At 58.1% G+C, this 109,968-nt stretch carries 122 protein-coding genes, 2 tRNA genes and 1 other RNA gene (1 of these 125 only partly in view); 64 read left to right on the top strand and 61 right to left on the bottom strand.

Annotation, left to right across the window (positions count from 1 at the left end; all coding sequences use genetic code 11):
- Positions 1-18: 18 nt before the first annotated feature.
- The 3 genes from E8M78_RS10305 to ffs all read right to left on the bottom strand — a co-directional run bounded on the left by E8M78_RS10305 (position 19) and on the right by ffs (position 2,463).
- A complete protein-coding gene (locus E8M78_RS10305; protein ID WP_137134975.1) occupies positions 19-342 on the bottom strand; it encodes a YbaB/EbfC family nucleoid-associated protein in 324 nt (107 codons plus the stop codon).
- A 24-nt stretch (positions 343-366) separates the two neighbouring features.
- Positions 367-2,241: a DNA polymerase III subunit gamma/tau gene (locus tag E8M78_RS10300; RefSeq protein WP_137134974.1), complete on the bottom strand. Its 1,875-nt coding sequence runs from the start codon at positions 2,239-2,241 to the stop codon at positions 367-369.
- Positions 2,242-2,366: 125 nt separating this feature from the next.
- Positions 2,367-2,463: signal recognition particle sRNA small type (gene ffs / locus E8M78_RS10295), an RNA gene on the bottom strand.
- A gap of 105 nt (positions 2,464-2,568) precedes the next feature.
- Here ffs and E8M78_RS10290 point away from each other — a divergent pair.
- Both E8M78_RS10290 and nudC read left to right on the top strand, forming a co-directional pair.
- Positions 2,569-2,979 carry an HIT family protein gene (locus tag E8M78_RS10290; protein ID WP_137134973.1) on the top strand — a complete coding sequence of 137 codons (411 nt, stop codon included), beginning with the start codon at positions 2,569-2,571 and terminating at the stop codon, positions 2,977-2,979.
- On the top strand, positions 2,976-3,938 hold the full coding sequence (gene nudC, locus E8M78_RS10285) for an NAD(+) diphosphatase (RefSeq protein ID WP_137134972.1): 963 nt from the start codon (positions 2,976-2,978) through the stop codon (positions 3,936-3,938). The genes E8M78_RS10290 and nudC overlap by 4 nt, the downstream gene beginning before the upstream one ends.
- 23 nt (positions 3,939-3,961) lie before the next feature.
- Here nudC and E8M78_RS10280 read toward each other — a convergent pair whose 3' ends face one another.
- From E8M78_RS10280 to E8M78_RS10270, 3 genes are read right to left on the bottom strand one after another with little or no spacing between them, the layout of a single operon-like run.
- Positions 3,962-4,903: a DMT family transporter gene (locus tag E8M78_RS10280; protein WP_137134971.1), complete on the bottom strand. Its 942-nt coding sequence runs from the start codon at positions 4,901-4,903 to the stop codon at positions 3,962-3,964.
- A 10-nt stretch (positions 4,904-4,913) separates the two neighbouring features.
- Complete coding sequence (locus tag E8M78_RS10275; protein WP_137134970.1) at positions 4,914-5,777, bottom strand: prephenate dehydratase; 864 nt, start codon at positions 5,775-5,777, stop codon at positions 4,914-4,916.
- Between the two features lie 15 nt (positions 5,778-5,792).
- Positions 5,793-6,545: a 3-deoxy-manno-octulosonate cytidylyltransferase gene (locus E8M78_RS10270; protein ID WP_137134969.1), complete on the bottom strand. Its 753-nt coding sequence runs from the start codon at positions 6,543-6,545 to the stop codon at positions 5,793-5,795.
- A 156-nt stretch (positions 6,546-6,701) separates the two neighbouring features.
- Here E8M78_RS10270 and E8M78_RS10265 point away from each other — a divergent pair, with 156 nt between their 5' ends.
- A complete protein-coding gene (locus E8M78_RS10265) occupies positions 6,702-7,250 on the top strand; it encodes a cytochrome c family protein (protein ID WP_137134968.1) in 549 nt (182 codons plus the stop codon).
- 78 nt (positions 7,251-7,328) lie between these two features.
- On the opposite strand, the gene E8M78_RS10260 is transcribed toward E8M78_RS10265, so the two are convergent.
- Complete coding sequence (locus E8M78_RS10260; RefSeq protein ID WP_137134967.1) at positions 7,329-8,276, bottom strand: AEC family transporter; 948 nt, start codon at positions 8,274-8,276, stop codon at positions 7,329-7,331.
- A 315-nt stretch (positions 8,277-8,591) separates the two neighbouring features.
- Here E8M78_RS10260 and E8M78_RS10255 point away from each other — a divergent pair, with 315 nt between their 5' ends.
- Positions 8,592-9,584, top strand: coding sequence for an adenosine kinase (locus E8M78_RS10255; protein WP_137134966.1), 993 nt, complete (start codon positions 8,592-8,594; stop codon positions 9,582-9,584).
- 9 nt (positions 9,585-9,593) lie between these two features.
- On the opposite strand, the gene E8M78_RS10250 is transcribed toward E8M78_RS10255, so the two are convergent.
- The gene (locus tag E8M78_RS10250; protein ID WP_170973387.1) at positions 9,594-10,148 is read right to left on the bottom strand and encodes an SH3 domain-containing protein; all 555 of its coding nucleotides are present in this window, start codon (positions 10,146-10,148) and stop codon (positions 9,594-9,596) included.
- 180 nt (positions 10,149-10,328) lie between these two features.
- On the opposite strand from E8M78_RS10250, the gene E8M78_RS10245 reads away from it, so the two are divergent.
- Both E8M78_RS10245 and E8M78_RS10240 read left to right on the top strand, forming a co-directional pair.
- Entirely contained in the window at positions 10,329-11,333 is a 1,005-nt protein-coding gene (locus tag E8M78_RS10245) for a D-glycerate dehydrogenase (protein WP_137134965.1), read from the top strand.
- A 128-nt stretch (positions 11,334-11,461) separates the two neighbouring features.
- Complete coding sequence (locus E8M78_RS10240; protein WP_137134964.1) at positions 11,462-11,962, top strand: DUF3833 family protein; 501 nt, start codon at positions 11,462-11,464, stop codon at positions 11,960-11,962.
- On the opposite strand, the gene E8M78_RS10235 is transcribed toward E8M78_RS10240, so the two are convergent.
- From E8M78_RS10235 to E8M78_RS10220, 4 genes are read right to left on the bottom strand one after another with little or no spacing between them, the layout of a single operon-like run.
- Positions 11,952-12,440 carry a GNAT family N-acetyltransferase gene (locus tag E8M78_RS10235; protein ID WP_137134963.1) on the bottom strand — a complete coding sequence of 163 codons (489 nt, stop codon included), beginning with the start codon at positions 12,438-12,440 and terminating at the stop codon, positions 11,952-11,954. The genes E8M78_RS10240 and E8M78_RS10235 overlap by 11 nt on opposite strands.
- Before the next feature lie 3 nt (positions 12,441-12,443).
- Positions 12,444-13,205: a molybdopterin-synthase adenylyltransferase MoeB gene (locus tag E8M78_RS10230; RefSeq protein ID WP_137135064.1), complete on the bottom strand. Its 762-nt coding sequence runs from the start codon at positions 13,203-13,205 to the stop codon at positions 12,444-12,446.
- 28 nt (positions 13,206-13,233) lie between these two features.
- Positions 13,234-14,355, bottom strand: a complete 1,122-nt coding sequence (gene recF, locus E8M78_RS10225; RefSeq protein WP_137134962.1) for a DNA replication/repair protein RecF — start codon at positions 14,353-14,355, stop codon at positions 13,234-13,236.
- 50 nt (positions 14,356-14,405) lie between these two features.
- A complete protein-coding gene (locus tag E8M78_RS10220) occupies positions 14,406-14,987 on the bottom strand; it encodes a threonine transporter RhtB (RefSeq protein WP_137134961.1) in 582 nt (193 codons plus the stop codon).
- Between the two features lie 162 nt (positions 14,988-15,149).
- Here E8M78_RS10220 and E8M78_RS10215 point away from each other — a divergent pair, with 162 nt between their 5' ends.
- From E8M78_RS10215 to E8M78_RS10205, 3 genes are read left to right on the top strand one after another with little or no spacing between them, the layout of a single operon-like run.
- Complete coding sequence (locus E8M78_RS10215) at positions 15,150-15,443, top strand: hypothetical protein (RefSeq protein ID WP_246658289.1); 294 nt, start codon at positions 15,150-15,152, stop codon at positions 15,441-15,443.
- 41 nt (positions 15,444-15,484) lie between these two features.
- Positions 15,485-15,694, top strand: a complete 210-nt coding sequence (locus tag E8M78_RS10210) for a SlyX family protein (RefSeq protein ID WP_170973392.1) — start codon at positions 15,485-15,487, stop codon at positions 15,692-15,694.
- A 9-nt stretch (positions 15,695-15,703) separates the two neighbouring features.
- Positions 15,704-16,246 carry a DUF924 family protein gene (locus tag E8M78_RS10205; RefSeq protein ID WP_137134958.1) on the top strand — a complete coding sequence of 181 codons (543 nt, stop codon included), beginning with the start codon at positions 15,704-15,706 and terminating at the stop codon, positions 16,244-16,246.
- 10 nt (positions 16,247-16,256) lie between these two features.
- Here the strand turns inward: E8M78_RS10205 and E8M78_RS10200 are convergent, their stop codons facing one another.
- The 7 genes from E8M78_RS10200 to E8M78_RS10170 all read right to left on the bottom strand — a co-directional run bounded on the left by E8M78_RS10200 (position 16,257) and on the right by E8M78_RS10170 (position 23,353).
- Entirely contained in the window at positions 16,257-16,553 is a 297-nt protein-coding gene (locus E8M78_RS10200; RefSeq protein WP_246658288.1) for a hypothetical protein, read from the bottom strand.
- A 96-nt stretch (positions 16,554-16,649) separates the two neighbouring features.
- Positions 16,650-18,278, bottom strand: a complete 1,629-nt coding sequence (locus E8M78_RS10195; RefSeq protein WP_137134957.1) for an ABC transporter ATP-binding protein — start codon at positions 18,276-18,278, stop codon at positions 16,650-16,652.
- Positions 18,275-18,772 carry a PIN domain-containing protein gene (locus E8M78_RS10190; RefSeq protein WP_137134956.1) on the bottom strand — a complete coding sequence of 166 codons (498 nt, stop codon included), beginning with the start codon at positions 18,770-18,772 and terminating at the stop codon, positions 18,275-18,277. Before E8M78_RS10190 ends, E8M78_RS10195 begins: the two co-directional genes overlap by 4 nt.
- Positions 18,769-19,059 (bottom strand): hypothetical protein, encoded by a 291-nt coding sequence (locus tag E8M78_RS10185; protein ID WP_137134955.1) that lies wholly within the window; start codon positions 19,057-19,059, stop codon positions 18,769-18,771. The genes E8M78_RS10190 and E8M78_RS10185 overlap by 4 nt, the downstream gene beginning before the upstream one ends.
- 73 nt (positions 19,060-19,132) lie before the next feature.
- Positions 19,133-20,275, bottom strand: coding sequence for an ABC transporter permease (locus E8M78_RS10180; protein ID WP_137134954.1), 1,143 nt, complete (start codon positions 20,273-20,275; stop codon positions 19,133-19,135).
- Between the two features lie 2 nt (positions 20,276-20,277).
- Positions 20,278-21,360 (bottom strand): microcin C ABC transporter permease YejB, encoded by a 1,083-nt coding sequence (locus E8M78_RS10175; RefSeq protein WP_137134953.1) that lies wholly within the window; start codon positions 21,358-21,360, stop codon positions 20,278-20,280.
- Positions 21,361-21,520: 160 nt separating this feature from the next.
- A complete protein-coding gene (locus E8M78_RS10170; protein ID WP_137134952.1) occupies positions 21,521-23,353 on the bottom strand; it encodes an extracellular solute-binding protein in 1,833 nt (610 codons plus the stop codon).
- A gap of 290 nt (positions 23,354-23,643) precedes the next feature.
- Here E8M78_RS10170 and mepA point away from each other — a divergent pair, with 290 nt between their 5' ends.
- From mepA to E8M78_RS10125, 9 genes are all read left to right on the top strand, one after another.
- The gene (mepA, locus tag E8M78_RS10165; RefSeq protein WP_246658295.1) at positions 23,644-24,585 is read left to right on the top strand and encodes a penicillin-insensitive murein endopeptidase; all 942 of its coding nucleotides are present in this window, start codon (positions 23,644-23,646) and stop codon (positions 24,583-24,585) included.
- 103 nt (positions 24,586-24,688) lie between these two features.
- Positions 24,689-25,069 (top strand): methylglyoxal synthase, encoded by a 381-nt coding sequence (locus tag E8M78_RS10160; protein ID WP_137134950.1) that lies wholly within the window; start codon positions 24,689-24,691, stop codon positions 25,067-25,069.
- Positions 25,070-25,082: 13 nt separating this feature from the next.
- Positions 25,083-26,105 carry a glucokinase gene (locus E8M78_RS10155; protein ID WP_137134949.1) on the top strand — a complete coding sequence of 341 codons (1,023 nt, stop codon included), beginning with the start codon at positions 25,083-25,085 and terminating at the stop codon, positions 26,103-26,105.
- A 223-nt stretch (positions 26,106-26,328) separates the two neighbouring features.
- Positions 26,329-28,050 (top strand): ABC transporter ATP-binding protein, encoded by a 1,722-nt coding sequence (locus E8M78_RS10150; RefSeq protein WP_137135062.1) that lies wholly within the window; start codon positions 26,329-26,331, stop codon positions 28,048-28,050.
- 30 nt (positions 28,051-28,080) lie between these two features.
- On the top strand, positions 28,081-28,902 hold the full coding sequence (gene dapB / locus E8M78_RS10145) for a 4-hydroxy-tetrahydrodipicolinate reductase (protein WP_137134948.1): 822 nt from the start codon (positions 28,081-28,083) through the stop codon (positions 28,900-28,902).
- 24 nt (positions 28,903-28,926) lie between these two features.
- A complete protein-coding gene (locus E8M78_RS10140; protein ID WP_137134947.1) occupies positions 28,927-29,562 on the top strand; it encodes a 2,3-bisphosphoglycerate-dependent phosphoglycerate mutase in 636 nt (211 codons plus the stop codon).
- A 393-nt stretch (positions 29,563-29,955) separates the two neighbouring features.
- Positions 29,956-30,654: a DUF1045 domain-containing protein gene (locus E8M78_RS10135; RefSeq protein ID WP_137134946.1), complete on the top strand. Its 699-nt coding sequence runs from the start codon at positions 29,956-29,958 to the stop codon at positions 30,652-30,654.
- Positions 30,651-31,790, top strand: a complete 1,140-nt coding sequence (locus E8M78_RS10130) for an alpha-D-ribose 1-methylphosphonate 5-triphosphate diphosphatase (RefSeq protein ID WP_137134945.1) — start codon at positions 30,651-30,653, stop codon at positions 31,788-31,790. The genes E8M78_RS10135 and E8M78_RS10130 overlap by 4 nt, the downstream gene beginning before the upstream one ends.
- Positions 31,791-31,903: 113 nt before the next feature.
- On the top strand, positions 31,904-32,206 hold the full coding sequence (locus tag E8M78_RS10125; RefSeq protein WP_137134944.1) for a hypothetical protein: 303 nt from the start codon (positions 31,904-31,906) through the stop codon (positions 32,204-32,206).
- Between the two features lie 10 nt (positions 32,207-32,216).
- Here the strand turns inward: E8M78_RS10125 and polA are convergent, their stop codons facing one another.
- Positions 32,217-35,204 (bottom strand): DNA polymerase I, encoded by a 2,988-nt coding sequence (polA, locus tag E8M78_RS10120; RefSeq protein ID WP_137134943.1) that lies wholly within the window; start codon positions 35,202-35,204, stop codon positions 32,217-32,219.
- A gap of 93 nt (positions 35,205-35,297) precedes the next feature.
- On the opposite strand from polA, the gene E8M78_RS10115 reads away from it, so the two are divergent.
- A complete protein-coding gene (locus tag E8M78_RS10115; RefSeq protein WP_137134942.1) occupies positions 35,298-35,750 on the top strand; it encodes a hypothetical protein in 453 nt (150 codons plus the stop codon).
- Positions 35,751-35,789: 39 nt separating this feature from the next.
- Here the strand turns inward: E8M78_RS10115 and E8M78_RS23275 are convergent, their stop codons facing one another.
- Positions 35,790-35,939: a hypothetical protein gene (locus E8M78_RS23275; protein WP_170973386.1), complete on the bottom strand. Its 150-nt coding sequence runs from the start codon at positions 35,937-35,939 to the stop codon at positions 35,790-35,792.
- Positions 35,940-36,083: 144 nt separating this feature from the next.
- Here E8M78_RS23275 and E8M78_RS10110 point away from each other — a divergent pair, with 144 nt between their 5' ends.
- Both E8M78_RS10110 and E8M78_RS10105 read left to right on the top strand, forming a co-directional pair.
- Positions 36,084-36,542, top strand: a complete 459-nt coding sequence (locus E8M78_RS10110; protein ID WP_137134941.1) for a MarR family transcriptional regulator — start codon at positions 36,084-36,086, stop codon at positions 36,540-36,542.
- 160 nt (positions 36,543-36,702) lie between these two features.
- Positions 36,703-38,082: a dipeptidase gene (locus tag E8M78_RS10105; RefSeq protein WP_137134940.1), complete on the top strand. Its 1,380-nt coding sequence runs from the start codon at positions 36,703-36,705 to the stop codon at positions 38,080-38,082.
- A gap of 372 nt (positions 38,083-38,454) precedes the next feature.
- Here the strand turns inward: E8M78_RS10105 and E8M78_RS10100 are convergent, their stop codons facing one another.
- Positions 38,455-38,664, bottom strand: coding sequence for a cold-shock protein (locus tag E8M78_RS10100; RefSeq protein WP_062555021.1), 210 nt, complete (start codon positions 38,662-38,664; stop codon positions 38,455-38,457).
- Between the two features lie 441 nt (positions 38,665-39,105).
- On the opposite strand from E8M78_RS10100, the gene E8M78_RS10095 reads away from it, so the two are divergent.
- Entirely contained in the window at positions 39,106-39,591 is a 486-nt protein-coding gene (locus tag E8M78_RS10095; RefSeq protein WP_137134939.1) for a YbaK/EbsC family protein, read from the top strand.
- On the opposite strand, the gene E8M78_RS10090 is transcribed toward E8M78_RS10095, so the two are convergent.
- Both E8M78_RS10090 and E8M78_RS10085 read right to left on the bottom strand, forming a co-directional pair.
- Complete coding sequence (locus E8M78_RS10090; protein WP_137134938.1) at positions 39,582-39,938, bottom strand: hypothetical protein; 357 nt, start codon at positions 39,936-39,938, stop codon at positions 39,582-39,584. The genes E8M78_RS10095 and E8M78_RS10090 overlap by 10 nt on opposite strands.
- A gap of 170 nt (positions 39,939-40,108) precedes the next feature.
- A complete protein-coding gene (locus E8M78_RS10085; protein WP_137134937.1) occupies positions 40,109-40,321 on the bottom strand; it encodes a hypothetical protein in 213 nt (70 codons plus the stop codon).
- 497 nt (positions 40,322-40,818) lie between these two features.
- On the opposite strand from E8M78_RS10085, the gene E8M78_RS10080 reads away from it, so the two are divergent.
- From E8M78_RS10080 to dnaJ, 3 genes are all read left to right on the top strand, one after another.
- Positions 40,819-43,422, top strand: coding sequence for a transglycosylase domain-containing protein (locus E8M78_RS10080; protein ID WP_137135061.1), 2,604 nt, complete (start codon positions 40,819-40,821; stop codon positions 43,420-43,422).
- A 255-nt stretch (positions 43,423-43,677) separates the two neighbouring features.
- Complete coding sequence (gene dnaK / locus E8M78_RS10075; RefSeq protein ID WP_137134936.1) at positions 43,678-45,576, top strand: molecular chaperone DnaK; 1,899 nt, start codon at positions 43,678-43,680, stop codon at positions 45,574-45,576.
- 86 nt (positions 45,577-45,662) lie between these two features.
- Complete coding sequence (dnaJ, locus tag E8M78_RS10070; protein ID WP_137134935.1) at positions 45,663-46,802, top strand: molecular chaperone DnaJ; 1,140 nt, start codon at positions 45,663-45,665, stop codon at positions 46,800-46,802.
- A 194-nt stretch (positions 46,803-46,996) separates the two neighbouring features.
- Here the strand turns inward: dnaJ and E8M78_RS10065 are convergent, their stop codons facing one another.
- The 3 genes from E8M78_RS10065 to E8M78_RS10055 form a co-directional block, all read right to left on the bottom strand.
- Positions 46,997-47,686, bottom strand: a complete 690-nt coding sequence (locus E8M78_RS10065; protein ID WP_137134934.1) for an amino acid ABC transporter permease — start codon at positions 47,684-47,686, stop codon at positions 46,997-46,999.
- Positions 47,683-48,456 carry an amino acid ABC transporter permease gene (locus tag E8M78_RS10060; RefSeq protein ID WP_137134933.1) on the bottom strand — a complete coding sequence of 258 codons (774 nt, stop codon included), beginning with the start codon at positions 48,454-48,456 and terminating at the stop codon, positions 47,683-47,685. Before E8M78_RS10060 ends, E8M78_RS10065 begins: the two co-directional genes overlap by 4 nt.
- 78 nt (positions 48,457-48,534) lie before the next feature.
- Complete coding sequence (locus E8M78_RS10055; protein WP_137134932.1) at positions 48,535-49,338, bottom strand: ABC transporter substrate-binding protein; 804 nt, start codon at positions 49,336-49,338, stop codon at positions 48,535-48,537.
- A gap of 354 nt (positions 49,339-49,692) precedes the next feature.
- Here E8M78_RS10055 and pncB point away from each other — a divergent pair, with 354 nt between their 5' ends.
- Positions 49,693-51,000 carry a nicotinate phosphoribosyltransferase gene (pncB, locus tag E8M78_RS10050; protein WP_137134931.1) on the top strand — a complete coding sequence of 436 codons (1,308 nt, stop codon included), beginning with the start codon at positions 49,693-49,695 and terminating at the stop codon, positions 50,998-51,000.
- Between the two features lie 37 nt (positions 51,001-51,037).
- Here pncB and E8M78_RS10045 read toward each other — a convergent pair whose 3' ends face one another.
- Entirely contained in the window at positions 51,038-51,433 is a 396-nt protein-coding gene (locus E8M78_RS10045) for a DUF1236 domain-containing protein (protein ID WP_137134930.1), read from the bottom strand.
- Positions 51,434-51,639: 206 nt separating this feature from the next.
- Here E8M78_RS10045 and E8M78_RS10040 point away from each other — a divergent pair, with 206 nt between their 5' ends.
- Positions 51,640-52,764 (top strand): carbohydrate kinase, encoded by a 1,125-nt coding sequence (locus E8M78_RS10040; protein WP_137134929.1) that lies wholly within the window; start codon positions 51,640-51,642, stop codon positions 52,762-52,764.
- Positions 52,765-52,767: 3 nt separating this feature from the next.
- Positions 52,768-53,691 (top strand): pseudouridine-5'-phosphate glycosidase, encoded by a 924-nt coding sequence (locus tag E8M78_RS10035; RefSeq protein ID WP_137134928.1) that lies wholly within the window; start codon positions 52,768-52,770, stop codon positions 53,689-53,691.
- Between the two features lie 46 nt (positions 53,692-53,737).
- Here E8M78_RS10035 and E8M78_RS10030 read toward each other — a convergent pair whose 3' ends face one another.
- Complete coding sequence (locus E8M78_RS10030) at positions 53,738-54,679, bottom strand: nucleoside hydrolase (RefSeq protein ID WP_137134927.1); 942 nt, start codon at positions 54,677-54,679, stop codon at positions 53,738-53,740.
- Positions 54,680-54,832: 153 nt separating this feature from the next.
- On the opposite strand from E8M78_RS10030, the gene E8M78_RS10025 reads away from it, so the two are divergent.
- Positions 54,833-55,615: an SDR family NAD(P)-dependent oxidoreductase gene (locus tag E8M78_RS10025; protein ID WP_137134926.1), complete on the top strand. Its 783-nt coding sequence runs from the start codon at positions 54,833-54,835 to the stop codon at positions 55,613-55,615.
- 39 nt (positions 55,616-55,654) lie between these two features.
- Here E8M78_RS10025 and E8M78_RS10020 read toward each other — a convergent pair whose 3' ends face one another.
- Genes E8M78_RS10020 through E8M78_RS10010 form a run of 3 tightly spaced genes read right to left on the bottom strand, consistent with a single transcriptional unit; the run spans position 55,655 to position 59,028 of the window.
- Positions 55,655-56,875, bottom strand: coding sequence for a cyclopropane-fatty-acyl-phospholipid synthase family protein (locus E8M78_RS10020; protein WP_137134925.1), 1,221 nt, complete (start codon positions 56,873-56,875; stop codon positions 55,655-55,657).
- 15 nt (positions 56,876-56,890) lie between these two features.
- Complete coding sequence (locus E8M78_RS10015) at positions 56,891-57,688, bottom strand: DUF1365 domain-containing protein (RefSeq protein WP_137134924.1); 798 nt, start codon at positions 57,686-57,688, stop codon at positions 56,891-56,893.
- Positions 57,685-59,028, bottom strand: coding sequence for an FAD-dependent oxidoreductase (locus E8M78_RS10010; protein ID WP_137134923.1), 1,344 nt, complete (start codon positions 59,026-59,028; stop codon positions 57,685-57,687). The genes E8M78_RS10015 and E8M78_RS10010 overlap by 4 nt, the downstream gene beginning before the upstream one ends.
- Before the next feature lie 212 nt (positions 59,029-59,240).
- Between E8M78_RS10010 and E8M78_RS10005 the strand changes: the two genes are divergently transcribed.
- From E8M78_RS10005 to E8M78_RS09965, 9 genes are all read left to right on the top strand, one after another.
- A complete protein-coding gene (locus tag E8M78_RS10005; RefSeq protein ID WP_246658287.1) occupies positions 59,241-59,822 on the top strand; it encodes a sigma-70 family RNA polymerase sigma factor in 582 nt (193 codons plus the stop codon).
- Positions 59,819-60,475, top strand: coding sequence for a ChrR family anti-sigma-E factor (locus E8M78_RS10000; RefSeq protein WP_137134922.1), 657 nt, complete (start codon positions 59,819-59,821; stop codon positions 60,473-60,475). The genes E8M78_RS10005 and E8M78_RS10000 overlap by 4 nt, the downstream gene beginning before the upstream one ends.
- 58 nt (positions 60,476-60,533) lie before the next feature.
- Entirely contained in the window at positions 60,534-60,938 is a 405-nt protein-coding gene (locus tag E8M78_RS09995; protein WP_137134921.1) for a DUF2177 family protein, read from the top strand.
- A 91-nt stretch (positions 60,939-61,029) separates the two neighbouring features.
- A complete protein-coding gene (locus tag E8M78_RS09990) occupies positions 61,030-61,692 on the top strand; it encodes a nutrient deprivation-induced protein (RefSeq protein ID WP_137134920.1) in 663 nt (220 codons plus the stop codon).
- A complete protein-coding gene (locus tag E8M78_RS09985) occupies positions 61,685-62,101 on the top strand; it encodes a phage holin family protein (protein ID WP_137134919.1) in 417 nt (138 codons plus the stop codon). Before E8M78_RS09990 ends, E8M78_RS09985 begins: the two co-directional genes overlap by 8 nt.
- Positions 62,101-63,102, top strand: coding sequence for a DUF3618 domain-containing protein (locus tag E8M78_RS09980; RefSeq protein ID WP_137134918.1), 1,002 nt, complete (start codon positions 62,101-62,103; stop codon positions 63,100-63,102). The genes E8M78_RS09985 and E8M78_RS09980 overlap by 1 nt, the downstream gene beginning before the upstream one ends.
- An 86-nt stretch (positions 63,103-63,188) precedes the next feature.
- Positions 63,189-64,004: a DUF1206 domain-containing protein gene (locus E8M78_RS09975; protein ID WP_137134917.1), complete on the top strand. Its 816-nt coding sequence runs from the start codon at positions 63,189-63,191 to the stop codon at positions 64,002-64,004.
- A 40-nt stretch (positions 64,005-64,044) separates the two neighbouring features.
- Positions 64,045-64,767, top strand: coding sequence for a phosphatase PAP2 family protein (locus E8M78_RS09970; RefSeq protein WP_246658286.1), 723 nt, complete (start codon positions 64,045-64,047; stop codon positions 64,765-64,767).
- Positions 64,768-64,810: 43 nt separating this feature from the next.
- Positions 64,811-65,575, top strand: coding sequence for a glycosyltransferase (locus E8M78_RS09965; RefSeq protein WP_170973384.1), 765 nt, complete (start codon positions 64,811-64,813; stop codon positions 65,573-65,575).
- Here E8M78_RS09965 and deoA read toward each other — a convergent pair whose 3' ends face one another.
- The 10 genes from deoA to E8M78_RS09915 form a co-directional block, all read right to left on the bottom strand.
- Positions 65,576-66,886, bottom strand: coding sequence for a thymidine phosphorylase (deoA, locus tag E8M78_RS09960; protein WP_137134915.1), 1,311 nt, complete (start codon positions 66,884-66,886; stop codon positions 65,576-65,578). It abuts the gene before it with no gap.
- 6 nt (positions 66,887-66,892) lie between these two features.
- Positions 66,893-67,663: a deoxyribose-phosphate aldolase gene (gene deoC, locus E8M78_RS09955; RefSeq protein WP_137134914.1), complete on the bottom strand. Its 771-nt coding sequence runs from the start codon at positions 67,661-67,663 to the stop codon at positions 66,893-66,895.
- 101 nt (positions 67,664-67,764) lie between these two features.
- A complete protein-coding gene (locus E8M78_RS09950) occupies positions 67,765-68,568 on the bottom strand; it encodes a purine-nucleoside phosphorylase (RefSeq protein ID WP_137134913.1) in 804 nt (267 codons plus the stop codon).
- Complete coding sequence (locus E8M78_RS09945) at positions 68,565-68,957, bottom strand: cytidine deaminase (RefSeq protein ID WP_137134912.1); 393 nt, start codon at positions 68,955-68,957, stop codon at positions 68,565-68,567. Before E8M78_RS09945 ends, E8M78_RS09950 begins: the two co-directional genes overlap by 4 nt.
- A gap of 5 nt (positions 68,958-68,962) precedes the next feature.
- Complete coding sequence (locus tag E8M78_RS09940) at positions 68,963-69,934, bottom strand: ABC transporter permease (RefSeq protein ID WP_137134911.1); 972 nt, start codon at positions 69,932-69,934, stop codon at positions 68,963-68,965.
- Positions 69,935-69,944: 10 nt separating this feature from the next.
- Positions 69,945-71,048, bottom strand: coding sequence for an ABC transporter permease (locus tag E8M78_RS09935; protein WP_137134910.1), 1,104 nt, complete (start codon positions 71,046-71,048; stop codon positions 69,945-69,947).
- Positions 71,049-71,151: 103 nt separating this feature from the next.
- On the bottom strand, positions 71,152-72,663 hold the full coding sequence (locus E8M78_RS09930) for an ABC transporter ATP-binding protein (protein WP_246658285.1): 1,512 nt from the start codon (positions 72,661-72,663) through the stop codon (positions 71,152-71,154).
- An 82-nt stretch (positions 72,664-72,745) separates the two neighbouring features.
- Complete coding sequence (locus E8M78_RS09925) at positions 72,746-73,738, bottom strand: BMP family ABC transporter substrate-binding protein (protein WP_137134908.1); 993 nt, start codon at positions 73,736-73,738, stop codon at positions 72,746-72,748.
- A 240-nt stretch (positions 73,739-73,978) separates the two neighbouring features.
- On the bottom strand, positions 73,979-74,632 hold the full coding sequence (msrA, locus tag E8M78_RS09920; protein ID WP_137134907.1) for a peptide-methionine (S)-S-oxide reductase MsrA: 654 nt from the start codon (positions 74,630-74,632) through the stop codon (positions 73,979-73,981).
- Positions 74,633-74,710: 78 nt separating this feature from the next.
- The gene (locus tag E8M78_RS09915; RefSeq protein WP_137134906.1) at positions 74,711-75,025 is read right to left on the bottom strand and encodes a hypothetical protein; all 315 of its coding nucleotides are present in this window, start codon (positions 75,023-75,025) and stop codon (positions 74,711-74,713) included.
- A 214-nt stretch (positions 75,026-75,239) separates the two neighbouring features.
- Here E8M78_RS09915 and E8M78_RS09910 point away from each other — a divergent pair.
- Positions 75,240-75,329, top strand: a tRNA-Ser gene (locus E8M78_RS09910).
- Between the two features lie 120 nt (positions 75,330-75,449).
- Entirely contained in the window at positions 75,450-75,953 is a 504-nt protein-coding gene (locus tag E8M78_RS09905) for a hypothetical protein (RefSeq protein ID WP_137134905.1), read from the top strand.
- Between the two features lie 16 nt (positions 75,954-75,969).
- On the opposite strand, the gene E8M78_RS09900 is transcribed toward E8M78_RS09905, so the two are convergent.
- From E8M78_RS09900 to E8M78_RS09870, 7 genes are all read right to left on the bottom strand, one after another.
- A complete protein-coding gene (locus E8M78_RS09900; protein WP_137134904.1) occupies positions 75,970-76,491 on the bottom strand; it encodes a TIGR02281 family clan AA aspartic protease in 522 nt (173 codons plus the stop codon).
- 109 nt (positions 76,492-76,600) lie between these two features.
- Entirely contained in the window at positions 76,601-77,230 is a 630-nt protein-coding gene (upp, locus tag E8M78_RS09895; RefSeq protein WP_137134903.1) for a uracil phosphoribosyltransferase, read from the bottom strand.
- Between the two features lie 73 nt (positions 77,231-77,303).
- Positions 77,304-78,320 (bottom strand): adenosine deaminase, encoded by a 1,017-nt coding sequence (locus E8M78_RS09890; RefSeq protein ID WP_137134902.1) that lies wholly within the window; start codon positions 78,318-78,320, stop codon positions 77,304-77,306.
- Positions 78,317-79,537 carry a phosphopentomutase gene (locus E8M78_RS09885; protein ID WP_137134901.1) on the bottom strand — a complete coding sequence of 407 codons (1,221 nt, stop codon included), beginning with the start codon at positions 79,535-79,537 and terminating at the stop codon, positions 78,317-78,319. The genes E8M78_RS09890 and E8M78_RS09885 overlap by 4 nt, the downstream gene beginning before the upstream one ends.
- 113 nt (positions 79,538-79,650) lie before the next feature.
- Positions 79,651-80,271 (bottom strand): TadE/TadG family type IV pilus assembly protein, encoded by a 621-nt coding sequence (locus E8M78_RS09880; RefSeq protein ID WP_137134900.1) that lies wholly within the window; start codon positions 80,269-80,271, stop codon positions 79,651-79,653.
- On the bottom strand, positions 80,268-80,900 hold the full coding sequence (locus E8M78_RS09875) for a TadE/TadG family type IV pilus assembly protein (RefSeq protein ID WP_137134899.1): 633 nt from the start codon (positions 80,898-80,900) through the stop codon (positions 80,268-80,270). Before E8M78_RS09875 ends, E8M78_RS09880 begins: the two co-directional genes overlap by 4 nt.
- A 93-nt stretch (positions 80,901-80,993) precedes the next feature.
- Positions 80,994-81,416, bottom strand: a complete 423-nt coding sequence (locus E8M78_RS09870) for a pilus assembly protein N-terminal domain-containing protein (protein ID WP_137134898.1) — start codon at positions 81,414-81,416, stop codon at positions 80,994-80,996.
- 400 nt (positions 81,417-81,816) lie between these two features.
- Here E8M78_RS09870 and E8M78_RS09865 point away from each other — a divergent pair, with 400 nt between their 5' ends.
- The 9 genes from E8M78_RS09865 to E8M78_RS09825 all read left to right on the top strand — a co-directional run bounded on the left by E8M78_RS09865 (position 81,817) and on the right by E8M78_RS09825 (position 90,614).
- Positions 81,817-81,996 carry a Flp family type IVb pilin gene (locus tag E8M78_RS09865; protein ID WP_137134897.1) on the top strand — a complete coding sequence of 60 codons (180 nt, stop codon included), beginning with the start codon at positions 81,817-81,819 and terminating at the stop codon, positions 81,994-81,996.
- A gap of 84 nt (positions 81,997-82,080) precedes the next feature.
- Positions 82,081-82,578: a prepilin peptidase gene (locus tag E8M78_RS09860; protein WP_246658284.1), complete on the top strand. Its 498-nt coding sequence runs from the start codon at positions 82,081-82,083 to the stop codon at positions 82,576-82,578.
- Positions 82,579-82,705: 127 nt separating this feature from the next.
- The gene (gene cpaB / locus E8M78_RS09855) at positions 82,706-83,515 is read left to right on the top strand and encodes a Flp pilus assembly protein CpaB (protein WP_137134895.1); all 810 of its coding nucleotides are present in this window, start codon (positions 82,706-82,708) and stop codon (positions 83,513-83,515) included.
- 20 nt (positions 83,516-83,535) lie between these two features.
- Positions 83,536-85,092, top strand: a complete 1,557-nt coding sequence (locus E8M78_RS09850; RefSeq protein ID WP_137134894.1) for a type II and III secretion system protein family protein — start codon at positions 83,536-83,538, stop codon at positions 85,090-85,092.
- A gap of 11 nt (positions 85,093-85,103) precedes the next feature.
- Positions 85,104-85,757: a CpaD family pilus assembly lipoprotein gene (locus E8M78_RS09845; protein WP_137134893.1), complete on the top strand. Its 654-nt coding sequence runs from the start codon at positions 85,104-85,106 to the stop codon at positions 85,755-85,757.
- Positions 85,758-85,771: 14 nt separating this feature from the next.
- Positions 85,772-87,061, top strand: a complete 1,290-nt coding sequence (locus E8M78_RS09840; RefSeq protein ID WP_137134892.1) for a CpaE family protein — start codon at positions 85,772-85,774, stop codon at positions 87,059-87,061.
- A gap of 33 nt (positions 87,062-87,094) precedes the next feature.
- On the top strand, positions 87,095-88,603 hold the full coding sequence (locus E8M78_RS09835; RefSeq protein WP_137134891.1) for a CpaF family protein: 1,509 nt from the start codon (positions 87,095-87,097) through the stop codon (positions 88,601-88,603).
- A 17-nt stretch (positions 88,604-88,620) separates the two neighbouring features.
- Positions 88,621-89,625: a type II secretion system F family protein gene (locus E8M78_RS09830; protein WP_137134890.1), complete on the top strand. Its 1,005-nt coding sequence runs from the start codon at positions 88,621-88,623 to the stop codon at positions 89,623-89,625.
- An 8-nt stretch (positions 89,626-89,633) separates the two neighbouring features.
- Entirely contained in the window at positions 89,634-90,614 is a 981-nt protein-coding gene (locus E8M78_RS09825) for a type II secretion system F family protein (protein ID WP_137134889.1), read from the top strand.
- Positions 90,615-90,703: 89 nt separating this feature from the next.
- Here the strand turns inward: E8M78_RS09825 and E8M78_RS09820 are convergent, their stop codons facing one another.
- Entirely contained in the window at positions 90,704-91,564 is an 861-nt protein-coding gene (locus tag E8M78_RS09820) for a tetratricopeptide repeat protein (protein ID WP_137134888.1), read from the bottom strand.
- Between the two features lie 127 nt (positions 91,565-91,691).
- On the opposite strand from E8M78_RS09820, the gene E8M78_RS09815 reads away from it, so the two are divergent.
- From E8M78_RS09815 to E8M78_RS09800, 4 genes are all read left to right on the top strand, one after another.
- Positions 91,692-93,080 (top strand): leucyl aminopeptidase family protein, encoded by a 1,389-nt coding sequence (locus tag E8M78_RS09815; RefSeq protein WP_137134887.1) that lies wholly within the window; start codon positions 91,692-91,694, stop codon positions 93,078-93,080.
- Positions 93,081-93,154: 74 nt separating this feature from the next.
- The gene (locus tag E8M78_RS09810; protein WP_137134886.1) at positions 93,155-93,505 is read left to right on the top strand and encodes a MarR family winged helix-turn-helix transcriptional regulator; all 351 of its coding nucleotides are present in this window, start codon (positions 93,155-93,157) and stop codon (positions 93,503-93,505) included.
- A gap of 8 nt (positions 93,506-93,513) precedes the next feature.
- On the top strand, positions 93,514-94,365 hold the full coding sequence (locus E8M78_RS09805) for an NlpC/P60 family protein (RefSeq protein ID WP_137134885.1): 852 nt from the start codon (positions 93,514-93,516) through the stop codon (positions 94,363-94,365).
- Between the two features lie 86 nt (positions 94,366-94,451).
- Positions 94,452-94,787: a hypothetical protein gene (locus tag E8M78_RS09800; RefSeq protein ID WP_137134884.1), complete on the top strand. Its 336-nt coding sequence runs from the start codon at positions 94,452-94,454 to the stop codon at positions 94,785-94,787.
- Between the two features lie 131 nt (positions 94,788-94,918).
- On the opposite strand, the gene E8M78_RS09795 is transcribed toward E8M78_RS09800, so the two are convergent.
- Together E8M78_RS09795 and E8M78_RS09790 are read right to left on the bottom strand one after the other, a co-directional pair.
- Positions 94,919-95,005 (bottom strand) — tRNA-Leu (locus E8M78_RS09795).
- Positions 95,006-95,123: 118 nt separating this feature from the next.
- Positions 95,124-95,441: a SelT/SelW/SelH family protein gene (locus E8M78_RS09790; RefSeq protein ID WP_137134883.1), complete on the bottom strand. Its 318-nt coding sequence runs from the start codon at positions 95,439-95,441 to the stop codon at positions 95,124-95,126.
- A 158-nt stretch (positions 95,442-95,599) separates the two neighbouring features.
- Between E8M78_RS09790 and E8M78_RS09785 the strand changes: the two genes are divergently transcribed.
- Positions 95,600-95,788: a DUF1508 domain-containing protein gene (locus E8M78_RS09785; RefSeq protein ID WP_062555080.1), complete on the top strand. Its 189-nt coding sequence runs from the start codon at positions 95,600-95,602 to the stop codon at positions 95,786-95,788.
- 109 nt (positions 95,789-95,897) lie between these two features.
- Positions 95,898-96,554 (top strand): PRC-barrel domain-containing protein, encoded by a 657-nt coding sequence (locus tag E8M78_RS09780; RefSeq protein ID WP_137134882.1) that lies wholly within the window; start codon positions 95,898-95,900, stop codon positions 96,552-96,554.
- Positions 96,555-96,614: 60 nt separating this feature from the next.
- Here the strand turns inward: E8M78_RS09780 and E8M78_RS09775 are convergent, their stop codons facing one another.
- From E8M78_RS09775 to E8M78_RS09755, 5 genes are all read right to left on the bottom strand, one after another.
- Positions 96,615-96,914, bottom strand: coding sequence for a CcdB family protein (locus E8M78_RS09775; RefSeq protein ID WP_137134881.1), 300 nt, complete (start codon positions 96,912-96,914; stop codon positions 96,615-96,617).
- Positions 96,914-97,144 carry a type II toxin-antitoxin system CcdA family antitoxin gene (locus E8M78_RS09770; RefSeq protein ID WP_137134880.1) on the bottom strand — a complete coding sequence of 77 codons (231 nt, stop codon included), beginning with the start codon at positions 97,142-97,144 and terminating at the stop codon, positions 96,914-96,916. The genes E8M78_RS09775 and E8M78_RS09770 overlap by 1 nt, the downstream gene beginning before the upstream one ends.
- 78 nt (positions 97,145-97,222) lie before the next feature.
- On the bottom strand, positions 97,223-99,043 hold the full coding sequence (gene lepA, locus E8M78_RS09765; RefSeq protein WP_137134879.1) for a translation elongation factor 4: 1,821 nt from the start codon (positions 99,041-99,043) through the stop codon (positions 97,223-97,225).
- A gap of 75 nt (positions 99,044-99,118) precedes the next feature.
- Complete coding sequence (locus E8M78_RS09760; RefSeq protein ID WP_137134878.1) at positions 99,119-99,988, bottom strand: carbon-nitrogen hydrolase family protein; 870 nt, start codon at positions 99,986-99,988, stop codon at positions 99,119-99,121.
- A complete protein-coding gene (locus E8M78_RS09755; protein WP_137134877.1) occupies positions 99,985-100,578 on the bottom strand; it encodes a GNAT family N-acetyltransferase in 594 nt (197 codons plus the stop codon). The genes E8M78_RS09760 and E8M78_RS09755 overlap by 4 nt, the downstream gene beginning before the upstream one ends.
- An 80-nt stretch (positions 100,579-100,658) precedes the next feature.
- Here E8M78_RS09755 and E8M78_RS09750 point away from each other — a divergent pair, with 80 nt between their 5' ends.
- The 3 genes from E8M78_RS09750 to E8M78_RS09740 are packed head-to-tail and all read left to right on the top strand — an operon-like array spanning position 100,659 to position 102,225.
- The gene (locus tag E8M78_RS09750; protein ID WP_137134876.1) at positions 100,659-101,060 is read left to right on the top strand and encodes a ketosteroid isomerase-related protein; all 402 of its coding nucleotides are present in this window, start codon (positions 100,659-100,661) and stop codon (positions 101,058-101,060) included.
- Between the two features lie 53 nt (positions 101,061-101,113).
- The gene (locus E8M78_RS09745) at positions 101,114-101,692 is read left to right on the top strand and encodes a helix-turn-helix transcriptional regulator (protein WP_137134875.1); all 579 of its coding nucleotides are present in this window, start codon (positions 101,114-101,116) and stop codon (positions 101,690-101,692) included.
- Positions 101,693-101,706: 14 nt separating this feature from the next.
- Positions 101,707-102,225 (top strand): GNAT family N-acetyltransferase, encoded by a 519-nt coding sequence (locus tag E8M78_RS09740; RefSeq protein ID WP_137134874.1) that lies wholly within the window; start codon positions 101,707-101,709, stop codon positions 102,223-102,225.
- Between the two features lie 2 nt (positions 102,226-102,227).
- On the opposite strand, the gene E8M78_RS09735 is transcribed toward E8M78_RS09740, so the two are convergent.
- Positions 102,228-103,289: an alpha/beta fold hydrolase gene (locus tag E8M78_RS09735; protein WP_137134873.1), complete on the bottom strand. Its 1,062-nt coding sequence runs from the start codon at positions 103,287-103,289 to the stop codon at positions 102,228-102,230.
- Positions 103,290-103,464: 175 nt separating this feature from the next.
- On the opposite strand from E8M78_RS09735, the gene E8M78_RS23270 reads away from it, so the two are divergent.
- Complete coding sequence (locus E8M78_RS23270) at positions 103,465-103,638, top strand: hypothetical protein (RefSeq protein ID WP_170973382.1); 174 nt, start codon at positions 103,465-103,467, stop codon at positions 103,636-103,638.
- A gap of 65 nt (positions 103,639-103,703) precedes the next feature.
- On the opposite strand, the gene E8M78_RS09730 is transcribed toward E8M78_RS23270, so the two are convergent.
- Positions 103,704-104,810, bottom strand: a complete 1,107-nt coding sequence (locus tag E8M78_RS09730; RefSeq protein ID WP_137134872.1) for a TRAP transporter substrate-binding protein — start codon at positions 104,808-104,810, stop codon at positions 103,704-103,706.
- 289 nt (positions 104,811-105,099) lie between these two features.
- On the opposite strand from E8M78_RS09730, the gene mbfA reads away from it, so the two are divergent.
- Positions 105,100-106,083 carry an iron exporter MbfA gene (gene mbfA / locus E8M78_RS09725; protein WP_137134871.1) on the top strand — a complete coding sequence of 328 codons (984 nt, stop codon included), beginning with the start codon at positions 105,100-105,102 and terminating at the stop codon, positions 106,081-106,083.
- Positions 106,084-106,154: 71 nt separating this feature from the next.
- Here the strand turns inward: mbfA and E8M78_RS09720 are convergent, their stop codons facing one another.
- Both E8M78_RS09720 and E8M78_RS09715 read right to left on the bottom strand, forming a co-directional pair.
- Positions 106,155-106,772: a transglutaminase-like cysteine peptidase gene (locus E8M78_RS09720; RefSeq protein WP_137134870.1), complete on the bottom strand. Its 618-nt coding sequence runs from the start codon at positions 106,770-106,772 to the stop codon at positions 106,155-106,157.
- Positions 106,773-106,914: 142 nt separating this feature from the next.
- Positions 106,915-107,706, bottom strand: a complete 792-nt coding sequence (locus E8M78_RS09715) for an alpha/beta hydrolase (RefSeq protein WP_137134869.1) — start codon at positions 107,704-107,706, stop codon at positions 106,915-106,917.
- A 183-nt stretch (positions 107,707-107,889) separates the two neighbouring features.
- On the opposite strand from E8M78_RS09715, the gene infC reads away from it, so the two are divergent.
- From infC to pheS, 4 genes are all read left to right on the top strand, one after another.
- A complete protein-coding gene (infC, locus tag E8M78_RS09710) occupies positions 107,890-108,426 on the top strand; it encodes a translation initiation factor IF-3 (protein WP_137134868.1) in 537 nt (178 codons plus the stop codon).
- A 193-nt stretch (positions 108,427-108,619) separates the two neighbouring features.
- Complete coding sequence (rpmI, locus tag E8M78_RS09705; RefSeq protein ID WP_062555095.1) at positions 108,620-108,823, top strand: 50S ribosomal protein L35; 204 nt, start codon at positions 108,620-108,622, stop codon at positions 108,821-108,823.
- Between the two features lie 37 nt (positions 108,824-108,860).
- Positions 108,861-109,265 carry a 50S ribosomal protein L20 gene (rplT, locus tag E8M78_RS09700; protein WP_137134867.1) on the top strand — a complete coding sequence of 135 codons (405 nt, stop codon included), beginning with the start codon at positions 108,861-108,863 and terminating at the stop codon, positions 109,263-109,265.
- Positions 109,266-109,417: 152 nt separating this feature from the next.
- On the top strand, positions 109,418-109,968 hold the 5' portion of the coding sequence (gene pheS, locus E8M78_RS09695) for a phenylalanine--tRNA ligase subunit alpha (RefSeq protein WP_137134866.1). It continues 535 nt past the right edge of the window; the window shows 551 of its 1,086 coding nt (coding positions 1-551); it begins with the start codon at positions 109,418-109,420; its stop codon lies beyond the right edge, outside the window.

Below are 109,968 nucleotides of genomic sequence, written 5' to 3'. Positions count from 1 at the left end.
GCGACCCTTCCACAAAGATCAGAAAGGCAGCTTCATGCCAGGAGGCAGCGGCAGGCCGGCAGTCACCGCAGCCATCTTCTCCTTGGCTTCGGCTTCGCTCTTGTCCTTGGCATCCTTGTGAGCGGCAACAATCAGGTCTTCCAGAATCTCGACGTCGTCTTCCTTGAAGAGAGAGGGGTCGATTTTCAGGCTCTTCAATTCACCTTTGCCATTCAGCACAACGCTCACAAGGCCGCCACCTGCCTTGCCTTCGACTTCGAGAGCGGCGATATCCGCCTGCGCCTTCTCCATCTTGGCCTGCATTTCCTTGACCTTGCCCATCATGCCCATGATGTCGCGCATCGTCGTGTCCTTCTGTTGTCGTTGTCAGATGTCGAGGTCGTCGCCCGGCAGGATGTCGCCTTCGTCGGTCTCGATAATGGCTGGCGGCTGAACGTCCTCCGCCTCGTCTTCCGCAGTCACCTTGATGCGAACGTCGATGATCCTTGCGCCCGGAAACTGCGCCAGAATGGCGGCCACATCCGTGTCGGTCTTCGCATCGGTCTTGTGCTGTTCCTTGATCTGCGCTTCCGCTTCGGCCAGCGTTGGCTCGCCGCGCTCATTGGAAAGCGTTACCCACCAGGTAATGCCGGTCCATTCCTTCAGCTTGGTGGATAGATCGCTGGCGATGGATTTCGGTGCATCGGGCTCCAGGCGAATTTCCAGCCGCCCCGGTTCCAGCTTCACCAGATGAACCGATTGCCGAATACGGGCGCGCAAAATCGGCTCGCGATTGGCCGTGCAAAGGTCGGATATATCGGCAAGCGAGCGGATGCTAATCTTAGGTGCTTGGCTCGGGTTTTCCTGTTGTTTGGTTTCAATGCGGCCAACAACTCCTGCTTCCGGCGTGGAGGAAGGAACCGCCTGAAGCCTCGCCACTGGCTGGCCTGCGCTTGCCTGCGGTGTCTCAATGGCGCGTGCAATCGGTGCCGTAGAAGGAGCTGCCGAACTGCCAAGGCTTGCCCGTGCGCCGCCCCCGGAACCATTTGGCAGAGACGGTGCGCCACCGTTCCCCGATGCCAGAAGTTCCGACACGCGTCTCGCAGCATCCTCGGGCGAAGGCAGGTTCGCCGCATGGGCAAGCCGGATCAGCACCATTTCGGCAGCGCCGGCGGGACGCGACGAGTTTTCCGTTTCCGGAATGCCCTTCAATAGCATCTGCCACATGCGCGAAAGTGTGGTCACGGCAACGGCGGTTGAGAATTCCGCACCGCGCACTCGCTCAACCTCGCTCAGCGATGCATCATCGGCTGCGGCAGGAATATATTTGATGCGAGTGACCAGATGGGTGAAATCCGCCAGGTCCGTGAGAACGACCACCGGGTTTGCACCCGCCTCATATTGGGCGGTAAATTCCTGCAAGGCAGCGGTCACATCACCGCGTACGATATGCTCGAAGAGATCGACAATGCGCGCCCGGTCGGCAAGACCCAGCATGCCGCGGACTGTTTCCACCTGAACAGAACCGCCACCATGGGCAATCGCCTGATCGAGCAGGGAAAGGCCATCGCGGGCAGAGCCTTCCGCAGCGCGGGCAATCATCGCCAGTGCCTCTGGTTCAAACTCAATCGCTTCCTTGGCGAGAATGGTCGAGAACAGGCCGACCAGATCGGCGGCACTAATGCGGCGCAGATCAAAGCGCTGGCAACGCGAAAGCACCGTGATCGGCACCTTGCGGATTTCCGTCGTCGCGAAGATGAACTTCACATGTTCCGGCGGCTCTTCCAGCGTCTTCAGCAAACCATTGAAGGCCTGCGTCGAGAGCATGTGCACTTCGTCGATGATATAGACCTTGTAGCGCGCCGAAACCGGACGGTAGCGGACCTGCTCAATGATCTCGCGAATATCGTCGATGCCGGTATGGGAGGCGGCATCCATTTCGATCACATCGACATGGCGGCCTTCCATGATCGCCTGACAGTGTTCGCCGGGAATGCGCAGATCAATCGTCGGCTTGTCGATCTCGGCGGTCTTGTAGTTCAGCGCACGCGCCAGAATGCGCGCGGTGGTCGTTTTGCCCACGCCGCGAACGCCGGTCAGCATATAGGCCTGGGCGATCCGTCCGGTCTCGAACGCATTGGTCAGCGTACGCACCATCGGCTCCTGGCCGACCATCAGGTCGGAGAAGTCCTTCGGGCGATATTTGCGCGCCAGAACGCGGTAACCGGTTTGGGATGGATTTGTCAGGCCCGCATCACTCATCAGGTGTCACTCATCCTGTGCCGCCAGTCTGATGGAAAGTCTGGTGGGGCCAATTCATCTCCGGTCAGATCATTCATCGGAAATCAGCCAGAGGCTGGCCGAATACTGACCGTGAGATAGATTAGGTGGGAGGCTGGCACGGCGACCCGTGCCGGGCTCGTTAGGGCTGCTTCCTTCCGGACCTGACCCGGTTGGCGAGTGGCTCGTCCACCACCAACCTCCCGAGGTCACATATCGTCGTTTCCCAAACCAATTGCAAGCCCTTAAACCAAATGCGAGCCAACCCCTGAAAAAACTGCTAGCAAGAATCCGATGCAGGAGACCAACGTGAATCGATTTGTGCTGGATGCCCGACTGGAAAAGGATTCCGAGCTGGTGACAGTGCTCGGCCTTTGCCAGTTGCGGCTGTTGAAAGACGGCCGATGGCCCTGGTTGATGCTGGTTCCACAGCGGGCGGACAAGACCGAAATCTTCGAACTGACGCCCCTCGACCAGACGATGTTGACCTTCGAGACCAATCTTGTTGCAGAAGCGTTGAAGACTGTGACGAAGGCACGCAAGATCAATGTGGGTGTTCTTGGAAACATCGTTTCGCAGCTTCACGTCCACATTGTTGCCAGACAGGAAGGCGACCCAAACTGGCCGGGTCCGATCTGGGGTTACGGCTCTGCCACGCCTTGGGCCGACGATTCCAAACAAAATTTTCTGACCAATCTGAATGAAGCCCTCGCATCATGACACTTTCCATTTTTGAAACCCGAGCGCCGCACGATGAGCCGAGCCAGTTGACCGCCTTTTCCGGCAATCGGCTCAACCGCGATGCGGAGCACCGCACTGATGACTGTCTGGAGCAGGCTCTCGCAGTGTCTGGCGAGACGCTTCTGGTGATTGCCAGCAACAAGGTCGTTCTGAAGCAGGAAGAGCCTGTTCCTCGCGCCCTTTTCTCGCAGGAAGAGCTGGGCGATCTGCAGCCGGATAAAGAAAATGCCGTCCTTCTCGGTTATACGATTGAAGGTGCCCCGCGCATTGCCGTGCCGGTTCTTGCTCCCGTGGAAGAGCTTGAAACCCGCTTTCGCCTGAGGGATGGACGCAGCGCCTTTCGCGACGGTCTGCTGGATGAGGAAACGCTTGGCATCATCGCTCAGGGCATCAGTCTGGTGCACTGGAACGGGGCCAACTTGTTCTGCGGCAAATGCGGAACGAAGACGGTCAGCCAGCAGGGCGGCTACAAGCGCAGCTGTCCGAACTGCGGACATATGATGTTTCCGCGCACCGATCCGGTTGTCATCATGCTGACGGTCGACATCGAGCGCGATCTGGTTCTGCTGGGGCGCGGCCATCATTTCACGCCGGGCATGTATTCGACGCTCGCGGGCTTTGTGGAGCCAGGTGAAACCATTGAGGATGCGGTTCGCCGCGAAACCTTCGAGGAAGCAGGTATTCGTACCGGGCGCGTTCGCTATCACGCCTCCCAGCCCTGGCCCATGCCTCACTCGCTGATGATCGGCTGCTACGCCGAGGCGCTCGACCGTGACATTCATCGCGATGAGCAGGAGCTGGCCGACTGCCGTTGGTTCACCCGGGACGAGACCGCCACCATGCTCGACGCCGATCCTTCTGGAGAAGGGCCGTTCAGCCCGCCTCGCGGTGCAATCGCACACCGGCTGATGCGCGATTGGGTGGAGTGGCAAAGATAAGGAAGACTGAGGTTGATAGACGGTCAGTGAACCGCCATTATCTCGTTCTTAACTGCTTCCGGCTTGCGCCGTGTGAACTGGTGCACCGCCAGCGAAACGCCGAGGATCTGTAGGATGGCACCTGAACTCTCGGTTAGCGTTGGCCATCGCCCATCCATCATCAGCCCGAAGATGAGGCCGAAAACGGTTTCGGCGATAATGAGTTGCGCAGTCAAAGCCAGCGGCAAGCGGCTGGAAGCAACGCTCCAGCACCATGTGGCAAGCCATGAAGCGGCAATGCCAAGCACGATGGCCCAGAGGAAAAATCGCGTTACCGCTTCGGCTGGCGCGGTCACATAAGCGTCGGAGGCGAGGGGAATCAGCATCCCTGCGCCAATCAAGCAGCCCAAACCGTGCAGTGTCGTCCAGTCGATGGCGCGCGGGGGATTTTCTGAGCGCATGACCTTTGCATTGAAAATGCCATAGACCACCCAGACCAGAAGTGCCGCGACGGCGCAGCCGATTCCAGCGGCCATCATCTGCCGCCCTTCGACGTCCAGACCTTGCAGATGCTCGGCGTTGACGATTAGGATCCCGCTGCCGATCATCAGGAGTGGCAGGCCGAGCCTGCGCCACGAAATCGATTTGTCGATGAGATTGGCCAGCACTGGCAGCATGATCGGGGTGATGCCGATGATCAGGGGAGGCACCACGGATCCGGCCCAGAGCACAGCCTGTGATGCAAGCGCAAAATAGGCGACATAGCCGATGAGGCCCAGCACCGAGCCGGCCAGAGCGTGCCGCCAACCGATGTTACGCGGTCGGAAATAGGGATGCGCCAGCGATATCAGACAGGTCAGCCCGAAGATCGCATAGCGGGCTATCGTGATATCCCATAGCGTGAAGGGGTGCACCAGCCGCGCGGCAACAAAGGTCAGGCCCCAGACGGCACAGGTAAACAGACCGGCGAGCAGACCAAGCAGCATGACGCGACCGTCACGCTGCGTTCAGGGTGCCGCGCATGGGATGCCCGCGATAGACGCCGAGAATGCGAACCTTCTCGGAAAAGAACCGGAGTTCCTCCAGCGCGCGGCGCACTGGTGCATCATCCGGATGCCCCTGGATATCCGCATAGAACTGGGTCGCGATGAACTTGCCGCCAATCTGGTAGCTTTCCAGCTTGGTCATGTTGATGCCGTTGGTGGCAAAGCCACCCAGCGCTTTATAGAGTGCGGCCGGAATATTGCGGACATTGAACACGAAGGTTGTGACAAGAACGTCTTTCTCGTCGCGGCGTGTCGTCCAGTTTTCGTCGCGGGACAGGACGACGAAACGCGTGACATTGTGCTCGGAATCCTCGACGTTCTCCTGAAGAATATCCAGTCCGTAGAGGCTTGCTGCAAGCCGTGGCGCAAGCGCCGCCATGCTCCGGTCCCCCCGTTCGGAAACCAGTTTGGCAGCACCCGCCGTGTCGCCTGCCACAACGGCCTTCCAGCCATTCGAGCGAATGATCTTGCGGCACTGACCGAGTGCGTGGATATGGCTGTGAACGGTGCGAATATCGTCATGCTTCACGCCGGGCAGAACCATCAGCTGGAAGCGGATCGGCATGAAGTATTCGCCGACGATATGCAGACGCGATTCCGGCAAAAGATGATGGATATCGGCAACGCGGCCTGCCAGTGTGTTCTCGATCGGGATCATGGCGAGATCCGCATCGCCGCTTTCCAGAGCCACGAAGGCATCTTCGAAGGTTGGGCACGGCAAGGGCTCCATGGTAGGAAACATGTCCCGGCAGGCCATGTCCGAGTTGGCGCCGAAATCGCCCTGGAAGGCGATGCGATTGGTGGTCTGAACCATCTGCTTTTCCGATTATTACTTGCGGCCAGCGAGGATTGCACGGGCCTTTTCGAGGTCGGCGGGAGTATCGACGCCGAGAGGAACCGAGTCAACGATCTCGACATCGATGCGCATGCCTGCCTCCAGTGCGCGCAATTGTTCGAGGCGCTCGCGAAGTTCCAGCGTCGAAGGGCGTAGCTTTACGAATCGTTCGAGAGCCGAGCGGCGATAGGTGTAGAGACCGATGTGGTGATAAAGCGGGCCAGGGCCAGTCGGTGCGGTTGCCCGCGTAAAATAAAGCGCCCGAAGGCGGTTGTCGGCAATTGGCGAACCGATGACCTTCACGATGTTCGGGTTGAGCTTGTCTTCTTCGTCGAGGATCTCGACCGTCAGCGTCGCAATGTCGACGCTGTTGTCTTCCATCGGACGAAGCGACGCATGGACCGCATCCGCCTCGATTGTCGGCAGATCGCCCTGCACATTGACGACGAACTCCACCTTGCCTTCGGGATCCGCCGCAAGAAGTGCCTCATAGATGCGATCGGAGCCGGATTGATGGTCGTCGCGTGTCATCACCACGTCGAACCCGGCGGCCCGAACAGCCTCGAAAACGCGCGTATCGTCCACGGCAACCATGACGCGACCCACATCGGCTTCGCGTGCCCGATGCGCCACCTGCACGATCATCGGTAGCCCGTTGATGTCCGCCAGCGGCTTGCCGGGAAGCCGCATCGACGCCATCCGTGCCGGAATGAGAACGAGTGTCTTGTCGAATCGCGGATTGCGCATGGTTTTCTCTTCGTATATGCCGCGCTGATGGAGGCAAAAGGTCTCAGGGGCGGGTTCGTGATTCAGGTTGCGCCAGTCCCGCAAAAGACATAGCTTTCGGTGGAATTCAAGGTGGGACGCCTGTGATTCCGACGGGTGGGAAGGAGCTTTTCGCGGATGAATGCCTATTCGAACATGGCTATGGGGGCCTTGCTCAGCACTGTATTTGTCTTGATGTCTGTGTCGATCGCCTCTGAAGGGCTTTTTCATTCGAAAGCGCCTGAAAAGCCTGGCTTTGCGATTGTAGCGGAAGAAGCGCCGAGCGCAGGTGGTGAAGCCGCCGCTCCGGCTGCTGTTCCGATCGCACAGCTTCTGGCCAAGGCCGATGCAACGGCGGGTGCCGCCGTCTTCAAGAAGTGTCAGGCCTGTCATAGCGGAGAGAAGGGCGGACCGAATAAGGTCGGCCCCGATCTCTGGGACATCGTCAATCGGCCGATTGCCGGACACGCAGGCTTCAGCTATTCGGCAGCTCTGAAGGACTTCTCCAAGGGCGGATCCGTGGTCTGGGACTTTGAGCACCTAAATCACTTCCTCGCTGCACCAAAAGCTTATGTCGCCGGAACGGCCATGGGCTTTGCCGGTGTGAAGAAGGATGATGAGCGCGCAAATCTGATCGCCTATCTCCGTTCGCTGGCAGATAGCCCGGCACCATTGCCGACGCCCTGATCACGCGTTGGTTCAGAAGATAAACGAAAAGGCTCGCCATGGCGGGCCTTTTTTGCGTTGTCGCCTGTCGAGAATGATTCAACTGAGAAGCCAGGCCCAGAAGCTGACGGACAGTACGCCGAAGAGTGTGGTGATGCTGATGACTGAAGCGGCCAATCCGCTGCCCGAGCGAAAGCGTGTCGCGATTATCCAGGCGTTGATGCCGGTGGGAACAGAGGCGGTCAAGACCATTGCAGCCGTCCAGGTCTTTGGCAGGTCGACAAGCAGGGCAACGGCATAGACTGCTGCCGGAAAGAGGATCAACTTCAGTACTGACATGACCGATGCAAGCCCAAGCTGCCCGCGTACCGGATATTTCGTTAGTGTCATGCCGAGCGAAATCAAGGCCGCACCCGCTGTAATGCTGGCAATCTGATCGACAACGCTTTTCAGGACGACAGGCAATGCGCCGAAGCCGGAAAGGTTGAACGCAAGCCCCAGTGTGAGTGCGATCACCAGCGGATTGCGGCTGAGATTGCTGCCGACCTGTTTCAGAACAGCGCCGATGCTGCGTCGTCCACCGCCATCCACCTTGGTGCTGGCATGCTCCATCAGAACCGTGCCGATGATCATCATCAGCGGCAAATGGATCGCCAAAAGGATCGAGATGGCAAGAATGCCGTCATTGCCGACCGACCGTCCGACAAGCGGCAAACCGATGAACACATTGTTGGCGAAGGCAGCCGACATACCGGCGATGACGGCCACTTTTTCATCCCGCTGGAAAAGATGCTTGGCGATCAGGTGGCCCGCGGTCCACGTCACCGCAACCCCGCCGAAATAGGCAATCCACAGTCGGAACGGCGAGGCGCCGCCGAAATGCGCTTCCGCCAACGTTCTGAAAATGAGCGTCGGCAAAGCGAACTTGAAGACGAATTCGGCGATTGCGTCGCCCGCTTCAGAGCGCATGAGACCGGTACGGGCGACAAGCCAGCCGATCAGGATCAGGATGAAGACGGGAGCGACATTGGTGAATACGGCAGACAAGGCGGGCACTTTCCGGATCAGGAAGTCCCGGTCTATCTCATTCGCATATAAGAGACAAATGAAGCTTGCGCCGCCACAGCAGAGGAAAGCGGAAACCGCGGCCTCATCGTACCCAGTTGCCCAAAGCGGGGTACCGGAACCGCCTCACACCAGTTCATCCGTGGACTGCGAGGCGATCCGATGCGCTAGTCACTAAACGATAAGAGTGACGGTGATATGACAGCGGGAACATCGCTCTGTGACGGGTTTTTGCTTTTCTTCGGACGCGAAATTCTTCATACAGAGCGCGAAAATTCTTCGGAGATGTATTCCTTCATGAGCAAGTTCGACGTTCTCACCATCGGCAATGCCATTGTCGACATCCTGTCCCGCTGCGAGGACGCGTTTCTGGACGAGAACGGCATCATCAAGGGTGCGATGAACCTGATCGACGCAGAGCGTGCCGAGCGGCTCTACAGCCTGATGGGGCCAGCCCACGAAGCGTCCGGCGGAAGCGCTGGCAACACGGCGGCGGGCGTTGCGAGCTTTGGTGGGCGGGCAGCCTATTTCGGCAAGGTGGCCGAAGATGAACTCGGCAAGATTTTCCAGCACGATATTCGGGCGCAGGGTGTTCACTTCGAAACGAAGCCGGAAGGCAAGTTTCCGCCAACCGCCCGCAGCATGATCTTCGTGACCCCTGATGGCGAGCGTTCGATGAACACCTATCTTGGCGCCTGCGTCGAGCTTGGCCCGGAGGATGTGGAGCCGAACGTGGTGGCCGAATCCAAGGTGACCTATTTTGAAGGCTATCTGTGGGACCCTCCGCGCGCCAAGGATGCGATCCGCGATTGCGCGCGCATTGCCCATGAGCACGGCCGGGAAGTGTCCATGACGCTGTCCGACAGCTTCTGCGTGGGCCGCTACCGGACGGAGTTTCTCGATCTGATGCGCTCTGGCACGGTCGATATCGTCTTCGCAAACTATGAAGAAGCCCTCTCGCTTTACGAAACCGACGATTTCGAACTGGCTCTGTCCAGTATAGCGAAGGACTGCAAGCTGGCGGCCGTGACGCTGGGCGAAAATGGCGCCGTTATTGTGCGTGGCACTGAGCGGGTAAAGGTTGATGCCATCAGGATCGAGCGTCTGCTGGATACCACGGGGGCCGGTGATCTCTTCGCGGCGGGCTTCCTCACCGGTTACACACAGGGCCGCACTCTGGAAGATTGCGCAAGGCTTGGGTGCCTTGCTGCAGGCATCGTGATCCAGCATTTTGGACCACGCCCCATGGTCTCACTGAAGGAAGAAGCGCAAGGGGCGGGCCTGCTCTGACGGCCCGGCTTACTTGAAGGCTTCGCCGGGATAGGCGCCCCAGATCTCTGCTTGCGAAACCCAGCCCTCGGCGCTACCGGCCTGGGCGCGGCACCAATCGCCTGTGCATTCCTTGATGTGGATGATGACGCCTGGCTCAAGTTTGGCGACAATCTGCCCCGAATTTTGCGGATCCCGACGCATATTGACGAAGACATCCTTGCCTTTTCCACGCATCCAGGGGGCGGCAATGGCAGTTCGATCACCCGAAAGCAGAGCCTGGTTGACCCAGCCTTCCGTGCCATCGGCATCACGCACGCGCCGCCAGTTCTCGTATTCCTGGATGATCTCCATCGGAAGCCCTTCCTTGGTGTACATCCAGGATACCGCATAATCGACGCTCGGCCCGATGCGGATATTGACGCGTCTCGACTTCAGGCTGACAAAACGCGGAAGGGGAAGGCCACTGGCACCCTTGGTTGTGCCTTGCGCATAGGCAGTGCTGTCTTCCATCACAGTTCCAAGCGTGGCGGCCATGATTGCAAGAACGCTGGTAAGGCATATGGTTCGTATGAAACGACGCATGTAAACTTCTCTCTGGCCCATGAGGTTCAGTCAAACCGAAAAACCTTGGCCGGACCTGTCGTTGTGCAAGTCTGCGAGGTTTTATTTGTCTTCCCCGTCGGGTCTGGTAGAAAACGGCTGATCCGCCGAATGTCGCCGATCTTGGTTAACGACCTCTGAACGCGTTTCTGAAGGATACTCATGACTGCCAGGAAGAAGCCGAGGGTCTATCTGACCCGCAAACTGCCGGATGCGGTGGAAACGCGCATGCGCGAATTGTTCGATGCCGAATTGAACATCGATGATTCGCCCCGCACGCGTGAGCAGTTGGCAGAGGCCCTGAGAACCGCGGAAGTGCTGGTTCCCACGGTGACCGATCGGATCGATGCGGGCCTGATCGAGGCCGCCGGACCGCAACTGAAACTGATTGCCAGTTTTTCCAACGGTGTCGATCACATTGACGTGGATGCCGCTGCAAAGCGCGGAATTACCGTCACCAATACGCCCAACGTCCTGACGGAAGACACCGCCGACATGACGATGGTGCTGATCTTCGCCGTACTGCGACGCCTGATCGAAGGTTCGAAAGTGCTGACCGATGATCCATCGAGCTGGGCTGGGTGGTCGCCGACCTGGATGCTGGGGCGTCGCATTGGAGGCAAGCGCATTGGTATCGTCGGTATGGGGCGAATCGGTACTGCCGTTGCCCGCCGCGCCAAGGCATTCGGCCTTTCCATTCACTACCACAACCGCAAGCGCGTGAACCCGGCGACGGAAGAAGAGCTGGAGGCGACCTATTGGGACAGCCTCGACCAGATGCTGGCGCGCGTGGATATCGTCTCCGTCAACTGTCCGTCGACGCCAGCGACTTTTCATCTTCTGTCTGCTCGCCGTCTGGCGCTTATGCAGCCGTCGAGCATCATCGTGAACACCGCCAGAGGCGACATCATTGATGAGGATGCACTCATCCAGCTTTTGAAGGATGGCAAGATTGCCGGTGCCGGGCTCGACGTGTTCACCAATGAGCCGCTGGTCAATCCGAAGCTCCTGAAGCTCGCGCATGAGGGCAAGGCCGTGCTGCTGCCTCATATGGGATCTGCCACCATGGAAGGCCGGATCGACATGGGCGACAAGGTCATCATCAACATCCGGACTTATTTTGACGGTCATCGCCCGCCAAACAGGGTGCTGCCCAGCCGGCTATAACGGGGTTGTCTCCGATCTTCGAATATCCCGTATCGCCTCCTCGACATTTTGCAATCGACATTTCGTGATCTGCAATCCAGTTGAACAGCGGGCGCGTATCACATCGCAAACAGGAAAGGAGACAGCCTATGAACAGGGCCGTGCTCTCTATGGCGATGGGGCTTGCGATGCTGACTGTGACGCAAGAAGCGTATTCAGCGGAATTTACTCTGGAATCCTATTTCACCGGCAAGACGAAGGCGACGGGTTCCTTCAGCGCCATCAATGGCGTGAAGAGGCAGTTTGATGTCGATTTGACCGGCACATGGAACGGCAAGACACTAACGCTGCGCGAGGATTTCAAATATTCCGATGGCGAGCGCGACACGAAAACCTGGCGCTTTACCAAAATCGGTCCTGGAAAGTACACTGGCACCCGCGAGGACGTGATCGGCGAAACCGTGGTAACCATCGATGGTAAGGTGGCCAAGTTCGATTACCTCGTCAATCTCGGCACCGCAGCAAAGCCGAACAAGGTACATTTCTACGACACGATGGAACTGAAGTCGGACGGAACACTGGTCAACACGGCATGGGTGACGAAGTATCTGCTGCCTGTGGCCAAGACCAAGGTTGTTTTCAGGCGGTGACGAGTTCAACCGCCTTGATCATCTCGATGAAGGTGATGCGGTCATAGCCGGGATGCGAGCGATCGGCGCTTTTCTCAAAGCCCCAGCGCCGGAAAGTTGCATGATTTTCGACAAGCTCAATACGGGTTTCCAGCCGAAGTTTGGCAAGCCCGCGCTCGATCGCTTCCTGCTCTGCCTGGGCCAGAAGTTGCCGCCCCAGACCTTGCCCCTGCCGTGTCTTTGAAATTGCAAGCTTGCCGATGTAAAGGCAATTGGGCAGCTCCGGTCGACAGAAGATGCAGCCGACGAGGACACCATTGTGCTTGGCAATATAGCAGAGCTCATCCTGCCCCTTCTGCCTGAGCGACTCAACTGTAAGCTTATGGGCCGACGAAGGCGGGTCGATTCGCGCATCCATATAGGCGAAAGCGGACAGGATCAGGGCCAGCAGCTCTGACCACTGCGTGAAATCATTCGGTAAACGCGTAACTTCCACCATGGATCAACCCTTGGAACGCCGCCGGTAGCGGATGGTGTTGAAGTTCGCACCCAGACTGTCATAGCTGAGCAGACGACCGACGAGAGGTACGCCAATGCCGGTGACGATCTTGATGACTTCCATCGCCATCAGCGTGCCGATGACGCCGGTCAAGGCGCCGATGACCCCGGTTTCTGCGCAATTGGGCAGAAGCCCCTGCGGTGGTTTGATCGGGAAAAGATCGCGATAGGTCGGGTTCTGCTGGCCTTCTTCATTCGTCTCATAGGGGGCAAGCACCGTGACGGTGCCATCAAAACGCCCGACCGCTCCGGTCACCAGCGGAATTTCCGCCGCTTCCGCCGCATCGGCTGCTGCGTAGCGCGTATCGAAATTGTCGGAACCATCCACCAGAAGATCGAAACGCTTGAGATGGTTTGCGGCAAAGGCGGCGTCAAAACGCTCTTCGAAACTGGTGACGCGCACATGGGGGTTCAGGCGAGCAATGGCCTGCTGGGCGCTCGCCGTTTTCAACTCGTTCAGCGTGCCGCTATCGTGAATGACCTGACGCTGGAGATTGGACAGCGAGACATGGTCATCATCCACGATACCAAGCGTGCCAACCCCGGCCGCCGCCAGATATTGCAGCACGGGAGCGCCGAGGCCACCTGCGCCAATCACCAGAACGCGGGCCTGTTTCAGTCGTTGCTGGCCTTCGCCGCCCACTTCCGGCAGCAGAATATGCCGCTTGTAACGCTCGATTTCGTCCTGGCTCAATGCGTCTGTCATGAGAATTCTGGCATTCTGGAGGGATGGGTCAGCCAAGGACAGTTCCTTGGTTGACGGTGAAAAACTGTGCCCGGTCGGCGAGCGCGGAGAACATGGCACGATCCGTGCCGGTCATGAAAGCCTGGCCGCCCAGATCATGCACGAGATCGAACAGCGCGGCGCGGCGACCCTCATCCAGATGGGCGGCAATTTCATCCAGCAATAGCACGGGCGCGCAGCCGGTCATATCGCCCGTCAACCGCGCATGAGCAAGGATCAGGCCGACCAGAAGCGCTTTCTGTTCGCCCGTCGAACACCGTTCGGCATCCATATCCTTTTCCCGGTGGCGCACCAGAAGATCGGCGCGATGAGGACCGGTCAGCGTGCGGCCCGCAGCGGCATCGCGATGGCGGCCTTCACGCAGGCTTGCCACATACTCCTCCTCCAGTTCCGCATAGGGGCGGTTTTCTGCCTCATCGAGAAAGCCAACAAGGCTCAATGAGGGGGAGGGGAAGGGCGTTTCGCCTGTCCGCGCGATCAGCGCCGCCAGCAGGGTCAGCATTTCCTGCCGTGCAGCCGCCATGGCAATGCCAAGCTCGGCCATCTGCACCTCGATACCGCCGAGCCATGCCGGATCGAACCGGCCTTCCGACAGCAACCGGTTACGGCTTCGCATGGCGCGTTCATAATCGGCGGCACGACGCCCATGGGCGGGATCGAGCGATAGCACGAGGCGGTCGAGAAAGCGGCGGCGATCGGAAGAGCCCCCGGTGAACAAGCCGTCCATGGCGGGCGTCAGCCACAGGACATTCAGGTGGTCGGTCAGTTCTTCCACCGATTTGGCAGGCGTGCCGTTCAATCGCAGCTTGCGGCTTGTGCTTTCTTCACCGGTCTCGATGCCGGTGCCGATGGCCACTTCGCCTTCGCGGCCTTCCACATCGGCAAACACCGAAAAGCCGCCTGAAGCGCCGACCCGCGTGACATCGGACAAAACGGCGCGTCTCAAACCGCGACCGGGGGAGAGAAAGGAGACCGCTTCGAGCAGATTGGTCTTGCCTGAGCCGTTATCGCCCGTCAGCACTACGTGACGCTCATCCAGCGAAAGGGCTGCTGCCGCGTAATTGCGGAAATCCGTCAGTTTCAGCCGGGTGAGATAGGTCTTCTGCGCCATTCCGCTCTGCTATCGCCAGAGGGTGGCGAAGGCAAGCGGGTCGTGGTCTTTCAGATGAGAGCACCCAGGCTGGTGCCGGTCAGAAGAAGGGCAAAGGTGAACATGCCGATGGAGGCCGCCCTGCTGATGAATGCCGGACTGAAGAGCCGTGCGCCCTTTTTCTTCAAGGTTGCACCGATTACTATCCAGCCAGATGCTGCCATCAAGATCAGCACGGCAAAGAGGGCTGTGCGGGGCATGAGCGCCAGAAGAGAACCGTGCGGCATGATGACGAGGCCGATGATGAGCGCCTTTGGATTGAGGCAGGTGGTGAGATAGACGCTACGCCCGGTCACGCGTGGATGACCTCGCGTAGGCGCAGGGATAGACCACAGGCGGATGGCCATGACGAAGACCCAGAGGCCCGCCACCAGCTTCATCCAGAGCGACAGCATTGGCCATTCATCGAAAACAGGCGCGGCAAGTGTGGCAACCGGCAGGATGACGGTGAGATAGCCCGCAAGCTCTGCCCCGATCAGTGGCATGGCCTTGACCACGCCGCGCTCGTAACCGCCAAGCGCCATCAGCGTGTTGGTGGGTCCGGGTGTGCAGAGCAGAAGCAAAATCGCGAAGGTGAATTCAACAAGCGTCATGGAGATAATCCCTATTCCATCCGCTTGTAGCGGTTCCACACCCGTGTGGATTGACTACGGTCAAGTCCAGGCGAAAAAAGCGCCCGCGACTACCGGAGCGACAAAGTTTCTGATGATGAAACCTCTGGTGATGTGCTATCTTGTCGCAGGAGGAGCATGGTCATGGTGGACAATGAGGATATGACACCGGAGGAGGCCCGCAGTGATCACTGGCAGATGCTGCGCTTTCTGGGCTTCAATGCTGGGTTCGGATTTGCGATCGGCCTGCTGATTGCGGTGGCGATCGTCTGGATGAATATCGGCGATCTGGGAACACGCATCGAGCGGGCCAGAAACCCGGCGCTGGTGTTCTTCATGCTCTCGGTGCCGCTGGCCTTTACCTTTGCCAGCGCCGTGCTGGGGTCTGCCGTCATGCTGATGCCCTACAAGCGTAAGAAGCAGTTGCAAGGGCAGTAGCCCGCAGGCTTCAGCTTCGCTACAAAGGCTTCATGAGCGAGATCAAGACTGACGCAGAGCGTATAACGCTTCTGGAAGAAACCATTGCCTATCAGGCAAAGACGATTGATGAGCTGTCCGAGCAGATTGCCGAGCAGTGGAAGGTCGTGGAGCAGGCGCGGGCCAAGCTTGACCGCCTGACCGAGCGATTCCTAAGTTTGGAGGAAGCGTCTCTCGAAGCGCCTGCGATTACCAAACCTCCGCATTACTGAGGCGACCCCATGATGCACGAGGGAGCCGCGAAGGTTTTGAATTTCTGGCGCGAAGCTGGCCCGGAGCGCTGGTTCGACAAGAATGCCGAGTTCGACGCGAGGTTTCATGACCAGTTCCGCGAACTGCATTTCACCGCAGCACGGCAGGAATTTGATGACTGGTTGAAGACATCGGACGAAGCGCTGGCGCTGCTACTGCTGCTGGACCAGTTTCCCCGAAATTGCTTTCGCGGGACGGCGCATATGTATGCCACCGATTACCTGGCGCTGCATTATGCCCGCAGGGCGCTGGTAGCTCATTTGGATGCCCAGGTGGAAGAGCAGCTCAGAATCTTCTTCTACCTTCCCTTCATGCATGCTGAGGATCTGGCCGATCAGGAGCTATGCTGCAAACTATGCGAACCGTTGGGCGGCAACTCGCTGCATCACGCTATTGAGCACCGCGACATCGTGGCCCGCTTTGGCCGCTTTCCCCATCACAACGCGATTCTTCTCAGAGAAACGACGGCAGAAGAGCGGGCCTTCCTGGAAGCGGGCGGTTTTGCCGGCTGACGTGTTACCGTCAAGGATTGGATGACGGCGGCGCGTTGGGGTTCACGGGCGCCGTGTCGCCAGCGGGCGGCGTGGCCGTCTGCTCTGCCGGAGGCTCGGTCGCCTGTCCATACCATTCCGCGGCACCCCAGGCGATCATCGCCAGCAAAAGCCCGGCCACCAGCACCATGAACACCGGCTTTCCTTCACGGCCCTGACGCGCCTGCGTCGGCGTCAATGGCTTTTCGACTGGTGGTGTGGTGCTGCGGGTAAAATTTGGGTCCTGCAAATGGCTTGGCGTGCCACGATCATCGATACGTGTGTTCATGTCGAATTCCTCCAAAGCGCGGTGATTGCGCGATCTGGAGAGCGAACGACATGAAATCGGAAATGGTTCCGGCAACAAGAACTCGCCGGACAATGGTTATTGCGAAACGGCTTGCGTCCGCACGGCTTTGAGATTGAAAGCGGCGGCCATCAGCGCCTTCGTATAATCGTTCTTCGGCTCGGCGAAGATTTGCGATGACGGACCTTCTTCCATGACCTTGCCGGAGCGCATGACAATGACGTGGTTGGCAAGCGCCTTCACCACCTTCAGATCGTGGCTGATGAAGAGATAGGCGAGATCATGCTTTTGCTGAAGGTCGCGCAGCAGGTCCACCACCTGCGCCTGAACCGTCATGTCCAGCGCCGAGGTCGGCTCATCCAGCATGACGAAGCGCGGCTTCAGCACCATGGCGCGGGCAATGGCGATACGCTGGCGCTGGCCGCCTGAAAACTCATGCGGGAAACGCCAGCGGGTGGCGGGATCAAGCCCCACTTCCTCCAGCGACCATGAAACCTGCCGGTCGCGCTCCGCAAAGGAAAGCTGCGGCTGATGCACCCGTAGCCCTTCGGCAATGATATCGCTGACCGACATGCGGGGGCTGAGCGAACCGTATGGGTCCTGAAACACCACCTGCAAGCGGTCGCGCAAGGGGCGCATCTGCTTGAAGGTGTAGGCGTTAATGTCCTTGCCGATGAAGCTGATACGGCCCTGGCTGGAAATGAGCCGCGCCAGCGCCAGGCCGAGCGTCGTCTTGCCGGACCCGGATTCGCCGACGATGCCGACCGTTTCACCGGCGCGGAGCGTTACATCAATGCCGTCCACCGCCTTTACATGATCCACCACGCGGCGCAGGAAGCCTGCCTTGATGGGGAACCAGACGCGGATCTCCTTGCCTTCCATGACGACGGCGCGGGACGGATCGGCGGCGGGCGGCTCACCGCGCGGTTCGGAATCCAGAAGATGGCGGGTGTATTCATGGGCCGGACGCTCGAACACATCGGCGACCGCTCCTTGCTCGACAATCCTGCCCTTGGTCATGACGCAGACACGGTCGGCAAAGCGCCGGACGATGCCCAGATCGTGGGTGATGAACAGGATGGACATGCCGTAGTCGTGCTGAAGTTTCTTCAGAAGCTCCAGGATCTGCGCCTGAACGGTCACATCCAGTGCTGTGGTCGGCTCATCGGCGATCAGCAGCTTGGGGCGGTTGGCAAGCGCCATGGCAATCATCACACGCTGACGCTGACCGCCGGAAAGCTCGTGCGGATAGGCCTTCAGCCGTTTTTCCGGTTCGCGAATGCCGACCTGATTGAGAAGCTCGATGACACGGGCACGCGCCGCATCCCCCGTCATGGCCTGATGCAGTTCCAGAATTTCTGCCACCTGCTGTTCGATCGTGTGCAGCGGATTGAGCGAGGTCATCGGCTCCTGAAAGATCATGGTAATGTCGTTGCCGCGCACATGGCGAAGCTCTGCATCGTCTGCCGTCAACATGTCCCGGCCTTCGAACAGGATGGAACCGGACGGATGGCTGGCCGAGGGATAGGGCAGTAGCTTCAGCACCGAATTGGCGGTGACCGACTTGCCGGAACCGGATTCGCCCACCAGCGCCACCACTTCGCCGGGCTGGATATCGAAGGAAACGCGATCCACCGCCAGCGACTCATGGCCACCCTGATGGAACGCGACGGATAGATCTCGGATCGAGAGGAGGGCGTCGGTCATGATGAAAGGCTTGCTGTAAGAGACGAGAGGGTTTCAACGTCGGGACGCAGAACCTTCAAGGGTTTGATCGGCAGTTTGCCGCGCAACGGGTGAATGAGTTCGTCAATGTCGGATAGACCCGTATCGGCTGAGAGGAAGGTGCTGCATCCCGCGAAGATGGCACTTGCGAGGTGGATTGCGTCGGGAAGCTTTGTCTTGCGTGAACCTGCTCTGATGAGCGAGGCTGTCAAAAGAACCTCCGGCGATAGCGGAACGTTCTGCAGCCAGTAACCGCCTCCCATCCAGCTTTCGTAGGTTTCGATGAGATCGCGATTTCCATTGGCCAGCGGCTTCACCAGCAGTTCGCTGTAGGTCAGCGTGCTTGTGAAGGGGATGTTTCCGAACATGCGGCAGGCGGTCAGGAAAGCAACGAGACCTTCCTGCTCCGGCCCCTGAACCTCTTTCAGCAGAATGAGGATATTGGTGTCGAGGTATAGGCAGGTAGATGACGTCATTCGTCATCCCACTCATCGCGCAGCTCGCGAATGCGCTGCACCGCTTCAGCCATGGACGTACCATGATTATAGCGCTCGGGATAATCCTGCCGATGCTGCAGAAGCTTCATGAGGTTATCGCTTACATCAACCTCCTCATCCCTCAGGCCGAAAAACGCCTTCAGAGGGTTCACTTCCGTCGGGATGACTTCAACGGTAACACGGGCCGATTCCGCGACGGGTAACCCCGCCCGCATATCTTCCGGCAGTTGGGCGATAGGGTAGTGCTCCAGAACAACCTTGTTCATCCAAATGACCTCCGGCATCCGTAACGCCTTTGCCAATATAGACCTGCTGCAAGAATAACGCGACCCATCACGCTCACCGGAATGTCTTGCGGGGGTCGAAGGCGTCGCGCACGGCTTCCCCGATGAAAATGAGCAGCGACAGCATGACCGACATGGAGAAGAAGGCCGTGAGCCCAAGCCACGGAGCCTGCAGGTTGTTCTTGCCCTGCGCAATCATTTCACCCAGCGAAGGTGAGCCCGGAGGCATTCCGAAACCGAGGAAATCCAGCGAAGTGAGCGTTGCAATCGAGCCGGAAAGAATGAATGGCAGGAAGGTGAGTGTGGCCACCATGGCGTTTGGCAAAAGGTGGCGGAACATGATCGTCCAGTCACCCACTCCGAGCGCACGGGCAGCACGCACATATTCAAAATTGCGCGCCCTGAGGAATTCGGCTCGCACCACGCCGACAAAGCCCACCCATTGGAACAGCAGCATGATGCCGAGCAGCACAAAGAAGCCCGGTGGCAGAATGGCTGCAATGATGAGCAGAATGTAGAGGACCGGCATGGACGACCAGATCTCGATGAAACGCTGCATCAGAAGATCGGTCCAGCCGCCGAAAAAGCCCTGAATGGCCCCAGCGGTGACGCCGATCAGAGCTGACAGGATGGTGAGCGCCAACCCGAACAGAACCGAGATGCGGAAGCCATAGATGAGGCGGGCCAGCACATCGCGCGCCTGATCATCGGTGCCAAGCCAGTTCATGTTGCCGAGCGTACAGTTCGGATCAGCATCCTTTTGCGGGTAGGCGGCGCAACGCTCTGCCTTGTCCAACAGCCAGAACGGCTGCGTGGGCGCAGAATGGGGAATCTCGGAATTGACCGTCTGATAGGAATAGCGGACCGGCGGCCAGACCATCCAGCCATTGCCTTGAATCTCCTGTTGGATGTAATCGGACCGGTAATCCGTCGTGGCAAGGAAGCCGCCAAATTTCTCTTCCGGGTAGTTCACCACGACGGGAAACAGCACTTCGCCCTTGTAGGACACCATAAGCGGACGGTCATTGGCGATGAGTTCGGCGCAAAGCGACAGGACGAACAGGACCATGAAGATCCAGAACGACCAGTAGCCGCGCCGGTTCGCCTTGAAATTCTGCCAACGGCGAAGGTTCGTCGGCGAAAGAAGCCCGCGCCGGGGCGGTGCAACGGGTGCGGTACGCTCTGAAACGGAGGCCATGGTCAGACCTCCCGCTTTTCAAAATCGATGCGAGGATCGATCCAGGTATAGATCAGATCCGAGATCAGCCCGACGACAAGGCCAAGCAGCGAGAAGATGTAGAGCGTGCCGAAGACAATCGGGTAGTCGCGGTTGACGATGGCGAGATAGCCGAGACGGCCCAGACCATCGAGCGAGAAAATGTTCTCGATCAACAGTGAGCCGGTGAAGAAGGCCGAGATGAAGGAGGCCGGGAAACCGGCAATCACGATCAGCATGGCATTGCGGAACACATGGCCGTAGAGCACGCGGTGCTCCGGCAGGCCCTTGGCGCGCGCTGTCACCACATATTGTTTCTTGATCTCGTCGATGAAGGAATTCTTGGTCAGAAGCGTCGTCGTCGCAAAGGCCGACAGCGAAAGCGCAATCAGCGGCAGCGTCAGGTGCCAGAAATAATCGACGATCTTCTGCCACCAGTTCAATTCGGCCCAGTTGTCGGACACGAGGCCGCGCAAGGGGAACCAGTCGAAGAAGGAACCGCCTGCGAACAGCACGATCAGCAGGATGCCGAACAGGAAGCTCGGCACAGCATAGCCAATGATGATGACGCCGGAGGTCCATACATCGAAAGCCGAACCATCCTTCACTGCCTTGCGGATGCCGAGCGGAATGGAGACCATGTAGGACACGATCAGAATCCACACGCCCAGTGACATGGAGACGGGCAGCTTGTCGATAATGAGATCGAGCACCGAGGAATTGCGGAAAAAGCTTTCGCCGAAATCGAAGCGGATATAGTTCCACATCATTTCCAGAAAGCGTTCCAGCGGCGGTTTGTCAAAGCCGAACTGCTTCTCGAGCTTGGCAATCAGCTCCGGATCCAGACCCTGACCGCCGCGATAACGCGCTTCGTCTCCGCCACCGGCCTGCAGGCTTTCCGAACCTCCGCCCGAGAGCCGGTCGCCGCTATCGGAGCCCTGCAATTGCGCAATGACCTGTTCTACCGGACCGCCCGGAGCAAATTGTACTACAAGGAATGAGATGCCCATGATGCCGATCATTGTCGGAATCATCAGCAGAATGCGGCGAAGGATATAGGCTCCCATTAGCGCTGGCCCGTCTGGCTGGCGCCTGCGCAGCGCGTTTCATTCCTGGTCAAAATGCAGCATCTCCCGCTGGTGGCATGTCGAATCAGCACATCCGACTAGATGGACTCTATGGCGAGAATGGCGCAAGCAGCTTGAACCGGGCTTGCGCCGCTGAAGTTTACTTCGCCCACCAGAGGGTCGGGAATCCGATGCCGTATTCGGGCAAAGGATCGGGGCGGACGAGCTTGCTCCAATAGGCAATGCGCGTTTCACCGGAATAGAACATCGGGATGACGAAGTGGTTCGCCAGCAGCACGCGATCGAGCGCATGGACCGCGGCAACCTGATCCTCGCGTGTTGGCGCAGTGATGATGAGCCGGATAATCCGGTCGATGGCCGGGTCTGCAATGCCGGCAAGATTGCGCGAACCGGTCTGGTTTGCGGCTTCCGAACCCCAATATCCGGCCTGCTCGTTGCCGGGGTTCATGGTCTGCGCCCAGACGCCGAAGACCATGTCGAAGTCGAAGCTGCGGACGCGATTGACATATTGCGACGAATCCACGGTGCGAATGCGCGCATCGATACCAATCTTCTTCAGGCTTGCCACATAGGGAAGAACCGTCCGTTCCATGGACGGGCTGTTCAGCAGTATCTCGAAGCTCATCTGTTGACCGGTCTTGGTATTGACCATCCGGTTGCCCTTAAGCTCCCAGCCTGCCTGCTTGAAGAGTTCGACTGCCTTGCGCAGGTTATCCCGCACCTTTTGCGGATCGCCATTGACCGGATTGGTGTAGGGCTCGGTGAAGACACGGGCCGGAATCTTGTCTTTCAGGCCGGTGAGGATCTCCAGTTCCTTGCCTTGCGGAAGTCCCTTGGCGGCCAGATCCGTTCCCCAGAAGAAACTGTCCACACGGTTCAGGCCACCAAAAGCCAAATTCTTATTCAGGTCCTCGAAGTCATAGGCATAGTTCAGCGCCTCGCGGACGCGCGCATCCTTGAACTGGTCGCGGCGCAGGTTCGGCACATAGGCCTGCATGACGCCCTTGGCGCGAAACTCGTTCTTCAGCGCCTCACGCTTTACACGCCCATCCTTGACCGCATCGAAATCATATCGTGTTGCCCAGCGGCTGGAACTGTTTTCCTGCCGATAATCGATCTGCCCGGCGCGGAAGGCTTCCAAGGCCACATCGTAATCGGCGAAATAGGTGTAGGAAATTACCCGGAAATTGTTCTGGCCGATATTGATCGGCAGATCCTTGCCCCAATAGTCGTCACGCAATTCGTACCGGATTGTGGAGCCGGCCTGGAAGCTGGCGATCTTGTAGGGGCCAGACCCCATGGGCGGCTCCAGACTTCCTTTGGAGATATCGCGCGCGAAGCCCTTGGCATCCTTGCCTTCATACCAATGCTTGGGCAGAATCGGAAAATCCCCGACGATAGCGGGCAATTCCTTGTTGTTCTTCTCGTCGAAGCGGAAGGTCACTTCCCGCTCGCCGGTTTTTTCCGCGCTTGTTACATGACGGTAGTAGTTCGCCAGAACATTGCTGTTGGCCTTGGCGCTCTGGAAGCTGAACACCACATCATCCGGCGTCACCGGTTTTCCATCGGCCCATTTTGCTTCTGGGCGTAGACGGAATGTCACCGACGAGCGGTCCTCGGGAAATGACAGGGCCTCCGCCAGCAGGCCGTAGCTCACGCCGATCTCGTCTTCCGACTGCTTCAAAAGCGTATCGAAGACGATCCCGACACCCGCTGCCGGATTGCCTTTGTCGGCCAGTGGATTGAAGCTGTCATAGGTGCCTTCATCGGCAAGCCTCAGTTCCCCCTGCTTCGGCGCATCCGGGTTCACATAGGGCAGGCGCTTGAAATCCGCGGGCAGTTTTGGCGGCTCGAGAACGCCGATCGCGTGACGCCACTGAGGCTGGTCCTGGGCATGGAGATCGGCCGGAGACGCCATCATTGCCAGCACTGCGAGCGCCAGCGCCCCATTTCGAAACTGCGCCAAATTCATTCGGGCTGCCCCTTTCATTCTTGTTATGTCGATGAAGCATAGGGCAATTATGTCCAAATAACAGTCTTCTTGCCTCACCATCGGTTTACTGCCGAAGGCTTTGCCCTCAATCGGCCCCGGTTTATGCGTCAATGATTCACCAAACGGGCAAATCAGTTTAGAAACGAAACGGTACGGCTTGATCTGCTGGCCGATAAAACTCAGGTTCCCTGCGCATGACTTCAATGACGACCGTTCTGAAAGCTGGCTTGCTGGGCGTGCTTTCGCTTTCTCTATCGATCCCGGCGGCCATGGCGGATCAACCCGCCAAACAGGCCTTTGGTGCCGTGACCCTGCCAAGCGCGGGGGTGCCGACGCCGATCGGCTCCTATGCCAAGGGCTGCGTGGCCGGTGCCGTGGCGCTTCCAGATGACGGGCCGAACTGGCAGGCCATGCGCCTTTCCCGCAATCGTCACTGGGGCATGCCGCAGACTGTTGCGACGCTGAAGCAACTGGCCGACGATGCGGTTCGTCTTGGCTGGGGCAAGGGGATTCTGGTGGGCGACATGTCTCAGCCGCGCGGCGGACCAATGCCCTTCGGCCACGCTTCCCATCAGTTGGGGCTGGATGTCGATGTGTGGTTCACGCCCATGCCGGAGAAACGCCTGACGCCGGAACAGCGGGAAACAATTCCTTTCACCTCCATGCTCGACAAGTCGAAGTTTCTGACCACCGACAGCCGCAAATTCACCTCCACTGCAGCAAAACTGGTGATGACGGCGGCAAGCTATCCGCAGGTGGAGCGCATATTCGTCAATCCGGCGATCAAGAAGAAGCTTTGCGACAGCTGGACCGGAGACCGCAGCAATCTCGGCAAGGTGCGTCCGGCCTACGGTCATGACGAGCACTTCCATATTCGTCTGTCCTGCCCGGCAGGGGTGGCAAGCTGCAAGCCGCAGGCAGCGGTCGCCGCGGGTGATGGCTGCGACAAGTCTCTCGCCTGGTGGTTTACCGATGAGCCCTGGGCCAAGCCGAAGAAGGACCCGAACGCCCCGCCGCCCAAGCCGCCGCGCCCCATGATGCTATCCGATCTGCCGAAGGAATGCGCCGTGGTACTGAACGCGCCCGCCAACCGTAATGCGGTGGCAGGAACCCGTCCGCAGGCGGCACCTGCATCGGCGCTTGCACCCATGGGTGATGACGACATGCCTGATCTGCCCGATAGCGCACCTTCACCGCGCGCCAAACCCTGATTATAATCGGTTTAAATCCTTCCCATGTCCCGGTGGTTCGGTATAGATACAGCCAGTGGGCATGGGAGGAACCCGTGCGCTCTGACGAATGGGAGGCGGTCTAATGTCTGACAGACCCTGTATCGCGCTGATTGCGCATGACCAGAAAAAGGCCGAGATGGCGGAGTTTGCCCGGCGGCATCAGGTCGCTCTCTCCCGATTTCGCATTGTAGCGACGGGCACCACCGGCGGACGCGTGCTGGAGGCGTGCCCGACGCTGGACGTAACGCGCCTGAAAAGCGGACCACTGGGCGGTGACCAGCAGATCGGTGCGATGATCGCGACCGGAGAAGTCAGCATGCTGATCTTTTTCACCGATCCATTGACGCCGCTGCCGCATGATGTTGACGTGAAGGCGCTGACGCGCCTGGCGACCGTCTACGACATTCCCATGGCGCTGAACCGCGCAACGGCTGAAAAGCTGATCGATTTTCAACTGACCTGATACGGATTTTCTGATGGCAAACGCATCCGAGAGCGAAACTCTGGCCTTCCCGATCCTGATCGGCGACATCGGTGGTACCAATGCCCGCTTTTGGATCCTGTCGGACGCGAAAACAGAGCCGCAGCAGTTTCCCAATGTGCGCACGGCAGACTTCGCCAACATTGATGATGCGCTCGCCCGTGAAATCTTGCCGAATGCGAATCAGAAGCCGCGCTCTGCGATTCTGGCGATTGCCGGTCCGATCGAAGGCGATGAGATCGCGCTGACCAATTGCGACTGGGTGGTGCGGCCAAAGACCATGATCGCCGACCTCGGTTTCAAGGATGTGCTTGTCATCAACGATTTCGAGGCGCAGGCCTTGGCCGCGGCGACCTTGACGCCGGATTATCGCGAGCCGATCGGGCCTGCGCACGAGGCACAGATTGCCTCTCGCGTCGTCATGGGTCCCGGAACGGGTCTGGGTGTTGCAGGCCTGCTGCGCGCCCGCGATATGTGGTTTCCCATCCCGGCCGAAGGCGGCCATGTGGATCTCGGCCCTCGCAGCGAGCGCGACCTGCAGATCTTCCCGCATATCGAGCGGATCGAAGGTCGTGTGGCTGCGGAGCAGATCTTGTGTGGTCGTGGTCTCGTCAATCTTTACCGGGCGCTCTGCACGGCGGATGGCATAGAGCCGAAGTTCACCGATCCGGCGGATATCACTTCGCACGGCCTTGCGAAGTCCGACGCGCAGGCCACCGAAACGCTGTCGCTGTTCGTCACCTATATCGGTCGCTATGCGGGCGATCTGGCGCTGATCATGATGGCAAAGGGCGGCGTCTATCTGGCGGGCGGTATCAGCCAGAAGATCATTCCAGCCTTCCGCTGGCCGGAGTTCCGCACCGCCTTCGAGGACAAGGCGCCGCACAACGGCCTGATGCGCCAGATTCCAACCTTCGTAGTCACGCATCCGCAGGCTGCTCTCTCCGGACTTGCAGCCTTTGCCCGCATGCCGGATGAATTCGGCCTGAACACCAAAGGTCGGCGTTGGAGAGGCTAAAGCAGGCGATACCCGCTCTGTGCTTTCTGTTGCAAGGCGGGAACACCTTGCAGCAACAGCACGGCTGACACGCAATGGTGTGCTAGCAAAACAGGCACGGACTGGCTAAGACCGGCGTGAGTTTGGCAATTTCGCCGCCTCGTCAAATGGGACATTGCTGTTGGAGCAAAGCGAAAAAGACAGACTGGCCGCGTCCCGCGTCGATGCCGGCACAGTCACCAGCATGTTGAAGCGCATTATTGCCGAAAACGGGCGCGAGCACGTCAAGGGCTATGCTTTCGCCATCAGCTGTCTTGTGCTCGTCGCGCTGTCCACGGCCTTTACGGCCTGGATCATGGAGTCTGTGGTCAACGAGGCCTTCGCCAACAAGCGCGCCGATCTCGTTCTGCTTATCTGCGGCTCGATCTTCGTTGCCTTTCTCATTCGCGGCTTCGCCTCCTATTTTGAAGCGGTGACGCTTTCAAAGATCGGCAACAACATCGTCGCCGTCTATCAGCGCCGCCTTTACGACCATTTGATGAAGCTGTCTGTCGGTTTCTACAACGAATCCCGTTCGGCCCATTTGGCAGCGCAGATCAGCCAGAACGTCAACGGTATCCGCGACGTCATGAACCTGACGATCACCTCCACCTCGCGCGATCTGCTGACGCTGATTGCCTTGATCGGCGTGATGATCAGCAAGGACTGGATCCTCTCGCTCATCGTCTTCTTCGTCGCTCCGCCACTTCTGTATGCGTTGCGCTATGTTTCGAAGCGTCTGCGCAGCGCGACCCGCGAGTCTGTCGAGTTCAACAGCCATGTTGTCGGCGCCATGCAGGAGACCATCCAGGGCATTTCCATCGTCAAGGCGTTTACGATGGAGCAGGAACTGAGCCGCAAGGTCAATTCCATCATTGGCTCGGCGGAAAACCGCGCCAACCGGATCGCCCGTCTCTCGGAACGCACGGCGCCCCTGACGGAAACCTTCGCCGGCGTAGCGATCTCCAGCGTTCTGGCCTATGCAGCCTTCCGCTCGATCTACAATGACGTGCCGCCGGGCGCCTTCTTCTCCTTCGTGACCGCGCTTCTGATGGCCTATGACCCGGCGCGTCGCCTTGCGAAACTGCAGGTCAATATCGAACGCGCCGTTGTCAATGCGCGCATGATCTATGACCTTCTCGATCTCCAGCCGATGCAGCGGGAGCATACGGATGCCAAGGATCTCGTGATTACTGCCGCGGCCGTCGAGCTGCGCGATGTCGTATTCCGCTACGGGTCCACCGAACCGGTGCTGCGTGGTGTGAGCATCACCGCCGAGGGCGGCAAGACAACCGCTCTGGTGGGTCCATCCGGTGCCGGAAAATCGACGATCATTGCGCTCATTCCCCGTTTCTATGATCCGGCGGAAGGGTCGATCCTGATCGACGGGCAGGACATCGCAAAAGTCACCAAGACATCGCTTCGCCGTCATATCGCCTATGTCTCGCAGCAGCCCTATCTTTTCGAAGGCACGATCCGCGACAACATCCGCTATGGACGCCCGGAGGCGACGGACGGGGAAGTGGAAGAGGCGGCCAAGCTTGCCTATGCGCATGATTTCATCCTGGCGCAGCCGCAAGGCTATGACACGCCCGTCGGCGAAAACGGCGTGACGCTCTCCGGAGGGCAGCGCCAGCGGCTTTCGATCGCCCGTGCGCTGGTGCGCAATGCCCCTATTCTTCTGCTCGACGAAGCCACATCGGCACTCGACAATGAATCGGAAGCGGCTGTGCAGAAGGCGCTGGAAACGGCGATGAATGGGCGAACCGTCGTGGTGGTCGCCCATCGGCTCTCAACCGTTGTGAAGGCCGACAAGATCGTTGTGATGGCCGAAGGCCGCGTTGTCGAGGAAGGCAGCCACGAGGAGCTTGCACGCCGTCAGGACGGGCTTTACGCTCGCCTCAACAATCTTCAGTCGCCGAACTGATCAGATCCTGAATGGAGAACAGACTTTCCAATGAGCGAGCATGACATGAAGCTGGTGGTCGTCGGCGCCGCAGGGCGCATGGGCCAGACCCTGATCCGCATCATTCAGGAAACGAAAGGCGCTAAACTTCATGCGGCCATCGAGCGCGAAGGCTCACCCTTCATTGGCAAGGATGCGGGCGAAATGGCCGGTGCCGGTTTCATTGGCGTGCCGGTGACATCCGACCCGCTCGAGGCCTTCCTGCATGCGGATGGCGTTCTGGATTTCACCTCTCCCGCAGCCAGTGTTTCTTTCGCCGGTCTCGCTGCCCAGGCCCGCATCGTCCATGTGATCGGCACGACAGGGTGTTCTGAAGCTGATGAGGAGAGATTTCAGGCGGCAGCGCGCCATGCCCGTATCGTCAAATCCGGCAATATGAGCCTCGGCGTGAACCTGCTGGGTGTTCTGGCAGAGCAGGCGGCGCGCGCGCTGCCCGCGGCAGGCTGGGACATCGAAGTGCTGGAAATGCACCACAAGCACAAGGTGGACGCGCCTTCCGGCACCGCCCTTCTGCTGGGCGAAGCGGCTGCCAAGGGTCGCGGAATTGCCTTGAAAGAGCATTCCGTTCGCGTGCGCGACGGTCATACCGGTGCGCGTGAAGCGGGCTCCATCGGCTTTGCCACGCTACGCGGCGGCTCGGTCATCGGCGAACATTCGGTTCTTTTCGCAGGCGAGGGTGAGATCGTGACGCTCTCGCACAGTGCCGGAGACCGCTCGATTTTTGCCCGTGGTGCCGTGGCCGCAGCCCTGTGGGCGCATCCGCAAAAGCCGGGTTTCTATACCATGCTCGATGTACTCGGGCTCAACAGCTGATCACCTTTATATCTGGAGGAATTCATGAGCGGAACTCTCGTGCTCGTCCGTCACGGACAGAGCGACTGGAACCTGAAGAACCTGTTCACCGGCTGGAAAGACCCGGAACTGACCGAGCTTGGCGTGCAGGAAGCCACCGCAGGCGGTCAGGCACTGGCCGAGACGGGCATCAAGTTTGATATCGCCTTTACCTCTGAACTGAGGCGTGCGCAGGAAACCTGCCGCATCGTTCTGGAGCAGGTGGGGCAAAGCGGTCTCGAGACGATCCGCGATCTAGCCCTCAACGAGCGTGATTATGGCGATCTTTCCGGCCTCAACAAGGATGACGCGCGCGCCAAGTGGGGCGAGGAGCAGGTTCACATCTGGCGTCGTTCCTACGACATTCCGCCTCCGGGTGGCGAATCGCTGCGCGACACCGGCGCTCGCGTCTGGCCCTATTACCTGACGGAGATCCTGCCGCGCGTGCTGAAGGGCCAGACGGTTCTGGTGGCCGCGCACGGCAATTCGCTGCGCTCGCTGGTGATGGTTCTCGATCGTCTGTCCAAGGAAAAGATCCTGAAGCTCAACCTCGCGACCGGCGTGCCGATGGTCTACAAGCTGAATGCCGATTCCACCGTCGCGTCCAAGGATGTTCTGGGCGATATGTCCGGCGCGCATTAATTACTGATCACATGAAAGCGGCCCCGCGATTGCTCGGCGGGGCCGCTTGCCATCCGGATCAGGGGATAATCCGGAGGGGAAGGGCGGCGGATCTTGCACGCATCAGCACCGCTTCCGGGGATTGCGACTAGATTCTTACTTGGCGTACCAGTAGGCAGTGAGCACACCGCTTGCTGCGAAAACTGCCATGAAGGTCGCCATCAGGATTTCCACATCCATCGTCATTCTCCTTCTGTTTCCGCTAGAATGCAGAAGAAACCGTTTTGGTTGCAAAGGCGATTGGATTTTCATTTCAGCCCGCAACATAAGTTGCATGGGACCACATCAGAAATGTCATAAACATCCTGTTTGTAGAGCTGATTGTCGATCCGCCGGAACAGGTCAAGACCCCGCATGCGTTATGCCATCTACTTCACTCCACCCGCAGACCATGCCCTCACACAGGCCGCCAGCGCCTGGTTGGGACGCAGTGCGTTTGGAACGCTTGGAACCGGCGCGAATACGGCCGGACTGCCCGCCGAGGACCATAGGCTCTTGACGGCGGAGCCGGCCCGTTACGGATTCCATGCGACGTTGAAAGCACCCTTCGCGCTGGTCTCCGGCAAGACGCAAGGGCCACTGGAAGTGTTCTTCGAAGAATTCTGCAATCGTCAGCCGCCAACATTGATTCCGAGGCTGGAACTGACGGAAATAGGACCCTTTTTCGCGCTGACCTGTGGCGGCGGAAGCGAAGGAATCAATCACCTGTGCGATCAGGTCGTGGAAGCGTTCGAGCCCTGGCGCGCTCCGCTTTCTGCCGATGACATGGCACGGCGCAAGCCGGACAGGCTGAGTGCGCGCCAGCGGGAACTCCTGGAGCGGTGGGGCTATCCTTATGTATTCGAGGAGTTTCGTTTTCACATGACGTTGACCGGGCCTGTCGAGGATGACCATAAGTCAAGGGTGCGGGAGATCCTGCAGGCGGTCTTTGCCGACCATCTGGGTAAGCCTCTGTCGATCGAGGATCTCGGCCTGTTTGAGGAGCCCGAACGGGGAGCTTCCTTCACTATTCTTCGCCACGCAGCTTTGCGTGGTACGGGAGATCGCTCATGAGCCGCGAACACGTCTTCACCCATGCAAGGATCGTTCTGCCGGACCAGGTTGTGCACGGCGCAGTTGTTGTCCGGGATGGCCGAATCGCAGACATCAGCGAGACCGCGACACGAACCGGCGAGGATTTCGAGGGCGATTACCTCATTCCCGGTCTTGTGGAGCTGCATACCGATCATCTCGAAACCCATTATGCCCCGCGACCGGGGGTGAAATGGGACCTGACTGCCGCCTTGCAGGCGCATGATGCGCAGATTGCCACCTCCGGTATCACCACGGTCTTCGATTGCCTGCGTTTGGGATCTGACGAAGCGGGCGGCTTTGCACGCGGTGAGATGCGGGATCTCGCCAATGTCATCGAACAGGCGCAGAACGAGGGTCGGCTGAGAGCAGAGCATTTCCTGCATTTGCGCTGCGAAGTGCCGTGCCCGGACGTGCTGGATCAGTTTTCGGATTTCGAAGGCGACACCAATGTGCGCCTTGCCTCGCTGATGGATCATGCGCCGGGACAACGGCAGTTCCAGACGCTGGATCAGTATATTTTCTTCTATCAGAAGAAGCGCGGTCTTGATGACGAAACCTTCCGCGCCTTCACACAACGCCGGATGGAAGCCTCCGCTCTCTATTCGGCCAAGCATCGTGATGCACTTGCTGAACGCTGCGCCGCAAATGGTATCGTTGTGGCGAGCCATGATGATGCAACGCTTGCCCATGTAGATGAGGCGCTGGGCCATGGTGTGCGCGTCGCGGAGTTTCCAACCAGTATTGAGGCGGCACAGGCCTCGCATCAGGCCGGTCTCAGCGTTCTCATGGGCGCACCCAATGTGGTGCGGGGCAAATCGCACTCCGGCAATATTGCCGCCCGTGATCTGGCGGAACTCGGCCTGCTGGATGTTCTCTCCTCCGATTATGTGCCCTTCAGCCTGCTGCATGCGCCTTTCATTCTGGCCGATACCGTAGAAGGTCTCGATCTGCCGCGCGCGATTGCCATGGTTACGAGAACACCAGCGGATGCTGTGGGACTTTCGGATCGCGGTCGCATCGCCGAAGGTGCGAAGGCCGATCTGGTGCGGGTTCACCGCCAGCACGGCGTGCCCGTCAGCCGCGCAGTGTGGCGAAACGGCAACCGGATTGCCTGAAACGATGTTCGCCGTGCGGATTGTCGGCGGATCGGGAACGACTGCGGCGGAAATGAGTTTCTCCCGGATCACCGGCGAAAGGAGCCGGTAGCGCCAAGGCAGGGAGAACAGGAATGGACGAACTTCGATCGATGAAACACATCAAGGCCGAGGCGGGCCTTGATCGCGTTTCCGCCCTCGAAGCACGCATTGTGGTGCTGGAAATCGTGTCGATGTCGGCCTTGGCAATGGCGATGGACACGTCCGAGAACGCGGATACGGAAGCCGCGCGCGGCATGGCGGGACTCATCGTCGAGACGGTGGACCAGCGCTGCAACGAACTCGGCGTTTCTGATCAGACCCGTGAGGCCGCCCGCGACTATGCGCACCGCCTGCTGGGTATTACCATTGAGAGCCTCTACTCGCAATCGCACTGATCCCGTTCGATCAGTGCGCTTCGTCCCAGTTTGACGCTGCCCGCGCATCCACCTTCAAGGGAACCTTGAGTTCCAGTGCCGGCATGGCGGCGTTTTCCATTGTATCAACGATGACCGGCATGGCCGTATCCACCGCCTCGTCTTCTACTTCGAAAATCAATTCATCGTGGACCTGAAGCAGCATCCGCACCTTCTCGCCCAAACCAGATTTAGCAAGTGCCGGCTCGATCTGCACCATGGCGCGGCGGATGACATCTGCCGCTGACCCTTGAATGGGCGCATTGATCGCAGCGCGTTCGTTGAAGGCCCGCACGGAAGGATTGGAGGACTTGATCTCCGGATAATGGGCGCGGCGACCGAAAATGGTTTCCACATAACCATTATCGCGCGCAAAGGCCTTGGTGCTTTCCATATAATCGCGGATGCCGGGGAAGCGCTCGAAATACTTCTTGATGTATTCGCCTGCTTCCGAGCGCTCAATGGACAGCTGATTGGCAAGGCCGAAGGCCGAGATGCCGTAAATGATGCCGAAGTTGATGGCCTTGGCGCGGCGGCGAACCTCTGACGGCATGCCTTCTACCGGAACACCGAACATTTCCGATGCCGTCATGGCATGAATATCGATGCCATCGGCAAAGGCCTGTCGCAGCTGCGGAATATCGGCCACATGGGCAAGCACGCGCAGTTCGATCTGGCTGTAATCAGCAGACAGCAGCCTATGACCCGGTGTCGAGATAAAGGCGGTGCGGATCTTGCGGCCTTCGGCGTTGCGCACCGGAATGTTCTGCAGGTTCGGCTCGGATGAGGAAAGACGGCCCGTGGTGGTGGAGGCCAGCGAATAGGACGTGTGCACCCGCTTAGTCTGCGGATGAACGTAGGAGGGCAGGGCATCCGTATAGGTGCTTTTCAGCTTGGTGAGCTGGCGCCAATCGACAATCTTGCGCGGCAGCGGCTCGCCTTGCGCCGCGAGATCTTCCAGCACCTGTGCGGAGGTGGACCATTGGCCAGTCTTGGTTTTGGAGCCGCCCGGCAGGTTCATCTTGCCGAACAGAATATCGCCCAGCTGTTTCGGCGAGCCGATGTTGAAACGCTCACCCGCCAGCTCATAGATCTCGTCTTCGAAGCTGGCGGCCTTCTGGGCCAGTTCGCCGGAAAGGCGCGAGAGAATCTGCCGGTCGATGGTGATGCCGCGCTCTTCCATATGCGCCAGAACCGGCACAAGCGGGCGCTCCAGACGCTCATAAACGCGGGTGAGGCCTGCGGCTGCCAGACGTGGCTTCAGCACCAGCCAGAGCCGCAGCGTGACATCGGCATCTTCGGCTGCATAGGCAGTTGCCTTGTCGATATCGACATAATCGAAAGTCACGGCGGATTTGCCGCTGCCCGCCACATCCTTGTAGGCGATGGGTGTGTGGCCCAGCCAGCGCTCCGACAGCGCATCCATGCCGTGAGTGCCGGCACCGGCTTCCAGCACATAGGAGAGCAGCATGGTGTCATCGAAGCCCTGCATGCTGATGCCGTGGCGTTTCATGACGAGGTAATCATATTTGAGGTTCTGCGCGACCTTGAGGACTGAAGGATCTTCCAGCAGCTCCTTCAGCAGCGCCAGCGCCTCTGCCATGGGAACCTGATTTTCAACAAGCTTCACGCCATCGCTGAACAGATCATCCGCGCCCGCTTTATGGGCGAGTGGCATATAGGCGGCGCGAATATCCGTGGAGTTTGGCTGCTTTGTATTGTCCTGAACCGCGAGCGAAACGCCCACCAGCTCGGCCTGCATGGGATCAAGCGACGTCGTTTCGGTATCGAAGGCCACGATGCCAGTTTCACGGGCAGCGGCGATCCACTGCTTCAGGCTCTCGACCGTGCGGATCGTCACATAGGATGCGTGATCGATTTTGTGGCTCGAAAACGCCTCATGCCGTTGTGCCGCGACATCCACGGCGCGGGCACCATCAGCGGATTGCGGAGGGGCGGATTTCGCGGGGGTGGCTGCTTGCGGCGTCTCAGGATCCTGTTTCTGGGAGGTGCCCGGATCAAGATCCGGCCCATGGGCCGTCTGCCCCCATTCCACCAGAACCTCTGCCGGTTCGATGGCCACCGCATCACAGTCGCAGGCGTCGGCGACACGGCGGGTGAGGGTGCCGAATTCCATCGCCTTCAGGAAGCCGATGAGCTTTGGCCCATCCTGCGGTTCCAGCATCAGCGCATCCAGTCCCAGCTCCAGCGGCACATCGGTGCGCAGCGCCACCAACTGGCGGGACAGACGGGCGAGATCGGCATTGGCGATGATGTTCTCTCGCCGCTTGACCTGCTTGATTTCCGAAGCGCGGGCGAGAAGCGTATCGAGGTCGCCAAACTCTTCCAGAAGCTGCGCGGCGGTCTTCGGGCCGATGCCCGGAATGCCCGGCACGTTATCGACAGAATCGCCGACCATGGCCTGTAGATCGATCATCTTTTCAGGCGGCACACCCCATTTCTCGATGACATCAGGGATGCCGATCTGCTTGTCCTTCATCGCGTCGTACATATGCACGTTGGGCGTGACGAGCTGCATCAGGTCCTTGTCGGAGGAAATGATGGTGACATCAGCGCCGATCGCTTCGGCTGCTCGGGCATAGGTTGCGATGATATCATCAGCCTCGAAACCTTCCGTCTCGATGCAAGGCAGATTGAAGGCGCGCGTGGCCTGACGGATCAGCCCGAACTGCGGCACCAGCTCTTCCGGCGGTGCGGAACGATTGGCCTTGTAGGCGTCGTAGAGATCCTTGCGGAAGGTCTTCGAGGAATAGTCGAAGATGACGGCAAAATGCGTCGGCGTGACACCCACATTCGTATCGCGCGCATTGGTCAACAGCTTCCACAACATGTTGCAGAAACCGGAAACGGCACCCACAGGCAGACCATCGGTCTTGCGGGTCAGCGCGGGCAGAGCATGGAAGGCACGGAAGATGAAACCGGAGCCGTCGACAAGGAAAAGATGATCGCCTTTTTTCATGCATGGATGGATAGCGCGGTAGCGGCAAAAGGTCCATCGCAAGCCGCCTCCTAGTCCCTAAAATCCGAGTAGCGAGTAACATAGGTTGTGTGTATGCTGCTTTCCATACTGAAAATAGTAGATGCTACAATTTGGAGGCTGGCTGTGCCGGAAACTCGCTTAACAACGGTGTATCTGATATCCATCGGGCTTGCGGCCTTGCTGGGCGTTCTCGGCTATTTTCACAAAGATCCGGCCTGGCTCCTTTTCTTCAAGATTCTCACGGTGCCGGTGTTCATGTTTGCGAGCGTCGGGCTTGATTCCTATTTTCCGGCCAGCGAAGCCCGATACAGGTCCTGGTTGAAAGAGCTTGAACGGCATCTTTTGAGTGGCATACTGGTGGCAAGTTTTGTGGTCGTGGTCACCACAAAGCAGGACAGCACGTTAGTGGACCTAACCATAATGCTGGCATTGCTTTTGGGGAGTTATGTCCCAATAACGGCAGGCCTTTTCTGGCGCAAACACGGCCGCTCAAAGATCTCTCACCGGAACGTTACCTCTTTGTAATCGAAGCTCGCCTTGAATCTGCCCGATACGAAAACCATCTCAATCGTACCGGCGATTGATCACGCCGCAGCCTGACCGCTGGCTCGTCCCCCGCCGCGGCAGGCCGGGCAAAGGCTCATCCCCCTCTCCGGGCCTTTGTCCCTCCATTCCGCCACGACCGTCCCCCTCCCCGGTCGTGGCGGTTTTCATTTTCAAGGCCTCCTCTTTCAAAACACGCGAAAAAGCATACTCTGCTATGCAACCCTGATCTTCGAATCAGCCGGACTTGCGCGCGTTGCTATCCGGCATTCGATGGCTCGGGTTTCCCGAAGGCGGCCGCTCGGAACACTTGTCATGGCATTTGAACGTTCAGATTCAGCGCTCTACCTGGCCAGCCAGCTGGCCAAGGGACTCTCTCGTGCGCTGCAAAAGCGGGCAGCGGCACTGGGCTTTTCTCCGGGGCAGTTTCCGGTTCTTCTGGCGCTCTGGCATGAGGACGGACTGACACAGCGCCAGCTGCTCGATCGGCTGGAGGTAGAGCAGGCAACGCTCGCCAATACGCTGGCACGCATGGAGCGCGATGGTTTGATCGTGAAGACGCCCCATCCGACGGACCGGCGAGCGCAGATCATTCTCCTGAGCGAACATGGCCGTTCGCTGGAGCAACTGGCCCTCGACGCAGCGGCCCATGCTGATGACACCGTCTTTCAAGGGTTTCGTCGTTTTGAACGTGAGCTGCTGATGGAATATATGAGGATGGCGATTGCCAATGCCCGGATGCTTGACGAAGGGCGTGAGCCGGGCCGCTCCTGAAAATCATTGGACCATCCGGCCTTGGTCTGTGAACGAGAAACGGCTTCGACGCGACGATCCCGGTTCCCAATTCAGCATCGGATTTTCCGAAAACCGGTTTCCACTTTTCGGACCGATGGTCTAACGTCTGGCTCTCGCAAATTAGGAAGAGCTGATCTCCATGACCGATCTCAATCCTGTTCTTCGACGGGCCGACACGAATCTCGACAACAGCCTTCAGCGCCTTTTCGAGCTGGTGCGCATTCCCTCCATCTCCACCGATCCGGCCTACAAGGCCGATTGCCGCCGGGCTGCCGAATGGCTGGTAACGACACTGACCGAACTTGGCTTTACGGCATCGGTTCGCGATACGCCCGGCCATCCCATGGTGGTTGCGCATCATGATGCAGGGCGCGCCGATGCGCCGCATGTGCTGTTTTACGGCCACTATGATGTGCAGCCCGTTGATCCGCTGGAGCTTTGGGAAAATGATCCCTTTGCGCCAGCCATCAAGGAACTGGACGGCCGCAAGATCATTACGGGTCGTGGCACCTCTGACGACAAGGGGCAGTTGCTGACCTTCGTGGAGGCCTGCCGCGCCTATAAGGAGACAGTGGGCTCGCTGCCGGTGAAGATCACCATTCTGTTCGAGGGGGAAGAGGAATCCGGCTCGCCGTCGCTCAAGCCTTTCCTCGAGGCGAATGCTGAAGAGCTGAAGGCGGAATTCGCGCTCGTCTGCGACACCGGCATGTGGGATGCGGATACGCCTGCCATCGCGGCAACACTGCGCGGACTGGTGGGTGAGGAAGTCACCGTCCATGCGGCCGATCGTGATTTGCACTCCGGCCTGTTTGGCGGAGCGGCCGCCAACCCCATCCACATTCTGACGACGGCGCTGGCCGGCCTTCGGGATGAGACGGGCCGCATTACACTTCCCGGCTTTTATGATGGTGTGGAAGAAACGCCGGAAAACATCAAGGCAAGCTGGGGAACGCTCGGTCGCGATGCCAAGAGCTTCCTCGGCGAAGTGGGTCTGTCCGAGCCGTCCGGCGAAAAGGGCCGTTCCGTGCTGGAATTGACCTGGGCGCGTCCGACCTGCGAGGTGAACGGCATCTGGGGTGGCTATACAGGCGAAGGCTTCAAGACGGTCATCGCCGCCAAGGCTTCCGCCAAGATTTCCTTCCGGCTGGTGGGCGAGCAGGACCCGGACAAGATCCGCGAGAGCTTCCGCGCCTATATCCGATCACAAATTCCGGCGGACTGCTCGGTTGAGTTCCATGAGCATGGTGCCTCGCCTGCCATCCAACTCTCCTACGATTCGCCGGTGCTGACCAAGGCCAAGGCAGCGCTGTCGGATGAATGGCCGAAACCTGCCGTTATCGTCGGGATGGGGGGCTCGATCCCGATCGTGGGCGACTTCCAGACCTATCTCGGAATGGATTCCCTGCTGGTTGGCTTCGGCCTGATTGATGACCGAATTCATTCGCCAAACGAGAAATACGATCTCAATTCCTTCCACAAGGGCATTCGCTCCTGGGTACGGATCTTGGCGGCTCTTTGATCCAGAGAGAAAACGAAGACTGCGTTCTTCCCGAGCGCAGTCTTCAAAAACCTGAACGGTTCAAAAACAAAAAGGCCGGGACGAACCCGACCTTTTATCTGCCTGTTTCACCCTGCCAGTACATCCGTGGTCAGCTCGCAAAACAGGTCCGGCATTCCGACGGCGCCGACCAAAATCAGCGCTTTAGTATCTTCATGGTCTCTCAAGAAGGTTAACGTTCGGTTAACAAAACCGTAAACCTTCGAAAGGCAACGCAGCCGTGAGGCTGGCGGAAGATCGCGTCGTCATGCCACTTGATCCTGAAATGGGAATGGCGCCCCGCGATTGCAAGGGCGCCATTCAAAAACAAATCCGAAGTGTCGGATAAAGCTATCAGGCAGCCTGCAGGCTGTCAGCCGAAACGCGGCCCGAACGACGGTCGGTGACCAGTTCGTAAGCGATCTTCTGGCCGTCCTTGAGGCCGGCCATACCAGCGCGCTCAACAGCAGAGATGTGAACGAAAACGTCGGCAGCGCCGTCGTCAGGCTGGATGAAGCCGAAGCCCTTGGTTGCATTGAACCACTTTACAGTACCAGTAGCCATTACGAAGTCCTTTCTTTCGCAACGTTGACTTTGTTCCGTGCCCGAGGGCGCGAAACGTGGAAGGTCGTATTTGAAGGAAAGGTCGTCGTAAGCGCAGTCAGCGCTGTAGTGCCGCTTGTCAAACAAATATCGATGTCAGGGAGTTAGCCTCGCCACGCCGCCTGTGTCAAGGCTGACGGAATATCACAACTCCCGCTTAAAAATGGAAGAAGCCCGGCGTGGGAGGAGGATACGCCGGGCTTCAGATACTGACCAACAACTGGGAGGAGGAAGTGTTGTTGGTCCCGTCGGCAAACACTGGGAGGAGGAGTGCGTTTGCCGATGACCTCAAGATAATACAGAATAGCTTAAAAAACAGTCAACATTTCGCAGTGCAGCATTGCAATTTTTGCATGCCTTGCTTGCCTTGCGCGCCGGCCCTATTCTGGGTAGCGTAACGCCATGAGCCTGCAATCCGTCAAAGATTTTTTCGCCGCCCACGCTCCTGAAATCTCGGTTGTCGAGACCGAAGCCAGTTCCGCTACGGTGGCTCTGGCTGCTGAAGCCCATGGCGTGGACCCCGATCAGATTGCGAAGACCATTTGCCTGAGGGCAGGCGACGATGTGGTCTTGCTGGTCGCATCGGGCATGAGCAGGCTGGATAATCGCAAGTTCCGGGATCGGTTCGGCGCAAAACCGCGAATGCTGGAAGCAGAAGAAGTTGTCGCAAGAACCAGTCATCCCGTCGGTGGCGTCTGCCCCTTCGGCGTTGCCGAACCTCTTCAGATCTACTGCGACGAATCCTTGCGGAAGTTTGATATCGTCGTACCAGCGGCGGGTGCTATCAACGCGGCTGTGAAGATCTCTCCACAAAGAATGGCGGAGTTGACCTCCGCCATCTGGGTCGATGTGTGCCAGCCGCCGAAGGCAGTCGGGGATCAGTTGTAATAGCGGCGATACCATGCCTGCTTTTGTTCGAAGGAATTCGAGCCGGCAAGATAGCCCAGCGCGAAGAACAAGCCGCCGACGATGGTCAGAAGGGTTCCGGCCGTTGCTGGATGCTCGCGAATGACGCCCGCAACGGATGTGGCTTCTTCTTGGACGTAGTGGGCCGCGTCGCTCGCCTTTTCCTTGACCGTATCATAAGCCCCGGCGCCAAAGTTACCCAGCGATGCGCGAATGCTATCCATCTCCTGGCGCAAGGCAGACAATTCGGCACGCAGGGCGTCGTCGGCCTCGCTGGCAATGCGCTGGCCACGTGCTTCAAGCGACCCTTCTCTTCCGGCTTCGATCATGACGCGATCTCCTTGTTCATCAACCTCAAAAGACGCCGGTTAACTACCAAGTCCGTGATAGGTTCCTTGCGACCTGTTCTCATTGGAAGCTTTGTGGATCGGCCACTGTTCCGGGTATGGGTTGGGTCTGACGCAGCGGGGCAAAATTTCAACCCTTAGGAAAGTGCGGGTTATCGGCTTTGAGCCATGGCCTCTGCCAGCGCAGCCAGTGCTTCCTTCTCGTCCATTCCCTTCTGTAGGGAATTGACGAGAATGAGTGCCAAGGCCTCACCGTCCGGGCTGTCCTTGCTGATCTGGTACTGCTGGCAGGCAGTGTCAAAAACTTGCTGCAGCAGGGTTAATTGCGCGGGGCCGACAGGTCGTCGTATCTGTTTGGAATGCAACTGAACCTCCATCCGTGCCTGGCAGTCTTCTCCCGAGACGCCGTCAGATCATTCAACCACAAGCTCTTCACGATACGGGATGGCGCCAGTGCGCAAATTGTCATCAGGCCGGAAGAAACGCAACATTGTGATTAAGTGACGGTTATATGTATTTGTTGTCGTTTCGAAGGCAAATAGCATTCTTTTTAGGTGATTTAGCATTGGCTCATAATTATGCTGCACCAGATGCATACACCTTGCAGGATTTATTTTGGTTCAGCCCTTTATGCACTTTAAGCATGCAATTGGTTGTGCCTGCAGAGGTTTCCGCAACCTTCTGAGCGAACCCCATGGGTTCGCAGATTGAAATTGGCTTTAACGCCCCCTTAAATCGCCGCATTTAGCTTGCAAGGCGGCAAGTGATGGCGGGTCTGCGGCGCAACGATCCCTTGCATCGTTTCCTTTGGCCCAACGCCGCCGCAATGGACCACCAACAACCGGGAGCATGGCCAGGAGATATGGCATCGGGCAAGAGACCGCGCGAACGCGTCGAGCCATCGTTTGGCGCCGCTCAGAATAATGATCCGGGCGAACTGCGTCTTGGCGCAGGAGAGCGGATTGTCGGTCACTCATCCCGTAAGTCGAAGCGTATTCCCGTCGAAGACATCGATGACGATGATGATGGCGAGGAGGAGGACCTGGAGCCTCGAGCCCGACGCGCATCGAAACCGGCAAGGACGAAGCGATCCGCCCGCGCAAGTCGCAGCGGTGGCTTCTTTGGTGCGATCCGCTCCCTGCTGTATTGGTGCATCGTTCTGGGGATATGGGCCGGTATCGCGGTCGGCGGGGTGGTTATCTATTTCGCTGCTCAAATGCCGAGTGCGAGCACCTGGTCGATCCCCGACCGTCCTCCCAATGTGAAGATCACCGCTCTGGACGGAACTCTCGTCGCCAATCGCGGTACGACGGGAGGCGAGGCGATTGCGCTTGAGGAGATGTCGCCCTATCTGCCCCAAGCCGTCATGGCCATCGAAGACCGCCGCTTCTACTACCATTTCGGCGTCGATCCTCTTGGTCTTGCGCGTGCCTTCCTCAACAATCTGACGGGTCGCAGCCTTCAGGGTGGTTCGACTCTGACCCAGCAATTGGCAAAGAACCTGTTTCTATCGCCGGAGCGGACATTCGAGCGCAAGGTACAGGAGGTGCTGCTCTCCTTCTGGCTGGAGCACAAGTTCACCAAGGATCAAATCCTGGCCATGTACCTGAACCGCATGTATTTCGGTTCGAACGCCTATGGCGTGGAGGCCGCGTCCCAGCGTTATTTCAACAAGTCGGCGCGTGACGTGAACCTTGCGGAAGCCGCCACGCTTGCAGGTCTTCTGAAGGCTCCGAGCCGTCTTTCGCCTGCACGCGATCCGAAAGCGGCCGAAGAGCGGGCGCAAGTCGTATTGGGTGCCATGCGGGAGGAAGGTTACGTAACCGCTGAGGAAGCCAAGACCGCCATGTCGCAGCCGCCAGCAAAGGCGCGTTCCTACTGGTCCGGGGCCGAGCATTACGCCGCCGACATGGTGATCGACGAGGTCAAGGCGCTCATCGGTGACGTGAAGACGGACATCAACGTTCAAACGACCTTGGACATGCGGCTGGAAAAGCAGGCGGAAGCCGCACTGACCTCCGCGCTGGACAAGGAAGGCCGCAAGGTCAACGCATCCCAGGCGGCCCTGGTATCGGTAGATGCCACCGGGGCAATCCGCGCCGTGGTCGGCGGCCGCGATTATACCGATAGCCAGTTCAATCGCGCGGCCAAGGCCAAGCGCCAGCCGGGATCTGCCTTCAAGCCCTTTGTCTATGCCGCGGCCCTGGAAGCCGGTTACAGGCCCGACACCCTTATGAATGATGGGCCGGTCAGGATCGGCAACTGGACGCCTGAAAACTATGACCAGAAATATCGTGGTCAGGTCACTCTCTCGACCGCACTCGCTCACTCGCTGAACACCATTGCAGCCCAACTCGTGATGCAGGTCGGTCCGAAGAATGTGATTTCGGTCGCGCACCGGCTGGGCATCGATTCCGATCTGCAGGAAAACGCGTCCATCGCGCTTGGAACGTCGGAAGTCTCACTGGTGGAACTGACTTCCTCCTACGCGGCCTTCATGAACGGGGGCATGAAGGCAACACCCCATCTGGTGAGCCGCATCACCGATACGAGCGGCAAGGTTCTCTATGAGGCAGACTACTCCAATCCGCCGCGTGTGCTGAGCGAACAGGTCGTGGCCAATCTGAACGGCATGCTGAACCGCGTGATGACGGAAGGAACGGGTCGCGCGGCGCAACTCTCCAAATGGCAGGCGGCCGGCAAATCCGGTACGACGCAATCGTTTCGTGACGCTATCTTCGTAGGCTTCACAAGCACCATGACGACGGGCATCTGGTTCGGAAACGACGATGGGACGCCGATGAAGAAGGTGACCGGCGGTGGATTGCCCGCGCGCGCCTGGAAGACCTACATGACGGCAGCGCTTGAGGGCTACAAGCCGACGCCTCTCTTTGGCGTTGGCATCCAGCCAGCCAAGCCGGAGCCGCAGACAACTTTGAGCGATATCATTTCCGGTGTTCTTCCCGGTGCTGTATCGCGCGATGATTTCCCGCCCGCACCCGATGCGCCGCCAGAGGATATCCCAGTGCAGGGCCAGGCAAGCTATCCGGCAGCGCCGCCCCCAGTCCAGCAAGGATATCCGGTACAACCGCAGCAGCCCGTGACACGGGAACCTGCAATGCGCGAACCTGCTCAACGGGCGCCTTCCCAGCGTGATCCAGCCGCTGTGGACCGACGCCAGCAGGCGGTTCAACCGAACTATCCGCCGGGAACCGTTCCCGATTACCGGGCACGCGATGGCGGGCAGATGGTGCCTCCGGCCGATGTGCCCAATCGAGGCTATCAGGACTATCGACAATATCGCGGACCCTATGACGATCGCGTTGCGCCGGATTCCGTTCTCGAGGGCCGGGCACCCCCCGATGCAGTGCTGGAAGGGCCTGTTCCGCCGGGGGATGTGGGGGGAAGCAGTCGTCGCGGACAGCCGCGCGATTCGACACTCTTCGACATCATCATGGGCCAGTAGAGGCCCCTTTATCCCAGATCGCGCTTCCCGTCGCCCTTCAGTGGGCGCAAGCGCCCTTGCGCGAGGCTTGATCTGCTGCGAATTCCGCATTTTTTTGCGCAAGACCAGTGACTTTCCTGCCTTGCAGTCGGAAAAAGCGGTCCTTATATACGCCGCATGACAGCAGCCGATGCTGCGAACCATCCCAGTCGAGGAACTGTCAGTGGAATGCCTTGAGAAGGGGTTCCGACAGTTCGCTTAAAGGAGAGAGAAGAAATGGCAAAAGTAATTGGCATCGACCTTGGTACGACCAACTCCTGCGTTTCCGTCATGGACGGCAAGGACGCGAAGGTGATCGAGAACGCCGAAGGCGCACGCACCACGCCGTCCATGGTTGCATTCAGCGATGATGGCGAGCGTCTGGTCGGACAGCCGGCCAAGCGTCAGGCTGTAACAAATCCCACGAACACGCTGTTTGCCGTCAAGCGTCTGATCGGTCGCCGTTATGACGATCCGACGGTTGAGAAGGACAAGGGCCTCGTTCCTTACGAAATCTCCCGCGGTGACAACGGCGATGCTTGGGTCAAGGCCAATGGCAAGGGCTATTCCCCTTCGCAGATTTCCGCGATGATCCTTCAGAAGATGAAGGAAACGGCTGAAGCCTATCTCGGCGAAAAGGTTGAGAAGGCCGTCATCACCGTTCCGGCCTACTTCAACGACGCCCAGCGTCAGGCTACCAAGGATGCTGGCCGCATTGCCGGTCTTGAAGTTCTGCGCATCATCAACGAGCCGACGGCTGCCGCACTGGCTTACGGCCTCGACAAGAAGGACGGCAAGACGATTGCGGTTTACGACTTGGGTGGCGGTACCTTCGATATCTCCGTTCTCGAAATCGGTGACGGCGTCTTCGAAGTGAAGTCGACCAACGGCGACACCTTCCTCGGCGGTGAAGACTTCGATATGCGTCTGGTCGAGTATCTCGCAGGCGAATTCAAGAAGGACAGCGGCATTGACCTGAAGGGCGACAAACTGGCCCTGCAGCGTCTCAAGGAAGCTGCGGAAAAGGCGAAGATCGAACTGTCCTCGTCGCAGCAGACGGAAATCAACCTGCCGTTCATCACCGCTGACGCCTCTGGTCCGAAGCACCTGACGATGAAGCTGACCCGTGCCAAGTTCGAAAGCCTGGTCGATGATCTGGTTCAGCGCACTGTGGCACCATGCAAGGCAGCGCTCAAGGATGCCGGTGTTTCTGCTTCCGAGATCGACGAAGTCGTTCTCGTCGGTGGTATGAGCCGCATGCCGAAGGTGCAGGAAGTCGTCAAACAGCTGTTCGGCAAGGAGCCGCACAAGGGCGTGAACCCGGATGAAGTGGTTGCCATGGGCGCTGCGATCCAGGCCGGCGTTCTGCAGGGCGACGTGAAGGACGTTCTGCTGCTCGACGTAACCCCGCTGTCGCTCGGCATCGAAACGCTCGGTGGCGTCTTCACCCGCCTGATCGATCGCAACACGACGATCCCGACCAAGAAGAGCCAGGTCTTCTCGACCGCTGAAGATAACCAGCAGGCCGTGACGATCCGCGTCAGCCAGGGCGAGCGCGAAATGGCTGCAGACAACAAGCTGCTCGGCCAGTTCGACCTCGTCGGTCTGCCACCGGCACCGCGTGGCGTGCCGCAGATCGAAGTGACCTTCGACATCGACGCCAACGGCATCGTACAGGTGTCCGCAAAGGACAAGGGCACGGGCAAGGAACAGCAGATCCGGATCCAGGCTTCTGGCGGTCTGTCCGACGCCGACATCGAAAAGATGGTGAAGGACGCCGAGGCACATGCCGAGGAAGACAAGAAGCGCCGTGCAGGCGTGGAAGCCAAGAACCAGGCCGAAAGCCTTGTTCACTCGACCGAAAAGTCGCTGAAGGAATATGGTGACAAGGTGTCTGAAGCCGACCGCAAGGCGATTGAGGACGCGATTGCCAGCGTGAAGACGGCAATCGAGGCCTCCGAGCCGGACGCAGACGACATCCAGGCCAAGACCCAGACGCTGATGGAAGTGTCCATGAAACTCGGTCAGGCCATCTATGAATCGCAGCAGGCTGAAGCCGGAAATGGCGGTAAGTCCGAAGATGGCGTAGTCGACGCTGACTACGAGGAAATCAAGGACGACAAGAAGTCCGCTTGAGGCGAGGCTTCTTCCACCTGGTGTAACTGCGTTGAGTATCCGGCTGCCCTCGTGCAGCCGGAATCCTTTCGGGAGCCGCGATCTTCATGGCAAAAGCTGACTATTACGAATTGCTGGGTGTCGGCAAAACAGCAGACGAGAAGGAGCTGAAAAGCGCCTTCCGCAAGATGGCGATGAAGTATCATCCGGACAAAAACCCGGATGACCAGGAAGCCGAGAAGAAATTCAAGGAGATCAACGAGGCCTACGAGACCTTGAAGGATCCCCAGAAGCGCGCCGCCTATGACCGTTTCGGTCACGCAGCCTTTGAGCAGGGCGGCATGGGTGGTGGCGGCTTCGGCGGTGGTCAGGGTGGTTTCGGCGCTGGCGGGTTCTCCGACATCTTCGAAGACATCTTTGGCGAGATGATGGGTGGCGGTCGTGCGCGTCGGTCTTCCGGTGGTCGCGAGCGCGGCGCCGATCTGCGCTACAACATGGAAATTACGCTCGAGGAATCCTTCACGGGCAAGACCGCGCAGATCCGTGTGCCGACCGCTGTGACCTGCGATGTCTGCTCCGGCTCGGGTGCAAAGCCTGGTACGCAACCCAAAACCTGTGGCACCTGCCAAGGTTCCGGTCGTGTGCGGGCGAGTCAGGGATTTTTCTCCGTCGAACGCACCTGTCCGACGTGCCATGGGCGTGGGCAGATCATTCCTGATCCGTGCACCAAGTGCCACGGCCAGGGCCGCGTGACGGAAGAGCGTTCGCTCTCGGTCAATATCCCATCGGGCATTGAAGACGGCACACGCATTCGCCTGCAGGGCGAGGGCGAGGCCGGTGCACGCGGTGGACCGTCAGGCGATCTCTACATTTTCCTTTCGGTCAAGCCGCACCAGTTCTTCCAGCGCGACGGCGCGGATCTCTACTGCACAGTGCCGATTTCCATGACGACGGCTGCCCTTGGCGGCACCTTCGACGTGGCAACCCTGGACGGTACGAAGTCTCGTGTGACGGTGCCGGAAGGAACGCAGCCGGGCAAGCAGTTCCGTCTGAAGGGCAAGGGAATGCCGGTTTTGCGCTCCTCGCAGACGGGCGATCTCTACATCCAGATCCAGATCGAAACGCCACAGAAGCTGACCAAGCGCCAGCGCGAGCTGCTGCAGGAGTTCGAGGAGATTTCTTCCAAGGACAACAATCCGGAATCGACCGGCTTCTTTGCCCGGATGAAGGAATTTTTTGAGGGGTGAACTGCGACCGGGCGCAAAGCGCCCGGTAAAAGGGATCAATGATCGATTCTAGCAGTGAACGCGCTTTGAGCTTAAGGCGAAGGGCCGGGATACGGTGCCTCGTATCCCGGCCCTTTCCCGTCGTAAACGCGCCTTGGATCTTTTTTTCCGCATGGTGCGGACCGAAACTGTTTCCTCACTCAGGCTTATGCAGTTTACGATACCGGCTCCCCCTGCCCGGTACGAGCAAGAAGCCTTGCGAGTCGATCCGTTCCGACACAAAGGCCCCAGTAGAGTGCGCCGACGAACAGGAAGATTTCTGTCGGATAGACCATTGCGCGGTTGTTCACCTGTGCGGCCAAGAAGGACAATTCCGGCACACCGACAATGTAGGCAAGCGAAGTATCCTTGATGAGGGTCGCCCACTGATTGACGAATGAGGGCACCATAGCCCGTAGCGCTTGCGGAAGGATGATGAGCCTCAATATCTGCTGCCTACGCAACCCCAGCGCATAACCCGCCTGCCACTGACCTTGGGCCATGCCATCAATGCCGGCGGACACGGTTCCCGCAAGATAGGCGCCGCCGATCAGGGACAGTGCCGCCACGACCGTTGCGATTTCTGGGGGACGGAAGCCAGCGAGGATCGGCAGCAGGAAGTAGGTCCAGAAGATCAGCATGAGCACGGGAATTGCACGGAAAAAGCCGAGGACGATCCTCAAACCCTTGCGCGGCCACCCACGGCTGAGGCTCAGTGCAATGCCGAGCATGATGCCGATGACGGCAGAAGAAATTGCGGAAAGAACCGACAGAATGACGGTGAGGGTAAGCCCGCCGACAGGTCCATTCGGCCATGCCCCGATCAGCACGTAATCCAGATTGTTGAGAATAATGGCGGCATTCATGTTCCGCTCCCAGCCGTTGCGGGAAGTGAGGTACGCATCATGCGCTTTGAATGAAGGCGGGAGGCAGCAGCTTCCGTAAGGCATACGGCGACGATGTAGAGGACCGTCGCGACGCCAAAGGCTTGGAATGTCAGAAAGGTTTCTGTCTCGACCTGACGGGATGCGTAGGAGAGTTCGGCAACGCCGATAGCCATGGCCAGCGATGTATTCTTTATGGTGTTAAGGTATTGCCCAGTGATCGGCATCCAGGCAAAGATAATGGCCTGCGGCAGGATGATGAGCCGGAAGCACTGAAACCTGTTGAAACCAAGCGCCCGCGCTGTTTCTTCTTGCCTCTTATCGACCTGATTGATGCCTGCCTGTAATTCCTCCGCAATATAACTTCCGGCATAGAGGGTCAGAGCGAAGAAGGCTGCGATCGCTTCAAAACCTGGAAAGCTGAGCGAGACGATGTGCAGATCGAGTGTATGCGGCGTATTGAGCCATTGCATAACTGCTGATGGCAGGAAGGCAGAAATACCGAAATACCAAAAAAAGAGTTGCACCAGCAGCGGTGTGTTGCGCAGGGCGCTGATCATGGTGCGAACAGGCAGGGCAAGGACGCGATGTTTCGAGGCTTTCAGGCTGCACAACACAGCGCCCAGCAGGCTGGCGCTTGCGCAGGTTGCGGCTGACAATACAACTGTTACAGCAAAACCTTCTAACAGCCATGCAAAATAGCGCCATGCCATCGGCTCGCCGAAGACGGCGCTAAGTGAGCTGAGTGTCATCCGTGTAATTTCATGCTTGGAATGTTGATGGATTGAGGGGCCGCGTTATGCACGCGGCACCCCTCCACGATGTCTGGATCAGATCTTGTCGCCGATCTTGAAAATGCGAGCGAGCGGTTGCGTGGTCTTTGGTCCGAACCATGCGTCGTAAATCTTGGCGGCGGTTCCGTTGTCTTCCAGTTCGAGAAGCGTCTTGTCGACCAGATCCTTCAAGCGTGCTTCGCCCTTGGGAATGCCAACGCCGATGTAATCATTCGAGATGGAAAAGGCTGGAATTTCATAATTTTCCTTGTCTGGCACATTTGCCAGAAGACCAATCAGCTTTGGGCCGTCCTGAGTGATTGCCTGAACATTGCCGTTTCTAAGCGCCGTGAAGGCAAAGGGCGTATCGTCATAGGAGACGATAGTCGCCTTGGGAAAATCCCGGCGCAGAACAATCTCGTTGACAGTGCCCTTGTCGGCGCCGATGCGCAGCGTGTTCAACTGATCCGGCGAGGAAAGCGTGCCCTTCTTTGCCAGGAACTGCTGGCCAGATGCAAAGTAGGGGATGCTGAAATCCACCTGCTTGGCGCGCTCCTCCGTAATGGTGAAATTGGCGAGCACCAGATCAACACTGCCTGAGACAAGAAGCGGTATGCGGTTGGCAGGATTGGTCGGCTTGATTTCCAGTTTTACACCCAGCTTTTCGGCGAGAATCTTGGCATAATCGACATCAAGACCCACGATCTGTTTGCTTGCCGCGTCGACATAACCGAATGGAGGGTTTGCATCGAAGGCTGCAACCTTCAGAACGCCTGCCTTTTTGATATCATCCAGTCTGTCGGCATGAGCCGATCCGAATGAAGCAAGCACCATCAAGGTTGCTGCAAAAAATTTATTCATTTGACGATTCCTTATTCACATCAGGCAACGGCTCGGCGCCGAATGGCGCTCACTAAAGAGGCATATGGCGGAATAGTCGCCACAGAAATTTATAAAATACATCTAATAAGTAGAAAAATTTGACGTCTCACGTGGCGCTTGCCGTGCCTTCTGTAACCTTTTCCGACGGGCCAAGCCCTCAGCTTGTAAGGCGGTGATGCCGAGGATCAACTCAGTCTGCTTATTCGAATCGATTGATATGATGGCTGGACATCCCATCGGCTTTTTTCGATAACAACCGGCGAGGTTGTCAGTCGATGCCTCGATCAGAGGAAGTGCAAACGTGCCGGTCCCGGCCGTTGGGCAAAGGCAATCATGGCAACCAAGACCGATATTGCAAAGCGCGTCTACAATCACACCTGGAAACTCGATCCAATCGTTCGAAGCTTGATCGATACGGATTTCTACAAGCTTCTGATGTTGCAGATGATCTGGAAGCTTTATCCGCAGGTCGACGTGACCTTCTCCTTGATCAATCGTACCAAGCGCGTGCGGCTGGCCGACGAGATCGATGAGGGTGAACTGCGGGCACAACTAGACCATGCGCGAACGCTTCGGCTTTCAAAAAAGGAAGCGATCTGGCTGGCCGGTAACAGCTTCTATGGCAAGTCACAGATTTTCGAGCCGGATTTTCTCGCCTTCCTCGCCAGTTATCAATTGCCGCAATACGAGCTTTCCAAGCGCGACGGTCAGTATGAACTGACCTTCCATGGCCGCTGGGTGGATACCACCATGTGGGAGATCCCGGCGCTTGCGATCATCAACGAACTGCGTTCACGGGCAGCGATCCGGTCGCTGGGCCTCTTCACGCTGGATGTTCTCTATGCCCGCGCCAAGGCGCGCATGTGGGAAAAGGTAGAGCGCCTGCGTACACTGCCGGGCCTGCGCATTTCCGATTTCGGTACCCGTCGCCGCCACAGTTTTCTCTGGCAGCGCTGGTGCGTGGAAGCGTTGAAGGAAGGCGTGGGGCCTGCCTTTACCGGCACCAGCAACGTACTTCTGGCCATGGATTCCGATCTGGAAGCAGTGGGCACCAATGCGCACGAATTGCCCATGGTGATGGCGGCACTTGCCAATACCGATGCGGAGCTGCGGGCCGCGCCCTATCAGGTTCTGAAAGACTGGAACCGGCTCTATGGCGGCAATCTGCTAATTGTTCTCCCCGATGCCTTCGGCACGGCGGCCTTTCTGCGCAATGCGCCGGAATGGGTGGCGGACTGGACAGGTTTCAGACCCGATAGCGCGCCGCCGATTGAAGGCGGGGAAAAAATAATCAACTGGTGGAAGAAGATGGGACGTGACCCGCGTCAGAAGCTTTTGATCTTCTCTGACGGCCTGGATGTTGATGCCATCATCGATACGTACCAGCATTTTCAGGGGCGGGTACGCATGTCCTTCGGTTGGGGTACAAACCTGACCAATGATTTTGCCGGTTGCGCGCCAGAGGATATCGCAGGGCTGAAACCCATTTCCATCGTCTGCAAGGTCAGTGAGGCAAACGGCCGTCCTGCCGTCAAGCTCTCAGACAATCCGTTGAAGGCGACGGGCGATCCGTCCGAAGTCGAGCGCTACCTGAAGTTCTTCGGTCAGGAAGATCTGGTCGAACACGAAGTCTTCGTGTGAAGGGAAGCGGGCACAAAGCCCGCTTCAACCGTTCGCATCAATCGATGATCTGGACGACCGTGTGCGTGCGCGGATCCACAATGACGCGCTGATCATTGACGATGGCGTAGGAGTATTCGCGGTGCTGCGGAACCGGCGTTAGCACAACTGTTTCCGGCAGAGGTTCACCGACAACCACCTTCCGCTCGACAACAACAGGTGCTGCGACCGGTTGCTCGCGAACATAGGTAACGACTTCACGTGGCGGCGGATCAATGGCTGTGCCAAGAGCGGCGCCCGCAATGCCACCAACGGCAGCGCCAATCGGGCCGCCAACGATTGCGCCGGTCACGGCACCACCGGCTGCACCGCTTACGGTGCCATCCTGAGCAGAAGCTGTACCAATCGTGGCGAGGGTCAGAGCTGCGGTAGCAGCCAGAACGATCTTACGCATGGGTTTCTCTCCTCTTGTTGTTTCAGTCCGGCTCAAGAACTCACAATGTCGACAACCCGTTCCGCCGCTTTAGACACGAAAAGTGATAATTTGTAATTTTCTGCGAGTGCGCCGAAGCTGCCTGTTGTCTTAAAGACCGCTAAGAACACATGTTTACAAAAACAACATGTGTTTATAAAAAGATGTCGTATCATTAGGAGCCTCAGATGCGCCCGGATCTCCCCCCGCAGGAAGCTGCTGTCTTGAAGCTCATTCAGGACAACCCTTTTATCGGTCAGCAGGAGATTGCTGATGCGCTGGGACTGGCGCGTTCCACGGTTGCCGCCCATATCGTCCAGTTGGTTCAGAAGGGCTATATTCTCGGTCGTGGCTATGTGTTGCCGGAGGCTTCACGCATTGTGTGTCTGGGTGGCGCAGTGTTTGACCGTAAATATCGTGCCCGCCAACCGCTGGTTCCCGAAACCTCGAACCCGGTCGATGGAATGCGAAGTTACGGCGGCGTCGCACGCAATGTCGCCGAAAATCTTGGCCTGCTCGGTGCTGCGACCAGCTTCATATCCATTCTCGGCGACGATGAAACAGGCAACGCATTGCTGGCGCATCTGCGGCAGATCGGTGTCGACGTATCTCAGGTTCTAACAAGCAGGGAACGCCCGACTGCCGAATATGCCGCAATTCTTGATCAGAATGGCGATCTATCTATCGGTTTGGCCGACATGGGTATCTTCGATCTTTTCGAAGCATCCCATCTGGAACGGGTCTGGCCGCATCTGGCGTCTGCGAGTTTGGTGTTCTGTGATTGCAACCTGCCAGCCGAAACCCTGAGACTATTGATCGAGCGCCGCAAGGATGCCCGCTTCCGTCTGGCTTTCGATGCCGTTTCGACCCATAAGGTGATGCGCCTGCCGGACGATCTCAGCGGCATCGACTATCTCTTCATGAACCTTGATGAAGCCAATGCGCTGATGGCTCGCCGTTCGCTTGGTCCTTTCCGGGACGCCGAAGCTGCTGCCCTTGCCATTGTGAATGCCGGCGTTGCCCACGCGATCGTGACACGTGGAGCATCCGGTGCAGTCGTTGCCGAGGGCGGGCAGATTCGAGCTGTCCCTGCCGTCAAGGCAGAACCTGTAGAGATGACGGGCGCGGGTGATGCGATGATTGCCGGAGCGCTTCAGGCCTTGCTGACTGGAAAACCTGCTTTCGAAGCCGTACGCATCGGCACACTGCTTGGTGCCTTGACCACGGAAAGTGCCGCCAGCGTCCACCCCGAACTCTCCCCCCGCTTCCTGGAAGCGAATATGCACCGGCTGCAGCCGGTTGAAAGGATTTGAGACATGACCCTTCACAAACCGAAACTTAGCAGCGAAGTGGCCCAAGCTCTGGCCGCTGGTGGCCCGGTCGTTGCGCTGGAATCGACCATCATCACCCATGGCATGCCCTATCCGGCCAATCTGGAAACGGCGCTCGCCGTAGAGGATGTCGTGCGCGAGAACGGTGCGGTTCCGGCAACGATTGCTGTGATCGATGGTGAACTTCGCGCTGGTCTCGAACACCCAGAACTCGAAGCACTGGCGCAGGCCAAGGGTGTGGTAAAGGCTTCCGGTCGCGACCTGGCGGTTGCCATGGTGCGCAAGCAATCGGCAGGCACAACGGTTTCCGCCACCATGCTGCTGGCCGATCTCGCAGGCATCGATATCTTCGCAACCGGCGGCGTGGGCGGCGTGCATCGCGGTGCTGAACAGAGCTTCGACATTTCCGCCGACCTGACGGAACTGGGCCGGACGAAAACGGCTGTCGTCTGCGCCGGCGTCAAATCTATTCTCGATATTGCCAAGACACTGGAATATCTGGAAACCCAGCGCGTGCCGGTCATTGCCTATGGCACGGATGAGTTTCCGGCCTTCTTTACCCGCACCAGCGGCTTCAAGGCCGATCACCGACTTGATACGGCGGATGAGATTGCCAGCGCCATGCACCTGCACCACAAGCTGGGAACGGGCACAGGCTTGATGATCGCTAACCCCATTCCGGAAGAATTCGCCCTGACGTCCGATTTCATCGACGGCACGATTGCAGACGCGGTGCGTGAAGCCGATGAGCGTGGCATTGGTCGTAAGGAACTGACGCCCTTCCTGCTCGCCCGCATCAACGAGCTTTCAAAGGGCGAAAGCCTCAAGGCAAACATCGCGCTTGTGAAGAACAACGCCGCACTCGCTGCCCGCATGGCGGTTGCCTATGCGGCGTTGAAGAAGGGCTGATCGGCAACAGGGGCGGCTCAAGCTTCGACATGAGCCGCCTCAATGATTACGCTGGCAGACGTGCCAGACGCTCTGTCAGAAGCGCGTAGAAGCCATCGGCATCCACATCGCGCATGAAGGTCGCATTCTTCGGGCGATTGGTGACGCCCCACCAGTCGGCAACTGTCATGCCCTTGGTGAGTGCGCTATCCGCTTCGATTTCCACATTGCAGAGACGGCCCGAATAAAGCTCTGGCTTGATGAGATAGGCGATGACGTTTGGATCGTGCAGCGGTCCGCCATCGGTGCCGTATTTCTGTTCGTCAAAACGCTCGAAGAATTCCAGCCAGCCGACAACGGCCTCGGAAAGCGGCGTGCCAAGCGCCTTGATGGCGGCCACACGCTTGGCCGTCGTCAGCACCTGGTGCGTGACATCCAACGGCATCATGACGATGGGTGCACCGCAGCCGAACACGATCTTGGCGGCAGCCGGATCGACGAAAATGTTGAATTCGGCGGCGGGCGTCACGTTGCCGCCCTCAAACAGGCCGCCGCCCATCAAAACGATCTTCTGGATGCGTTCAGCAAGCTTCGGCTCGCGCTTCAACGCGGTTCCGAGGTTGGTCAGCGGACCGAGTGTGCAGATGACGACACTGCCTGGCTCACTGTTCATGACGGTCTCGATGATAAAATCGACGCCGTGCTGCGCCTGAAGCGGCATGGTCGGTTCCGGCAGATCGGCACCATCCATGCCGGTGGCGCCGTGCACATATTCCGCCGTGAACAGCGTGCCCTCCATGGGGCCATCGCAGCCTGCAAACACCTTCACGTCGGAGCGTCCGGCCAGTTCGCAAACCTTCCGGATATTTTTCGACGTCAGCGCTACCGGCACATTACCAGCTGCCGCCGTGATGCCCAGCACCTCGATTTCCGGACTTCCCAGCGCCAGAAGAATGGCGAGCGCATCGTCCTGGCCCGGATCTGTATCGATGATGATCTTTTGCGGCATGATAGGTCTCTTCTTGGTCTTGTAAGGCAAGCGCCTTGATAAGCATCAAGCGATGGATGTTGCATGTTGCGCCACGCTCGACAAGCCTGTGCAACGACGGCCTGAGAACCAAATTCGTCGCTCTGCGTATTAGAATGCAAATGGAGGCTTTCGATGACAGACATCACCCAATCGTCCCCGCCAGTGCAGACGGGTAAGCTTGCCTGGATCACGGGCGCCAGCTCGGGTATAGGACGTGCAGTGGCAACCAAACTGGCGTGTGAAGGCTACCGCGTTGCCGTGAGCGCCCGCAGCGCCGACAAGCTTATGGAGTTGCAGGCTGAGATGCCAGATCGCATTTTTGCCTTTCCGCTGGACGTGACGGACCGCGCCGCCGCAAGTTCTGTCGCAAGCGCTATCCGGGCAAGCCTCGGGCCGATCGATCTGGCCATCTTTTCTGCCGGCAGCTACAAACGCGACAGCGTCCGCCGTTTCGACAGCGCTGCCTTCGCCGATACGCTGAACCTCAATGTCATTGGAACCGCGCATACGCTGGAAGCCGTAATACCGGACATGGTTGCACGCCGAAGCGGTGAAATCTGCGTCGTAGCCTCCGTTGCAGGTTATGTCGGTTTGCCGGGCGGAGGGTTTTACGGAGCCACAAAAGCAGCCTTGAACAATCTGTGCGAAGCGCTCTATCCGGAACTGGAACGGGAAGGCGTCCGTATGCGTGTCATCAATCCCGGATTCGTTGATACGCCTCTGACAGCCAAGAACGACTTTCCAATGCCGTTTCTCATCAGTGTCGATGAGGCCGCAGAGAGCATCGTCGATGGTCTGAAGACAAACAAGTTCGAGATCATATTCCCATGGAAGATGGCGCTTGCCATCAAGTTCCTGCACGCGCTGCCGCATAGGCTAAGGTTTGCGCTGACCCGTAAAATGCTGCGGAAATAGTAAGGTTGTCTCCCGGGACATTGAACCCGGGAGAGGCCGTCAAACTGATTTAGCCAAGCGGAACTGCGCGACGTCGATCCGGCCTGTGCGAAAACCGGCAGCGCAGTAGTGCAAGTAATAGTGCCACATGCGGAAGAATCGCTCGTCAAATCCCAACGGCGCGATCTTAGCCCAGGTGGCCTGGAAAGCCCGGTCCCAGACCAGAAGTGTGCGCTCGTAATCCCGGCCAAACCGGAAACAGTCCTGAACCTTCAGCCTGGCCTTTTCGGCAATCTCCCCGAAATTGGTCACCGTTGGCAGCATGCCGCCTGGGAAGATGTAGGTCTGGATGAAATCCGCGTGCCGCCGATAGAGCTCGAAGCGGCGCTCATCAATGGTAATAACCTGGATCATGGCTTCCCCGCCGGAGACCAGCAGATCACGCACCTGCTCGAAATAAATCGGCCAATGTTCTTCGCCGACAGCCTCGAACATCTCGATCGAGACGATCTTGGTAAACTGGCCGCGCACATCGCGGTAATCCTCGAGACGGATCTCTCCGCGTTCAGCAAGTCCGGCATCTGCCAGCCGCTGGCGCGCATAGGCGGCCTGTTCCTTGGAAAGGGTAAGGCCAGTCACACGGCATCCCGTTTCACGGATTGCCTGTTCCATGAAACCGCCCCAGCCGCAGCCGATTTCCAGGACATGGTCGTCTGGACCAATGCCGAGATCGCGGATAATGCGACCGTATTTTTCCCGCTGTGCTTCTTCCAGCGGCATGTCGGCACGTGTGTAGATCGCTGACGAATACGTCATGGAGCGATCCAGCCAGAGCCGGTAGAAATCATTGCCGAGATCATAGTGGAAGGCGATGTTGCGGCGGCTTCCAGACTTGGAATTACGGCGAAGGCGGTGACGCAGATGTGCCAGACGGCCAAACAGCGCCATTGGCTTGACGAGTTTTTCCCAATCCTTCTCGTTCGCCATGGCAAGATCGAGAACCTTGCCTAGATCCGGTGTCGACCAGTCTCCATCCATGTAAGCGCGGGCAAACCCAAGGCTACCGCCGGTCATCACCTGCCGCAAGACACTCGCGCGATGGAAGCGTATGGTTGCCGAAGGACCCTGCGCACTATTGCCAAAATGGTATTCGCGCCCTGTCGGAAACACCACCGTCAGGCGACCATGGCGTGTTCGCGCCAGCATGCGGCACAGCATCTTCTCCCAGAAGGGTCTGCGCTCTGTGACGAGAACGGGATCTCCATGTCCGGCATGCGTCATGATGCACTCCTCCACTCAAACAATGGTCTGTTCCACCGAGCTTGCAACCCGCTCCGCTGCGGGTTTGTGCCTGTAGATCGGCACACCCTTCAGCCAGAGACGAAGCGCCTCCCAGTGGATCCCCGCCATGACCTTCATGGTCATCAGCGGATAACGCATGAAAACGCGGGCAAGACCCGCATCGGATAGTTCAGAACGTGCGCCGGCAAAACTTGCATAGAGCAGATCGCCTTCGGCATCGCGTTCATTGATAGCCACCTTCACCTTGTCGCCCGTTATGTTGGCTCCGGGTGGGAGGATATCGAAGTCGTAGGCGCAGTCCATCGGAACAAACGGAGAGACGTACATGGCCTTCTCGCAGGAATGGCGAACAGGGCCGCCCCGATGAGAAGCCGCCGGTATCACGTAAGTATGCCGCTCATGGAAGGTATTGCAGACCTCATAGAGCAGCGCCAGAAGATTGCCCTGTTTGTCTTCGCAGAAATAGACCGTCAACGGATTGAAAACATATCCGAAGATGCGCGGATAACATAGAACCCGAATGCGCGCCGGAAAGGTGTCGATCCCTGCTGCATGCAAATGATTTTCGGCCCAGGCTCTCAGCCCGTTCCTCTCGCCGTTTCCGTGATCCTGATCGTAGAAACTGAACAATGCGCGTCGGTTATGGCCGAAAAGCTTCAACGAGCGATCAAGCACGGGAAGTTCATCTAGATCCAGCAATAGCGAGAAGACGCGATAGCGCAGACGATGCGTTTTGGGCCGGTGCCGGGCATGGAACACAGTGCCCGCATAGATGGCGGAGGATAGTATCATTCTGCCGCTGCCAGAAGGGGGGTGGAAAAGATCCGGCCCGATTCATCGGCGACCTGCCAGGGGCGGCGGGAGCCTGTTGCGGCCTCTGCTGCGGCAAGCCCCGCCTGTAGGCCATCCTCGTGGAAACCACTGCCGAAATGGGCGCCACAGAAGAATGTGTTCCGGCGACTCTGGAGATCCCAAATTCGCTTCTGAGCCGCCATCGCGCTGAGGTCGAACAGCGGATGGGTGTAGTTGTAGGTTGCCACGATCTTGTCCTCGCGGATTTCCCTACAAGCGTTCAGGGTTACGAAGAGATCCTGACGGCGGTCGAGATTCTGTAGCAGGTTCATCCAGTAGGTCACACAGAGCGGAGCCCCGTCGGCTGCCTGCCGACCGGCAATATAGTTCCAGCTAGACCAGACCGATTTCCGCTTCGGCATCAGATTTTCATCGCTATGAAGGACCGCAACATTGTCTGTGTATCGGAAGGATCCGAGAATTTCACGCTCAAGGTTGTCTGCATCACCCAGCATAGACAAAGCATCGTTTGCATGGGTCGCGATGATGACGTCGTCGAAGCGGTCGGCGTGACCGGACCTGTCGGTCACGATCACGCCGTTTGCCATCCGTTCGATGCGGGCTACCGGCGTCGAGAGGCGGATCTCGCCGGCAAAGTCCGCAATGAGGCGGCTGACATATTCGCGGCTACCACCGAGAACGGTGCGCCAGCGAGGACGGCCCTTGAGGAGGATCAGACCGTGATGAACGAAAAAGCGTACAAAGGCGTGAAGCGGGTAGGCGCGCATGTCGATCGTGGTCATTGACCAGATGGCGGCTCCCATCGGAAGGAGATGGTCCTCAATGAAGGCCTTTGAGTAGTTTTCGCGGTCGAGATATTCGCCGAGTGTCAGCCCCTCTAGCTCCGGACGCTTCAGAAGTCCTTCTGCCTCGCGATAAAAGCGCAACACATCCGCCAGCATCCGCCAGAAGCGTGGGCGCGCGATGTTCAGCCGTTGACCCAGAAGCCCCTTCAGACCGGTGCCGGAATATTCAAACCTTCCATCGTCGATGGAGGCCGCAAAGCTCATGTCAGAATCAATGGTTGGAACGTTCAGATGCTGGAACAGAGCCACCAGATTAGGATAATTCTTGTCGTTATAGACGATGAATCCCGTATCGACCGGGATATCGCCATAGGCAGTGGGAACGATTGCCGTATTGGAATGTCCGCCCGGACGATGATCAGCTTCGTAAAGCACAACACGGTTGGATCGCGAGGCAAGCCACGCTGCAGAAAGGCCGCTGATGCCAGACCCGATTACTGCAATGCGACGATTTCCTGCCGTGTATGAAACCATTTTGATTTTCCATTGTTTACCTACGCTTGTCCTCTACGGCGGGTATCAAGAAACGGATTGCTTATAAATTTCTTTTCCTCCCGATGATCCGCGGTTGGAGGTCTGGCGTAACATCGGACATGAGCTTAACTGTTTCCATCTCGGCAAGGACGTGCCACAACGAACAGCAAGCGGCCAAGCGGCCGCGTGCTCGGGTTCAACTTGGCCAAAGGATGAAACGGACTGATTTGACGACGCCGGAACATGAACTTTCCCCGGCAGACTTGTCTAAATTGCTGACCCGCATCGGGCAGCAGCGCGACGTGGATGCCTTTGAAACACTGTTCCGCCATTACGGGCCGCGTGTGCGCTCCTTCATGGCGATGAAGACCAGGGACACGCAGCTCGCGGAAGAGCTGATGCAGGAAACCATGATGGCCGTCTGGAACAAGGCGGTGCAGTTTGACCCGGCGCGAGGCAATGTCTCCGCCTGGATCTTTACTATAGCTAGGAACCAGCGGATTGACGCGTTTCGTCGCAAACGCCCCATGTTCGATGAAAACGATCCAGCATTTGTGAAGGACGATGTTCTGCCTGCGGATCTGGAGCTCGAAGAGCGCCAGGACGCGGAGCTTCTTCGCAAGGCCATGGAGACTCTGCCGCCAGAGCAGCTCGATGTTATAAAGCGTGCTTTCTTTGATGAGGCATCGCATTCGACCATTGCGCAAGACATGGGTATTCCTCTTGGAACAGTGAAGTCTCGTATTCGGTTGGCCTTTGAGAAATTGCGTTCGACCCTGGAGGCCGTGCGATGAACGTTCAACATCAAGTCAGCGACGAGCTTCTGCTCGATTACGCATCTGGAAACCTGTCTGAAGGCTGGAGCCTGGCAGTTGCCACGCATCTGGCGCTTTGTCCGCAGGCCCGCCGCCGTCTTCAGGCTATGGAGGGTGCTGCCGGTGCCCTGTTCGACAAGATCTCCGTAAGCGAAAAAGTGACGGACACCGATTGGGATAAAATGAAGGCGAAGCTTTCCGGTTCTCGGAGCGCCGGTCAGGTTATTTCCAGGCCATCCCAATCGGAAGGCGTTATCCCGGAGCCACTGCGCTCCTACCTGGGCGGCGATGTCTCCACTTTGAAGTGGAGGGCGCTTGGACGCGGTGCCTATCAGATCCGTATTGATACCGGGGATCCGGAGACGCAGGTGCGCCTGCTTCGGATCCCGGCTGGAAAGCCGGTGCCTGAGCACACGCATGACGGTCGTGAACTGACACTCGTTCTGGCTGGCAGCTTTTACGACGGTCAGGATCTGTTTGCCCGCGGCGATCTGGAAGAGGCGGATGGCTCGCTTCTTCACACGCCGACCGCGGCGGAAGGCGAGGACTGTATCTGTCTTGCAGTGACGGAACGCCCGCTGAAATTCTCCAGCTGGGTCGTGAGAATGATCCAGCCAATCCTCAAGATCTGAGGTTCTGTCAGCCGGTCCCCTGACCGGCTGATTTTTTTGGTAATGAAAGGAAGAGCTGATGTATGTCTATGTGGTGGCCTACCTTGCGACAGCGGCAGTCTTCTTTGGTCTTGATTTCGTTTGGCTCGGAAAGGTTGCGACAGGTTTCTATCGAAGCCAGCTGGGCGACATGATGCGTGAGCGCCCCGATTTTCTTGCGGCCGGTGCCTTCTATCTGATCTACGTGGCCGGTCTCGTCTATTTCGCCGTGCAGCCCTATCTGTCCGGCGGCAGCTGGACGCAGGCGCTTTTGTCCGGCGCTATTCTTGGTCTCATCGCTTACGGGACCTATGACATCACCAATCTTTCTACATTGAAAAACTGGCCGCTTGCCATGAGCCTTGTGGACATGGCCTGGGGAACGGTGCTCTCCGGTGTCGCAGCCGCTGCAGGCCTTGCGATCACGCAAAAAATTATTGGCTGAGCTGCCTTAACAAGCTCCGCTCTTCTCTGGAACAAAGCGCATTCACTCCTGTTGGGTCCTGCAGAGCCAGGATCGTCAACAGGAGAGAGAGATGACAGACAGGGACACCACCTTGACAGGGGATGGTCGCGCCAGTGCGACCTATGGCAGCATGAGGCCGGAACCCGGGCAGACGCCGACCTCTTCCAAACCGCCAATGGTTGAATTGAGCCAGAAGGCCAAGGATGACGTTGCCGAGGTGCGGGATATCGCCAGGGACAAAATCGCGCAGGCGACCACGAAAGCTGAGGAACTGGCCGATAGCCAGAAGGGATACGCCGCCGAGCGCGTGGCCGGACTGGCACACGTGATGGAAAAGGTTGGTGCCGAGCTTGAACAGGGCGAGAACCGCGACGTGGGTAGAATGGCGCGCCAAATGGGTGAAAAAGTCCATCGGTTTGCGGACGATATCAAGGGCCGCAGCATGGGCGATATTGCAGGCATGGCCGAAGACTTCGGTCGACGCCAGCCACTTGCGTTTCTCGGGCTTGCTGCAATGGCAGGTCTTGCGGCAAGCCGCTTCGTAACAGCATCGGCCAGCCGTCAGGCAGGCTCGCCTCAGACGACATCGACTGGCGATCTTCACGCTCGACACTCTGTTGCGGAATCCGCGATGCGCCAGGCTCCCGCCACCAGTGCACCTGTGCCCCCACCGTCCGGCACGTCTGCTGCTGATTCCTCGATCTCTCGCACCACAGGAGCGTCGAATGTCTAATCCTGTTGAAAATCGCCCCTTGTCTGAACTTCTGACTGGCCTCGTCGGCGATGTGTCCGGCCTGTTCCGCAAAGAGATCAATCTTGCAAAAGCAGAGGCCTCCGAAAAAGTTTCAAAGGCCATGACCGGCGTCGAGATGATGGCGGCAGGCCTGGTGTTTGCCATTGGGGCAATCGGCGTCTTGCTGGCGGCGGTGGTGAGCGGGCTTTCGGCGCTTCTGCTTTCAATGGGATTTGCCGAACGCAATGCTGACGCCATCGCAGCCGTTGTGGTGGGTCTTGTCGTGGCAATCATTGGCTGGGGCATGATTTCCCGTGGCCTCGCTGTGTTGAGAGGCAGCTCGATGAACCTCGACCGCACGACCCATTCCCTGCAACGCGATGTTCAGGTGCTGAAGGAGAGAACATAATGGCCTATTCTACGGAACGCACCCCGGAAGAGATCGAGCGCGAAATCGAACAGGATCGCCAGCGCATCAACGCAAAGCTCGACGAGATCCAGAACCGCATGTCTCCCGGCCAGCTCGTCGATGAAGCGATCGCTTACGCCAAGGGCAGTGGCGGCGCGGAGTTCCTCTCGAATCTTACCGGCTCCCTGAAGTCGAACCCGATCCCGGTGGCCCTGATAGGCGTTAGCCTGGCTTGGCTTATGTCTGGGCAAAAACCGTCGATGCAATCGGAATTCACAACGCCCGATGAGCATCCGCTGGTACCAGTGACGGGAACAGTACGCCGCACCGGCCCTGTCGAGCAGATCGGTGAAAGTCGCTATAGCCATTTTACGGATGAGGCTGGGGCAAAATTCAGGGCAATGTCCGATGCTGCGGGAAATCGTGCCGGGCATTTTACGGATGAGGCCGGGAAAACCTATCGCGGCTTTGCGGACAAGACAGGTCGTCAAATCCACGATATCCGGGACGAGACCGGGCGCTTGTTCGACGATGCCTCTGGCTGGGTCGCTACATCCTGGCAGGATCTCAAGCATTCGGCTGCCCGTGTCGGTCACCACGTTTCGGAGGCGGGACGCTCCGCAGGCCGTGCGACGATGGACATGGGCGCCTCTGTCCGGGATTCGGCACAGGCTCTCAATGAAACGATCTTTCGCCAGTTTCGTGATCAGCCGCTTGTGGGTGGCGCTCTTGCCTTTGCTGTCGGCGCGGCCATCGGCGCTGCCCTTCCTCGGACCGAACGCGAGGACGCTCTGATGGGCGAAATGTCCGACGACGTGAAGGGCAGGGTGGCGGCAGAAGCGTCTCACGCAATGGGCAAGGCGGAAGCCGTGGCAACGGAGGTTTCGCATACCGCAGCCGCAATTGTCGCTGACGTTCATGATGCTGCGAAAGACCGCATTGTTGAAGAGGCGCGCCAGTTCCGCACCCCAAGCGATGGGTCGGCGCCACGCCCGCATTGAGCTTGTTATCGCCTTATGCCTTCTTCATGAAACAACAGAGGCCCGTCACGCGTTGACGGGCCTCTTCCTTTGAAAGAACGGAACCCATGGGCACCGAAAAATTTGAATGGATGGCGAGAGCAGGCTACGCCGCACGTGGACTGGTTTATGTTCTCGTAGGAGTGATGGCCATGCTCGGAAGTATCGGCGGCGGAAGCCCGGATTCCGAATCCGCACTGCAAATGGTGCTCTCTCAGCCATTTGGTCGCATCTGGCTCGGATTTATCGGTCTTTGTCTCATTGGTCTTATCGTTTGGCGGCTGGCCCAGTCACTTGCCAATGCGGACAACCATCCGGCTGACCTGAAGGGCTACGTGGTCCGGGCCGGACTGTTGATCAGCGCCATTACGTATAGCGGTCTGGCACTGTTTGCCGTGACCCATGCGATGATGATGAGCACAGGCAAAGCCGGTGGGGGATCTACAAGCTGGACTGCATGGTTGATGCAGCAGCCTTATGGTCGCTATCTGGTGGGGATCGTGGGTCTGTGCATTTTAGGCGCGGGTGCGGCTCACATCGTCAAAGGCATTCGACGCAGCTATCATCACTATCTCGCCTTTGACGCCAATTTGCATCCTACTCTGGACAGTTGCTGTGTCTATGGTCTCGTTGCCAAGGGCATTGTCTTCCTCATCATCGCGGCTTTCTTTCTCTACGCAGCTGTCATGGTCGATCCGGAACAGGCAGGAAGCATGGCTGACGCCTTGACATGGGTTCGTCAGCAGCCCTTTGGCGGCATCCTCTATTTTGCAATCGGTCTTGGTCTGGCGTGCTTTGGTGTATACGGCTTTGTCGAGGCCCGTTACCGTCGCGTTGCACGCCCAAGCCTCGATCAGGCTCGCCGCTCCATTCCCGTTATCTGAGGCAACAGTGGCAATAACGAACCGACGCTGTGGGAAATTCTTGGTTGATCGTCTGAAGCGCTTCGAAGTCACGACTCTTGTTTGCTTCGGCATTCTGACGGGCGGTGCGCTGCTGTTTGCCATGCTGGCAGGCGAGGTTATAGAAGGCGATACGCACGCGCTCGACGAGGCGATCCTGCTGGCGCTGCGTCGGTCGGGTGACCTTGACGAGACCATCGGCCCCTACTGGCTGACCCATGCCGTTCAGGACATCACCAGTCTCGGTGGCGTGACAGTGCTCTCACTTATGACGATGCTGACGACGGCCTATCTTATAATTTCCCGCCGAATCAAGATCGCGATGTTCACGGCAGGTTCGATCCTCGGGGGCTGGATTGTCAGTACGGCGCTCAAAGTGATCATTGCGCGGCCTCGTCCCGATATCGTGCCGCATCTTGTCGATGTGAGAGACTTAAGTTTTCCAAGCGGCCATGCCATGCTCTCGGCTGTGACCTACCTCACGCTTGGTGCGCTTCTTGCCCGAACGCAGACGACGAGAGCAACGCGCCTCTTCATGATCGCGGCAGCGCTGTTCGTGACGCTGATTATAGGTCTCAGCCGTATCTTCCTCGGCGTGCATTATCCGACCGATGTTCTGGGCGGCTGGTGTGCGGGCGCCACCTGGGCCGTCGGTTGTGCTATGGTGGCTCGATCTTTCGTCTCGGCAAAGCCTGAACCGCAGCCCGCACATCCAACGATGGACGATTCCCCGACCAATGGGTAAGGAGTGATATCGCCGTTTGGGCGGAGCACTGCAGGGGTATGGCGTGAAGACCTTGATCTATCAGTTCTGGAAGGGCGAGGTTCCCGATTATGCCCGCCTGAGCCGTCGTCTGTTCCGGGACTATGCCGACCGGCACGGAGCTGACTATTTCTTTGAGGAGAACCCAACGTTCTTCACCGGAAAATATGCCGAATATTACCATGCGGTTCGCCCCGTCTGGGATCCGGATTTTCACAACTATGATCGCGTTATCTACGTTGATGCGGACGTGTTTCCCAAGGACAACGCCTCCGGTGAAATCCTGACCACGCCCGTCAATCACATCGGCATGGTGGAGGAACTGGCCCAGCCCCAGCTGCGAAAAGGCCGCAAATCGCCTATCCGCCACAGCAACGACATGCGTTGGGCAGCGTTCGGCAGTGCCTTTTTTCACTCGACGCCGCCACGCACGGCGGATCGCAGTCCCCGTGTCTTCAATTCGGGCGTCATCGCCTATACTCGGGAAGGCATGGTGGCAGCATACCAGCATTTTCCGCAGATCAGAACCTATGTGATGGCGATGCGCCTCGCCCTTCTTCCGCGCTTCTACAGGCTGGACCAGAACTATCTCGGGATTTCCTGCTTCCGTGCCGGAATGCAGTTTACCGCGCTTGAGCAGCGCTGGAACCGCATTCTGGAGCAGGGCGATATTGGCGAGGATTACCTGGCAAGGGAAACGAAGTCGGACACCGCCTTCGTTCACTGGCAGGTGCGCAATCGCAAGGAGATCTGCGAACGCCAGATCCTCGATCTCGTGGCCAGCGCCTGATCAGCCGATCTTCTTGAGCACAGGCGGACGCGTCAGCATCGGTACGTCCGAAAGCGTATAAAGAGAAGCGACACGCACCGCGACCCGATCCGCACTCTCCTGATCGGCCGCGTGGACATAGGCGATGGGTTCGCCCTTTTCGACCCGTGTGCCAAGCGGAAGAATGCGGTCCAGCCCGACACGCGGATCGATATCGTCAGAGGCGCGCATGCGCCCGCCGCCGAGTTCCACTACGGCAAGGCCGAGTCCCCGCGTGTCGCACGCGGACAGATAACCGCTGGAAGGCGCGGCAACAGCGGTGATGAACGGTGCGCGGAACATGTGGTCCTGTGGATGCGCCACGAAATCCTGCGGCCCCCCAAGGGCGTGCACCATCCGGGCGAAGGTATCGAGCGCGCGACCGGAGGAGACCGACTTGCGCGCCTTTTCGACACCGTCTTCCAGCGTTTCAGCCACGCCGCCCTGCAGCAGCATCTCGGCTGCAAAGGCAAACGTAACCGTCTCAATGCGCGTGCCTTGCTTCTTGCCCTGAAGGAAATCGATGGCGTGGATGACTTCAAGCGCATTGCCCGCAGCATCGGCCAATGGCTCGTTCATGTCCGTCAGCAGAGCTGATGTCTTTACGCCGGCGCCGTTGGCGACCTCGACCAGTGATTGCGCCAGGGCCTCGGCATCGCCCAGTTCCTGCATGAAGGCGCCATTGCCGAACTTCACGTCCAGCACAAGGCTTTGCAATCCTGCCGCCAGCTTCTTGGACAGGATGGAGGCGGTGATCAGCGGAATGGATTCCACCGTTGCCGTGACATCACGCACCGCATAAAGCCGCTTGTCGGCAGGGGCGAGATCGGCGGTCTGGCCGATGATGGCGCAGCCGACCTCCTTGATCGCCTTGCGCAGCACATCGGTGCCCGGCATGACCTGATAGCCCGGAATGCTTTGCAGCTTGTCCAGCGTGCCGCCGGTATGGCCAAGCCCGCGGCCGGAAATCATTGGAACAGCCAGCCCCCAGCTGGCAACGATTGGCGCCAGCATCAGCGATACGTTGTCTCCAACGCCACCCGTCGAATGCTTGTCCACGATCGGCTTGCCGGTTTCCGACCAGTTCAGGACATCGCCACTATCGCGCATGGCAAGCGTCAGTGCGATGACCTCGTCGCGATCCATTCCCCTGAAGAAGGTAGCCATGGCAAAGGCGGCAACCTGGCCTTCCGAAATGCTTTCGTTGGTCAGACCCTTGATGAATGCGCGGATCTGCGCCTCAGACAGCGCGTGGCCGTCGCGTTTACGACGAATGATTTCCTGCGGCAGCATGGTCGATCAATATCCGGTAGAGGCGCGCGCAGACGTGGAACCGCTCAGCACGGCGCTGATATCGTCCAGCAGACCGGACGCGCCGAAGCGGAAGGTGGATGGCATCAGCCAGTTGGCACCCATGATCGTTTCGGCAAGGCGCAGGTAGAGATCGGCATCTGCGACAGTAGAGATGCCGCCTGCGGGCTTGAAGCCCACCTTCTTGCGGCTGTCACGAATGGCCTGCAGCATGATATCGGCAGCTTCCAGCGTTGCATTGACCTGCACCTTGCCGGTGGATGTCTTGATGAAATCCGCACCCTCGGCAATCGCCAGCTCCGAGGCACGGCGAATGAGAGCCGCGTCCTTGATTTCGCCGGTTTCAAGAATGACCTTCAGCAAGGCCTTCGGGCATGCGGCACGAACCGCCCGGACCATCTCGCTGACGGACGCCTCGTCGCCTTCCAGAAACTTTGTGTACGGAATGACAAGATCGATTTCGTCCGCGCCATCAACGATGGCCTTGCGTGTTTCTTCCACGACCTCCTGGACAGCAAGATTGCCGGACGGGAAATTGACCACCGTTGCAATGCGGACCGTGCTACCGGCACCTAGGATGCCACGTGCTTGCGCCACAAAACGCGGCCATATGCAGATGGCGGCGGTATTTCCGTTCGGTCCTTGCGCCCGCTTGCACAGTGTTTCGATAGCTGGGGAATCGCAATCGTCACGCAGGTTGGTCAGATCCAGAAGCGAAAGCGCAAAAGCGGCAATCTCGCGTGGGCCCAGCAATTCCATGGTGATCCCTCCCGGGTTGGTCGGAGAATGCATAATTATCCTTCAATCGATTAGATGCAACCCATCTCGGGTTCGTGAATGAATTTGAGCAAGAAGGTCGTTCAGGCAAGGCTCGATTGGCTGAACACATCCTTCAGAATGGCGGCGAGACGTTGCCCGCCTTTGGGTGCCATTTCCTTGGTTTCCTCATGGGAAAGTTCGGCGCCCGTCATCCCCGCCCCATAATTGGTGATGACCGAGCAGGCAGCAACCTTCAAGCCCACATATCGCGCCAGAATGACTTCCGGCACCGTGGACATGCCGACAGCATCAGCCCCCAGCACGCGCGCCATACGAATCTCGGCGGGCGTCTCAAAGCTTGGGCCTGAGAACCACATATAGACCCCTTGAAAAAGAGGCGTGGTCGTCCGGATAGCGGCAGTGCGGATCGCCGCCGAAAGTCCTGCGTCGTAGGCATTGGTCATGCCGACGAAGCGCCGGTCACCGCCGGTTCCGATCAGCGGATTCATACCGGAATAGTTGATGTGATCCGTCATCTGCATGACGGAACCGGGCGGCATGTCTTCGCGGACGGAGCCTGCGGAATTCGTAAGGATCAATGATTGAACGCCGAGGCCATGAAGCACCTCGATGGGGAAGCGCATTGCGGCCGCATCGCCGTGCTCATAGTAATGCGCACGACCGGACAGCATGACGACAGGATGGTTTCCCAGCATCCCGGCCACCAGTTCACCCGCATGACCTGTCACGCCGCTTGCCGGAAAACCCGGCAGTTCGGCATAGGAAACTCGTACTGGATCATGCAAGCCGGAGACCAGCGAGCCGAGGCCCGATCCCAGCACGATGGCATGGCGCGGCATCAGACCGTTGAAGCGGTCGACGAGAAGGTCGATGACAGATCTCATCCCAGGATCTCGGTCTTGAACGAGAAGGGTAGCAATTCCTCCATCGTCATGGTCTTCTGAACGCCTACCTCGTCGCAGAGATAGACGCGAGTTTCCGGACCCGCGAATTCCGCGATCTTCTGGCGGCAGCCGCCGCAAGGCGGGCAGAGTGCCAGCTTTTCCGCAATCACCGCCATTTCGACTATCTTGCGCCCGCCGCCCATGACCATATTGCCGATGGCGGTCGGCTCCGCGCACCAGCCCTGCGGAAAGGACAGGTTTTCGATATTGGCGCCGACATAGATCTTGCCGTCATCGGCGCGAATGGCCGCGCCGACCGGAAACTTTGAATAGGGCGCATAGGCGCGTGCCATGGCATCGCGCGCGGCTTCGAAGAGATCGTGGGACATGGGGCTCAACGCTCCTTCGTATAGGGCACGCCACCAGCCTTTGGCGGATGCGCGATGCCGATAAAGCCTGCAAGCAGGATACAGGTCAGGATATAGGGCAGCGCCTGGAAGATCTGTACCGGCACTTCACCGATACCCGGAACCGCCTTGCCCTGCATGAAGTTGGCAAAGGCATCGAGGAAACCGAACAGCAGGCAGGCGAACATGACAGGCACCGGCTTCCATTTGGCAAAAATCAATGCGGCCAGCGCGATATAGCCCTTGCCCGCAGACATGTCCTTGATGAAGGCGGCGGATTGCGCAATAGCCAGATAGGCGCCGGAAAAGCCGCAGAGGAAGCCGGCAACAAGCACCGCACGATAACGCAGCCAGGTGACAGATATGCCTGCCGTATCGACAGCGCCCGGATTTTCGCCAACGGCACGCAGACGAAGACCGAAGCGCGTGCGGAACAGCACCCACCAGGAAAGCGGTACCGCTGCAAAGGCCAGATAGGTCAGAATGTTGTTGCCGGAAATCACATTCGCATAGAGCGGCCCGATGATCGGCACATCGCGCACCACATCGACGAAGGGCAAGATGATCGGCGCAAAACGGCCTTCACCGGTCAATTGTGGCGTGCGCCCGCCCTGACCGAACCAGGCTTGACCCAGAACGATGGTCAATCCGGCCGCAACGAAGTTCAGCGCAACACCAGACACGATCTGGTTGCCGCGATTGGTGATAGAGGCAAAACCGTGGATCAGCGAGAAGACCAGCGAAACACTGATGCCACCCAGAAGGCCAAGCCAGGCATTCCCCGTGACATAGGCCACGCAGGCGGACGCAAAGGCGGCAGCCAGCATCTTGCCTTCAAGGCCGATGTCGAAAATGCCCGCCCGTTCGGAAAAGAGACCGGCAAGGGCCGTGAACAGCAGTGGGATCGACAGGCGGATGGTCGAGCCGAGGATGCTGACGACGATATCGAAGAAATCCATGACGTCCTCCTCAAGCCCGCTTGAAGCGTTGATAGATATGAACGAGTGCTGGCCGGAACATATATTCCAGCGCACCGGCAAACAGGATCACCAGACCCTGGATGACGACGATCATCTCGCGCGTAATATTAGGCATTTCGAACGAGAGATCCGCGCCGCCCTGATAGAGAATGCCAAACAGCAGCGCCGCGAAGATGATGCCCACCGGGTGGCTTCGACCCATCAGGGAAACTGCGATACCCACGAATCCCGCACCACCGACGAACTCGACCTGCAGGCGCGCCGATGCTCCCATGACAGGATTGAGAGCCATCATGCCTGCAAGGCCGCCGGAAATCAGCATGGCGATGATAACCGTGCGGGAATAGGGAATGCCGGCATAGACAGCCGCCGAAGGGCTGATGCCGAGCGTGCGCATTTCATAGCCGAGCTTCGTACGCCAGATTAGCAGCCAGACCAGATAGCACATCACGAGCGCGATGATGAAAGAGACGTTGAATGGTGCGGGTCCAAGCTTTGCCCCGAAGAGCGCCATCAGCCAGTCCAGCTTCGGCAACTGCCCACCGGGCAGGAAGGTGCGGGTCTCCGGCGCCATCTTGCCGGGAACAATCAGCACGTTCACCAACAGATAGACCATCAATGCCGCACCAATGAAGTTGAACATGATGGTGGTGATGACGATATGGCTGCCGCGCTTGGCCTGCAGCCATGCCGGAATGAACGCCCAGCCTGCGCCGAAAAGCGCCGCGCCGATAATGGCGAAGGGCATGGTCACATACCACGGCACATACTGGTCGAGAGCGAGCGCCACAAGCGCGGCCCCAAGACCGCCAATATAGGCCTGACCTTCAGAGCCGATGTTGAACAGGCCCGCATGAAAGGCAACCGCCACGGACAAGCCCGTGAAGATGAAGCTAGTAGTATAGAACAGCGTAAAGCCTACGGCGTCGCCGCGACCGAGCGCACCTTCGATGAGCAGGCGCAGTGCGGTAAACGGATTTTCACCGATCCACCAGACAACAAGGCCCGAAATAAAAAAGGCCACAATCAGGTTGAGCAGCGGAATCAATCCGTAGTTTATCCAGTTGGGCAAGGGTACGGAGGCTGTGCTCATAGGCGGGTGGTCCTCATCGGTATAGAGACGGTGCGGGCGAACCCGATCTCACTGCTCTCCATGCCGTCAGAATAGTGGGGAATGATGCTGTGGACGGGAAGGGTCATGCCGCAATTCCCGCCATCATCAGACCCAGCGTCTGCTCGTCAGCTTCAGGTGTCTTCTCGCCGACGACCTTGCCTGCAAACATGACGATGATGCGGTCTGACAGCGAACGTATTTCATCCAGCTCGACCGAGACAAGCAGGATAGCCTTTGCGGCATCGCGCATTTCCACGATGCGCCGGTGAATGAACTCGATAGCACCGATATCGACCCCGCGCGTGGGCTGGCCAATGATGAGCGCCTTTGGATCGCGTTCGATCTCGCGGGCAACGACTATTTTCTGCTGGTTGCCGCCGGAGAAATTGGCGGTCTTCAGTCTCGGGTTCGGCGGTCGAATATCGTATTTCTCGATCTTCTCGACAGCTTCCGCCTGAATGGCCTTCAGGTCGAGCAGGGCGCCCTTGCCGTATTTCGGATCGCGGTGATAGCCGAGGACTGCATTTTCGTATTCCTCGAACTTAAGCACCAGACCCATGTGGTGCCGGTCTTCGGGAATATGTGCGAGCCCCAGTTCGCGCAGGCGTGCCGGGTCGGCATTGGCAATCGGCTTGCCATCGATGAGGATCTCGCCGGAAGCGGGTTTGCGGATGCCTGCAATTGCCTCCAGCAATTCCGACTGGCCGTTTCCGGCAACGCCTGCAATACCGACGATCTCGCCTTCCCTCACGTCGAAGGACACATTGTCCACCATTGTCACGCCACGGCTGTCCTTGACGGTCAGGTTCTTGATCGACAACAGGATCTTGCCGGGATTGGCCTCACCCTTTTCCACGCGCAGCAGCACGCGGCGGCCCACCATCAGTTCCGCCAGTTCTTCCACGGTCGTTTCCGCGGTCTTGCGCGTAGCAACCATTTCGCCACGACGCATGACGGAAACCTCATCGGTAATCGCCATGATCTCGCGCAGCTTGTGTGTGATGAGAATGATCGTCTTGCCTTGGTCGCGCAGCACTTTCAGCACCTTGAACAGGTGGTCCGCTTCGGCAGGGGTCAAAACACCGGTCGGTTCATCCAGAATGAGAATGTCCGCGCCGCGATAGAGAGCTTTGAGAATTTCCACGCGCTGCTGCGTACCAACCGGCAGGTCTTCGATCACGGCATCGGGATTGACCTTGAGGTCGTATTCATCCTCCAGGCGCTTCAATTCCTTGCGCGCCGACGAAACGCCCTTGGCCAGCAATTGCCCGCCTTCCGCGCCCAGCATGATGTTTTCCAGAACTGTGAAGTTCTCGACCAGCATGAAATGCTGATGCACCATGCCAATGCCGGATGCGATCGCCGTCTGGCTGTCCTTGATACTAAAGGCGTGGCCATTGATGCGGATTTCGCCTCTGTCGGCTTGGTAGAATCCGTACAGGATGGACATGAGCGTTGATTTTCCGGCACCGTTTTCCCCGATGATGCCGTGAATTGTGCCCTTTTCCACCTTCAGGTGAATATTCTTGTTGGCATGAACAGCACCGAAACTCTTGTCGATGCCCACCAGTTCGATCGCTGGGTTGTGGCTCACGCGTCTTGCCTTTCCTTTCCGGAAGCCGGACATGAAGAGGGCGTATGATGCGCCATTCGCACCATACGCCCCCTCGCGTTGATTACATCGGGCAGCTGTTGCTCGACATGTAGTCGTGAACCTTGACCGTTCCCGCAATGATGTCAGCCTTAGCCTTCTCGACGGCGGCCTTCATTTCCGGCGTTACCAGCTTGGCGTTGTTGTCGTCCATCGCATAGCCGACGCCGTCTTCCTTTACGCCATTGGCCTGGATGCCGCCGGTGAACTTGTCGGAAGCGGTATCCTTGTAGGCGTTGTAGACGGCGAGATCGACGCGCTTGACCATCGAGGTCAGGACGGAACCTGGATGCAGGTGATTCTGGTTGGAATCCACGCCGATCGAAAGCTTCTTGTTGTCAGCTGCTGTCTGCAGAACGCCGAGGCCCGTGGCGCCGGCTGCCGCGTAGATGACATCCGCGCCCTGGTCGATCTGGTTCTTCGTCAGTTCACCGCCGCGAACCGGGTCGTTCCAGGCAGCACCCGTGGTGCCGGTCATGTTCTGCAGGACCTGGATCTTTGCATTTGCAGCCTTCGCGCCCTGTGCGTAGCCGCAGGCGAACTTGCGGATCAGCGGAATGTCCATGCCGCCGATGAAACCGACCTTGCCGGACTTCGAAGCCAGACCCGCCATGACGCCGACGAGGTAAGAACCTTCCTCTTCCTTGAAGACGACGGAGCGGACGTTCGGCAGCTTGACGACCGAGTCAACGATCACGAACTTGGTGTTCGGAAACTCGGCAGCAACCTTCTCCATGGCCGATGTCCAGGCGAAGGACACGGCTACAACCGGGTTGAAACCCTTGGAGGCGAAGTTACGGATGGCCTGTTCGCCCTGCGTGTCGCTGGTCGGTTCGAAATCACGGAAGTCCGTACCTGTTTCCTTCTTGAACTTCTCAGCGCCCTGATAGGCCGCTTCATTGAAGGATTTGTCGAACTTGCCGCCCGTACCGTAGACCAGCGCAGGCTTTATATCCGCGGCCAGAGCCGTGGTTGAAAGCGCAGCCAAGGCAAGAATTGAGAGAAGGGTTTTCTTCATCGTGCAGCCCTATTATTTTTAGCGTTCATCATGGGTCCCCCCGCATGCCTATACCAGGCATGTCTGCGGTCGCCAGCGGTTGTCTATTATGACTGGCTAGAGCCCATCCTTGCATGGCTGCGAAGGAAATTCACCAGAAATTTTTCATCTGGTAAAAAACGCAATTATTGTTGAAGGACTGCACAAATAAAGCCGCAGACCCGATGAAATCTGCGGCTTTCTGATCAGAATTTCGTCAGATCAACGCTCGATCGGGCAGGAAACGCCAGTGCCACGCAGGCCGCAATATCCGCCAGGATTCTTGGCCAGATATTGCTGATGATAGTCTTCGGCATAGTAGAACTCTTCCGCCGACTTGATTTCGGTCGTGATCTTGGACCGGTTTCCGGCATCGGTCAGAGCGTGCTGAAAACGGTCCCGTGCCGCTTCGGCTGCCGACTGCTGTTCCGGACTGGTGGTGTAGATGGCGGACCGATAGGTGGTGCCGATATCATTTCCCTGCCGCATGCCCTGTGTCGGATCGTGCTCTTCGAAAAAGATCTTCAGCAGCTGATCGTAGGAAACCTGCGAGGGATCGAACACGACTTTGACGATTTCCGTATGCCCGGTCATGCCCGTTGTCGTTTCGTGATAGGTGGGGTTCCTGGTAATCCCTCCCTGATAACCGACAGCCGTGACCCAGACGCCCGGCGTTTTCCAGAACAGACGCTCGGCACCCCAGAAGCAGCCCATGCCGAAATAGGCGACGTTCAGGTGGTCTGGATAAGGACCCTTGAGAGGGTTGCCGTTGACGAAGTGATGCGTGGCGGTTGGGAGTGGCTCTGTGCGGCCAGGCAGAGCGGTGTCTGGCGTGGGCATGACGGTCTTCTTGTTGAACATGTCGATCAAAAACATCCTTGCCTCCTTGCGTGAGCCTGCTTCCGCATTCCGACACATTCGGCGCGGAGAGGCGCTGTGCCCCCGGAATGGAGGCTAAACCAGCAATGCCTGCGGGCGCGGGCGGCGATAGCCGATCATCCAGAACAGGAACGACAGACCGAGAAGAACGACAAACGCCGGTTGTGCTATGATGACGGCAAGTCCGCTGCGCCAAGCTTCAGGGTGAATATAGTGTTCAACCCACTGCTTCGCTAGGGGGAGTGAATCCGGGCTTAACGCCAGCCAGTCCTGTTCGAAGCTGGTCAGGATGACTTTCGAAGATGCGACGGATACTATGGAATCAACGGTTCCGGCGGCGATCGCCCCTAGGAGAAGAAGCAGGCTGAGGAAGCGGAAAAAGAACGCCATCGGTGCTCGATCCCTTGAGCCAGACTGGAATTTCGCCAACCTATAGGTGTCTTCTGTGGATTGCAAACGCTGCATCGCAATGCATGGATTTGAAGAGAGTTTGGGGACAGGTCACATTTCTTTCAGAATCGGGTTGATCCTTTGAAATTCATCGGTATATATCCGCCCCGACCGCTGCTTCGCACAATACCGCAAGGCAGCCCTTGGATAGCAAGGACAGGTGGCCGAGTGGTTGAAGGCGCACGCCTGGAACGCGTGTATACGTGAAAGCGTATCGAGGGTTCGAATCCCTCTCTGTCCGCCATCCTTCTGATCTTCCAGAATATCCAAAAGTTGAGAACCGAGCTGTCGCCGTTGTTGTTCGTCAAACGGAACGAATCGCGCGGTCATGATGTTATGTGTCATCCAACGCCGGAGACACCTCATGAAGTTGCTGATCGCCGCAGTGCTCGCATTTTCCTGTCTTTCTATTGAAACTGCATCCGCATCCGAAGAGCAATTTCTGAAATCCATTGAGGGAAGATGGACCGGTAGCGGGCTTGTTCTTCGCGAACTTGGCGGACAGAAGGTCAATGTGACTTGCAACATGCAATCCAACGCGGATGCTTCGCGCTTCCAGATGGACGGATCCTGTCGCGCACTGGTGGTCATATCGCGCGGCTTCAATGCCAATGTCACGGCATCTGGGGCTCGCTATTCCGGAACCTATGTTGGCGTGTCTGGAAAGCCGTCGACACTCGTTGGGTCGCGTTCCGGCAACACCATCAGCTTCGATGTGACCTGGGCCAACGTAGTCTATGGCGATCGAAAGGCGAGGATGGAAGTCCGAAAGGTTGGTGCAGACGGTCTCCAAATTCGGACCATCGATAAAGATCCGAAGTCGGGCAAGAGTATCGTCACCACGCAGCTCAATCTGAAAAAGAGCTAAGTTCGGTCTTTGGCGTTTACGGAACGAGCTTCAGTGAGCCGTCAGTGACCTGAAACGACGAGAGCCGTTTCAAGAAACTCATGCCAATGAGAGTGCCGCCAAGAGCATCATCCTTGAGAACCATCGCATCGACGCCAGTGACCCGGATGCTGCCGATCTCCACCCTGTCAAGGCGCACCAGGGCGCCCTTGGTAGAGCCGTTGGCCGTGCTGATGGCATATCGGTAGTCAAGGGAATTGCTGGAGAAGCCGAGCCGCTTTGCCGTCGTTTCGTTGATGGCGATGGAGGATGCACCGGTGTCGATCATCCCCTCCACAGGCTTGCCATTCAAGCGGAAGGTTGCCTGAAAATGTCCGCGAGCGTCGGCGCTGAGTGTGACACCTGAGCCACTGCTTGTGGCAGCGTTTTGCCCGGAAGCGGAGTGTACAGCAGCAGCGGCTTCCTGCGATGCGCGCTTTGAGTGCGTCAGACCCATCACATAAGGGATCTGCGATGCAGCTGCGGCGATAAAGCTTAACAGGAGGACGAAGCGCAGCATGGGAACCTTCACAATGGTGATGATTATCCAACCCTACACCACAAGATTGAACGAAAAACGCCCGCAGCAATAAACGGCGGGCGTCAATTTGGTCGTGGTTAACGGCAGCTTATTTGGTGCCGTACATGCGATCGCCGGCATCGCCGAGACCTGGCATGATATAGCCCTTCTCGTTCAGATGGCTGTCGATGGAGGCGGTGAAGATCGGAACATCCGGATGCGCTTCCTGGAAGTTCTTGATGCCTTCCGGTGCCGCCAGCAGGCACAGGAAGCGAATGTTCTTCGCGCCGCGCTCCTTGAGCTTTTCAATGGCTGCAATCGAGGAGTTGCCTGTCGCAAGCATTGGGTCGACCACGATGACGAGGCGCTCTGCGAGATTCTCTGGTGCCTTGAAATAGTATTCGACAGCTTCGAGCGTTTCATGGTCGCGATAGACGCCCACATGGGAGACGCGAGCGGCAGGAACCAGTTCCAGCATACCTTCCAGAAGACCATTGCCAGCCCGCAGGATGGAGGCGAAGACGAGCTTCTTGCCTTCCAGGATCGGCGACTGCATCTGTGTGAGTGGCGTTTCGATCGTTTCCATCGTCAATTCGAGATCGCGCGTCACCTCATAGCAGAGGAGCGTCGAGATCTCGCGCAGCAAACGACGGAAACTTGACGTCGAGGTTTCCTTGCGCCGCATGATTGTCAGCTTGTGCTGCACCAGTGGATGATTGATGACTGTCACGCCGTCCATGAGAACCTGCCTTCGCTCTTCTTATTTCTCTTCTCGCTTCTTCATCTACGCAAATGCGCAGCTTCGCAAGACATCAACCGCCGTTTGAGCCTCCATCCCCAGCCGTGTCCTCTACGGACTGATCAAACCGTGCAAGAAGCGCTGCTCTGGTAGACGCGTCCACGAATGCCGATTCCAGCGCTGTTCGTGTCATCGCGTTGATCTGGCGGTCGCTCAGTTTCATGGCGGAAGAAGCGATCTCGTATTCCCGTGCCAGCGATGTGCGAAAGAACGGCGGATCATCGGAGTTGATGCAGACCCGCACGCCTGCCTCGATCAGCTGCGGCAATGGATGGCTCTCAAAGCTCGGAAACACATTCAATGCCACGTTGGAGCCGGGGCAGACTTCCAGTACCACCTGTTCACGGACCAGCCGTTTGATGAGAGAGGGATCCTCGATCGAGCGAACGCCGTGACCAATGCGCGCCGGATGAACGAGATCCAGAGCATCGGTTACGCTGAAAGCTCCGCAGACCTCGCCCGCGTGAATGGTAAGACCGAGCCCAGCCTCCCGCGCAATATCGAAGGCTGGCGCATAATCTGCAACGCGGTTCATCCGTTCTTCACCGGCCAGATTGAAGCCGGTGATGAGCGGGTTGCGGCTTGCTGCCGCATAGCGGGCGGCCTTGACGACGCTCTCGGGACCAAAGTGACGCTCGCCCGTGACGATGATGCGTGTTTCGATGCCGGTCTTTTCCTGTGCCCTATGAATGCCTTGGCAGATGCCTGCCAGATAGGCGTCCGCCCCAAGGCCGATGCGGTCTCCATGGTCCGGCGAAACGATGATTTCGCTATAGATTGTGTTGATGGCTGCCAGCTCGGTCAGATAAGTCTCGGTCAGCAGGGCGTAATCAGCCTCGGTGCGAAATAGGGCGGCAACCCGATCATAGGCATTGATGAACTCGGCGAAATCATTCCACGCGTAAGTGTCTCCCGCCATGAAACTGGAGGGATCGACGCCATACCGCCGCGCCTGTGCAACGGCGAGGGCGGGCGGCGCAGCGCCCTCGATATGGCAATGAATCTCTGCCTTCAGGAGATGATGTGTCACAGGAAGCTCCGTCCGTGTTTGCCTGCCGGAATGCCGAGATGCGCGGCAATCGTTTCGCCGATATCGGCATAGGTGCCGCGAATGCCGATGGTTCGTGAGCCCAGTCCTTGTCCGAAAGCCAGAATCGGAACCCGTTCGCGGGTATGATCGGTTCCGCGCCAGGTCGGGTCACAGCCATGGTCCGCAGTCAGGATCAGAAGATCGCCCGGACCCAGCTTGCGGCTGACTTCGCCAAGCCGTGCATCGAAAGCCTCCAGTGCAGCGGCATAGCCGGGAACGTCGCGCCGATGGCCATAGAGCATGTCGAAATCGACGAAATTGGTGAAGACGAGATCGCCGTCCTGAGCCTCATCGCTAACGCTGAGTGTCGCATCCATCAGGGCCATGTTGCCGTTTGCCTTGATGATACGGGAGACACCCTGATGAGCAAAAATGTCTCCGATTTTGCCGACGGCATGAACGCTGCGCCCTGCTTCGACAAGCCGGTCCAGCAAGGTGGGTTCTGGGGGAAGAACGGAAAAGTCGCGACGGTTCCCAGTCCGCTCGAAAGTTGAAGCGCTTTCACCAATGAAGGGCCTTGCGATGACGCGACCGATATTGAGGGGGTCCAGCAGGGTTCGAACGGTTTCGCAAAGTTTCAACAGTCGCTCGAGTCCAAAATGAGTCTCATGCGCGGCGATCTGGAATACCGAATCGGACGAGGTGTAGCAGATCGGCTTGCCGGTACGGATGTGCTCTTCGCCCCATTGCGCAATGATCTCCGTTCCTGATGCATGGCAATTGCCAAGAATGCCGGGGAGGTTTGCTTCTCGGCAAAGGGTTTCGATCAGCTCCGGCGAGAAGGCATCGCCTTCCGTCGGGAAATAGCCCCAGTTGAACGTCACAGGTACGCCTGCAATTTCCCAATGGCCGGACGGTGTGTCCTTGCCGCGCGATACTTCACTTGCTGCGCCATAGAGCCCGTAAAGCTTTTCCGGAACCGGCATTCCCGCAGGATAGGTACCCGTCGACAGCTTGGCCGCATGGAGCAGGCCGAGTGCTGACATGTTCGGAAGCTTCAGCGGCCCTTCGCGCAGGCCTTTTCGGTCTGCGGCTCCGCCTGCGCAGTATTCGGCAATGTGGCCGAGGGTATCGGCGCCAAGATCTCCGTAGCGATCTGCATCGCGCGCACCACCGATGCCGAAGGAATCCAGAACAAAAAGAAAAGCACGCGCCATCATTTCACCTGTGAGGGGACGATTTTACGAACACTGGTCCGTATTTCTTCCTTCTTATACGGTGCCGTCTCAAGCGGCAAACCGGTATCACGTCGCTGGCTGCAGCGACTGCATTAGCAATCGCTGCATGTGATGGAATCGCCCATTCTCTGCCGGTAGAAGTAGCTGCGGGAGATTGTGATGGACCTTGTCTGGGACGAGAGAACCGGCATCAGCATGAACAGCTCATGGGGTACGGAAAGTTCCGACCGCACAAGAAACGAGTTCGCCGTCTTCAATTCCGTAGGCACATCCGTCACCGTCGCGCCGACAGCATAAGGCCTGCCTCCCCCCTGGTCCCAGGACCAGGCGACCTTAGGCGTGCCTGTGGCATCGACCGAGATGCCGGTGATTTTGAGCTTCAGGTTGGTCGTGCTGGTGTTGTAGGGAACGAATATCGCCTTGCTGACGTCGACCATGCTTGCGAGGTAAAGCTTCGTCACGCTCGTCTGCTGCGTGACAAGGTCCGCGATCGTGCCGGTTGCCTTCGTCACCCGCTTGGAGACGCTGAGACCCATCGTCAGCTCGAAGCATGTGATGTAGATCGCAATGAGGATCGGTGCGATGATGGCAAATTCAACCGCTCCAACACCGCGCTGATCGGCCAGCAGACGCCGTAGTGGCAGAATGACCCCTCCGCAGCTAGTCCTGGCTTCTGCCTGGGTGTCAACGGCATTCCTTCCGAAGATCCTCATGGATAATCCTCATTCTGGAAGGCTGCTGTGGCAACGATCAGGAAATCGGTCGGAAGAGATCCGTCTGCGGGCCGGATGTTTGTAATGTAGGGCCGGATAAGATCGGTGATGATCTGCCAGCGATAGTAGGCACGCACGATATTGATCGATTTCGGCCCGCCCGGGCTGTAGCCAAAGCTTGTCGGATCGAGATCGGCGTAAGTGCTGCTCGATTTGCGCGGGATTGCTGTTGGCACAAGAGCGAAGGTCGCGAAGCTGCGGACATCGAGATAAAGTTGCGTCGGTGTCGCGATCTCGGTCGCAGAGCACGAGATCATGATTGAGATTTCATTGCAGAACAACTGACGGAATTGAGCCTGATTCCTGTCCGTCGCTCGACCAAGACCGGCGGTGATCTGCCCTGTACGCAACTGTCTCGCCAGTGTGTCGGTCGCATTGCCGATAACCTGTTCGGCCGTATAGGCAACGAAGGTCTCTATGATCGCAAACACAATCATAAAGTAAGGAATGGCCAGAATGGCGAACTCAATCGCTGCAGCACCATCCTGCGATCGCCAGAACCGCCGTCGGGGGCTTTGTCGTGGGGCCGGGGCCGGAATAGGGGGCCGGGATCCGTGATCCTCACACATGGCAGTAACGTCTCCGTGGAAGGTCCGACGCTATGCCGACTTTATTGAGATTCCGTTGCTGTAGTCGCTCTATTTGCGCCAGTAAGGAACAACTTAGTTTCCAGTCGTTGCCGTGGTTGTTCCGCTAGCACCGTTGCTGGCGGAATGCTGCTCGCAGTTCGGCGTACAGGACAGGACAGCTCGATCGGTCTGGCGGAAAACGCGCACGGTATTGCCTTCGTCAATCGACACAATCACGCGTTCATCGGCAATTGCATTGCCCTCGGCATCAAGAAGTACAAGGTTCGTGGCGCCATAGGAGCGACCCGTCAAAACGATTGTCTTCGGGTCTGCCACCGTTGCGTCTGCCACCTGAGCATTGCCCACAATAACCTTGCTGACCGGCCGATCAAGCTTAAGGACGCGCGCCTGATTCATATAGACACGCGTGAGTCCGCCGACTTCCTCGCAGGAGGCCGTGGCAGGAACAGCAAAAGAGATAGCGGCCAGGAGCACGGCCAGCAATTTCGACGGCATGGGCTTCAGGCCTCTAAATCGATGTACTGTTTCAGACCATGAAGCAATTTGGTGAATGAAACCTTAATGGCGCATTTCAAGCCAGAATGCCGATTTGGGACAGCTTATTCGTGCGTAGGTTGTCCCGTTTCGGGGCGCGCGCGTCAATCGGTAGAAGCTAAAATAGCAGCGGCTCCAGTGATTACGCAGATGATGCCGTCAGAACGGAGCCTAAGATAAAATTGAAACAATTCGCTTTATCGGTGTTTTACCATGGCAATTGGAAGGGTCCATTAACCGGATCGTAACCAGGTTTTTTAAGTGAATGGAAATCGCCTCTCCGTAATTTGGGCTCACCGAACAGCGGACAACAGTTGTCGGCAATGCTGAGAATAGAGATCCCCGGAGTTAGGAGAGACGCATGTCCAAGATTTTTGCACGTTTCGTTAAGGAAGAGTCGGGCGCCACGGCCATTGAATATGGTCTCATCGCGGCTCTGATTTCCGTAGCCCTGATCGCTGGCGCGACCACGCTTGGTAACAAGCTGAACAGCCAGTTCAACAATATTTCGACTTACTTGAACCAGGCTTCCAAAACCTGATCACTTGATAAGCTGAGTTGAATTAAGTCGGCTACAGGAATCGACAGTACTGACACGGATTACGTTAGTAGTATGGGAAATGGTGTGAGCGAGATATTATTTCTGGCAATCTCACTGTTGTTGATTCATGCAGCATTAAGCGACCTTCTAGCCATGAAGATCCCCAATTGGCTTAGCTTGACAATTGTATGTCTATTCATTCCAGCCGCTTGGCTTTCCGATTTGTCCGCGGCCGCGATAGGCTACTCCCTCGGAGTGGCCGTCGCGGTTTTCGCGGTTTGTTTTTTGCTCTTCGTGCTGAACGTGATGGGTGGCGGCGACGCAAAGCTCCTTACGGCACTGGCGCTCTGGTTCGGCCTGACACCAGCTCTCCTGGTCTTCCTTGTCAAAGTTGCATTTGCTGGCGGAGTTTTGACCCTCGCCATACTCGCAATCCGTTGGAAATCGCATCTGGTTACAGATCGTGGCGTCTGGCTACCCGCATCGCTGACCACAGCGAAAAAGATCCCCTATGGGATAGCGATTGCTGCTGGCGCGCTCATGGCCATGCCGCAGGCGCCGATCTTTCTGGCGGCTTCTTGAGTTCGGAAGCTTGCAACAAATTGATTTAAACTCTGCTTAACCATGCCTCCTAGGCAGACGTTAACTATAATTACACCATTCGCGGTCAAATCTGCGGGGAACCAGTTGGTCCCGTCAAGGATTTGCCATGAAACCCGCCCGTCTGATCATTCTCACCGTCGCTGTGGTTGCAGCCGGCCTTGCCGGTATGCTGGCATTGAGGCTGTCAGGTGAGAAGACTGTAGTCGAGACACCGTTGGAGGTCATCCGCAAGGAGCCGACAACCAATGTCCTGGTCTCATCGGCCAATCTCCCTGTCGGTGCACGCCTCAATGAAAAATCGATCCACTGGATGGCCTGGCCGGAAGGCGGCGTGGTGGACGGCTTTATCACCGAGAGTGCGAGGCCAAAGGCGATCGAGGAACTGAACGGCGCCATCGTGCGCCTTCCGCTGTTTGCAGGCGAGCCGGTTCGCGCCGAAAAGGTTGCGGATTCATCCAACCGAATCATGTCGTCCATTCTCCCAAGTGGCAAGCGCGCTGTCGCAACCGAAATTTCCGTTGCGACCGGCGCCGGCGGCTTTGTGCTCCCGAATGACCGCGTCGATGTGATCATGGTTCGCAAGAACGAACAGGGCAGCTACTCCACTGAAAATGTTCTCAACAACATCCGGGTTCTGGCGATCGATCAGCGTATCGAGCAGAAGGAAGACGGATCGCAGGCGGTCATTGGCACGACCGCGACTCTGGAACTTACTCCCGATCAAGCGCGCGTCATTGCGGTAGCACAGCAGATGGCAGACCGCCTAACGCTGTCGTTGCGATCCATCGCCGACGTGCAGGACTCGGACACGCAATTTGCTGACCATTTGCTGGCGGGTGGCGGAAAAGGCGAGGTGCAGATCATCAAATCAGGCTCCATCGTCAATATGAACACCACCGGCTCGGTCCAGCGTTAAGATTTGAGGGAGCGGTCACCGTGACATCCTGGAAAAGAATTTACAGAGCCTCTGCAGTCGCTTCCTTGAGCCTCTGCCTTGCCTTATCGGATCTGGCGGTGCTCCGGTCGACGGATACCGCCGAAGCCGCTTCGGACAATATCGTGCGGATCTCGGAATCCGGGAAGGGCGTGCACAAGCGGCTGAAACTTGGCCTGAACAAAGCGCTGGTCGTTGATCTGCCGCAGGATGCGCATGATATCCTTGTTGCCGATCCCGCTTTGGCCGACGCGGTGACAAGAACTTCACGCCGGATCTATCTCTTCGGAAAATCGGTCGGCCAGACGAACATCTTCATCTTTGGCCCCGGCGGGCAGGAGATCGTCAGTCTGGATCTGGAAGTCGAGCGCGATATAGATGGTCTTCAGGCCAATCTGCGTCGTTTTCTGCCTGAATCCGATATCAAGGTCGAAATCGTGTCGGACAATATCGTGTTGACCGGTACTGTCCGCACGCCGCAGGATGCCGCGCAGGCGGAAAAGCTGGCGCAGGCTTTCCTCAAGGGTGGTGAAGCAACGACGAGAAATCGTACTGCTTCGGGCGGCGGCAGTGAACGGGGCGTCGCAATTTACGCCGAAGACCGCCAGACATCGCAGATCGTCAATCTCCTGACCATTCAGGGTGAGGATCAGGTGACGCTGAAGGTAACCGTTGCTGAGGTCAGCCGCCAGGTGCTGAAGCAATTGGGGTTCAATGGTTCAGTGCAGACGACAGGCAGTTCGGCCAGTGGTGGCATCTCGTTTGCCAATCCGGTCAACCTCGGAAACGCTGCATCAGTCGGTGGATTGGGTGGCGTCGTCGGTACGATCGGAACCACTGCGATCTCGACCTATGTCAATGCCATGGAGCAGGCTGGCGTCATGCGAACGCTTGCTGAGCCCAGCCTGACGGCGATCTCCGGTCAGCAGGCCAAGTTCTATGTCGGTGGCGAATTCCGCCTGGCAGGCCAGCAGGAGGTGTCGCTGGACACCACGACAAACCGTCCCACGGTTTCGCGGAGCCTCGAGACTGTCAATTACGGTGTCGAACTGAACTTCAAGCCGGTCGTGCTGTCGGCCGGACGCATTGCCCTCAACATCGAGACCAATGTTTCCGAGCCCACATACGAAGGTTCTGCGACGACCGGTAACGGCTCTTCGCTCTCTGTGCCGGGCAACACCTACCTTTCGATCCGCAAGCGTGAGGCATCGACATCCGTCGAACTCCCATCGGGCGGTTCGATCGTGATTGCCGGTCTTGTTCAGGACAATGTTCGACAGGCCATGTCCGGACTGCCGGGCATTTCCAAGGTGCCGGTATTGGGCACGCTTTTCCGCAGCAAGGATTTCATCCGCAACGAAACGGAACTCGTCATCATCGCAACGCCATATCTGGTGCGCCCGGTGGCGCGCAATCAGCTTGCGCGCCCGGATGACAACTTCAATCCCGAAAACGATGCCGCAATGTATTTCCTCAACCGTGTCAACAAGATCTACGGACGAAAAGACCCCGTTCCGGCTGCTCCCTACCATGGCGCCGTTGGTTTCATCTATAAGTGAGAGGCACGAGAATGTTTACGAAATCCATTGCTCCGGCTCTCCTGCTTGTTTCCACCGTCCTTTTGACGGGTTGCGGCAATAGCCAACTGACAACCGGCTCCATCCCCATGGACTACCGCGAGCGTCACCCGATCGTTCTGACCGACGCCCAGACGGCGCTCGACATTCCGGTTGGCGCAAACGATAGCCGCATGACGATCGGTATGCGTGACACGGTCAAGGGCTTCGCACAGAACTTCGCCAACTCCTCTGCCGGCTTCATGCAGATCCAGGTGCCGCAGGGATCGGTCAATGCCGGTGCGGCTGCGCACATGGCGGGCGATATCCGGAAGACCCTGCAAGCGGCCGGAATTCGCGGCGACCGGATCGTCATGGCACGCTACAGCGCCGGCGGTCATAACGATGCAGCCCCGATCCGGCTCTCCTTCATCGCCACCAAGGCCGTGACGGGAGCTTGCGGCGAATGGCCGGAAGACTTGTCCGACAACACCTTTGGCAATCGTAACTGGTACAATTTCGGTTGCGCTTCGCAAAACAACCTGGCCGCCCAGTTGGATAGCCCGACTGACTTGCTCGGACCGCGCGCACAGACCCCGATTGATGCTGTCCAGCGCTCGCAGGTGATCAACACCTATCGCGGGACGAACACGAACAATTCCAACTGAGCAGGTAAGCTGACATGAGCGCGATCGATTACGAGATCCGGACGCCGGGCGGATCGCCAGAGGCAATCGAGGAACATAGCCGCCCCGCCGATCTGGAGGCGCTGCGTCCGCTGCCGCGCATCTCTGTGCATGCATTTTGTGAAACCGATACGATGCACCGCGTGATGGAGCGTCTGGGTCAGGACCGCCGCATGTCCAAGGTGAACCTCCGGGTCACCAGTGGCAGCACGGATGCGGCAGCAAACATGTTTGCCGCGGCACCGACGCCTAATTTGATCATCCTCGAAACTGATGCTGAACCTGCCAATGTGCTGACGGAGCTTGCTCCGCTGGCACAGGTTTGCGATCCCTCGACACGGGTGATCGTCATTGGCAGGCATAACGACATTTCCCTTTATCGCGACCTGATCCGCAACGGCATTTCGGAGTATCTGGTCGGCCCTGTGAAGATGCAGGATCTGTTGGGCGCAATCGCAGCGATCTTCGTCGATCCGGAAGCAGAACCGCTTGGTCGTTCCATTGCCTTCATCGGCGCGAAGGGCGGCGTGGGATCCTCCACAATCGCGCATAACTGCGCCTTTGGCATTTCGTCACTCTTCTCCACCGAGACCATCCTTGCCGATCTGGACTTGGCCTACGGAACGGCAAATATCGACTTCGATCAGGATCCGGCTCAGGGCATCGCGGAAGCGGTCTACGCCCCGGAACGACTGGACGAAGTCTTTCTCGACCGTCTGCTGACAAAATGCTCCGAACACCTGTCGCTGCTGGCTGCGCCGTCATTGCTGGACCGTGCCTATGATTTCGATCGCGCGGCTTTCCAGCCGGTCGTGGAAGTCCTCCAACGTAGCGCTCCGGTCGCGGTTCTGGATGTTCCACATGCCTGGAATGAATGGACCCGGTCGCTCTTGGCGGAGGTCGACGAGATCGTCATCACCGCAACGCCGGACCTCGCCAATCTGCGCAACACGAAGAACTTGCTGGATGCCCTGAAGAAGCTGCGCCCCAACGACAAGGCGCCGCATCTGGTCCTCAATCAGGTCGGCATGCCGAAGCGTCCGGAAATTACACCATCTGATTTTCTGCAGCCGCTGGAAGTCGAACCGATTGCCATCATTCCGTTCGATGCCCAACTGTTCGGCAATGCCGCAAACAGTGGTCGCATGATTTCCGAACTCGACGCGAAATCACCGACGGCGGAAACCTTCTCCCAGATCGCCCACGTGGTGACGGGTCGCAACTCTGCAAAGAAGATCAGGAAGGGTGGTCTCAGCAAGATGCTGGGTCTGCTCGCTCGAAAGTAAGACTGACATTAGGTTTAGGAACTGGATCGCGGGATGTTTGGAAAACGTGGACATGAAGGCTTCGGCAAGTCGGTTGCGCCGACGGCAGTGCCTCAGCCTGTTCAGCCGGCAGCGGCCTCCACCGGCCAAGGAGTTCAGGCTGGCGGGTCGACCGATCTTCTCCTCGATATTGGAAGTGGTGCGGCAGCACAGGTTCGCCAATCCGTCACAACGCCTCCGCTTGCGCCCGTAGCAGGGCAGCGCCGCCGTCCTGCGCGCGACGAGGGCTATTACGATACGAAGGCGCAGGTCTTTTCTGCCCTGATCGACACGATCGATCTATCGCAGCTTGCCAAGCTCGACGGTGAAAGCGCGCGCGAGGAAATTCGCGATATCGTCAACGATATCATCACGATCAAGAACTTTGCGATGTCGATTGCCGAGCAGGAAGAACTGCTCGAGGACATCTGCAACGACGTTCTTGGCTACGGGCCTCTGGAGCCCCTGCTGGCGCGCGACGATATTGCTGATATCATGGTCAACGGCGCGGGTCAGACCTTCATCGAAGTGGGCGGCAAAACGATCGAATCGGAAATACGGTTCCGCGATAACAGTCAGCTCTTGTCGATCTGCCAGCGGATCGTCAGCCAGGTCGGCCGACGTGTCGATGAATCCTCGCCCATCTGCGACGCTCGCCTGCCGGACGGTTCGCGTGTGAACGTCATTGCACCACCTCTATCTCTTGACGGCCCCGCCCTGACCATTCGTAAGTTCAAGAAGGACAAGCTGACGCTCGATCAGCTGGTCAAGTTCGGATCGATCACACCAGAGGGTGCCGCAGTCCTGCAGATCATCGGACGCGTGCGCTGCAACGTTGTCATCTCCGGCGGAACAGGCTCTGGTAAGACAACGCTTCTCAACTGTCTGACGCGCTATATCGATGGACATGAACGTATCATCACGTGCGAAGATACGGCTGAATTGCAGCTGCAGCAGCCGCACGTCGTAAGGCTCGAAACCCGGCCGCCCAATATTGAAGGCGAGGGCGAAATCACCATGCGTGATCTCGTCAAGAACTGCCTTCGTATGCGCCCGGAACGCATCATCGTCGGTGAAGTGCGCGGACCGGAGGTTTTCGACCTGTTGCAGGCGATGAACACCGGCCATGATGGTTCCATGGGGACGATCCACGCCAACACGCCGCGCGAGTGCCTCAGCCGTATGGAATCGATGATCGCGATGGGTGGCTTCAGCCTGCCTGCCAAGACTGTGCGTGAGATCATATCGGGTTCGGTGGATGTCATTGTCCAGGCCGCGCGTCTGCGTGATGGTACACGCCGCATCACCCACATCACCGAAGTGGTGGGCATGGAAGGCGACGTCATCGTCACGCAGGATCTCGTTCGTTATGAAATGGAGGGCGAAGACGCGGCGGGCCGCATTATTGGCCGCCACGTTTCGACCGGTATCGCAAAGCCGCATTTCTGGGATCGCGCCCGCTACTACAACGAAGAGCGGCGTCTGGCTGCGGCGCTGGACCAGATGGAAGTCAAGGCCAACTAATAGAGGAGAGGCCGGCAATGGATCTGACTGTCATCGCCCTTGCGGGCCTCGTTGCCATTGCCGCTTCCGGGCTGGCCTACGCCTTTCTTTTTTCCCGCATCGAGGTTGAAAAGAAGACGACCACGCGTGTTCACAAGGTAGCAGCCGGTGAGGGCGATCGTGCGCAAGTGAAAGCCGCGAAAGATCGGGTCCAGGAGCTTTCCAAGCGTCGCAAATCGATGCAGGAATCCCTGAAGGATCTTGAAAAGAAGCAAAAGGAAAAGGACAAGAAGTTCGGCGACCAGAGCATGAAGGCAAAGCTGCCTCGTTCGGGTCTGCCGCTGACGCTCGGTCGCTTCTATACATTCAGCGCCCTGTTCGGCGGTCTTGTCGCCCTGATATGCCTGATGGCCGGAATGCCGATGGTGGCCATCCTTGGCCTGGGCTTTGTCGCAGCCGTAGGCTTGCCGCGCTGGGTGATCGGGTTTCTCATCAAGCGGCGCCAGGACAAGTTCCTTGAAGAATTACCGAACGCACTGGAAGTCATGGTGCGCTCCATCCGTTCCGGCCTGCCTTTGAATGATGCGATCCGGCTGATCGCTACAGATGGCCAGGAACCGGTGAAGAGCGAATTCCGACGCGTGATCGAGGCGCAGCAGGTGGGCCTCAGCGTTCCCGAAGCCTGCGCCCGCATGCTGCTGACCATGCCTCTGTCCGAAGTCAATTTCTTCTCGATCGTCATCACGATCCAGTCTCAGGCGGGCGGCAATCTTTCTGAAGCGCTCCAGAATCTCGCCAAGGTTCTGCGTGAGCGCCGCAAGATGAAGGCCAAGGTCAAGGCGCTTTCCATGGAAGCCAAGGCGTCAGCGGTCATCATCGGCGCGCTTCCCTTCATCGTGGCAACGCTCGTTTACCTCACCTCGCCGCATTACATCTCGATCCTTTTCACCGATGCGCGAGGCCATATCATCCTTCTGTTTTCCGGCTTCTGGATGGCGGTCGGGATCTTCATCATGCGCAATATGATCAACTTTGACATCTGAGGTCTGATATGTCGGAAGAAATGGCTGCCAGCCTCACCGATCCGGCAATGTTGCTGGCCGTGCTTGTCGCGGTTGCGGTCTTTGCCACGATTTACACCCTCGTTCTGCCGATTTTCGAGGGACGTGATCTCAACAAGCGGATGAAGGCCGTTTCCAGCGAGCGCGAGCAGATGCGCCTGCGTGAGCGTGCCAGAATGAATTCGGAGACCAGCCGGGCAACGCTGAGAACACAGAACAACACGTCGGCGATGCAGATCGTCGAGCGGTTCAACCTTCGCAAAGCGCTTGTCGACGATAACACGGTCAACCGGCTGAAAGCCGCAGGCCTTCGCACACAGAACGCCCTCAACGTGTTTCTGGCCGCGCGCTTCCTGCTTCCGTTTGTGTTTCTGGCAATCGTCGGCTTCTGGATTTTCGGTCTTGGGAACATGGCAGAGAAGCCGTTTGCCGTACGCCTGTTCGTGGCGATTGCTGCGGCCTATATCGGTTTTTACGCACCGAACATTTTCGTCTCGAACCGCATCACCAAGCGGCAGGCATCCATTAAGCGCGCATGGCCCGATGCGCTTGATCTCATGTTGATCTGCGTCGAGTCCGGAATATCCCTTGAAGCGGCCATGCGCCGCGTGGCGGAAGAAATCGCGCAGCAATCGGCGCCCTTGGCCGAAGAAATGGTTCTGACGACGGCTGAGCTTTCCTTCCTTCCGGACAGGCGCGTTGCACTCGAGAACCTTGCCATCCGCACGCAGCTCGACATCGTCAAGGCGGTTACGACGGCGCTCATCCAGGCCGACCGCTATGGAACGCCGGTTGCACAGGCTCTTCGCGTTCTGGCGCAGGAAGGTCGTGACGAGCGGATGAATGAAGCTGAAAAGAAGGCCGCAGCCCTCCCGCCAAAGCTGACGGTTCCCATGATCGTGTTCTTCCTGCCCGTTCTGATCGCAGTCATTCTGGGACCTGCCGGCATTCAGGTCGCGGACCGTTTCTAAGAAAGCCTGGTCGCAACTACAAAAAGGAAGAGGGCCGCTCCATGATGGAACGACCCTAGTTCATGCGGTGGCATCAAAGTGCGGCTTGATCAATTGGTCGCGTTATCCGCTTTCACGCCCTTGTTGTCCGAAAGCTTGGCCCAGGTATTCTGCTGGGACAGCATCGAGCGAAGATAGGTAACGTTGGCATTGGCCTGTGTCTGGCTCAGTTCCTGCTTTGCGATCTGTTCGGCTTCCGAAAAGCGACCCTGCAGACCGACAACGAGCGACAGGTTCTGGCGAACCCGGCTGTCGGCTGTTGGAAGCTTGGATGCGGAGCGGAGATAGTTTTCCGCGGTCTTCAGATCGCCCGACAGGACATAGGACATGCCGAGATTCGACATGACGCTTGGTTCGTTTGGCTGGCTCTCGAGTGCGAGTTTGTATTTCTGGCGTGCCTCATCGGAGCGCCCCAATTGATCGAGAACGGCACCCTCTGCGGAATAGAGGCGCCAATCCGGACGATCGGGCGTCTGTGCACGGCTGATGGTTGCTAAGGCCTGCTCAAGCTGGCCTGCAGCCGCTTGCGCCTTGCCATAGGCGGCCAGAACGTCACGATCGCTTGGATGGGCAATCGCCACCTGCTGCATGACGGCCAGCGCCTGCGTGTTCTTTCCGGTCATACGAAGAACATTGGCATAAGCAAGCCCGATGGTCTTGTCCTTGGGAGAACGTTCATAGGCGTTGCCAGCCGTCTGTTCAGCCTGTGCAAGCTCTGCCGCGGTCATCTGTTCAAGTGGCTTGCCGAAGTTCAGGGACTGCGTCTGGGTCGGGATGGATCCGGTGGTGATTCGATCACTCTTGGGCGTAGATGTCGCACAGGACGCGAGCGAGATCGGCAACACCACGCCGCATAGGGCTTTGATCCAGAAATGGCGTTCGGCGGCAAACGTGAAGAAGGTGCGTGTCATGGCCTGAAATCCAGTCTCTGTGCACCATGAAGCAGCGGATTTTTCCGAACTGAAGATGGCGCTGTATGACCTCAAGCAATAATCTGTTAACCCTAACAGATCGTTAATCGAATTGTTGAAAGACGCCATGCTGCCGTATCAATTCATCGAAAGACCATCGCCCTTCGTTGCCTCCGATCCAGACGCATTGACAGTCTATGCCGTCACTCCCGCGGAAGTGGAAACAGGTGTCCTCTCCAAGGTCGACGAGACGTGGGCGCGCGCAGCCGGGTTCAAGGCTGAGGCAGGCAGCTTTCTTCTGCTGCAAGGCGAGGGGGCGACGCTGAAGGGTGCCGTCTTCGGTCTCGGCAAGAATCCTGAAGAGGCGCCGTTTGCGTGCGGCAAGCTGGCGCGACTGCTTCCGGCCGGCGTCTGGAGGCTTGAGGCACCATCGCTTGATCCGGCGCAGGCCGCGCTGGGATTCGGTCTCGGTAGCTACAGTTTCGATACCTACAAGACGGGAAAGACACCGGAAGCCTTCTTGGCCCTGGCCGATAGCGTTGATCGGGCGGCGCTCGAACGAACCCTTCAGGCGGTGTTTCTTGCCAGAGATCTCGTCAATACGCCCACCAACGACCTGGGGCCAGAGCGGCTTGGCGCGGTCTTCCATGCCATCGGCACGCATTACGGTGCGACCTTGAAGGCCGTCGTCGGCGACGATCTTCTGGCTCAGAACATGCCCCTGATCCATACGGTTGGTCGCGCGAGTGCCGAGGCACCCCGACTTTTGGAGATGCGGTGGGGACGAGAAGGTGCAAAGAAGGTCACGCTTGTCGGCAAGGGCGTCTGTTTCGATACGGGCGGCCTCGACATCAAGCCCGCGGCATCCATGCTGCTGATGAAGAAGGATATGGGCGGCGCGGCAAATGTTCTGGCGCTTGCCTGCATGATCATGGGGGCTGAACTGGATCTGGACCTGCGTGTTCTTGTGCCAGCCGTGGAGAACTCGATCTCTGCCAATGCCTTCCGACCGGGTGATATCTATCGCAGCCGCAAGGGCATTTCGGTCCAGATCGACAACACCGATGCGGAAGGCCGACTGATCCTGGCAGATGCGCTTGCCTATGCCGACGAAGAAACTCCGGACCTTATGATCGACATGGCGACCCTGACCGGTGCCGCACGCGTTGCGCTGGGCCCGGACCTGCCGCCATTCTTTACCGATGACGAGGCTCTTGCATCCGCACTTGCTTCGGCGTCGCTGAAGGAAGCCGATCCGATCTGGCGGCTGCCGTTATTCAAGGGATACGAAAAGGACATTCGGTCCCGCGCGGCAGACATCACCAACGCACCTTCGGGCGGCATGGCCGGTGCCATCACGGCGGCTCTGTTTCTCAAGCGGTTCGTTTCCAATGCCAGGAGTTGGGCGCATTTCGACATCTTTGCCTGGTCGCCGACCGAAAAGCCGCATGGCCCTGTGGGAGGAGAGGCGCAGGCCATTCGTGCCCTGTTCCGGCATATCTCCGCCCTTGGCTGAGGGGTGCATCATAGTTGCATCACGGGCGGCCTTGAGCCAGAGTGCCGCCTGCGAAACGGGAATCGGGAGACGGAATGCCCGCCGAGTTGACGGCAACCGAGGCACTGGGCCTCTGGCACCGGGTTGTGCTGGAGCAGGTCCGGCAAGACGGCCAGGATCTTACGCTGCGGCAGATCTCTATCCTCCTCCACATCTATCTGGTCCCGCCGCCGCACACCGTGCGGGCCTTGGCTGCGACCCTTGGGGTCACAAAGCCTGTCATCACCCGGGCTCTGGATAGTCTGGGCGCTCTTCAACTGGTCGAGCGAGAGAGAGATCCGGCAGATCGCCGCAACGTCATCATCAAGCGCACCCTGGCCGGTGCGCTCTATCTTGAAAAACTCGGCGACCTGATCCGCAAGGAAGCGCGCCGCAATGCTCCATGAGGTTTGCTATGTCGTCATCTCTCGACCGCCGTCTTTTTGCCTTCCGTCCGGACCTGGCTGATCGAAGGCTGGAAGGACAAGTGGTGGCAGAAAGCTATGTGGACGGGGAGGCAGAAAGCATCGGCATTCCTGTGGCCGATCTGCGCCCAGCGCCCGATCTCTCACGCGGCATTGATACGCAGCTTTTGTTCGGCGAACCCGTGCGCGTGTTCGACCGAAGGGACGGCTGGGCCTGGGTTCAGGCAGAGGAAGACGGCTATGTGGGCTATCTGCCGGAAAGCCAGCTTGCACCTGTGGTCGAGCCAACCCACTGGATCAGCGTTCCCCGAACCTTCGTCTATCCGGAAGCGGAACTGCGCAAAGTACCGCTTCATACGCTTTCACTTGGCAGTCGTATAACCGTGACCGCCGAGGCGGAAACGCGCGGTACCCGCTATTTCCTGCTCGCGACCGGTGGTGCGATCATCGCGAAACATTGTGTTCCGATCGGTGAAGAAGTGCATGCCGATTACGTAGCGATTGCCGCAGAGTTTCTGAATACCCCCTATCTCTGGGGCGGACGCTCAGGCTTCGGGATTGATTGTTCCGGTCTCGTGCAACTCGCCATGATGATGGCCGGGATGAAAGCCCCGCGCGATTCCGACATGTTGGCCGCCTTTGGACGCGAGATCACTCAGGATGCACTGAAGCGAGGTGATCTCGTGTTCTGGAAGGGTCATGTCGGTATCATGGAAGATGAGGAAACGCTTCTTCATGCCAATGGCCATACGATGACGGTTGCGCGCGAGAATCTGAAGGCTGCCATAGAGCGGATCGGGTGGCTCTACGATCGGCCGACCGGCTTCCGGACACCTTTCTGAAACCTTCACGTGAAGGTCATCAGTCGCACTGTTGGTGTTTGCCCGGCGTCTCTCCTATATAATGGCGGACGATCGGAGTATCGACCATGACGCCGCGCAAACTTGCGATGACACTGCTGGCATTGGTGACCATTCTTCCTGCCGCTGCGGTGGCGGAACAGGCCAAGCCGCAACTTCGCAATCCTGTTCCGGTCTTCAAGGATCTACCGGGTGTCAAGCCGCAGACGAGCATCGTGGAGACTACCGATAGCGGGGATTGCAAGCCTGCGACACTCTATCGTCGTTTCGATCGCCGCGATGTCTTTCCGGACTTTCCGGTTGCTGCCTGGCGATGCGAGAAGGACGGGGTCACCTATACCGGCACGCAACTGCCAAATCGCCCTTGGGTACCCGGATTGAACCCTTACGATCTCCCGCATTGACATCGGAAACGACGGGATGATTTTCCGCGCCAAGCCGTTGGGTTGTTGAAAGAAGACAACAAAAAAGCCCGGCGAACCGGGCTTTTTTGTTTGATGTTCAAGGATCCAGAAGGATCAACCTGAACCGAAATTGGTGCCCAGAAGAGGACTCGAACCTCCACACCCTTGCGAGTACCAGCACCTGAAGCTGGCGCGTCTACCAATTCCGCCATCTGGGCGACGAGGAGCGATGTACTGGTCTGAGCCGCCCCTGTCAACGGCGTTTTTGAACTTTCTGTGTCGGAGGCGAAATTAATTTGTGCGACGCAGGGTGGCTGTCAAAAACGGACGCAAAGGTCAATCGCCAGAACCGCTATCCCCATTGTTTTTATTCGTGGTTCGGTCGATGTGCCCAAGGTCGCGCTCCGGCTCCACCACATCGCGAATACGCTGCTTCAGCTCCTTCGGACCCGGAAATCCGCCGTCCCGGACACGCTCCCAGACAAGAGCGTCATTCACCCGGATTTCGAAAATGCCGCCGGTTCCGGGGATCAGGGCTACCTCACCCAGACTATCGCCAAAGGTCTGCAATAGCTCCTGCGCCATCCAGGCGGAGCGCAGCAGCCAGTTGCACTGGGTGCAGTAGCGGATGGCGATTCGGGGTTTATCATTCATTGTCTAGACACAGCCTCCCTGATGATGGTGAATACCTTATGCATCATAGACACGTTCGGCCATATGCAGGGAAATCGCTCGCGCTCAAGAAGAAGCTTGAAGGTCTCCCGACCAATTAATACAATTCGTACGTACTCATAAAACATGGAGGACGTGGCATGGCAAAGTTCGAACTGTATAAGGACAAGGCTGGCGAATTCCGTTTTCGCTACAAGGCAACCAATGGTGAAACCATGTTCGCATCGGAAGGCTACAAGGCCAAAGCCTCCGCGATGAAGGCGATCGAGTCTATCCAGAAAAATGCCGCCGAGGCTTCAATCGACGATACGACCGTCGCAACGGCCTGAGGCGGTCCCCGCGCGGATTCGTCTGTTCTTTCTGTCGGCTTGTGATTCTGTGATGGAACAAGCCGGCAACCCTTCTGTTGTGCCTTCTTGAAGCTTACAGGAGGCGCCCATGACCAATCATACGAAAACCCGTTTCGCTGCCCTCGTTGTCGCGGTTGCACTGCCAATGTCGGCGATGGCGCAAGCGCAGACGACCGCGCCAATCACCCCTGAGCAAGGGCAGGCAACGAACCAGAACAATGCTCATGGCGGTATGGCCGATACGCCGCGGAGCACTCAAGCTACCACGGAAGGCCCCTTCATCACTGTTCCCGGACAGGGAGCCTGGCGCGTCAGCGACCTTGAGGGCAAGTCCGTTTACACCACCGGCGGCGACAGCATTGGTGAAATCATAGATGTGCTCGTCAGCCAGGATGGAAGCGTTAACGCGGTGATCGTCGGTGTTGGCGGTTTCCTCGGCATCAATCAGAAGGATGTCGCGGTCGATATGAGTGCTCTGCAACTTGGTCCTGGCATGACGCAGGATCAGGCAAACAAAGCCGCAGCCAATAATGCGATGGTTTCCGAAGAAACGACGGCATCGACCACCAATCCTGCGGCGCCTGCGACCGGAAACGACCAAATGGCTGCCGGTGCGAACGCGAAGGCTGCACCCGATACAGCCAAGATTGGCGAAGACGGTCTTCCACAGCGGATCGTGCTGAACGTTACGCGTGAACAGCTTGAACAGGCTCCCGCATTTCAGGGCATGACGCCGGCGCGGTAATTAAACCAGAATGGCTAGAGATTATGACCCTGTGGCTTCGGCGATGGGGTCATTTGATGTCTAAAAGCCCTGAAACAGAAAATCGGTCGCTGCAGTAATGTCGTCTGATCGGTGAGACAAATCGATGAGGCGCTCACCCAGATCCTTCAGCGGAACGGCAGCAATGAACTGGGTCATCAGGACGTAAACGTCTCCGCCAATCTCAAAGCGCGGGTTAAGCCTTGGGATCAGTCGAGCAACATCTGCATGATGAACGAGCGGTGCCATAACGCGCGTGTTTAAACCATCGAAGATATTCGCCTGAAGATCAAGCGCCAGAGCACCGTCAGTTCCCAACCGATGAACCCAGAACCGAGCCATCAGAACAGCCGATATTTGGCCAGCGGCAGTCCATGCCTCTCAAGGTAATCGTTCGATGCGGCGATGGCCTCGGCATTTTCAATGCGCCAGAGCCGTTCCTTTTCAGCGCGAATTGCGCGCGCGATACCGTCTTCTGCCGCGCGGGTGACATCAAGCTTAAGATCGTTCGCTTCCGCCAGAAGGCGACGATCGATCGGTACATCACCCCGTCTTCCCGACGTCTGAACCATGAAAACCTACCCCATGATGCGCGGACCACGCAGATCCGCACGCCTGAGTATGACGAAGATCAGAAGCCGTGAAAAGCCTTACTCGTCGTTCATCTTCAAGGCAGCGATAAAGGCTTCCTGCGGGATCTCCACCTTGCCGAACTGACGCATGCGCTTTTTACCTTCCTTCTGCTTTTCCAGAAGTTTGCGCTTACGGGTGGCGTCGCCGCCATAGCACTTGGCGGTTACGTCCTTGCGCAGTGCGCGAACCGTTTCGCGGGCAATGACCTTGCCGCCGAGCGCTGCCTGAATCGGAATCTGGAACATGTGCGGCGGAATGAGTTCCTTCAGCTTTTCGCACATACCGCGGCCGCGCCGATCCGCCGCCGAGCGGTGAACGAGCATGGAGAGCGCATCGACCGGATCGCCGTTGACGAGGATCGACATCTTGACGAGATCGCCCGCACGGTAATCGGTGATCTGGTAGTCGAAGGAGGCATAGCCCTTGGAGATCGACTTCAGGCGGTCGTAGAAATCGAACACCACTTCGTTCAAAGGCAGCTCGTAGGTCACCATGGCGCGCGTGCCGACATAGGTCAGTTCGGTCTGAATGCCGCGGCGGTCCTGGCAGAGCTTCAGAACCGAGCCGAGATATTCGTCCGGCGTCAGAATGGTAGCCTTGATCCACGGCTCGCGGATCTCGTCGATCTTCACAACATCCGGCATATCCGCCGGGTTATGCAACTCCTTCTCGGAGCCGTCCGTCAGCGTCATCTGGTAGACAACCGAAGGGGCAGTCGCGACGAGATCAAGGTTGAACTCGCGCTCCAGACGCTCCTGAATGATTTCCAGATGCAGCAGGCCCAGGAAGCCGCAACGGAAGCCGAAGCCGAGCGCCGCAGAGCTTTCCATTTCGAAAGAGAAAGACGCGTCGTTCAGTCGCAGCTTGCCCATGGCGGCGCGCAGGTCTTCAAAGTCTGCGGCATCGACCGGGAAGAGACCACAGAACACCACGGGCTGGGCAGGCTTGAAGCCCGGCAGCGCCTTTTCGGTCGGACGCTTGTCGTCGGTAATGGTATCGCCAACGCGCGTATCAGCCACTTCCTTGATGGAGGCGGTAATGAAACCGATCTCGCCGGGGCCAAGGCTATCAACATTGACCATTTTCGGCGTCAGCACGCCCACGCGCTCGACGCCGTATTTTGCGCCGGTGCCCATCATGCGGATCTGCTGGCCCTTGGTCAGCACGCCATCAATGATGCGCACGAGAACCATGACGCCGAGATAGGTATCGTACCAGCTATCGACCAGCAGCGCCTTCAGAGGAGCCTTCTCGCCGCCTTCGCTCTTTGGCGCAGGCAGCTTGTTGACGATGGCTTCCAGCACATCCGGAATGCCAAGGCCTGTCTTGGCCGAAATCAGCACGGCTTCGGAAGCGTCAATGCCGATTACTTCCTCGATCTGGTCCTTGATACGGTCGGGCTCCGCAGCTGGAAGGTCAACCTTGTTCAGAACCGTGACGAGTTCATGATTGTTGTCGATTGCCTGATAAACGTTTGCAAGCGTCTGCGCTTCAACGCCCTGGGATGCATCCACCACCAGCAGCGAGCCTTCGCAGGCAGACAGCGAACGGGAAACTTCGTAGGCGAAGTCCACGTGGCCGGGCGTATCGATCAGGTTCAGAACATAGGTTTCGCCGTTATTGGCCTTGTAGTGAAGGCGAACAGTCTGCGCCTTGATGGTGATGCCACGCTCGCGCTCGATATCCATGGAATCGAGAACCTGTTCCGACATCTCGCGTTCGGCAAGGCCGCCCGTGGATTGAATCAGGCGGTCGGCCAGTGTCGATTTTCCATGGTCGATATGGGCGACGATGGAAAAATTGCGGATGTGGTCAAGGGGCGTGCGATCGGTGCTCATGGCTGGCGCATATAGCAGCGAGCCGTATCATCGCAAAGCGGGAAATTGACTCAAAAGCCAGAAAACAAGGCGTTTTTACCTAAACTGTTCCGGCCAGTCTCGCCGGATGGCAACCTGTCCCTCGGTCCTGAGCCTCGCCACATGGGCCAGATCGATCTTCGTGACCAGCCAGCTGGTTTCCTGCACATCGTCACTTTCGCTCTCGGCAAAGATACCGGAAGGCGGCATTCCGTAATCTGAGGGAACATAAAGCGCGGCGCGGCCCTTGTTCTCATCGAGCGCCGGAGACCACGGCGCATCACCTGCGGTAGGTGCAGAAAGCACCGCATACTGGTTTTCCAGTGCGCGGGCCTGTGCGCCGATACGAACACGAAAGCTTCCGGCCAAGGTATCTGTACAGGACGGGGCGAGAACCAGTTCGACGCCAAGCTCCGCGAGCTTGCGCCCCAGCATGGGAAACTCATTGTCATAGCAGATCAGGATACCCAGGCGGCCAAGCGGGGTATCGAAGGCTCTCAATCCATCGACGCCTGCGGCAATATTCCAGTGTTCGCGCTCGAAGCGCGTCATGATCTGCTTGTCCTGATGGCCAATCAGCCCGTCCGGGCCAAACAGGGTAGCGCGGTTGCGGTACTGCCCGTCAGGGTCGAGAATCGGCATCGTTCCAGGCTGGAAGGTGATGCGATGCTTGCGGGCCAGCCCCTCGCACAGTTTCATCCAATCGGGAATGAGCGGCTGGATGCCTGCTATGGACTGGTGCAGATCGCCGCGCTCGGCTTCAGGCAAGAGACCTGTCAGCACAAGACCCGCATACTCCGGCAGCAGCAAAAGCTCCGCACCCTGTGAAACCGCGAGTTCAACAAGTGCCGTCAGATGCACGGCATAGGCATCGAAACTCTCGATCAGCTCGATCTTGTACTGACAGGCTGCAAGCGTGATGGTCATTCGGCAAGTGTCCTGATCCAGAAGGAAAGGGGTTTCGGGCTCTCGCTCTCTTCGTCCAGATCCCGCCAGGAAAATGTGGTGCGAAGCTCCGGGTGGTGGCTGTAGCCACGCTTTTGCCAGAAGCGGGTGAGGGGAGCATAATCCTTCGGGCGGCGCGGATGATCCTCCGGTCGCTCCACGGCGCAGAAGGTGCAGTTCGCCAGTCCCAGCTTCCGCGCCTGCTGCTCGCGGCCTTCAAAGAAGGCGAGCCCGATACCCTGTCCGCGGTAGGAGGGCAGAAGCACGCTTTCGCCGAAATAAAGGAAATCTTGCGGATTACGACCGCTCGCGAGAAATGGCGCCTTTACCTCTTCAGTCTCGGTTGCCATCGGTGTTGCGGTTGCTGCTCCCACGACAGCTTCATCGTCGAAAGCCAGCACGAAGAAAGAGCCATCAGACCGCGCATAGGTCGCAAGGTAAGTTCGCTCGTAATCGGGATTGCCATCGTAGAGATAGGGAAACTCGCGAAACACGGTGATGCGCAACCGGGCGAGGTCGTCAAAGAAGGGGGTGGCGTCGCTGCCGGAAAAGGATTTGACGATGAGAGCCATAGACTTGTTCTGTTCCTGATCGGCGCGTTATAGCCTTGCGCCAAGATCATTTGAAGCTGCCAGAAAAAGGGAAATTCCGCATGAGCGCCAGCGACATCATCCGCGCCTATTACGATGCCTTCAACGCGCAGGATATGGAAACCTTTCTCGCTCTGCTGACCGATGACGTGGCGCATGACATCAATCAGGGTGAGCGGCAGAACGGCAAGGATGCCTTTGCAAAGTTCATGCGGCACATGAACCGCTGCTACCGGGAAACGCTGACCGACATGGTGATCATGGTGAATGAGGCCGGCACTCGGGGCTCGGCGGAGTTCATTGTGCACGGCGAATATCTGGCGACTGACGAGGGGCTGCCGGAAGCGAGCGGCCAGACCTACAAACTGCCCGCTGGAGCCTTCTTCGAACTGCGCGACGGAAAGGTTTCCCGCGTGACCAACTATTACAATCTCAACGACTGGATTGCCCAAGTGAAAGACTGATTCTTATATAAGAACACTTGATTCCACTATATAAGAATTGTAGTATCGCGGTCATGAGCGACACGCAACAGCAATTCGAAGAAGCGACGGGAACGCGGCTGAAGACCCTGCGGCAACGGCAGGGTCTCACCCTTGATGAGCTGGCGAAAGCCTCCGGCGTCAGTCGTGCCATGATTTCGCGGATCGAGAGGGGGGAGGTCAGCCCGACTGCCTCGCTTCTGGCACGTCTATGCGAAGCGCTGGGCCTCAGTCTTTCGCATTTCTTCGCGCCGGACGATGCGCCAGCGAGCCCCTTCATTCGTCGCAATGAGCAACGCCTCTGGCGCGATCCCGTGACGGGTTATCTTCGCCGGTCGATTTCGCCGCCGGGAGTGGACAGTGCAGTCGACATCGTCGAGGTGGAGTTTCCGCCCGGCGCACGGGTCTCGTTTCCTCCGCGTGAGGAAAGCCGTCAGATGACGCAGCATGTCTGGTTGTTTGAAGGGCGGCTCGACATGATCCTGCTGGACGAGACCTATGAGATGAAACCCGGCGATTGCCTCTTCATGCATATCGGCGATGCCTTCGAATTCCACAACCCTTCCGATAAACCCGCGCGTTACGCCGTCATTCTTGACCGCGGGCGGCGTTGATAAAGGTATTGATCATGGCGACAATCCATCTTCTCAGTGCTGAAGACATCACCTCTAGACTGGATGACCTGTGCGGAGTATTGGCGGACTGCGTCAACGGCGGCGCTTCTGTCGGCTTCATGCAGCCTTTTGCGGTGGATGATGCACGCGCCTATTGGCTGCAGGTGCAGAAATCGGTTGGGTTGGGCCACACCATCATCGCCGTCGCCGAGCATGAGGGAAAGACCGTCGGAACGGTTCAGGTGGGCCTGGCCCAGAAGCCCAACCAGCCGCATCGCGGTGATCTCATGAAGTTGCTGGTGCACAGATCCGCCCGCGGCCTCGGACTTTCGAGGAAGCTGATGGAAGCGGTGGAAGTGGAAGCCGCTCGCCTTGGCCGGACGATCCTCGTACTTGATACGGCGACCGGCAGTGAAGCGGAGGCTATCTACCCCCGCTTCGGTTGGGAACGTGTCGGCGTCATCCCCGATTATGCACTCTGGCCACAAGGCGGCTTTTGCGGCACCACGCTGTTCTACAAGCGCGTTGGCTGACGCTATTTCAGGGCCTTCTCAAAGGCACTGATCACCAGCTTTTCCGCATCCCGGTGAACCTCGGCACGGTCACGCAGACCCTTTCCATCGCAGATCGGGTCGGCATCGCCCGCCTCCGACAGGAAATCCTGCGCGCCCGGTTTGCAGGCCGGCAGGAAGCTGAAGTGGTTGGCGCCGGTAATCTGGTGATAGGCCACGCCCGGAATCTGGGCGACGAGTTTCGTCGCATCCACCACTGCCGCCAAGGTATCACCGCTGCCCAGATTGATGATGGTTGTGTTGGCCTTGATCTGTTTCAGGCTCTCTGGCTTGAAGGCCTGTACCAAACCGGGATCGACAACGACGGCGGAGGTTATGCGCGGATCAATGTTCGATTGCTCGAACCGCTTGTCGAATTCCCGCAGTTTGACGACCGGCGAGGCAACCCGCTTGCCATCCACAAAGCCGAAGCCGCCCGCAAACCACTGGCAATCCATCATCATGGTGTAGCGATCGCAGTAATCGGCATAGGCGTTGAGATCGGCTCGCGCACCGATGATTTCCAGCGCCGTGCTGCCGCCCAGCGAAAAGCCCAGCACACCGATCTTTCCGGGGTCGATGGAGGCTTTCCATGGGGCTTCGCCCGTCATCCAGGTGATGATGTTGGTGAGATCCTGCGTCCGCTCCCAGATGCGTGGCGTGGCAATGGGCGTGGAATCGCCGCTCGTCGTGCCGGGATGATCTGGTCCGGCCACGATTAAGCCCTTTTCAGCAAGGCGTGTGGCAATCCATGCCATACCCAAAGCCCGCGAGCCTGAACCATGTGAGAGCAGGATCAGCGGATATTTTCCCGGATTGATCGCCGCTTCCGGCTTTGCCAGATCGCCGTTGAAGATGCGGTTGTCGCCGATCAGTTTTTCCGGCGCCTTGGCACCCGAGGGATACCACACGTCGACGGATAAGGGCTTGCCGCGCTGGGGTGAGGGCACGGAGATGGTAGTCCAGCCGATATTGCTTTCGGCAGAGGCGGCAAGAGGCATGAGGGTGCTGACGATAAGGGCAGCAAGCGGGAATATGTCTTTCATGGCGGAGCCTTTCAGGTTTCGAGACGAACCCAAATTCCCCTTCCCCGCAGCAGAATTCGACCTTGAACCTGTTCAAGGTCGTCCCGGATCATGTTCGCGGCCTCCAATATGCCTGGAATATCTCGCGACGGGCGTGGTTTTTTGCCTTGGCAACCATCGAACAATGGAGACGAAAATGTCGAAAAGCGATGTGAAAGCAATGCAGGAACGCGCAAAGGCGCAGGTCGCTAATACAAGTGCCGGTTGGCATTTGGGCGGAACCTATTACGGCCAGCAGCCGGACGGAAAAACCGTTACGACCAAGCTCCACTCGGGCGGCAAGGCCCGTTCGAATGACGGATCCAACTGATCCTTGATCGAATTCCTCTCGAGCTGAACGCGGCGACGCCTCGCCGCGTTCTTTGTGTATGAAGATTACAGCGTGCCCTTGCGCTGTTGCATCATCATGAACGTATCGAAGCTGTAGTCAGCGATCTGCATCCACAGATAGCCGTCCTTTTTGAAGGCCTGCTGGCTGTCGTAGATCTTCTTGAAGTTCTCGTTCTTGGCCGAGATCTCGGCATAGGTTTCCTGCGCGGCCTTGTAGCAGACATCCATGATGTCCTGGCTGAAGGGTTTCAGGATCGCACCCTGAGCCACCAGTTCGCGAACAGCCTTGGCGTTCAGGGCGTCGTAACGCTCCAGCATCAGCGCGTTCACGCGGGCGCAGGCATCGGTGAGAATACGCTGGTAGCTCTTCGGCAGCGCATTGAACTTCTCGCGGTTGAAGAAGGCATGAACCGTCGGGCCGCCTTCCCAGAAGGCCGGATAGTAATAGTACTTCGCGACCTTGTAGAAGCCGAGCTTATGGTCGTCGTAAGGGCCGACAAACTCGGTCGCATCGATCGTGCCCTTTTCCAGCGCGGCATAGACATCGCCACCGGCAATCTGCTGCGGTGTGACGCCAACCTTGCTGAGCACCTGGCCCGCGAGACCGGCAATGCGCATTTTCAGACCCTTCAGGTCATCGACGGTCTTGATTTCCTTGCGGAACCAGCCGCCCATTTGCGCGCCCGTATTGCCAGCAGGAAGGGCATAGAGGTTGTGACCTGCGAGAAACTCGTTGATCAGCTCATTGCCGCCGCCAACGGTGAACCAGGAATTGGTCAGGCGCGCGTTGAGGCCGAAGGGAATCGCGGTGCCAAGCGCAAAAGCCGGGTCCTTGCCGACATAGTAGTAGGCGCAGGTATGCGCCATCTCGACCGTGCCGGAGGCTACCGCATCTGCCGCCTGCAGCGGCGGAACAATTTCGCCCGCCGCATAGGTCTGGATCTTGAATTTTCCGCCAGTCGCCTCGGACACGCTTTTTGCGATCTCGGTCGCGCTTTCGAAAAGCACATCAAGGCTCTTCGGGAAGGAGGACGTCAGGCGCCAGGTGATCTCGGGGTTTTCCTGGGCAAGTGCCGGGGCCGCCAAGGTCGTTGCTGCAGCCGCGCCAATGCCTGCCGTGCCAGCCTGACGGAAAAATGCTCTGCGATTCATGAAATTCAATGCCTTCATATTCTGTCTAGGTGAGCCTTGCTCACATCGGAGCCTGCTAAAACATTTTGTTGCGCTGCAAGCAAGGCGCAAATGAGGAAACTTGCGCGGCAACTTGCCTCTGCATCAGGTCGTTTCGCTTTAGGTAGTTTTCTTCATCAATCCGGCTCTTGTGGGCTTTCTTTGACAAAGTAGGCATCGAACCAAGATGGCCAAAAAGATGGACGCGACACCTTGATTTCAAAATGTCTCAGATTAGAATTAGAATAATTCTAAAAAGGATGCCGATAAAATGTTTGATCTGTTTCGGGGCTCCGGGCGCCGCCCGTTTGAAAGCCTCAGTGAAGAGGAAATTCTGGCACTTGCCATTTCTTCCGAGGAAGAGGATGCGCGCATCTATCTCTCTTACGCACGGGCCCTACAGGAACAGGCGCCTGCGTCAGCCAGGGTGTTCCGCGACATGGCGGAAGTGGAACAAACCCACCGCAACATGTTGATCAGCCAGTTCCGCCAGAGGTTTGGGGAGGAAATTCCGCTCATCCGCCGAGAACATGTGCGCGGCTTCTATCAGCGCAAACCGGATTGGCTGGTCAAGAATCTGTCGCTGGAGACGATCCGCGCACAGGCCGAACTGATGGAGCGGCAGGCCTACTCCTTCTATATGGAGGCGCAAAAGCGTGTAACGGATGCGTCGACCCGGCAATTGCTCGGTGATCTCGCCCTTGCAGAACAGGGGCACAGCGACATTGCGCACATGTTGGGCGATAAGCATACACCCGACGAAGTCCGCAATGAGGAAGCTGCGGGCGAACGCCGGCAGTTCATCCTCACCTATCTCCAGCCGGGTCTTGCAGGTCTTATGGACGGCTCTGTCTCGACGCTTGCACCCATCTTTGCCGCCGCCTTTGCCACGCAGGATACCTGGCAGACATTTCTCGTTGGTCTTTCCGCCTCGGTCGGTGCCGGCATTTCCATGGGCTTTACTGAAGCCTCGCATGACGACGGCAAGCTCTCTGGACGCGGTTCACCGCTCAAGCGTGGCCTCGCCTGCGGCATCATGACCACCGTTGGCGGGCTCGGTCATGCGCTACCCTACCTGATCCCACATTTCTGGACCGCGACAATTATCGCTGCCATCATCGTTTTTGTGGAACTCTGGGCTATAGCCTTCATTCAGAACAAGTATATGGAAACGCCCTTTATGCGGGCTGTCTTCCAGGTCGTGTTCGGCGGCTCGCTGGTTCTGGCAGCCGGTATCCTGATCGGGAATTCCTGAAAACAGGATTGCTGCTTGAAATGAAAAGGCCGAGCAGTCGCCCGGCCTTTGGATCATGGAGTTGAGTGGTATCAGCGCAGGGCGCCGACCACGATTTCGCGACCATCCTCAATGGAAACCCAGCGGCCCGTGTTGAACGAAGCCTGACGCTTCAGGAACGTGTAGGGCGTGTCGCTCCAGAGCTTCACTTCGTCCGACAGGTTGTCGAGAATGAAATCCCCCTCCGAGGTCCGGACAGTCAGAACTGCGTGGCCTTCACCATCGGGCTTACGAACCACGGTGATGAGAAGGTCGGCCAGAGAGAAGCCCTTGTCCTTCAGCTCCTTGCGCTTCTGAAGCGCATAGTCCTCGCAATCTCCAGCGGTTGTCGGATAGGCCCAGTATTCTTCCCGGCCATAGACTTCCATGTCTGTGCGGGCTTCGATGCGATGGTTCACCGAGAAATTGATCTGCTGGATCATTTCCCACCCATACTCCGTGACCTTGGGAGCGGGAGTCGATGCAAAACGCTGATCGCACTCGGCGGGCAGGCGCTGACAGAATTCATAATGGCCGATCGGCTGGGAGGTAATACCACCCACGATCATTTGCGCCGAAGATGTGCGTGGTGCCGGAACAGCCGCTGACGCTGACACAAGCACAGTCGCGAGGATCACAGCCAACTGCCGTGCCTTCTGGGCATACATCATGAACCCGTCCCTTCAAATCCTAACGAAACGTTAAGATCGTCTGGGGGCTGGTGTCAATTATGAACGAAAGATTAACAAGCTTGCTCGTAATTTATGGTTAAGATCGATTCATTTCAGCAACATATAATGTTGCGGATGAAAATCAGATCAATCCGATAATCGCCGCCCGCATGCGCTCGATATCCTGCGGTCGGGACAGGCGGTGATCGCCGTCGCGGATCAGTGTCAGAACGACGTCATCGGCAGGCAGGAATTCCACGAGCTTCAGCGCATGCTGGAATGGAACATCCGCATCCTTCATGCCTTGCAGGATGTGAACCGGGCATCCTGTCTCGATGATCCCGGTCAGAACGCGGTTGCTGAACCCATCCTCCATGAGATCGCGCGTAAAGATATTCGGCTCCGAGCTGTATTCCGAGGGCTCTTCGAAAAACCCCCGTTCCCGGAGCGACTGCCTCTCGGTCTCGCTGAGCGCAGGCTCGATCAGGTCATGCGTGAAGTCCGGCGCTGGGGCGATGAGGACGAGGCCCTTTACCCCGGTCTCGCTTTGTTTGCGGAGTTCCTGAAGCGCCCGCAAGGAAATCCACCCGCCCATGGAGGATCCAACGAGGATGACTTCTCTGGCCGGATGAGCCTTGATGACGGACAGAGCCTCTTCCAGCCAGCGTGAAATCGTGCCATCGCGGAACTCGCCGCCGGAAATGCCGTGGCCGGAATAATCGAAGCGCAGCGACGGCAGACCCAGTTCTTCAGCCAATCGCTCCATTTCCAGGGCCTTGGTGCCGCTCATGTCGGAGCGATAGCCGCCGAGCCAGACGAGCATGGGGGAATCGGCTGCTTGCCCCTGCCGGTGAACCAGCGCGATCTGCCGGGCTTGTCTGCCCTCACCAACGGTGATGTGGGTGCTTTTATAGGGCGCGACCGACAGATTCATGGCTCATTCTCCTTCAAACAGATGCACCTATAAAACAGATTCGTAAAAACGCGGCACTAGGTGATTTATTGGCGACACTATGCTATTGACTTCGGAGCAGCGTTGACGAAATTGCCCTTTCATTGCGCCACGAGCGTACGGGCCGCCGCTGCGACCCTTTAATTATTCGAGGAGAATACGACCATTCGCAGACCATTCAAGACCGACGCTCCTGTCAAAGACGGACCGCGCTCTAACCGGGAAATCCGCATTCCTCGCGTCCAGTTGATCGACGCAGAGGGTCAAAACCTCGGCATCGTGCCGACAGACCAGGCGCTGAGAATGGCCGAGGAGGCAGGTCTCGATCTCGTCGAGATTTCTCCGAACACCGAGCCGCCGGTCTGCAAGATTCTCGATCTCGGCAAGCTGAAGTATGCCAACCAGAAGAAGGCTGCCGAAGCGCGCAAGAAGCAGAAGATCGTCGAAATCAAAGAAATCAAGATGCGTCCGAACATCGACACCCATGACTATGAGGTGAAGATGAAGGCCATCAATCGCTTCTTCGAAGACGGTGACAAGGTTCGCGTTACGCTGCGCTTCCGTGGTCGTGAAATGGCGCACCAGGAACTCGGCATGAAGCTTCTTCTTCAGGTCAAGGAAGACACCGCGGCAATCGCCAAGGTCGAAGCCGAGCCGAAGCTGGAAGGCCGCCAGATGATGATGGTTTTGGCGCCGCGCTAATCGGTGCCTTTCCATCCTGCGACGGTCCATTTGCGGCCGTGCACGCAAATCTGCTCACCCCCATTGCGCTTTTACCGGTCTGTCGGTATAAGCGCGCGTCCGAACGGTCCGGCAGGGCATGCCGTGGCCGTTTTTGAATAGCTTGAAGCCAGCCTCATCAGCCAGCTTCGATACAAGAATACGGAGTAGCAAAATGCCCAAGATGAAGACGAAATCGTCCGCCAAGAAGCGGTTCAAGGTCACTGCGACGGGCAAGGTTCTCGCCGCTGCTGCTGGCAAGCGCCACGGCATGATCAAGCGTTCCAACAAGTTCATCCGCGATGCTCGCGGTACGATGGTTCTGGCCGAAGCTGACGGCAAGAAGGTCATCAAGAACTACCTGCCAAACGGTCTCTGAGACCATTTCGCTTTCGGAACATTAAGGAGATCATGACATGGCACGCGTAAAACGTGGCGTAACCTCACGCGCAAAGCACACCAAGACCCTGAAGGCCGCAAAGGGCTTCTACGGTCGTCGTAAGAACACCATCCGCGCCGCAAAGGCAGCTGTCGATCGTTCGCGTCAGTTCGCAACGCGCGACCGTCGCGTCAAGAAGCGCAACTTCCGCGCTCTGTGGATCCAGCGTATCAACGCTGCTGTCCGCGAATTCGGCCTGACCTATGGTCGTTTCATCGACGGCTTGAACAAGGCTGGCATCGAAGTGGACCGCAAGGTTCTGTCTGACATGGCAATCCATGAGCCGGCAGCATTCGGCGCTCTCGTCGAAGCTTCCAAGAAGGCGCTCGCCTACCTCAAGGACGCCGGTACGGCAAACGAGTTTGAAAGCGCGGTTCGTTAACCAGCGCTTCCCAAGCTTCACGAGCTTCATTGATTTGGGAAACCCGCGCTGGTTTGGGCTGGCGCGGGTTTTTCATTGGACCGTTACGACCAAGTGCAACGGGTGGAGAGCGGGCCTTCCTGGTCTTCGCCGAGCATCAAACGGAAAACATCATGTCTGATCTGGAAAACCTGAAATCCTCGCTTCTGGCCGAAATCAACGACGCATCCGATGAGGCGACCCTGGAAGGCGTTCGCGTTTCGGCGCTGGGTAAGAAGGGCTCCGTCTCAGAACTGCTGAAGACACTGGGCGCCATGAGCCCGGAAGAGCGCCAGACCCGCGGAGCCGCGATCAATGCGCTGAAGAACGAGGTCACGGAGGCGCTCACCACACGCAAGACTGTGTTGCGCGACGCCGCAATCAATGCCCGGCTTGCAGCAGAAACTCTGGACGTGACGCTGCCGGTGCGCTCGTCGCCCGCAGAGCGTGGCCGTATTCATCCGATCAGTCAGATCGTCGATGAAATCACCGCCATCTTTGCAGATATGGGTTTCTCCATCGCGGAAGGCCCGGACATCGAGACCGACTATTACAATTTTACGGCCCTGAACTTCCCGGAAGGTCACCCGGCCCGCGAGATGCACGACACCTTCTTTCTTCCGACTGACGAGAAGGGTGAGCGCAAGGTTCTGCGTACGCACACCTCGCCTGTGCAGGTGCGCAC

It is taken from the genome of Rhizobium sp. FKY42 (assembly GCF_005222835.1).
Lineage (GTDB): Bacteria > Pseudomonadota > Alphaproteobacteria > Rhizobiales > Rhizobiaceae > Neorhizobium.
The sequence above is the reverse complement of the archived record's forward strand: the minus strand, read 5'-3'. Positions and strand labels throughout refer to the sequence as shown.

Bases quoted from the DNA above. Each gene is read 5' to 3' on its own strand.
- E8M78_RS10200 (WP_246658288.1), bottom strand. From the start codon at position 16,553: ATGAACACACGTATCGATGATCGTGGCACGCCAAGCCATTTGCAGGAC.
- E8M78_RS10035 (WP_137134928.1), top strand. From the start codon at position 52,768: ATGACCCTTCACAAACCGAAACTTAGCAGCGAAGTGGCCCAAGCTCTG.
- E8M78_RS10020 (WP_137134925.1), bottom strand. From the start codon at position 56,875: ATGACGCATGCCGGACATGGAGATCCCGTTCTCGTCACAGAGCGCAGA.
- E8M78_RS10025 (WP_137134926.1), top strand. From the start codon at position 54,833: ATGACAGACATCACCCAATCGTCCCCGCCAGTGCAGACGGGTAAGCTT.
- rplT (WP_137134867.1), top strand. From the start codon at position 108,861: ATGGCACGCGTAAAACGTGGCGTAACCTCACGCGCAAAGCACACCAAG.
- E8M78_RS09825 (WP_137134889.1), top strand. From the start codon at position 89,634: ATGTCGGAAGAAATGGCTGCCAGCCTCACCGATCCGGCAATGTTGCTG.
- E8M78_RS10095 (WP_137134939.1), top strand. From the start codon at position 39,106: ATGAGCCTGCAATCCGTCAAAGATTTTTTCGCCGCCCACGCTCCTGAA.
- E8M78_RS10130 (WP_137134945.1), top strand. From the start codon at position 30,651: ATGAGCCGCGAACACGTCTTCACCCATGCAAGGATCGTTCTGCCGGAC.
- E8M78_RS10160 (WP_137134950.1), top strand. From the start codon at position 24,689: ATGTCTGACAGACCCTGTATCGCGCTGATTGCGCATGACCAGAAAAAG.
- E8M78_RS09845 (WP_137134893.1), top strand. From the start codon at position 85,104: ATGTTTACGAAATCCATTGCTCCGGCTCTCCTGCTTGTTTCCACCGTC.
- E8M78_RS10245 (WP_137134965.1), top strand. From the start codon at position 10,329: ATGACTGCCAGGAAGAAGCCGAGGGTCTATCTGACCCGCAAACTGCCG.
- E8M78_RS10055 (WP_137134932.1), bottom strand. From the start codon at position 49,338: ATGAATAAATTTTTTGCAGCAACCTTGATGGTGCTTGCTTCATTCGGA.
- msrA (WP_137134907.1), bottom strand. From the start codon at position 74,632: ATGTTTTTGATCGACATGTTCAACAAGAAGACCGTCATGCCCACGCCA.
- E8M78_RS09840 (WP_137134892.1), top strand. From the start codon at position 85,772: ATGAGCGCGATCGATTACGAGATCCGGACGCCGGGCGGATCGCCAGAG.
- E8M78_RS09735 (WP_137134873.1), bottom strand. From the start codon at position 103,289: ATGAAAGACATATTCCCGCTTGCTGCCCTTATCGTCAGCACCCTCATG.
- dnaJ (WP_137134935.1), top strand. From the start codon at position 45,663: ATGGCAAAAGCTGACTATTACGAATTGCTGGGTGTCGGCAAAACAGCA.
- E8M78_RS10180 (WP_137134954.1), bottom strand. From the start codon at position 20,275: ATGGCCTCCGTTTCAGAGCGTACCGCACCCGTTGCACCGCCCCGGCGC.
- E8M78_RS10190 (WP_137134956.1), bottom strand. From the start codon at position 18,772: ATGACGTCATCTACCTGCCTATACCTCGACACCAATATCCTCATTCTG.
- dnaK (WP_137134936.1), top strand. From the start codon at position 43,678: ATGGCAAAAGTAATTGGCATCGACCTTGGTACGACCAACTCCTGCGTT.
- recF (WP_137134962.1), bottom strand. From the start codon at position 14,355: ATGGCGCAGAAGACCTATCTCACCCGGCTGAAACTGACGGATTTCCGC.
- rpmI (WP_062555095.1), top strand. From the start codon at position 108,620: ATGCCCAAGATGAAGACGAAATCGTCCGCCAAGAAGCGGTTCAAGGTC.
- E8M78_RS10000 (WP_137134922.1), top strand. From the start codon at position 59,819: ATGAACGTTCAACATCAAGTCAGCGACGAGCTTCTGCTCGATTACGCA.
- E8M78_RS09780 (WP_137134882.1), top strand. From the start codon at position 95,898: ATGACCAATCATACGAAAACCCGTTTCGCTGCCCTCGTTGTCGCGGTT.
- E8M78_RS10270 (WP_137134969.1), bottom strand. From the start codon at position 6,545: ATGCGCAATCCGCGATTCGACAAGACACTCGTTCTCATTCCGGCACGG.
- E8M78_RS10250 (WP_170973387.1), bottom strand. From the start codon at position 10,148: ATGCGTCGTTTCATACGAACCATATGCCTTACCAGCGTTCTTGCAATC.
- E8M78_RS10110 (WP_137134941.1), top strand. From the start codon at position 36,084: ATGGCATTTGAACGTTCAGATTCAGCGCTCTACCTGGCCAGCCAGCTG.
- E8M78_RS10060 (WP_137134933.1), bottom strand. From the start codon at position 48,456: ATGACACTCAGCTCACTTAGCGCCGTCTTCGGCGAGCCGATGGCATGG.
- E8M78_RS09740 (WP_137134874.1), top strand. From the start codon at position 101,707: ATGGCGACAATCCATCTTCTCAGTGCTGAAGACATCACCTCTAGACTG.
- polA (WP_137134943.1), bottom strand. From the start codon at position 35,204: ATGAAAAAAGGCGATCATCTTTTCCTTGTCGACGGCTCCGGTTTCATC.
- E8M78_RS10105 (WP_137134940.1), top strand. From the start codon at position 36,703: ATGACCGATCTCAATCCTGTTCTTCGACGGGCCGACACGAATCTCGAC.
- E8M78_RS10240 (WP_137134964.1), top strand. From the start codon at position 11,462: ATGAACAGGGCCGTGCTCTCTATGGCGATGGGGCTTGCGATGCTGACT.
- E8M78_RS10140 (WP_137134947.1), top strand. From the start codon at position 28,927: ATGAGCGGAACTCTCGTGCTCGTCCGTCACGGACAGAGCGACTGGAAC.
- E8M78_RS10185 (WP_137134955.1), bottom strand. From the start codon at position 19,059: ATGAACAAGGTTGTTCTGGAGCACTACCCTATCGCCCAACTGCCGGAA.
- cpaB (WP_137134895.1), top strand. From the start codon at position 82,706: ATGAAACCCGCCCGTCTGATCATTCTCACCGTCGCTGTGGTTGCAGCC.
- E8M78_RS10170 (WP_137134952.1), bottom strand. From the start codon at position 23,353: ATGAATTTGGCGCAGTTTCGAAATGGGGCGCTGGCGCTCGCAGTGCTG.
- E8M78_RS10065 (WP_137134934.1), bottom strand. From the start codon at position 47,686: ATGAATGCCGCCATTATTCTCAACAATCTGGATTACGTGCTGATCGGG.
- E8M78_RS09835 (WP_137134891.1), top strand. From the start codon at position 87,095: ATGTTTGGAAAACGTGGACATGAAGGCTTCGGCAAGTCGGTTGCGCCG.
- E8M78_RS10005 (WP_246658287.1), top strand. From the start codon at position 59,241: ATGAAACGGACTGATTTGACGACGCCGGAACATGAACTTTCCCCGGCA.
- mbfA (WP_137134871.1), top strand. From the start codon at position 105,100: ATGTTTGATCTGTTTCGGGGCTCCGGGCGCCGCCCGTTTGAAAGCCTC.
- E8M78_RS09775 (WP_137134881.1), bottom strand. From the start codon at position 96,914: ATGGCTCGGTTCTGGGTTCATCGGTTGGGAACTGACGGTGCTCTGGCG.
- E8M78_RS09975 (WP_137134917.1), top strand. From the start codon at position 63,189: ATGGGCACCGAAAAATTTGAATGGATGGCGAGAGCAGGCTACGCCGCA.
- E8M78_RS10205 (WP_137134958.1), top strand. From the start codon at position 15,704: ATGATGCACGAGGGAGCCGCGAAGGTTTTGAATTTCTGGCGCGAAGCT.
- deoA (WP_137134915.1), bottom strand. From the start codon at position 66,886: ATGCTGCCGCAGGAAATCATTCGTCGTAAACGCGACGGCCACGCGCTG.
- E8M78_RS09950 (WP_137134913.1), bottom strand. From the start codon at position 68,568: ATGAGATCTGTCATCGACCTTCTCGTCGACCGCTTCAACGGTCTGATG.
- E8M78_RS09865 (WP_137134897.1), top strand. From the start codon at position 81,817: ATGTCCAAGATTTTTGCACGTTTCGTTAAGGAAGAGTCGGGCGCCACG.
- E8M78_RS09945 (WP_137134912.1), bottom strand. From the start codon at position 68,957: ATGTCCCACGATCTCTTCGAAGCCGCGCGCGATGCCATGGCACGCGCC.
- E8M78_RS09980 (WP_137134918.1), top strand. From the start codon at position 62,101: ATGGCCTATTCTACGGAACGCACCCCGGAAGAGATCGAGCGCGAAATC.
- nudC (WP_137134972.1), top strand. From the start codon at position 2,976: ATGACACTTTCCATTTTTGAAACCCGAGCGCCGCACGATGAGCCGAGC.
- E8M78_RS09755 (WP_137134877.1), bottom strand. From the start codon at position 100,578: ATGGCTCTCATCGTCAAATCCTTTTCCGGCAGCGACGCCACCCCCTTC.
- E8M78_RS09715 (WP_137134869.1), bottom strand. From the start codon at position 107,706: ATGAATCTGTCGGTCGCGCCCTATAAAAGCACCCACATCACCGTTGGT.
- E8M78_RS10015 (WP_137134924.1), bottom strand. From the start codon at position 57,688: ATGATACTATCCTCCGCCATCTATGCGGGCACTGTGTTCCATGCCCGG.
- E8M78_RS10090 (WP_137134938.1), bottom strand. From the start codon at position 39,938: ATGATCGAAGCCGGAAGAGAAGGGTCGCTTGAAGCACGTGGCCAGCGC.
- E8M78_RS10230 (WP_137135064.1), bottom strand. From the start codon at position 13,205: ATGACAGACGCATTGAGCCAGGACGAAATCGAGCGTTACAAGCGGCAT.
- E8M78_RS10115 (WP_137134942.1), top strand. From the start codon at position 35,298: ATGCTGCTTTCCATACTGAAAATAGTAGATGCTACAATTTGGAGGCTG.
- dapB (WP_137134948.1), top strand. From the start codon at position 28,081: ATGAGCGAGCATGACATGAAGCTGGTGGTCGTCGGCGCCGCAGGGCGC.
- deoC (WP_137134914.1), bottom strand. From the start codon at position 67,663: ATGGAATTGCTGGGCCCACGCGAGATTGCCGCTTTTGCGCTTTCGCTT.
- E8M78_RS09915 (WP_137134906.1), bottom strand. From the start codon at position 75,025: ATGGCGTTCTTTTTCCGCTTCCTCAGCCTGCTTCTTCTCCTAGGGGCG.
- E8M78_RS10010 (WP_137134923.1), bottom strand. From the start codon at position 59,028: ATGGTTTCATACACGGCAGGAAATCGTCGCATTGCAGTAATCGGGTCT.
- E8M78_RS09730 (WP_137134872.1), bottom strand. From the start codon at position 104,810: ATGAATCGCAGAGCATTTTTCCGTCAGGCTGGCACGGCAGGCATTGGC.
- E8M78_RS09885 (WP_137134901.1), bottom strand. From the start codon at position 79,537: ATGGCGCGTGCTTTTCTTTTTGTTCTGGATTCCTTCGGCATCGGTGGT.
- E8M78_RS09785 (WP_062555080.1), top strand. From the start codon at position 95,600: ATGGCAAAGTTCGAACTGTATAAGGACAAGGCTGGCGAATTCCGTTTT.
- E8M78_RS09720 (WP_137134870.1), bottom strand. From the start codon at position 106,772: ATGATGTATGCCCAGAAGGCACGGCAGTTGGCTGTGATCCTCGCGACT.
- E8M78_RS10175 (WP_137134953.1), bottom strand. From the start codon at position 21,360: ATGGGAGCCTATATCCTTCGCCGCATTCTGCTGATGATTCCGACAATG.
- E8M78_RS23270 (WP_170973382.1), top strand. From the start codon at position 103,465: ATGTCGAAAAGCGATGTGAAAGCAATGCAGGAACGCGCAAAGGCGCAG.
- E8M78_RS09940 (WP_137134911.1), bottom strand. From the start codon at position 69,934: ATGGATTTCTTCGATATCGTCGTCAGCATCCTCGGCTCGACCATCCGC.
- E8M78_RS10080 (WP_137135061.1), top strand. From the start codon at position 40,819: ATGGCATCGGGCAAGAGACCGCGCGAACGCGTCGAGCCATCGTTTGGC.
- E8M78_RS09745 (WP_137134875.1), top strand. From the start codon at position 101,114: ATGAGCGACACGCAACAGCAATTCGAAGAAGCGACGGGAACGCGGCTG.
- lepA (WP_137134879.1), bottom strand. From the start codon at position 99,043: ATGAGCACCGATCGCACGCCCCTTGACCACATCCGCAATTTTTCCATC.
- E8M78_RS09870 (WP_137134898.1), bottom strand. From the start codon at position 81,416: ATGCCGTCGAAATTGCTGGCCGTGCTCCTGGCCGCTATCTCTTTTGCT.
- E8M78_RS09800 (WP_137134884.1), top strand. From the start codon at position 94,452: ATGACGCCGCGCAAACTTGCGATGACACTGCTGGCATTGGTGACCATT.
- E8M78_RS09770 (WP_137134880.1), bottom strand. From the start codon at position 97,144: ATGGTTCAGACGTCGGGAAGACGGGGTGATGTACCGATCGATCGTCGC.
- E8M78_RS09935 (WP_137134910.1), bottom strand. From the start codon at position 71,048: ATGAGCACAGCCTCCGTACCCTTGCCCAACTGGATAAACTACGGATTG.
- E8M78_RS10255 (WP_137134966.1), top strand. From the start codon at position 8,592: ATGAGCAAGTTCGACGTTCTCACCATCGGCAATGCCATTGTCGACATC.
- E8M78_RS10215 (WP_246658289.1), top strand. From the start codon at position 15,150: ATGGTGGACAATGAGGATATGACACCGGAGGAGGCCCGCAGTGATCAC.
- E8M78_RS09750 (WP_137134876.1), top strand. From the start codon at position 100,659: ATGAGCGCCAGCGACATCATCCGCGCCTATTACGATGCCTTCAACGCG.
- E8M78_RS09985 (WP_137134919.1), top strand. From the start codon at position 61,685: ATGTCTAATCCTGTTGAAAATCGCCCCTTGTCTGAACTTCTGACTGGC.
- E8M78_RS10195 (WP_137134957.1), bottom strand. From the start codon at position 18,278: ATGACCGACGCCCTCCTCTCGATCCGAGATCTATCCGTCGCGTTCCAT.
- E8M78_RS09990 (WP_137134920.1), top strand. From the start codon at position 61,030: ATGACAGACAGGGACACCACCTTGACAGGGGATGGTCGCGCCAGTGCG.
- E8M78_RS10030 (WP_137134927.1), bottom strand. From the start codon at position 54,679: ATGCCGCAAAAGATCATCATCGATACAGATCCGGGCCAGGACGATGCG.
- E8M78_RS09880 (WP_137134900.1), bottom strand. From the start codon at position 80,271: ATGAGGATCTTCGGAAGGAATGCCGTTGACACCCAGGCAGAAGCCAGG.
- E8M78_RS10155 (WP_137134949.1), top strand. From the start codon at position 25,083: ATGGCAAACGCATCCGAGAGCGAAACTCTGGCCTTCCCGATCCTGATC.
- E8M78_RS10275 (WP_137134970.1), bottom strand. From the start codon at position 5,777: ATGGTTCAGACCACCAATCGCATCGCCTTCCAGGGCGATTTCGGCGCC.
- pncB (WP_137134931.1), top strand. From the start codon at position 49,693: ATGGCAACCAAGACCGATATTGCAAAGCGCGTCTACAATCACACCTGG.
- E8M78_RS10280 (WP_137134971.1), bottom strand. From the start codon at position 4,903: ATGCTGCTTGGTCTGCTCGCCGGTCTGTTTACCTGTGCCGTCTGGGGC.
- E8M78_RS10305 (WP_137134975.1), bottom strand. From the start codon at position 342: ATGCGCGACATCATGGGCATGATGGGCAAGGTCAAGGAAATGCAGGCC.
- E8M78_RS09925 (WP_137134908.1), bottom strand. From the start codon at position 73,738: ATGAAGAAAACCCTTCTCTCAATTCTTGCCTTGGCTGCGCTTTCAACC.
- E8M78_RS10235 (WP_137134963.1), bottom strand. From the start codon at position 12,440: ATGGTGGAAGTTACGCGTTTACCGAATGATTTCACGCAGTGGTCAGAG.
- E8M78_RS10300 (WP_137134974.1), bottom strand. From the start codon at position 2,241: ATGAGTGATGCGGGCCTGACAAATCCATCCCAAACCGGTTACCGCGTT.
- E8M78_RS10100 (WP_062555021.1), bottom strand. From the start codon at position 38,664: ATGGCTACTGGTACTGTAAAGTGGTTCAATGCAACCAAGGGCTTCGGC.
- E8M78_RS10125 (WP_137134944.1), top strand. From the start codon at position 31,904: ATGGACGAACTTCGATCGATGAAACACATCAAGGCCGAGGCGGGCCTT.
- E8M78_RS09875 (WP_137134899.1), bottom strand. From the start codon at position 80,900: ATGTGTGAGGATCACGGATCCCGGCCCCCTATTCCGGCCCCGGCCCCA.
- E8M78_RS10045 (WP_137134930.1), bottom strand. From the start codon at position 51,433: ATGCGTAAGATCGTTCTGGCTGCTACCGCAGCTCTGACCCTCGCCACG.
- E8M78_RS09760 (WP_137134878.1), bottom strand. From the start codon at position 99,988: ATGACCATCACGCTTGCAGCCTGTCAGTACAAGATCGAGCTGATCGAG.
- E8M78_RS09815 (WP_137134887.1), top strand. From the start codon at position 91,692: ATGCTGCCGTATCAATTCATCGAAAGACCATCGCCCTTCGTTGCCTCC.
- E8M78_RS09905 (WP_137134905.1), top strand. From the start codon at position 75,450: ATGAAGTTGCTGATCGCCGCAGTGCTCGCATTTTCCTGTCTTTCTATT.
- E8M78_RS09820 (WP_137134888.1), bottom strand. From the start codon at position 91,564: ATGACACGCACCTTCTTCACGTTTGCCGCCGAACGCCATTTCTGGATC.
- E8M78_RS10150 (WP_137135062.1), top strand. From the start codon at position 26,329: ATGTTGAAGCGCATTATTGCCGAAAACGGGCGCGAGCACGTCAAGGGC.
- E8M78_RS23275 (WP_170973386.1), bottom strand. From the start codon at position 35,939: ATGAAAACCGCCACGACCGGGGAGGGGGACGGTCGTGGCGGAATGGAG.
- mepA (WP_246658295.1), top strand. From the start codon at position 23,644: ATGGCGGATCAACCCGCCAAACAGGCCTTTGGTGCCGTGACCCTGCCA.
- E8M78_RS09900 (WP_137134904.1), bottom strand. From the start codon at position 76,491: ATGCTGCGCTTCGTCCTCCTGTTAAGCTTTATCGCCGCAGCTGCATCG.
- E8M78_RS09805 (WP_137134885.1), top strand. From the start codon at position 93,514: ATGTCGTCATCTCTCGACCGCCGTCTTTTTGCCTTCCGTCCGGACCTG.
- upp (WP_137134903.1), bottom strand. From the start codon at position 77,230: ATGGACGGCGTGACAGTCATCAATCATCCACTGGTGCAGCACAAGCTG.
- E8M78_RS09810 (WP_137134886.1), top strand. From the start codon at position 93,155: ATGCCCGCCGAGTTGACGGCAACCGAGGCACTGGGCCTCTGGCACCGG.
- E8M78_RS09995 (WP_137134921.1), top strand. From the start codon at position 60,534: ATGTATGTCTATGTGGTGGCCTACCTTGCGACAGCGGCAGTCTTCTTT.
- E8M78_RS09790 (WP_137134883.1), bottom strand. From the start codon at position 95,441: ATGAATGATAAACCCCGAATCGCCATCCGCTACTGCACCCAGTGCAAC.
- E8M78_RS10135 (WP_137134946.1), top strand. From the start codon at position 29,956: ATGCGTTATGCCATCTACTTCACTCCACCCGCAGACCATGCCCTCACA.
- E8M78_RS10265 (WP_137134968.1), top strand. From the start codon at position 6,702: ATGAATGCCTATTCGAACATGGCTATGGGGGCCTTGCTCAGCACTGTA.
- E8M78_RS09830 (WP_137134890.1), top strand. From the start codon at position 88,621: ATGGATCTGACTGTCATCGCCCTTGCGGGCCTCGTTGCCATTGCCGCT.
- E8M78_RS10040 (WP_137134929.1), top strand. From the start codon at position 51,640: ATGCGCCCGGATCTCCCCCCGCAGGAAGCTGCTGTCTTGAAGCTCATT.
- E8M78_RS10220 (WP_137134961.1), bottom strand. From the start codon at position 14,987: ATGACGCTTGTTGAATTCACCTTCGCGATTTTGCTTCTGCTCTGCACA.